At 57.1% G+C, this 115,343-nt stretch carries 92 protein-coding genes and 1 tRNA gene (1 of these 93 cut by a window edge); 50 read left to right on the top strand and 43 right to left on the bottom strand.

Features of this window, described 5'->3' with window-relative positions; translation table 11 throughout:
* On the top strand, window positions 1–10 hold the 3' portion of the coding sequence (gene pyrF / locus GSQ81_RS19275) for an orotidine-5'-phosphate decarboxylase (protein WP_318523754.1). It extends 698 nt beyond the left edge of the window; the window shows 10 of its 708 coding nt (coding positions 699–708); the start codon falls outside the window, past its left edge; its stop codon occupies window positions 8–10.
* A gap of 92 nt (window positions 11–102) precedes the next feature.
* Here the strand turns inward: pyrF and GSQ81_RS19270 are convergent, their stop codons facing one another.
* The 4 genes from GSQ81_RS19270 to GSQ81_RS19255 all read right to left on the bottom strand — a co-directional run bounded on the left by GSQ81_RS19270 (window position 103) and on the right by GSQ81_RS19255 (window position 3,198).
* On the bottom strand, window positions 103–1,005 hold the full coding sequence (locus GSQ81_RS19270) for a dimethylarginine dimethylaminohydrolase family protein (protein ID WP_158912425.1): 903 nt from the start codon (window positions 1,003–1,005) through the stop codon (window positions 103–105).
* 240 nt (window positions 1,006–1,245) lie between these two features.
* Window positions 1,246–1,425 (bottom strand): hypothetical protein, encoded by a 180-nt coding sequence (locus GSQ81_RS19265; protein ID WP_020713649.1) that lies wholly within the window; start codon window positions 1,423–1,425, stop codon window positions 1,246–1,248.
* Between the two features lie 189 nt (window positions 1,426–1,614).
* Complete coding sequence (locus GSQ81_RS19260; protein WP_158912424.1) at window positions 1,615–2,715, bottom strand: hypothetical protein; 1,101 nt, start codon at window positions 2,713–2,715, stop codon at window positions 1,615–1,617.
* A 126-nt stretch (window positions 2,716–2,841) separates the two neighbouring features.
* Window positions 2,842–3,198 (bottom strand): nuclear transport factor 2 family protein, encoded by a 357-nt coding sequence (locus GSQ81_RS19255; RefSeq protein ID WP_158912423.1) that lies wholly within the window; start codon window positions 3,196–3,198, stop codon window positions 2,842–2,844.
* 122 nt (window positions 3,199–3,320) lie between these two features.
* Here GSQ81_RS19255 and GSQ81_RS19250 point away from each other — a divergent pair, with 122 nt between their 5' ends.
* Window positions 3,321–4,148, top strand: a complete 828-nt coding sequence (locus GSQ81_RS19250; RefSeq protein ID WP_158912422.1) for a TIGR03435 family protein — start codon at window positions 3,321–3,323, stop codon at window positions 4,146–4,148.
* A gap of 195 nt (window positions 4,149–4,343) precedes the next feature.
* Here GSQ81_RS19250 and GSQ81_RS19245 read toward each other — a convergent pair whose 3' ends face one another.
* From GSQ81_RS19245 to dnaE, 3 genes are read right to left on the bottom strand one after another with little or no spacing between them, the layout of a single operon-like run.
* On the bottom strand, window positions 4,344–5,378 hold the full coding sequence (locus GSQ81_RS19245) for a CPBP family intramembrane glutamic endopeptidase (protein WP_158912421.1): 1,035 nt from the start codon (window positions 5,376–5,378) through the stop codon (window positions 4,344–4,346).
* Between the two features lie 30 nt (window positions 5,379–5,408).
* On the bottom strand, window positions 5,409–6,266 hold the full coding sequence (locus GSQ81_RS19240; protein ID WP_158912420.1) for an acetyl-CoA carboxylase carboxyltransferase subunit alpha: 858 nt from the start codon (window positions 6,264–6,266) through the stop codon (window positions 5,409–5,411).
* 50 nt (window positions 6,267–6,316) lie between these two features.
* Window positions 6,317–9,841, bottom strand: a complete 3,525-nt coding sequence (gene dnaE / locus GSQ81_RS19235) for a DNA polymerase III subunit alpha (protein ID WP_158912419.1) — start codon at window positions 9,839–9,841, stop codon at window positions 6,317–6,319.
* A 76-nt stretch (window positions 9,842–9,917) separates the two neighbouring features.
* Between dnaE and GSQ81_RS19230 the strand changes: the two genes are divergently transcribed.
* On the top strand, window positions 9,918–10,292 hold the full coding sequence (locus GSQ81_RS19230; protein ID WP_158912418.1) for a DUF3592 domain-containing protein: 375 nt from the start codon (window positions 9,918–9,920) through the stop codon (window positions 10,290–10,292).
* 31 nt (window positions 10,293–10,323) lie between these two features.
* Here the strand turns inward: GSQ81_RS19230 and GSQ81_RS19225 are convergent, their stop codons facing one another.
* The 3 genes from GSQ81_RS19225 to GSQ81_RS19215 form a co-directional block, all read right to left on the bottom strand.
* Window positions 10,324–10,728: a hypothetical protein gene (locus tag GSQ81_RS19225; protein WP_158912417.1), complete on the bottom strand. Its 405-nt coding sequence runs from the start codon at window positions 10,726–10,728 to the stop codon at window positions 10,324–10,326.
* Between the two features lie 85 nt (window positions 10,729–10,813).
* A complete protein-coding gene (locus GSQ81_RS19220; protein WP_158912416.1) occupies window positions 10,814–11,233 on the bottom strand; it encodes an endonuclease NucS domain-containing protein in 420 nt (139 codons plus the stop codon).
* A 51-nt stretch (window positions 11,234–11,284) separates the two neighbouring features.
* On the bottom strand, window positions 11,285–12,319 hold the full coding sequence (locus tag GSQ81_RS19215; protein WP_158912415.1) for a M20/M25/M40 family metallo-hydrolase: 1,035 nt from the start codon (window positions 12,317–12,319) through the stop codon (window positions 11,285–11,287).
* Between the two features lie 83 nt (window positions 12,320–12,402).
* On the opposite strand from GSQ81_RS19215, the gene GSQ81_RS19210 reads away from it, so the two are divergent.
* Window positions 12,403–13,095 carry an alpha/beta hydrolase gene (locus GSQ81_RS19210; protein WP_158912414.1) on the top strand — a complete coding sequence of 231 codons (693 nt, stop codon included), beginning with the start codon at window positions 12,403–12,405 and terminating at the stop codon, window positions 13,093–13,095.
* Between the two features lie 53 nt (window positions 13,096–13,148).
* Here the strand turns inward: GSQ81_RS19210 and GSQ81_RS19205 are convergent, their stop codons facing one another.
* Window positions 13,149–14,018: an alpha/beta fold hydrolase gene (locus GSQ81_RS19205; RefSeq protein WP_158912413.1), complete on the bottom strand. Its 870-nt coding sequence runs from the start codon at window positions 14,016–14,018 to the stop codon at window positions 13,149–13,151.
* Between the two features lie 286 nt (window positions 14,019–14,304).
* Here GSQ81_RS19205 and GSQ81_RS19200 point away from each other — a divergent pair, with 286 nt between their 5' ends.
* Complete coding sequence (locus GSQ81_RS19200) at window positions 14,305–17,283, top strand: ATP-binding protein (protein ID WP_158912412.1); 2,979 nt, start codon at window positions 14,305–14,307, stop codon at window positions 17,281–17,283.
* A gap of 10 nt (window positions 17,284–17,293) precedes the next feature.
* On the top strand, window positions 17,294–18,721 hold the full coding sequence (locus GSQ81_RS19195) for a sigma-54-dependent transcriptional regulator (RefSeq protein WP_371715355.1): 1,428 nt from the start codon (window positions 17,294–17,296) through the stop codon (window positions 18,719–18,721).
* Here GSQ81_RS19195 and GSQ81_RS19190 read toward each other — a convergent pair.
* The 3 genes from GSQ81_RS19190 to GSQ81_RS19180 are packed head-to-tail and all read right to left on the bottom strand — an operon-like array spanning window position 18,699 to window position 19,874.
* A complete protein-coding gene (locus GSQ81_RS19190; RefSeq protein ID WP_158912410.1) occupies window positions 18,699–18,944 on the bottom strand; it encodes a hypothetical protein in 246 nt (81 codons plus the stop codon). The two genes, GSQ81_RS19195 and GSQ81_RS19190, sit on opposite strands and share 23 nt — an antisense overlap.
* The gene (locus tag GSQ81_RS19185) at window positions 18,941–19,300 is read right to left on the bottom strand and encodes a hypothetical protein (protein ID WP_158912409.1); all 360 of its coding nucleotides are present in this window, start codon (window positions 19,298–19,300) and stop codon (window positions 18,941–18,943) included. Before GSQ81_RS19185 ends, GSQ81_RS19190 begins: the two co-directional genes overlap by 4 nt.
* 10 nt (window positions 19,301–19,310) lie before the next feature.
* Window positions 19,311–19,874 (bottom strand): RNA polymerase sigma factor, encoded by a 564-nt coding sequence (locus tag GSQ81_RS19180; protein ID WP_158912408.1) that lies wholly within the window; start codon window positions 19,872–19,874, stop codon window positions 19,311–19,313.
* A gap of 168 nt (window positions 19,875–20,042) precedes the next feature.
* On the opposite strand from GSQ81_RS19180, the gene ppk1 reads away from it, so the two are divergent.
* Entirely contained in the window at window positions 20,043–22,226 is a 2,184-nt protein-coding gene (gene ppk1, locus GSQ81_RS19175; RefSeq protein WP_158912407.1) for a polyphosphate kinase 1, read from the top strand.
* Between the two features lie 11 nt (window positions 22,227–22,237).
* Here ppk1 and GSQ81_RS19170 read toward each other — a convergent pair whose 3' ends face one another.
* The 4 genes from GSQ81_RS19170 to GSQ81_RS19155 form a co-directional block, all read right to left on the bottom strand.
* Window positions 22,238–25,408 carry a protease pro-enzyme activation domain-containing protein gene (locus tag GSQ81_RS19170; RefSeq protein ID WP_158912406.1) on the bottom strand — a complete coding sequence of 1,057 codons (3,171 nt, stop codon included), beginning with the start codon at window positions 25,406–25,408 and terminating at the stop codon, window positions 22,238–22,240.
* A 155-nt stretch (window positions 25,409–25,563) separates the two neighbouring features.
* Window positions 25,564–27,387 carry an acyl-CoA dehydrogenase family protein gene (locus GSQ81_RS19165; RefSeq protein ID WP_158912405.1) on the bottom strand — a complete coding sequence of 608 codons (1,824 nt, stop codon included), beginning with the start codon at window positions 27,385–27,387 and terminating at the stop codon, window positions 25,564–25,566.
* A 26-nt stretch (window positions 27,388–27,413) separates the two neighbouring features.
* Complete coding sequence (locus GSQ81_RS19160) at window positions 27,414–28,589, bottom strand: acetyl-CoA C-acyltransferase (protein WP_158912404.1); 1,176 nt, start codon at window positions 28,587–28,589, stop codon at window positions 27,414–27,416.
* A gap of 21 nt (window positions 28,590–28,610) precedes the next feature.
* Window positions 28,611–31,064 (bottom strand): 3-hydroxyacyl-CoA dehydrogenase/enoyl-CoA hydratase family protein, encoded by a 2,454-nt coding sequence (locus GSQ81_RS19155; RefSeq protein ID WP_158912403.1) that lies wholly within the window; start codon window positions 31,062–31,064, stop codon window positions 28,611–28,613.
* Window positions 31,065–31,248: 184 nt separating this feature from the next.
* Between GSQ81_RS19155 and GSQ81_RS19150 the strand changes: the two genes are divergently transcribed.
* Window positions 31,249–32,469, top strand: a complete 1,221-nt coding sequence (locus GSQ81_RS19150) for an alginate lyase family protein (protein ID WP_158912402.1) — start codon at window positions 31,249–31,251, stop codon at window positions 32,467–32,469.
* Here GSQ81_RS19150 and GSQ81_RS19145 read toward each other — a convergent pair.
* Window positions 32,466–33,692 (bottom strand): glycoside hydrolase family 105 protein, encoded by a 1,227-nt coding sequence (locus GSQ81_RS19145; RefSeq protein WP_254060345.1) that lies wholly within the window; start codon window positions 33,690–33,692, stop codon window positions 32,466–32,468. The genes GSQ81_RS19150 and GSQ81_RS19145 overlap by 4 nt on opposite strands.
* A gap of 393 nt (window positions 33,693–34,085) precedes the next feature.
* On the opposite strand from GSQ81_RS19145, the gene GSQ81_RS19140 reads away from it, so the two are divergent.
* The 9 genes from GSQ81_RS19140 to GSQ81_RS19100 all read left to right on the top strand — a co-directional run bounded on the left by GSQ81_RS19140 (window position 34,086) and on the right by GSQ81_RS19100 (window position 48,995).
* Window positions 34,086–36,626: a glycoside hydrolase family 2 TIM barrel-domain containing protein gene (locus GSQ81_RS19140; protein WP_158912401.1), complete on the top strand. Its 2,541-nt coding sequence runs from the start codon at window positions 34,086–34,088 to the stop codon at window positions 36,624–36,626.
* Between the two features lie 211 nt (window positions 36,627–36,837).
* Window positions 36,838–40,326, top strand: coding sequence for a TonB-dependent receptor (locus GSQ81_RS19135; RefSeq protein ID WP_254060344.1), 3,489 nt, complete (start codon window positions 36,838–36,840; stop codon window positions 40,324–40,326).
* A 166-nt stretch (window positions 40,327–40,492) separates the two neighbouring features.
* Window positions 40,493–42,052, top strand: a complete 1,560-nt coding sequence (locus GSQ81_RS19130) for a pitrilysin family protein (RefSeq protein ID WP_254060343.1) — start codon at window positions 40,493–40,495, stop codon at window positions 42,050–42,052.
* Window positions 42,049–43,539, top strand: a complete 1,491-nt coding sequence (locus GSQ81_RS19125) for a pitrilysin family protein (RefSeq protein ID WP_254060342.1) — start codon at window positions 42,049–42,051, stop codon at window positions 43,537–43,539. The genes GSQ81_RS19130 and GSQ81_RS19125 overlap by 4 nt, the downstream gene beginning before the upstream one ends.
* 24 nt (window positions 43,540–43,563) lie before the next feature.
* Entirely contained in the window at window positions 43,564–44,979 is a 1,416-nt protein-coding gene (glmU, locus tag GSQ81_RS19120) for a bifunctional UDP-N-acetylglucosamine diphosphorylase/glucosamine-1-phosphate N-acetyltransferase GlmU (protein WP_158912399.1), read from the top strand.
* 93 nt (window positions 44,980–45,072) lie between these two features.
* Window positions 45,073–46,191, top strand: coding sequence for an HD domain-containing phosphohydrolase (locus tag GSQ81_RS19115; protein ID WP_158912398.1), 1,119 nt, complete (start codon window positions 45,073–45,075; stop codon window positions 46,189–46,191).
* Window positions 46,192–46,215: 24 nt separating this feature from the next.
* Window positions 46,216–46,521 carry a 4a-hydroxytetrahydrobiopterin dehydratase gene (locus GSQ81_RS19110; RefSeq protein WP_158912397.1) on the top strand — a complete coding sequence of 102 codons (306 nt, stop codon included), beginning with the start codon at window positions 46,216–46,218 and terminating at the stop codon, window positions 46,519–46,521.
* Window positions 46,522–46,660: 139 nt separating this feature from the next.
* A complete protein-coding gene (locus GSQ81_RS19105; RefSeq protein WP_158912396.1) occupies window positions 46,661–48,103 on the top strand; it encodes an alpha-L-fucosidase in 1,443 nt (480 codons plus the stop codon).
* Window positions 48,104–48,557: 454 nt separating this feature from the next.
* Window positions 48,558–48,995 (top strand): CYCXC family (seleno)protein, encoded by a 438-nt coding sequence (locus GSQ81_RS19100; RefSeq protein ID WP_254060341.1) that lies wholly within the window; start codon window positions 48,558–48,560, stop codon window positions 48,993–48,995.
* Between the two features lie 153 nt (window positions 48,996–49,148).
* Here GSQ81_RS19100 and GSQ81_RS19095 read toward each other — a convergent pair whose 3' ends face one another.
* From GSQ81_RS19095 to GSQ81_RS19065, 7 genes are all read right to left on the bottom strand, one after another.
* Entirely contained in the window at window positions 49,149–50,021 is an 873-nt protein-coding gene (locus GSQ81_RS19095) for an Fpg/Nei family DNA glycosylase (RefSeq protein WP_158912395.1), read from the bottom strand.
* A complete protein-coding gene (locus GSQ81_RS19090; RefSeq protein WP_158912394.1) occupies window positions 50,014–54,750 on the bottom strand; it encodes a DNA glycosylase AlkZ-like family protein in 4,737 nt (1,578 codons plus the stop codon). Before GSQ81_RS19090 ends, GSQ81_RS19095 begins: the two co-directional genes overlap by 8 nt.
* 72 nt (window positions 54,751–54,822) lie before the next feature.
* Window positions 54,823–55,650, bottom strand: a complete 828-nt coding sequence (locus GSQ81_RS19085) for a protein-glutamate O-methyltransferase CheR (protein ID WP_158912393.1) — start codon at window positions 55,648–55,650, stop codon at window positions 54,823–54,825.
* Window positions 55,637–56,848, bottom strand: a complete 1,212-nt coding sequence (locus GSQ81_RS19080) for a chemotaxis response regulator protein-glutamate methylesterase (protein ID WP_158912392.1) — start codon at window positions 56,846–56,848, stop codon at window positions 55,637–55,639. The genes GSQ81_RS19085 and GSQ81_RS19080 overlap by 14 nt, the downstream gene beginning before the upstream one ends.
* A gap of 28 nt (window positions 56,849–56,876) precedes the next feature.
* Window positions 56,877–57,248 carry a response regulator gene (locus GSQ81_RS19075; RefSeq protein ID WP_158912391.1) on the bottom strand — a complete coding sequence of 124 codons (372 nt, stop codon included), beginning with the start codon at window positions 57,246–57,248 and terminating at the stop codon, window positions 56,877–56,879.
* Window positions 57,226–57,762, bottom strand: a complete 537-nt coding sequence (locus GSQ81_RS19070; RefSeq protein WP_254060340.1) for a chemotaxis protein CheW — start codon at window positions 57,760–57,762, stop codon at window positions 57,226–57,228. Before GSQ81_RS19070 ends, GSQ81_RS19075 begins: the two co-directional genes overlap by 23 nt.
* Entirely contained in the window at window positions 57,759–59,894 is a 2,136-nt protein-coding gene (locus GSQ81_RS19065) for a chemotaxis protein CheA (protein WP_158912390.1), read from the bottom strand. Before GSQ81_RS19065 ends, GSQ81_RS19070 begins: the two co-directional genes overlap by 4 nt.
* 224 nt (window positions 59,895–60,118) lie before the next feature.
* Between GSQ81_RS19065 and cdd the strand changes: the two genes are divergently transcribed.
* Together cdd and GSQ81_RS19055 are read left to right on the top strand one after the other, a co-directional pair.
* On the top strand, window positions 60,119–60,547 hold the full coding sequence (gene cdd, locus GSQ81_RS19060) for a cytidine deaminase (RefSeq protein WP_158912389.1): 429 nt from the start codon (window positions 60,119–60,121) through the stop codon (window positions 60,545–60,547).
* 150 nt (window positions 60,548–60,697) lie between these two features.
* Complete coding sequence (locus GSQ81_RS19055) at window positions 60,698–62,080, top strand: thymidine phosphorylase (protein WP_158912388.1); 1,383 nt, start codon at window positions 60,698–60,700, stop codon at window positions 62,078–62,080.
* A gap of 35 nt (window positions 62,081–62,115) precedes the next feature.
* Here GSQ81_RS19055 and GSQ81_RS19050 read toward each other — a convergent pair whose 3' ends face one another.
* Window positions 62,116–63,369, bottom strand: a complete 1,254-nt coding sequence (locus GSQ81_RS19050; protein WP_158912387.1) for a cation:proton antiporter — start codon at window positions 63,367–63,369, stop codon at window positions 62,116–62,118.
* A gap of 257 nt (window positions 63,370–63,626) precedes the next feature.
* On the opposite strand from GSQ81_RS19050, the gene GSQ81_RS19045 reads away from it, so the two are divergent.
* From GSQ81_RS19045 to GSQ81_RS19030, 4 genes are all read left to right on the top strand, one after another.
* Window positions 63,627–66,221 carry an AMP-binding protein gene (locus tag GSQ81_RS19045; RefSeq protein WP_158912386.1) on the top strand — a complete coding sequence of 865 codons (2,595 nt, stop codon included), beginning with the start codon at window positions 63,627–63,629 and terminating at the stop codon, window positions 66,219–66,221.
* Window positions 66,222–66,557: 336 nt separating this feature from the next.
* A complete protein-coding gene (locus GSQ81_RS19040) occupies window positions 66,558–67,121 on the top strand; it encodes a sugar O-acetyltransferase (protein WP_158912385.1) in 564 nt (187 codons plus the stop codon).
* Window positions 67,122–67,275: 154 nt separating this feature from the next.
* Entirely contained in the window at window positions 67,276–68,547 is a 1,272-nt protein-coding gene (locus GSQ81_RS19035) for a GGDEF domain-containing protein (protein WP_158912384.1), read from the top strand.
* 320 nt (window positions 68,548–68,867) lie between these two features.
* Window positions 68,868–70,103, top strand: a complete 1,236-nt coding sequence (locus GSQ81_RS19030; RefSeq protein WP_158912383.1) for a NupC/NupG family nucleoside CNT transporter — start codon at window positions 68,868–68,870, stop codon at window positions 70,101–70,103.
* 41 nt (window positions 70,104–70,144) lie between these two features.
* On the opposite strand, the gene GSQ81_RS19025 is transcribed toward GSQ81_RS19030, so the two are convergent.
* Window positions 70,145–70,681 (bottom strand): redoxin domain-containing protein, encoded by a 537-nt coding sequence (locus tag GSQ81_RS19025; RefSeq protein ID WP_158912382.1) that lies wholly within the window; start codon window positions 70,679–70,681, stop codon window positions 70,145–70,147.
* A gap of 130 nt (window positions 70,682–70,811) precedes the next feature.
* Here GSQ81_RS19025 and GSQ81_RS19020 point away from each other — a divergent pair, with 130 nt between their 5' ends.
* Window positions 70,812–71,642, top strand: coding sequence for a purine-nucleoside phosphorylase (locus GSQ81_RS19020; RefSeq protein ID WP_158912381.1), 831 nt, complete (start codon window positions 70,812–70,814; stop codon window positions 71,640–71,642).
* 144 nt (window positions 71,643–71,786) lie between these two features.
* Here GSQ81_RS19020 and GSQ81_RS19015 read toward each other — a convergent pair whose 3' ends face one another.
* Window positions 71,787–72,587: a 1-acyl-sn-glycerol-3-phosphate acyltransferase gene (locus tag GSQ81_RS19015; protein WP_254060339.1), complete on the bottom strand. Its 801-nt coding sequence runs from the start codon at window positions 72,585–72,587 to the stop codon at window positions 71,787–71,789.
* A gap of 72 nt (window positions 72,588–72,659) precedes the next feature.
* Here GSQ81_RS19015 and GSQ81_RS19010 point away from each other — a divergent pair, with 72 nt between their 5' ends.
* On the top strand, window positions 72,660–73,220 hold the full coding sequence (locus tag GSQ81_RS19010) for a DUF2062 domain-containing protein (RefSeq protein ID WP_254060349.1): 561 nt from the start codon (window positions 72,660–72,662) through the stop codon (window positions 73,218–73,220).
* A 66-nt stretch (window positions 73,221–73,286) separates the two neighbouring features.
* Here the strand turns inward: GSQ81_RS19010 and GSQ81_RS19005 are convergent, their stop codons facing one another.
* Window positions 73,287–74,063: a DUF1080 domain-containing protein gene (locus tag GSQ81_RS19005; RefSeq protein ID WP_174237993.1), complete on the bottom strand. Its 777-nt coding sequence runs from the start codon at window positions 74,061–74,063 to the stop codon at window positions 73,287–73,289.
* Window positions 74,064–74,419: 356 nt separating this feature from the next.
* Between GSQ81_RS19005 and GSQ81_RS18995 the strand changes: the two genes are divergently transcribed.
* The gene (locus tag GSQ81_RS18995; RefSeq protein WP_158912380.1) at window positions 74,420–75,244 is read left to right on the top strand and encodes an alpha/beta fold hydrolase; all 825 of its coding nucleotides are present in this window, start codon (window positions 74,420–74,422) and stop codon (window positions 75,242–75,244) included.
* Window positions 75,245–75,356: 112 nt separating this feature from the next.
* On the opposite strand, the gene GSQ81_RS18990 is transcribed toward GSQ81_RS18995, so the two are convergent.
* The 5 genes from GSQ81_RS18990 to GSQ81_RS18970 form a co-directional block, all read right to left on the bottom strand.
* Window positions 75,357–76,289 carry a nuclease gene (locus GSQ81_RS18990; RefSeq protein WP_158912379.1) on the bottom strand — a complete coding sequence of 311 codons (933 nt, stop codon included), beginning with the start codon at window positions 76,287–76,289 and terminating at the stop codon, window positions 75,357–75,359.
* Window positions 76,290–76,323: 34 nt separating this feature from the next.
* Entirely contained in the window at window positions 76,324–77,628 is a 1,305-nt protein-coding gene (gene pncB / locus GSQ81_RS18985) for a nicotinate phosphoribosyltransferase (protein WP_158912378.1), read from the bottom strand.
* 185 nt (window positions 77,629–77,813) lie between these two features.
* Window positions 77,814–78,737: a fumarylacetoacetate hydrolase family protein gene (locus GSQ81_RS18980; RefSeq protein ID WP_254060338.1), complete on the bottom strand. Its 924-nt coding sequence runs from the start codon at window positions 78,735–78,737 to the stop codon at window positions 77,814–77,816.
* Entirely contained in the window at window positions 78,734–80,038 is a 1,305-nt protein-coding gene (locus GSQ81_RS18975; RefSeq protein ID WP_158912377.1) for an enolase C-terminal domain-like protein, read from the bottom strand. The genes GSQ81_RS18980 and GSQ81_RS18975 overlap by 4 nt, the downstream gene beginning before the upstream one ends.
* A gap of 72 nt (window positions 80,039–80,110) precedes the next feature.
* The gene (locus GSQ81_RS18970; RefSeq protein ID WP_158912376.1) at window positions 80,111–80,860 is read right to left on the bottom strand and encodes an SDR family NAD(P)-dependent oxidoreductase; all 750 of its coding nucleotides are present in this window, start codon (window positions 80,858–80,860) and stop codon (window positions 80,111–80,113) included.
* Between the two features lie 320 nt (window positions 80,861–81,180).
* Between GSQ81_RS18970 and GSQ81_RS18965 the strand changes: the two genes are divergently transcribed.
* The 5 genes from GSQ81_RS18965 (at window position 81,181) to GSQ81_RS18945 (ending at window position 85,314) form a co-directional block, all read left to right on the top strand.
* The gene (locus GSQ81_RS18965; protein ID WP_158912375.1) at window positions 81,181–81,519 is read left to right on the top strand and encodes an L-rhamnose mutarotase; all 339 of its coding nucleotides are present in this window, start codon (window positions 81,181–81,183) and stop codon (window positions 81,517–81,519) included.
* A 268-nt stretch (window positions 81,520–81,787) separates the two neighbouring features.
* Window positions 81,788–82,606 carry a hypothetical protein gene (locus tag GSQ81_RS19745; protein WP_174237992.1) on the top strand — a complete coding sequence of 273 codons (819 nt, stop codon included), beginning with the start codon at window positions 81,788–81,790 and terminating at the stop codon, window positions 82,604–82,606.
* 221 nt (window positions 82,607–82,827) lie between these two features.
* On the top strand, window positions 82,828–83,439 hold the full coding sequence (gene yihA / locus GSQ81_RS18955) for a ribosome biogenesis GTP-binding protein YihA/YsxC (protein WP_158912374.1): 612 nt from the start codon (window positions 82,828–82,830) through the stop codon (window positions 83,437–83,439).
* A gap of 22 nt (window positions 83,440–83,461) precedes the next feature.
* On the top strand, window positions 83,462–84,169 hold the full coding sequence (gene mtgA, locus GSQ81_RS18950; protein WP_158912373.1) for a monofunctional biosynthetic peptidoglycan transglycosylase: 708 nt from the start codon (window positions 83,462–83,464) through the stop codon (window positions 84,167–84,169).
* 65 nt (window positions 84,170–84,234) lie between these two features.
* On the top strand, window positions 84,235–85,314 hold the full coding sequence (locus tag GSQ81_RS18945; protein ID WP_158912372.1) for a 3-deoxy-7-phosphoheptulonate synthase: 1,080 nt from the start codon (window positions 84,235–84,237) through the stop codon (window positions 85,312–85,314).
* A gap of 103 nt (window positions 85,315–85,417) precedes the next feature.
* Here the strand turns inward: GSQ81_RS18945 and GSQ81_RS18940 are convergent, their stop codons facing one another.
* The 3 genes from GSQ81_RS18940 to GSQ81_RS18930 all read right to left on the bottom strand — a co-directional run bounded on the left by GSQ81_RS18940 (window position 85,418) and on the right by GSQ81_RS18930 (window position 88,352).
* Window positions 85,418–86,758, bottom strand: a complete 1,341-nt coding sequence (locus GSQ81_RS18940) for an inositol-3-phosphate synthase (protein ID WP_158912371.1) — start codon at window positions 86,756–86,758, stop codon at window positions 85,418–85,420.
* A 420-nt stretch (window positions 86,759–87,178) separates the two neighbouring features.
* Window positions 87,179–87,637: a hypothetical protein gene (locus GSQ81_RS18935; RefSeq protein ID WP_158912370.1), complete on the bottom strand. Its 459-nt coding sequence runs from the start codon at window positions 87,635–87,637 to the stop codon at window positions 87,179–87,181.
* Window positions 87,638–87,725: 88 nt separating this feature from the next.
* Window positions 87,726–88,352: a DedA family protein gene (locus tag GSQ81_RS18930; protein WP_158912369.1), complete on the bottom strand. Its 627-nt coding sequence runs from the start codon at window positions 88,350–88,352 to the stop codon at window positions 87,726–87,728.
* A 76-nt stretch (window positions 88,353–88,428) separates the two neighbouring features.
* On the opposite strand from GSQ81_RS18930, the gene GSQ81_RS18925 reads away from it, so the two are divergent.
* Window positions 88,429–89,250 carry a chlorite dismutase family protein gene (locus GSQ81_RS18925; protein WP_158912368.1) on the top strand — a complete coding sequence of 274 codons (822 nt, stop codon included), beginning with the start codon at window positions 88,429–88,431 and terminating at the stop codon, window positions 89,248–89,250.
* A 3-nt stretch (window positions 89,251–89,253) separates the two neighbouring features.
* Window positions 89,254–90,030 carry an endonuclease III gene (gene nth / locus GSQ81_RS18920; RefSeq protein ID WP_371715353.1) on the top strand — a complete coding sequence of 259 codons (777 nt, stop codon included), beginning with the start codon at window positions 89,254–89,256 and terminating at the stop codon, window positions 90,028–90,030.
* On the opposite strand, the gene GSQ81_RS18915 is transcribed toward nth, so the two are convergent.
* A complete protein-coding gene (locus tag GSQ81_RS18915) occupies window positions 90,027–90,986 on the bottom strand; it encodes a hypothetical protein (RefSeq protein ID WP_254060337.1) in 960 nt (319 codons plus the stop codon). The two genes, nth and GSQ81_RS18915, sit on opposite strands and share 4 nt — an antisense overlap.
* Before the next feature lie 79 nt (window positions 90,987–91,065).
* Window positions 91,066–91,884, bottom strand: a complete 819-nt coding sequence (locus GSQ81_RS18910; RefSeq protein WP_158912367.1) for a uroporphyrinogen-III synthase — start codon at window positions 91,882–91,884, stop codon at window positions 91,066–91,068.
* Window positions 91,885–92,141: 257 nt separating this feature from the next.
* Between GSQ81_RS18910 and GSQ81_RS18905 the strand changes: the two genes are divergently transcribed.
* Together GSQ81_RS18905 and GSQ81_RS18900 are read left to right on the top strand one after the other, a co-directional pair.
* Complete coding sequence (locus GSQ81_RS18905) at window positions 92,142–93,104, top strand: carbohydrate kinase family protein (protein ID WP_158912366.1); 963 nt, start codon at window positions 92,142–92,144, stop codon at window positions 93,102–93,104.
* Between the two features lie 91 nt (window positions 93,105–93,195).
* Window positions 93,196–94,380, top strand: a complete 1,185-nt coding sequence (locus GSQ81_RS18900; RefSeq protein WP_254060336.1) for a VWA domain-containing protein — start codon at window positions 93,196–93,198, stop codon at window positions 94,378–94,380.
* A gap of 15 nt (window positions 94,381–94,395) precedes the next feature.
* Here the strand turns inward: GSQ81_RS18900 and GSQ81_RS18895 are convergent, their stop codons facing one another.
* Window positions 94,396–94,896 carry a DUF1572 family protein gene (locus tag GSQ81_RS18895; RefSeq protein ID WP_158912365.1) on the bottom strand — a complete coding sequence of 167 codons (501 nt, stop codon included), beginning with the start codon at window positions 94,894–94,896 and terminating at the stop codon, window positions 94,396–94,398.
* Between the two features lie 102 nt (window positions 94,897–94,998).
* Here GSQ81_RS18895 and GSQ81_RS18890 point away from each other — a divergent pair.
* The 8 genes from GSQ81_RS18890 to GSQ81_RS18860 all read left to right on the top strand — a co-directional run bounded on the left by GSQ81_RS18890 (window position 94,999) and on the right by GSQ81_RS18860 (window position 102,155).
* Window positions 94,999–95,072: transfer RNA gene (locus GSQ81_RS18890), tRNA-Gln, on the top strand.
* A 192-nt stretch (window positions 95,073–95,264) separates the two neighbouring features.
* Window positions 95,265–95,681 (top strand): Arm DNA-binding domain-containing protein, encoded by a 417-nt coding sequence (locus GSQ81_RS18885; RefSeq protein WP_216846507.1) that lies wholly within the window; start codon window positions 95,265–95,267, stop codon window positions 95,679–95,681.
* The gene (locus GSQ81_RS18880; RefSeq protein ID WP_254060348.1) at window positions 95,678–96,172 is read left to right on the top strand and encodes a LysR substrate-binding domain-containing protein; all 495 of its coding nucleotides are present in this window, start codon (window positions 95,678–95,680) and stop codon (window positions 96,170–96,172) included. Before GSQ81_RS18885 ends, GSQ81_RS18880 begins: the two co-directional genes overlap by 4 nt.
* Before the next feature lie 537 nt (window positions 96,173–96,709).
* Complete coding sequence (locus GSQ81_RS20180; RefSeq protein WP_254060334.1) at window positions 96,710–96,994, top strand: carboxypeptidase-like regulatory domain-containing protein; 285 nt, start codon at window positions 96,710–96,712, stop codon at window positions 96,992–96,994.
* Complete coding sequence (locus GSQ81_RS20175) at window positions 96,991–97,941, top strand: hypothetical protein (protein WP_254060333.1); 951 nt, start codon at window positions 96,991–96,993, stop codon at window positions 97,939–97,941. Before GSQ81_RS20180 ends, GSQ81_RS20175 begins: the two co-directional genes overlap by 4 nt.
* A 454-nt stretch (window positions 97,942–98,395) precedes the next feature.
* Window positions 98,396–98,662, top strand: coding sequence for a helix-turn-helix transcriptional regulator (locus GSQ81_RS20410; protein ID WP_158912363.1), 267 nt, complete (start codon window positions 98,396–98,398; stop codon window positions 98,660–98,662).
* Window positions 98,663–99,004: 342 nt separating this feature from the next.
* Window positions 99,005–99,571: a biliverdin-producing heme oxygenase gene (locus GSQ81_RS18865; protein ID WP_158912478.1), complete on the top strand. Its 567-nt coding sequence runs from the start codon at window positions 99,005–99,007 to the stop codon at window positions 99,569–99,571.
* On the top strand, window positions 99,561–102,155 hold the full coding sequence (locus GSQ81_RS18860) for an ATP-binding protein (protein WP_158912362.1): 2,595 nt from the start codon (window positions 99,561–99,563) through the stop codon (window positions 102,153–102,155). The genes GSQ81_RS18865 and GSQ81_RS18860 overlap by 11 nt, the downstream gene beginning before the upstream one ends.
* 162 nt (window positions 102,156–102,317) lie before the next feature.
* Here GSQ81_RS18860 and GSQ81_RS18855 read toward each other — a convergent pair whose 3' ends face one another.
* Together GSQ81_RS18855 and GSQ81_RS18850 are read right to left on the bottom strand one after the other, a co-directional pair.
* A complete protein-coding gene (locus tag GSQ81_RS18855; RefSeq protein WP_158912361.1) occupies window positions 102,318–102,926 on the bottom strand; it encodes a response regulator in 609 nt (202 codons plus the stop codon).
* Between the two features lie 12 nt (window positions 102,927–102,938).
* Window positions 102,939–105,302, bottom strand: coding sequence for a PAS domain-containing sensor histidine kinase (locus tag GSQ81_RS18850; RefSeq protein ID WP_158912360.1), 2,364 nt, complete (start codon window positions 105,300–105,302; stop codon window positions 102,939–102,941).
* Window positions 105,303–105,849: 547 nt separating this feature from the next.
* Here GSQ81_RS18850 and GSQ81_RS18845 point away from each other — a divergent pair.
* The 7 genes from GSQ81_RS18845 to GSQ81_RS18815 all read left to right on the top strand — a co-directional run.
* On the top strand, window positions 105,850–106,422 hold the full coding sequence (locus tag GSQ81_RS18845) for a dihydrofolate reductase family protein (RefSeq protein ID WP_158912359.1): 573 nt from the start codon (window positions 105,850–105,852) through the stop codon (window positions 106,420–106,422).
* 90 nt (window positions 106,423–106,512) lie between these two features.
* Entirely contained in the window at window positions 106,513–106,968 is a 456-nt protein-coding gene (locus GSQ81_RS18840) for an antitoxin Xre/MbcA/ParS toxin-binding domain-containing protein (protein ID WP_216846505.1), read from the top strand.
* A 10-nt stretch (window positions 106,969–106,978) separates the two neighbouring features.
* Window positions 106,979–107,425, top strand: coding sequence for an RES family NAD+ phosphorylase (locus GSQ81_RS18835; RefSeq protein WP_158912358.1), 447 nt, complete (start codon window positions 106,979–106,981; stop codon window positions 107,423–107,425).
* Window positions 107,426–108,027: 602 nt separating this feature from the next.
* On the top strand, window positions 108,028–108,498 hold the full coding sequence (locus GSQ81_RS18830; protein WP_158912357.1) for a cupin domain-containing protein: 471 nt from the start codon (window positions 108,028–108,030) through the stop codon (window positions 108,496–108,498).
* A gap of 1,023 nt (window positions 108,499–109,521) precedes the next feature.
* Window positions 109,522–110,388 carry a hypothetical protein gene (locus tag GSQ81_RS18825; protein ID WP_158912356.1) on the top strand — a complete coding sequence of 289 codons (867 nt, stop codon included), beginning with the start codon at window positions 109,522–109,524 and terminating at the stop codon, window positions 110,386–110,388.
* Window positions 110,389–111,009: 621 nt separating this feature from the next.
* The gene (locus tag GSQ81_RS18820) at window positions 111,010–114,291 is read left to right on the top strand and encodes a TonB-dependent receptor (RefSeq protein WP_158912355.1); all 3,282 of its coding nucleotides are present in this window, start codon (window positions 111,010–111,012) and stop codon (window positions 114,289–114,291) included.
* Between the two features lie 94 nt (window positions 114,292–114,385).
* Window positions 114,386–115,343: hypothetical protein (locus GSQ81_RS18815; protein WP_216846504.1), on the top strand; the 958-nt coding region annotated here is incomplete at its 3' end.

Here is a 115,343-nt window from a genome sequence, read left to right as displayed (position 1 = left end):
TGCCTGCTAGCCATCGCTCCAGCTACGCACATTTCTTCATAAACGGAAAAAGCACAGGGCTGTCGCTGATTCGCGACAGCCCTGCGCTTTAATCCTTTCGAATTATGCTTTTACAGCAGAACCATGAGTGACATTCATATCGCTTAAACGCAAAACCACTGATTTTGCAGAACCTCCGCCGCGAATGAACTCGCTGAGGTTTAACTCTGCCACCTCATATCCTTGATTGCGAAGGCGTTGCGCCAAATCAGTTTCGACCTTACCCATCAGGATATGCTTACCCACGTTGATGACGTTGCACGCAAACTGGGTGGCTTCACTCTCGCTGACCGCAATGCGTTTGTCCGCGCTGAAAGCTGCTTCGATCTTGGCCAGCGATGAGGCATCGAACGCTTCGGGGAAATAGAGCAGCTCTCCGCCGCTGAGCGGCGCAAAGCAAAGATCCAGATGATAGAAACGTGGATCGACCAGATGCAGCGAGGTCACCGGGGTATGCCACGCATCGGCAACATGCTTGTGGCTCTGCTTGCAGGTCCGCGATCCATGAGCCGCCCACAGCCGCCCACCAGCCGCGTCGAACACAACATCCCCTTCGCCTTCAAAAGCAGTCTCGCGAGGTGTCTCCCATACTAAGAATCCTGCATCCTGAAACCACCGGCGCAGATGGGCCTCTTCCGTCTGGCGCTGTGGATGGGCGAAGCTGGAGACGGCTGCAACACCGTGCTGCACCAGGGCGGTGTGGCCGACAAAGACCATGTCCGGCGATCCTTGCCGTGGATGGAGCAGGCGCACATCGGCAATCTGCTGAAGATGCTGATGCAGCGTCTTCCATTGAGCAAATGCCGTATCTCGTGAGGATTGATGAAGATTGCCTGCCATCCAGGGATTGATGACGTAGTTCACGTCATACCATTCCGGGGCACACATCAGAAAGGTAGGACGGTCAAAATGCGGTAAAGAAGCAAAACTTGAACCCGGTGAAGATACTACAGATGAGGTCGTCATAACGCTGGTTTCCTGCTTTCCAGTTGTAGAGTCTGCCCTTCGGAACAGACGGTCGTCAAGAGCTGCAACGATAAATTGTTGTACGACTTTGGTTCGACGCAGCCCAACATGGAAAGGAGGTATGTTTCATGGTTCAAAAACGATTAATAATCCGCTACAAAAAAGTTGCGTATACCACACGACAAAGAGCCCGAATCGGGCCCTTTGTTTACAGTCAGATTCAAATTTGTCTCGTTTGTTTTACAGCTTTTCGAAGAAGTCGCACGCCGAGCAGGAGATATAGACTCCACCCGGCGTTCCGCGCTCACGGTCTTTCACGCGCTTGACGATGCGGGTCGGTTTGGAGCACTTCGGGCAATCCGTGCTCTTGTTCGTATCCATGACCTTTTTACGGTCGCCGGTCTTGGCAATCTTCGCCATAATTCTGCTCTCCCTGGTGCGAATGTTTCGGCTCGCGCGCTGGAGGACCGATGTTCCGCCATTCTGGTGGCAGGCTGCATCGAAACCATCCGGAACTTCTCGTAAAGATTATCCGGGACAGGCCGCGGCGGGAATCGGAGGAGAAGAACTGCGATTGAGGCTCTTCAAAGAGTTTACACGACTGAAGCATTAAAGGAGATGCGGGTCCGAGGGGGAACCAGTCGCGGGAACCCCCACACCGGGAACGGTCGGCTGGCTGGCAGTCGGAAACTGCACTTTACCGGAGCCTCCGGACGGCACCGATTCTCCGGGTTTGCGCAACGTCGGTGGCGGAGCTTGCCCATTGGCGGAGTTACCGGGCTCCTGGTCGCCCATAGCTACCTCGCGTGTGGGCGGTGGCGGGTTATAGCCACCCATCTCATCCTTGTCATGAATATCAAGAGGCTTGCCAAGTTCGGCGATCTCGACGACGGTAACCCGGTCGCCGACAAACTTCACGAAATGGATCGTCTGAGGCTCGTGGCCATAGATCCACTCTTCGTATATTGCGCCGCTCCCGTCGCCACTCTGCTTCTCTCGGATCTTGCTCTCCGGCTCGCCCAGGGCGGCAAGCACCATGCGATGGTTCATCCCCACCAGAACCTCGTGCACATCGACCGCCTGCTTCACCAGCGGAGGAAGCGTATTCGCGTAGGCCTGCTCCGTAGTCTTGACGCCGAAATCAATGACCGGCGCCAGCAGTGATTTCACCTCGGGGGCCGATACGTCAGGCACGAAGCCCTCAAAGACCAGGCTCACGCGAGAACCTGTCGCCTCTTGACCGGTATCGGCAACGACAGGATTGTCATTGAACTGAATATGCCGCAGGAAGCGATGCTTCTCATACGGCCCTCCATTGAAGTCCAGAATAATGCGGTCGCCCTTGACGGTCAGCGCAGTCACCACAACACGGTCACCGGGAGCAGCAGACTCTCCCTTCTTGTAGATCATCTCCTTATACGCAGCGTCGTTGGTTTCGATTGGCCCATTGGCACGAAGGGTAAGACCGGCTCCCATCGGCAGGGCACAGTGCGCAAAGCCTTGCTCAGCGACCAGCATTCGCACCAGTTCGCGGCGGCCGCGCTCTTTCATGGGTTCATCGGGAAGAGGAAGATGCGTAGGCGTGTAGTGAGCGGAGATTCCATCTGTGGCAGTCTTCTCGCCAACCACGAAGACCTGGCTTCGCACCGTTGCGGCCAACAGGAGAAGGCAGCCTATAAGGAGAGCCCATCTGTGCTTGCGCAGTGCCATGGCAGCACCTCAGATGCCTAGCAGTTTGCGCCTTCTATTCACTATTTGCAAGGGGCTAGGGCACATTTTTGCGTCCCATCGAAAAAACTTCGACAGACTATCCGGTACGCGTGTGCCGTCTTCTTGTCAGGCGCTGTAATGGGCTATGACGCGTGTCACTTTACCAACCGCTGACAGCTCCATGAACTCGCCCGTATGTGTTCCCTTTTGGTTGGTGTAGTAGAGCACCACGCTGTTGACTCCACCGAGGACATCCTTAAGGTCAAAGTGGAGTTCTGGGTAAGCTTCAAGCCCTCGCTGAAAGTACGCTCTCAGATTTGCCTTTCCCACCACCTTGCCATCGGGCGCACCTAATAGCTGGGCAACAGACGGTGAGGTCAACTCAATTGCATCCTCATAGTGGGACAGGATCAGATCCAGATCATGATCGTTCCAAGCGGCAATCCAATGATTCGCCAGACTCCAGGCCTCGTCTCTCGTCACTACGTTCTCCCCTTGAAGCTTCTATATAGATATGCGCCGAATTATACGATGCCGTCAGCCTGTAGCTTTGTTCCGAGACGTGCCGTTGATTTAGCATCACAAGTGCCACACGAGGAGTCACCGTGCATGAGACTTGTTTCGTACTCTGTATGCCACGCCGCAAACATCTTGTTTTATTCCTCGCTATCTTCCTTCTCACCCGCTTCGATCCCGCCCAAGATTCAGCCAAGACGCCCACCATCTCCACGCCAGCCTACGACGTCGTTTCGATCGTTCCCCACAAATTCGACGCCGACAGCACCTCTTGGGGCTCTCAGGGTTCCACTTTCACCGCCACCAACGTCACCGTAAAGATGATTGTTAGCCTCGCATTCGGCCTCCGTCAGGACCTCATCTCCGGCCTCCCTGCCTGGGCAGACTCCAATCGCTACGACATCAAAGCCAAGATCGTCGACGCCGATCTATCAACCTTAAGAAAACTCACCGATAAGCAGCACAACGAGATGCTGGTGAAGATCGTCACTGACCGCTTCAACCTCAAGTCTCACACGGAAACCAAAGAACTCCCCGTCTACAACCTCGTCCTCGCACGCCATGGTTCGAAGCTGAAAACCAGCGCTATTCAGGACAACTCCAAAGGCACCTGGACCAGCAACACAGGCGACTTCACTGGAACCACCATCTCCATCACCCCAGTTACTGACATGCTCGCCAACGAACTCCATCGCACCGTCATCAACCAGACCAACCTTTCCGCCCTCTACGATATGCACCTCACCTGGGCATCCGATCGCCTCGCCACGGTCGGCCAGGATAACGGCAGAGTCGAAGACGCCGGACCGTCCCTCTTCTCCGCCCTTCAAGACCAGCTTGGCCTCAAACTCGTCCCTAGCAAAGGCCCTGTCACGACCCTTGTCATCGACCATGTGGAGCGACCTACCCCCAACTAAGCTCCAAAGAGAAGCGCATTTCTTTGCCTATCGTTGTCCTTCCGACGGAAGCGGAGGAACTTGCTTTTCAGTACGGGATTGCAGGCACCCACGATGCCATGTCTGGAGAATAGCCTGCGCTGGCAGGAGACTGCCGATCAGGATGGAAATGAAAAGGTTTGCGAAACAGGCTCTTAACGAACCATTACCCTCTTCTTATGAACCAACCCTATCGGGAGGATCGCTCACTGAACGTTCCTGGGGCGTGGTGGGCAGAATCTGCACCAATGATGGCGGCTTCGCTTGCTGCTCCATGGCAGTGTGCGCTTCCGGCGGTGGAACATCCATCGGATAGCCCGCCGCGATAATGGGCTTGCGCGTGTAGTTCCACGAGTAGTCGCGGGTGGCGAAGACCACCACCACGACACCAATCGCAAGAACCAGCAGTGTAAAAAAGGCGGCCTCCGGCCCATAGTCTCCACCTGTAAGCCAGATGCGGCCAATGGCACGGGTCTGCACAATGCTCGAAAAATCCACGATCCCGCTCACCGGCAGGCCGAACAGCACTCCCATGCTTGCGTTCCATGCAAAATGCAGTCCCCACCCCAGCCACAGGCCGTGGGTGCGCAGCCACGCTATCGATAGCAGTACCCCGGCAAATATAGTGATGAGAACGCTGATCCACGTAGCATCGGGATTGAAGGCGTGGAGCACGCCGAAAAACGTCGACATCAGAATGGTGGCCCACGTCGGACCAATGACTTCGATAAGGCGTCGAAACGGATAGCCGCGAAAGGCAACTTCCTCAACCAGTGCGCTCACGGCCAGCATGGCCAGATTGAGCACCACCAGCCAGAAGGCCCGTGGCGCTGCCCAGAAGATGGGGTGCAGCGTACCGCCCAGCGCCATCGGCAGTACGGCAAGCACCACCAGTCCCCAGCCAATCGCCGCGCCCAAGCTCCACTCCTGTACAGCGGTAGCTCGCTGGGGCAGACCGAGTGCCTCTCGCAGCGAGGAGCTCTGATGAGCGATCATCTGCAAAAAGATGAAGCCGATGGACAACAGGAAGAGCAGGAACAGAACGCCAAGCAGCGGACGTTCATCGCTGAGGTTGAAGCGGACAGACAGCCCCATTGCCGCACGACCCGCCAGCGTCTGCGAAGCAAAAAACCACGCGGCAGAGGTAATAAAGAGCGCAATTTGCAGCGGGCGGTCCGAGCGGGTTGATGGTGTCGAATCAAACGCCTTCAACGGTAGCTACTCCATGTACTGCATCGACTGCTAAGCGGTGGTGTAAAACTGCGCGATGTTACGAAACTTCTGGTAGCGCTGCTCGAGCAGTTCCTCAATCGGCAAGCTGCGAAGGTTCGCGAGATGGTATTGAAGCCTTTCGTCAACTAGAGCCATCGCAGCGGCTGGATCGTTCTGCGTGCCGCCTTCAGGCTCCGGCAGCACATCATCGACACAGCCTAACCGTTGGACGTCGGTCGCCGTGTATTTGAGAGCAGCGGCAGCCTGCTGTTTCTTGCTGGCGTCCTTCCACATGATCGACGCGCAGCCCTCGGGCGATATCACCGAATAGATCGCATTCTCAAGCATCAGCACACGGTCAGCCACAGCCAGCGCCAACGCGCCGCCCGATCCGCCCTCGCCTGTGATGGTGGCAATCGTCGGCACCTGCAACCGCGACATCTCCAGCAGGTTGCGCGCAATCGCCTCGCCCTGGCCACGCTCTTCGGCGCCGATACCGGGATTCGCCCCGGCAAGGTCAATAAAAGTGAAGATGGGGCGGCCGAACTTCTCGGCGATCTTCATCGCCCGCAATGCCTTGCGATAGCCCTCTGGATCGGGACTGCCGAACTTCCGCGCGACGCGCTCTTTCAGCGTTCGCCCCTTGAGGTTGCCGACCACCAAAACCGGCTCGCCATGAAAGTACGCCATGCCGCAGCTCATCGCCGCATCATCGCCGAAGGCGCGGTCGCCGTGGATCTCGCTGAAGTCGGTAAAAAGTGCTTCGATGAAGTCCATCGGATAGGGACGCTGGGCGTGCCGGGCCAGCTCCGTCTTAATCCACGCTTCCGGAACCGGTGCGGCTACAGGATGAGCGTGCGTTGCTCTGCTTGCTTCGTGTTCAGCCATAGGTATCTTGATGCTTCGGTGCTGCCCTTTGATTGTATGGCATCTCCCGCTTAATCAATAACTCGGACCGCGCCCCGTCCCACCAACTCCTCCACCTGATCGATAAACAGGCGGTCCGCCGCCACCATCACGTTATGCGGTTCCAGCACGGCGCAGAACTCCCCCGGCTCTTCAAGGTCCAGCAACAGCTTGCCTTTCCCCGGCGCGCCAAGAAACAGAGCATGAAGTTTTTCGAGCAGCGCAGTATCGGGGTTGTGCAGGGGGACCCTGATTCGCAGCGACTCCGGCAGTTTCAGCTTCACGTCTTCCAAAGCCTGAATGCTCGAGATCGCAAGCTTCGGAGCAGAGTCTTCTTCCCCTCGCAGCACTCCGCGGACGAGCACCGGGACATCGATCTTCAGCTTCTCCGCCAGCTTCTCGTACGACTGCGGAAACGCGATCAGTTCGATCTTGCCCACCGTATCTTCGAGCGCTGCCTGCGCATACATCTCTCCAGACCGTTTCGACTTCGCCACCTTCAGCCCGGTAATGACTCCGGCAATCGCAATCTCATTCTGTGGTTCTTCGCTGCGCCCGCGACGGAAGGTCTGTGGCTCCGGCTTCATCTCGAGCGCTGTTGCCGTATCCACCACCTTCATGTTGCGCAGCTTCTCGCGGTACTTATCCATCGGGTGCCCCGAGACAAAGAAACCGAGCACCTCTTTCTCGTACTGCAACCGCGTATGCTCGTCCCACTCTGGAACATTGGGCAGCGCTTCTTCATGCCCGCCACTTGCTGGGACGTCCGAATCAAATATCCCAAACAGTCCATGCTGCCCCGCAGCCTCATCGCGCTGCGCCTTCTGCGCCTGCTCCATCGCCTTGTCCAACGCAGCCATCACCTGGGCGCGGCCGCCAAAGGCATCCATCGCGCCAGCCTTGATCAACGACTCCAGCACCCGCTTATTGAGCAGCCGAAGATCAACTTTCTCGCAAAACTCCCAAAGACTACTGAAGCCCGGCTTCCCTGCTGCCTTCAACTCCTCGCGAGCCTTGATGATGGACTCGATCGCATTGTGCCCGACATTCTTAATCGCGGCCAGGCCAAAGCCGATTGCAGCTCCTACTGGAGTGAAGTTCGCATAGGCACTCTGTACATTCGGCGGAACAACCGAGATATTGATCTCCCGGCACTCTCCGATGTACTTCACAACATTTTCCGGCTTTGAAGTTTCACTCGTCAGCAACGCGGCCATGAACTCCACTGGATAGTGCGTCTTGAGCCAAGCCGTGTGGTACGCAAGCAGCGCATACGCAGCCGAGTGCGACTTATTAAATCCATACCCGGCAAACTGCGCCATCAGGTCGAACAGCTTCCCGGCAGTATCTTTGGGATGCTTATTAGCAGCCGCTCCAGCCATAAACCGCTCTCGCTGCTTGTCCATCTCCGCGGCATCTTTCTTGCCCATCGCGCGGCGCAGCAGGTCGGCATCGCCCAGCGAGTAGCCTGCCACTACGTTCGAGATCTGCATGACCTGTTCCTGATACACGATGACGCCCAGCGTCTCCCGCAGCAGCGGTTCAAGATCGGGCAGCAGATACTCAACCGGGCGCCGTCCCCACTTGCGCTCGATGAAGTCATCGATCATGCCGCCCTGAATCGGCCCCGGACGATAAAGCGCGTTCAGAGCAGTCAGGTCTTCGACCACATTGGGCTTGTACCGGCGCAATACGTCGCGCATCCCGCCCGACTCGAACTGAAAGACGCCCGAGGTGAGCGCGCGATGAAAGACCTGCTCATAAGTAACCGTGTCGTCCAGCGGAATCATCGCCATGTCGACTTCGACGCCCGTGGTCGACTTGATGAGCTTCAGGCAGTCGTCGATGACCGTAAGCGTCGTAAGCCCCAGAAAGTCCATCTTCAGAAGGCCCATCTTTTCGACTGCCTTCATGTCGTACGAGGTGACGATGGATTCATCTTTTGTCCGAGTGACCGGCACAAGTTCAGTCAGCGGTTGCGGCGCAATGACGACTCCAGCGGCATGAACTCCAGCCCCGCGTATCAGGCCTTCGAGACGCATCGCCGTGTCGATGACCTCCTTGATCCGCGCGTCGCCCTCGTAGGCAGTCGCGAGTCCGGGCGAGTCCTTCAGCGCCTGTTCGATGGTGATCCCGATGGTCGGCGGAATCATCTTGGCGATCCGGTCCACTTCACCATAAGGCATGTCGAGCGCGCGTCCGACGTCCTTGATCGCCGCCTTTGCAGCCATGGTGTTGAACGTGATGATCTGCGCGACCTGATCGTTGCCATACTTGCGCTTGACGTACTCGATCACCTCGCCGCGCCGGTTCATGCAGAAGTCGATGTCGATATCGGGCATCGAAATACGCTCAGGATTCAGAAACCGCTCGAACAGCAACTCGTTCTGCAGCGGATCGATATCGGTGATCTCCATCACATAAGCGACGAGCGATCCGGCAGCCGAGCCACGGCCAGGGCCAACAGGAATTCCCTGCTCTCGCGCGTAGCGGATGAAGTCCCACACGATCATGAAGTAGCCGGGAAACTGCATCTGCTTGATGCAATCGAGCTCGCGGTTCAACCGAGCTTCATAGTCCGCAATCGACTTGCGCAGTATCCCCCGCTCACGCAGATGCGCTACTGCTGTATCGAGGCGTTTCTTCAAGCCTTCGCGGCACACGCTCTCAAAGTAGCTGTCCAGAGTGTGGCCTTCAGGAACATCGAACTTCGGAAACGGATCTTTCACCTTCGACATCTTCAGATTGCAGCGGTCCACAAACTGCATCGTCCGATTGCAGACCTCAGGGTTCTGCGCGAAGGTGCGATGCATCTCCTCCGCAGTCTTGATGTAGAACTCCTGCGTGTCGAACTTGAAGCGGTTCGGATCATTCATGCTGCCCGCCGTCTGCACGCACAGCAGAATCTCGTGCGCCCGGCTGTCATCGCTCGCGACATAATGGCTGTCGTTGGTAGCGATCAGCGGAATCCCCAGTTCCCGCTCCATCTTGAAGAGTGCATCGCAGACGCCTTTGTCCGGCTCCAGTCCGTGGTCTTGAATCTCAAGAAAGAAGTTATTTTTTCCGAAGATGTCCTGAAAGTAGCCTGCGCTCTGCTTTGCCTCTTCGTGCTTCCCTGCCATCAGGTGCTGATTGATCTCCCCAGCCAGGCAGCCCGAAAACCCGATCAGACCTTCGGTATGCCTCGATAAAAATTCCTTCGAGACGCGGGGCTTGCGATAGAACCCATGCAGCGCTGCCTCGCTCGTCAATCGAACAAGATTGCGATAACCGGCTTCATTTTCCGCCAGCACCAGAAAGTGGTTATAGCCATCCGCCATCTCACGATGGTCGGCAGTCTTCGAGAGATAAAGCTCGCACCCAAGGATCGGCTTGACCCCCTTCTTCTGCATCGCATCGAAGAAGTGGACGGCCCCGTAGATATTGCCGTGATCAGTAATCGCGGCAGCCGTCTGCCCGATCTTGCTGACATGCGCGGCCAGCTTATCGACGTCGCAGGCCCCATCGAGGAGCGAATAATCGGAGTGGAGATGGAGGTGGGTAAACTCTGCGGCCATACCCCTAGTTTAGAACCGTCGCGTGCAGAGGAAAACGAGACTTAATTAGCAGCTTTCGTATTAGAATCGTGGGCAAATGGCCGGAATCTTCCTCGTCGATTCAATTCGCCTATGGCTGCACCGCCGAAGCCGCCAGAAGAAGCTGCAACTGGCGCAGGGCTGGCCCACGATCGCCGCAGAGGTGAATCACTGGGCAGTCGTCCAAGCCGACGAAGAGGCGAACGCCTTCGGAGTTCCCTTCCAGATCGAGGCAGGCTTTCACTTCATGCTCAACGGCGAATACTACGGCGGCTACTTCCGTAGCGTGGCACTCGCCGGTGGCGAAGCCGAGCGGTTAGCGAAGGGCACACCTAAGGTCAACGTTCGCTACAACCCCTCTAATCCGGACACCGTCGCGGTTCTGGCCGAAGATAATAGAGAAAACCTGCCCTTTCAGGTTCTCTCCAGCTAATCAGTTTCCAGTTATTCAGGTGGACTCGGGTTCAATCCGCCAAGGATGGTCCCTGAATTCCGGTCGATTCGTTGAGTCTGCCCGGCCGGTTAGCTTCCGTAGGTAAGTCGAACCCGGCCAAAATAACGTCCATCTTGGCTTTATCTTGCGGAAAGTGCAGACCTCGAATTTTGTCCAAAATGCCGCCTGAAATGGCCGCTTTCACAAGCTCCGATCTTTCTGGATTCAGAGAGAGGCGACTTTGCTCATCCTTGCAAATCAATAACGATCGTGAGGCGTGGTATGTTCCGATTGGTCTCTTTGAGTCAGAGAAAAATACATTAAAGCCGCTTTTAGACTTTGCATCAGAGTAGGAAAGATGCGGATAGAAGTGCGCAATAAATTCAGCCCTGATTTGCTCTTTCGTCTTGTTGCCTACTTCGAGAGTGGCAAGCAAGAAGGAAGGTTGTGTGCCAATTCCGTACCCCCACCTATCAGTTCCTTCTTCATCTTGAGGCCGGGTGGTACGGATTTGAGGACTTTTAGCCTGTGACTGAAGTTGAGTCCTTGGGCGAGACCTCCGCCAATGATTCTGATCCCCTCAAGGTGTATCCGGTAATTTTTGCTATTCGAGAAAATTCAGAAGGATGTATCTCGGTATATTCAATTCCCAGATGGGATAAGAATTCGCACATCGATTTCGGTATAGTCGGAGCAACCAGCCACATAATGATCCGAGTTGAACCCATATCCACTAGCGCGTCACGATAGCGGGCAACTTGATCAATCACGTCGTACTTTGCAGGAACTGCCTTTAGCTCCATCAGTACATCCATGCCATATCGATCCGTAAAGAGAAGGTCGAATCGGCCAACGCCACGAAAGGACTGTTGCCGGCCCTTGAGAATAAAACCGTGGCGCGGGAAGAAGTGATCTGGATGATTTGCGATCAAGTCTTCCATCTCGCGTTCCAGCATGATGGGTACCCTTTCAATTTCGTTGTAAGCTTTGTCCTACTCTACAAGGCTCGTCGCCAGCTCCACATAGAGTTCTACACACTCCAACAGTTCTTTTTTTGAGATCTTCTCATCCGGCGTATGTGCCACGTGGATGCTTCCGGGCCCCAGCAGAAACGGCTCGCCCCAGTTGGTCAGCGTTGGAATATCGGTCGCAAACTTGGCCACCATCGTTGGCAGATTTCCTACCTTGCGCATCCTTACATAGCTCAGATCAAGCGAGAACGTCACCTTGGCCCGGTCTCCCACCGTCTTCAGGATGAGGTCTTTTACCTCCTGCGAAGGTCCCACGGTGCGGATCAGTATGTGCGCCTCGGCCTTGTCCGCAATGACATTGGGAGCCCGTCCCCCCTCGATCAAACCGATATTCAAGGTAGAAGATCCAATCTCCGGCTCCTCCGGCAACGCCAACGCCTTCACATCGTGCAGCGCATCCACCAGTTTGTCGATGGCCGACTCTCCCAACTCGGGATAAGCCGAGTGCGCCATACGCCCGTTGCTGCGAAGCTCGACGCGCAGCGCGCCCTTGGTCGCCAGCGCCAGACGGTTGTCCGTGGGCTCACCATTGATCAGAAACTTCGATCCCTTGGAAAACTGGTTGGCCACCTTCGCCCCTGCCGAATCCCGCTCCTCACCCACCACAAACAGCAGCCCTACCTTCACCCCGGCATTCCGCAATCGGTCCGCTGCTGCTACCTGGGCGGCAATGATTCCCTTCGCATCGCAGGTCCCCCGGCCATAGAGGAAGTCATCGTCCTCGCGGCAGCCGAAGAACGGCGGAACAGTGTCCATATGGGTCGAGAGAACGACATCCGGCGTAACTCCCGGCAGTGCAGCGTAGACGTTGAACCGCTCTCCGCTCCCCGCGCCCGGGGTCAGCTTCAGTTCCGGCTGCTCGACCGTCATCTTCTCGACGGCATAGCCCTCGGAGGCCAGAAAATCATATAAAAAGGCCCCGGCAGCGCCTTCATGATAGGTGGTCGAATCAATATCGACGAGCTGTTTTGTAAGCTGAATGGGGTCAATCGCCATTGCTCCAGCATACGATATAGATGCCGTATTTCATGCGGGGTCAATCGCAGGCTGTCCATACAACAGGCATAAAATTAATAAGAATGACTCAAAAGACCCTGTCGCAAATTATCTCCGTCGACGATCTCCACAGCTCTGCCGGACGCCTTGAAGCTCTGCTCAATAGCGGCCGCGAAGACGCTCCTTACGCCGTGCTGCTCTGCCACCCGCACCCTAAAGGCGGTGGCACCATGCACAACAAGGTCGTCTACCATGCCATGAAGTCATTGAATTCATTTGGCTTACCCATCCTGCGCTTCAACTTCCGTAGCGTCGGCCTAAGCGAAGGCGTCTTTGACGAAGGCCGCGGCGAACAGGAAGACGTTCACGCCGCCCTCGACTGGCTCGACACTCACATCAAACTGCCCATCCTGGTCGCTGGCTTCTCCTTCGGCTCCTACGTGGCCCTCCGTGCCAGTTGTGGCGACTCTCGCGTCAAAGGATTGATAGCATTAGGTTTGCCCGCTCATGCGGAGGGACGAGACTACACCTACGACTTCCTCTCCCATTGCGTCCAACCCAAACTTTTCATCAGCGGAGACCATGACCAATACTGCCCACGCCGCCATATGGAAGCGGTCTTTGCCGCAGCTTCAGAACCAAAACGTCTGGTCTGGATAGAGGGGGCCGAACACTTTTTCCAGGGAACGCCTGAGTCGCCCGTTCCCAAATTGGGACAGATGCAGCAGGAGATCGCGCGCTGGCTGCGGGAACAGCTCGGACTAAAGGAAAAGTAGTTCAATACTAAACTAATTTGAGCTGAAAGTAGTTCAACACTAAACTACTTTGGCTAGGCCGCGCTCCTGGCTTCGGGCAACTTCCTCAACAGCCAGTCTCGCATCGTCTGATTGCAGATCTCCGGCATCTCTTCAAACGCGATGTGGCCAGCGCCAGGAATGACAACCAGTCTCGACTGCGGCAACATTCGTTCCAATTGACGACCTGACGATAGTCCCACAGCGCGGTCACGATCACCCCATATCAGCAGGGTCGGCTTGCCGCTCAACTTTGAGAGCATCGAACGCAAAAGGCTCATATCCGCAGACCATCTCTGAACAATCTGCAGCACATGGTCGATCGTGCCGGGAACATGCAATCCTGCGATATAGCCCTCCAGCACGCCATCGGCGACCCGTGCGGGATCGCCATACATGCGGCTCAGCGCGGTGGCCTTCAACATTCGCGGCAGATGAGGAATCTGCCGCGCAAACCACATTCCGAACCTTGTTTGATAGAAGTGGATCAACTGCTTTCCCAGATCGCAAAAAGGGTTTGCCGGTGCAAAGAGAATCAGACTGCGCACGCGACGGGGATGACGCGCAGCCAACATCATCGCAACCGCTCCGCCATGAGAATGGGCCCCGATGTCGGCCTCTTCCAGTCCCAATTCGTCCATCAACGCGACGATACGGTCGGCAGTTGCTTCCAGTCCGGCGTCAAGTCCGGGAACACGCTCCGACTCCCCCATGTTGAAGAGATCGACAGCGTAGACGCTGGCATCCTGGGCCAGAAAGCGGATATTCCTCTCCCAATTCCTCGCAGAACCCACCAAGCCGTGCAGCAATAAAAGCGGATGGCCAGAGCCAGCGCGCCGATAGTGGACCTTTACGCCCGCTACCGATACAAATGCCTCCCCTGACTCCTCATCCTGCCGCATCATTCCAGCTCCCTTAATAAAGGTTACAGGAACATTAATTAAACATAGCCACACCCTGAAGAAATTAACAATTGGATTTGTGAGGAATTCGGAGCTGATTGCAATGGCAGATCGCCAAACGCATTTTGACCGTACAAATCAACAGGTATGGGGACTAACAGCATTACGGAATGAGTTATGATTTTCCGTAGGTTGTACTAGCTACACATTCAATAATTCCAGCTTTATGGTCATATACTCATTTGGTACACAATGTGCTTAATGAACTTAATGAAGTTGCCGTAGCCTTATGAAGAATGGCTTCCAAACGCGTATTCTGGCGATCGCGCTCGCAGTAGCGACGCTGGCTGTGTGCGTGCTCGCTGGCCTCAATTTCCAGCGCGAGAGCCATTTTGATGTCCCTACGGACGGAGTTTCATGGATCGAGGCGGCTGGCGGGCTACGTGCTCAGCGAGTTCCTGTTGATTCCCCCGGCTATCGCGCCGGCATCCGGACCGGAGACATTCTTGTAGCGATCAACGATCAGCCAACCAACCGTTTGGCTCCTCTTGTACGTGAATGGTTTCGCAGCGGGATCTGGTCCCATGCGACCTATTCCATCCAGCGCCCGGTTCCCAATTCAATCGACTTGCAGGGATCGGCCAAACTCGACATTCAGGTCATTCTGGTTCCCCAGGACCGTTCCAGCAACCAGTGGCTGCGCTTCATAGCGCTGGTCTACCTGGCGATTGGAATTTATGTCTTATTTCGACGCTGGACAGCACCGAAATCACTGCATTTCTACGTCTTCTGTCTTGTCTCTTTCGTTCTGTACTCGTTCAAGTACACCACTCAATTCGACACCTTCGACCAGATTATCTACTGGGGCAACATCATCGCGGAGGCGCTTCAACCAGCGCTTTTTGTCCATTTTGCGGTCAGCTTCTCCGATGTGTTCGCGCCCAATCGCCCCAACAAGCTGAAGCGCAGTTTCCTGACCGCTGCCATCTACGCCCCAGCGGTCTTTTTGATCGCGCTGCAATACTCTGCCCTCCAGTTCTGGTCGGCCACTGAGATTCTGCGGCATCGCCTCGATCAGATCGCGGTAGGCTATCTGGCGATCTACTACGTCATCGCTGCAATCGTCTTCCGCTTCCGCTATCAACGAGCCGAGTCCGGCCTTGAGCGGCAGCAGTTGAAGTGGCTCACCCGCGGCACCCTGCTCACGATCACGCCGTTCACGCTTCTCTACGTCATCCCTTACCTTTATTTCTCGGGAACCTCCGTTCCTTCCCTGTTGACGAAGATTGCAGGGTTGTCGCTGATCTTTTTGCCACTCACCTTCAGTTGGGCCATTGTGCGCTATCGGCTGATGGATGTGGACCTGATCTTCAAGCGTGGCGTGACTTACACCCTTGCAACCGCCTCGCTGGTTGGCCTTTATTTTGTCGTCGTCGCCGTCACTGCCGAGATGGTGCGCGCGCGTCTGCCGAGCCTGCATGTGTGGGGACTGCTGGCTGCCATCGTCTTTACCGGCATTCTTTTCGAACCGCTGAAGAAGGCGATTCAGGGACGAGTCGACCGACTCTTCGACCAGAAGCGTTTCGACTATCGCGAGACGCTGGTTGAGTTCGGACGCGGGCTGAACTCGCAGACAGACCTGCGCGCGCTGTTGGATTCCATCGTCGAACGTCTGCCACAGACTCTGCTTGTAACCCGCGTCGCTGTTTTTCTGGCAACCGAGAACCGTTCTCTGGGTGGTCCGAAGTTCGAGCTGGCGGCCTCGCACGGCCTCACCAATCTTCAGTCGGCTGATCTGCAAACCCTCGACGTCCGCTTTCTCGACTTCGACCGTCCGGGCGCTAACAGCCATATCTTTCTCGAAACTCCGCAGCAGGTGCTTCGGCTGCCCGACGCGCAGCGGAGCAGCGCACGCAACCTGGACTTGAACTACTACCTCCCTTGTCGTGTTGCCAACCGTGAGGGTTCCGGGACACGCACCGTCGCCATTATCGGCCTGGGCCGCACCGATGACGGTGATTTTCTCTCTAGCGAAGACATGGAACTGCTGGAGTCACTCGCCGGCTACATCGGCATCGCTATTCAAAATGCGCAGCTCTACCAGCGGCTCGAACAGAAGATCGGAGAATTCGAGCGGTTGAAGGAGTTCCACGAGAACATCGTCGAATCCATCAATGTAGGCGTCTTTGCCGTCGACCTCGAAGATCGTATCGAGAGTTGGAACACGCAGATGGAGAGCATGTACTCGAAGTCGCGGACTGAAGTACTGCGTCAGCCTGTGTCTGAGGTCTTCCCGGCAGACTTTGTCGCCCGGTTCAACAGCGTCCGCGAGGAACAGGGCACACACACGCTCTACAAGTTCCGTCTTGCGCTGCCTGACGGCAATATCCGCACCGCCAATATCGCCATCGCGCCACTGGTGACCCGTGACTTCATCGCAGTCGGGCGCATCATCCTGGTAGACGACATCACCGACCGCATCCAGCTCGAAGCCCAGTTGACCCAGTCCGAAAAACTGTCCTCCATTGGCTTGCTGGCCGCCGGCGTCGCGCACGAGGTCAATACACCGCTGGCAGTGATCTCAAGCTACACGCAGATGCTGACCAAGCACATGCGCGACGATGAACGCCTTGCACCGGTGCTGGAAAAGATCACGCAGCAGACGTTTCGCGCATCGGAGATCGTCAATGGCTTGCTGAACTTCTCGCGCACCAGCGGAGCGGAGTTCACCAGCATCGACCTCAACGACCTTCTTCGCGACACGTTGACTTTGCTGGAACACCAGTTGAAGACAGCACAGATTCGCATTGAAACCAATCTCGACCCGCAACTCTTACGGATCCACGGAAATCAGGGCAAGCTGCAACAGGTCATTCTTAATCTCATGTTGAACGCAAAAGACGCAATGTTCGGTATGTCGGACGCAACCCTGAAAGTTGCTACCTTCAATAGCTCAGGACACGTCTTCGTGCGCATTCAGGACTCCGGCGGCGGTATCGAGCGCGAGCATCTTCACCGTATCTACGATCCGTTCTTTACGACCAAGACCAAGCCACAGGAAGGCGAGCACAAAGGCACCGGCCTGGGGCTTGCCGTCAGCTACGGAATCATCCAGGAACACGCAGGCAAGATCCATGTAGAGAGCGAACGAGGCATCGGGACTGCATTCCAGCTCGAGTTCCCTGCTTCCGGCAACCGCCCCTCGGCCCCTGCAGAGACCTATACGAACGGCCGTCACAATACCGAGAGGAAGACGATCCATGTCTGAGGCAACCGAGATGGCAGCCGAATCTCTCCATCTGCAACGCACGGCCCGCATCGCTGGAACACCCCGCATCCTCATCATCGATGACGAAAATGCCATTCGGGAGTCGCTCGAAACGCTGCTGACGCTTGAAGGGTTCACCGTGACCCTTGCCAGCGATGGCCCCTCCGGGCTCGATCTGCTGTCGCGCAATGAATACGATCTTCTGCTGCTCGACCTTGCGTTGCCGGGCGAGAGCGGCATCGACTTGCTGCCGCGCATCGTCGAGATGCAACCGAATCTTCCCGTCATCATGATCACGGCTTATGGAACCGTCGGCAACGTTGTCGACGCCATTCGCGCGGGCGCGGAGAACTTTGTCCAGAAACCGTGGGACAACGAGAAGCTGTTGGCCGACATCCGCACCGCGATCGCCAAGCACCGGGCCGAAGAAGAGGTCATCCAGCTTAAGCGGACGCTGAAGCAGCGGTACAACTTCGAGAACATCGTCGGCAAGAGTGAGCCCATGCTGCGGCTCTTCGACCTGATCGCGCAGGTTGCGCCAAGCCGCTCGACCGTTCTGCTGCAGGGCGAGAGCGGCACCGGCAAAGAGTTGATCGCCAAGGCGCTTCATGCGAACTCCCCGCGACGCGACCATCCTTTTGTTCCCGTCAACACAGGGGCGGTTCCCTCCGATCTTCTGGAATCGACGCTGTTCGGCCATGTCAAAGGAGCGTTTACCTCTGCGATCAGCGCGAAGAAGGGCCTCTTCGAAATCGCGAACGGCGGCACCCTTTTTCTCGATGAGATCGGCACGATGAACATGGACATGCAGGCCAAGATCCTGCGCGTCCTGCAGGACCGCCGCTTCATGCACCTCGGCGGCGTGCAGGAGATCCAGGTCGATGTCCGCATCATCGCAGCCACCAACGTTAACCTGCAGGAGGCCGTCCGCGAAGGACGCTTCCGCGAGGACCTCTTCTACAGGCTCAACGTCATCACGCTGGAGCTGCCTCCGCTGCGTCTGCGCCGCGAGGACATTCTTCTGCTTGCCGGACATTTTTTGAAGTTCTACGCGGACGAGAACGGGACCGAGGTTCCATCCCTCACGCCTGAGACCCTGCGCATCCTGATGGACCATGAGTGGCCGGGAAATGTTCGCGAGCTGGAGAATGCGATGGAGCGCGGCGTGGTGCTGGCCACGTCCAAGGCGATCACTCCCGACCTGCTTCCAGCACAGTTGACCGGCAGTACCTACTCAGCCAGTCTGCTCGACCATAAGCCTGATGCGTCGCTCTTCGACCTGATGGAAGAGATTGAGCGCCGCATTATCTCGGACCGGCTGGAGCGCTGCCACTGGAACCAGACGGAAGCGGCGGAATACTTCAAGATTCCGCTCTCGACGTTGAACCAGAAGATCAAGCGCCTGAACGTTGAGATCAAGAAGCGCGCACGCGATTAACTGAGTTCAACTCCGACTCTCCCTGCTCCTCATGCTTTCTTAGTTGCTGATTTTTCAGAAGCAGCTCGGCGACCAGTCTTTGCAGGCGCAAGTTCTCAAGCTCCAGCTCCATGACACGGAAGTCAACGGAGTTCGGGGAAGCGTGGCTTTGGGAAGGCACATGCGTGACGTGGTGAAGCTGACGCTCTGACGCTACGGTGTCGATCTTTCCTGTTTCCTTCATATCCGTGGCTCCGCGGTGTGTTCTTCGGGCTGGGTGAAAGGATTGCGGCCGCAGCGCATCCCCTTACGGAATTTTTCACGTTCCTCGGGAGACAGGTGTTCCCAGCGCTCTCTCATGCGGTGCTTCATGCGATGGTTCCACTGGTCGCGGTGGCCGGAGTGGCGATGGAAGCCACCAAAGAGGATTCTGCTGAGAACGACGAGCCCGACTCCCTGCCAGAAGGTGATGCGGTGCAGACCTAAAATCTGCGGCAGAAGAGCGTTCCAAAGCTCCATCGTAGCGAAGCCGAGTACAGTTCCGCCGACGAGGACGAAGAGGATGATTTTGATTCCTTTAATAATTGGGTGGTGGCGCATTGAGTTCTCCTTATGGCTTTGCGATGGTGTCGTAGATCGATTGCAAGGTGCTGCGCAGATGCAGAACGGCGTAACGTTTGCGCGAGAGCAACGTGTTGACGCTGACGCCGGTGTCAGCTGAAATTTCTTTGAAACTCTGCCCCATGAGCTCGTGGGCGATGAAGACTTCGCGTTGCTCGGGCGGCAACTCTTCGAGCGCTTCGTCGAGCGCGTCGAGGAGGAGATTACGGGCGTAGGCGGCCTCGGGGCCTTTATCGGGCGATGGCAGAAGATCTTCGAGCGTGTCGCTGCCGTCCTCGGTTGAGATGGGCTCATTCAGCGAGCCAGGCTTTTTCTTGCGGAAGAGGTCAATCATCCGGTTTCGCGCTACGCGGAAGAGCCACGCCGTGACCTGCTCGATAGGCTTCATGAGGCGGTAGGCCTCGATGAGCTCGTAGAAGACGTCCTGCAGGATGTCTTCTGCTTCTCCGCTGTCTGCGACTCGCTTGCGGATGAAGCTGCGCAGTCGCGGCTCATCTCGCTCCATTGCTTCGAAGATGAGCTGGTCCTGCTCGGTGATCGTCAATTCGCTCATCTATTGGTGTAGACGGATGATGGGGTAGGGATATTTTAGATCGCAGGGGTTTTACTTCAATTTATTTTCGGCTGGGTTGGCTGGATGTCCTTAATGCCCAGGTTTCTGTGAGACATGCCTTTGAATTTGCGTGGCCTTCATATGGATACGGTAATCTCATAGACCTCTATGACTGCTAAAAAACGAGTAGCCGCGAAAACAGAACATACCAGGCCTGCAAAGAAGGCCGCCACAAAAGCCGTTGAAACCCTTTTCTTCAGCCGGGACGAGTCGTGGCTGCGATTTAACCAGCGCGTACTGGAAGAGGCGCAGGACGCCACGAACCCTCTCTTAGAGCGTGTGAAGTTTCTCGCGATTACGGCGAGCAACCTGGACGAGTTTATCGAGATTCGGGTGGCAGGTTTTCTGCAACGAATTGAGGACGGCTATAACCTTGCGCAGCCTCTTGATGAGGGCGGGCTGCGGCCACAACAACGGCTCGACGGGCTGCGCGAACGATTAAAGGATTTTGTGGCGGCGCAGTACCAGTGCTGGAATGAACAGCTCTTACCGGCGATGCGGGAGGAACGAATCCGGGTGTTGCCGTGGAATCAGGTCAGCGCTGAGGCTCGTACTTATGCGCTGAAGTTCTACGAGAACGAAGTCGACCCGCTGTTGACCCCGGTGACGATCGACCCATCGCATCCGTTTCCAAGAGTCCAGAATAAGGCGCTTTGCCTTGCTCTGCTGCTGAGGAACAAACGTAAAGGCAGCAACGGTACACGGCCTGCCATTCTGGGTGTTGTAACGGTGCCGCGCTCCCTGCCTCGTCTGGTTCCGCTGCCTGGGCCTGACGGATACAGCGATTTCATCCTGCTGCACGAACTGATCGAGTCGCAGGTAGAAAGAATGTTTCGCGGATATGAGGTTCTGTCGTGCTCGGCGTTTCGAGTTACCCGAAACAGTAATCTCTACATGCAGGAAGAAGAGTCGCGGTCGGTGCTCGAGAGCGTACGAGCGGAGCTGCATAACCGCCGCAAAGGCGATGCGGTGCGATTAGAGATCGATGGTTCGGCAGCAGATGAGATCGTCGAGCGATTGCGAATGAACTTCGAGCTCGATCCGTGGCAGGTGTATCGGACGGATGGGCCGGTCAACCTCTCGCGATTGATGAACCTGTACTCGGAGACCAAGCGGCCCGAGCTTAAATATTCCGCATTTTCCGGAAAAGAATTTAGGCTGGGACCGAAACTGGTCGACCTGTTTGAAGAACTGCGTACCCACGATGTGATGCTGCACCATCCCTTCGACTCGTACAAGACAGTGGAGGACTTCATCGAGGCTGGAGCAAAAGACTCCGGTGTCATCTCGATGAAGCAGACACTCTATCGAACCAGCAAGGATTCACCGATCTTCCGCGCGCTGATTGAAGCGGCGCAGAGCAAGGATGTCACCGTTGTTGTGGAGCTGATGGCGAGGTTCGACGAAGACTCGAACATCCGTTGGGCGCGAGAGCTGGAAGATGCAGGCGTCGGAGTCTTTCACGGAATATTTGGCTTCAAGACCCATTGCAAACTGGCATTGCTGGTGCGGCGCGATCCTGATGGCGTGGTGCGAAGATACGCCCACCTGGGGACGGGAAACTACAACCCGGTGACGGCGCGGTTTTATACCGATATCAGCCTGCTGACCTCGCGGCCAGAGATGACTGAGGCTGTGCAGAAGGTGTTCAACTATCTCACTGCGGAGACGGAGGCTGCTTCGTATGCGCCCTTGCTTGTGGCTCCGCTGACGCTGGCAGAGAAGGTGATCGCGTTGATCGGGCGCGAGACAGCCCATGCAAAAGCAGGAAAGCCGGCGGCGATTGTGGCGAAGATGAACGCGCTGCTCGACCGGCCCACCGTCGAGGCACTGTATGCGGCCTCGAAGGCTGGGGTTGAGATTGACCTGATTGTGCGGGGAATGTGCTCGCTGCGTCCGGGCGTGAAGGGATTGAGTGAGCACATCCGGGTGCGCAGCCTCGTGGGGCGGTATCTCGAACATAGCCGCATCTTCTGCTTCGCCAATGGCGGAAAAGAGGAGATCTACTGCGGGAGCGCGGACTGGATGCCGCGAAATTTGTTCGAGCGATGCGAGGTCTTATTCCCCGTGACGCAGGCGGACCTTGTGAAGCGGCTTCGCGAAGAGATTCTGGCGGCGTACCTGGCAGACAATACGAAGGCCCGGCTGTTGCAACCGGATGGCGAGTATGTGAGAGCGCCAAAGGTGGGAGCAGCATTCAGCGCTCAGGATTACCTGATGCGCATCGCTGAAGGCGCAGCGGAAGCGGTGCCTGCAAAAGGAAAGGCCGCGCCCGAAGGCACGGCCTCGTAGACAAGCGGCCACTATCGAATCCTGAACGTCACGTTCACCGCGGCTGTGTGAGAAAGATTGCCCGCAGCCGTAGCCGTGATGGTGATGTTATAGGTGGCTGTGGTTGGAAGAGTTCCCCCTGACCCGCAGCCGGACGCTCCGATCGCGCCTACGGAGAGGAGTACGGCAAGCAGCGCTCCCCAGCGGCGGCGACGCGGGAGAATCAACAGGAACATGCAGGCCAGCGTCGCTCCGGAGCCAGCGGCATACCAGCGCATCTTTCCGGTGGCCGAGCGGTTCGAGGCTGGCTGGAATGGCGACGATCCTCCTCGCACACTGGTAAGGCTCTGGAAGGCCGTGAACGTAAGTGTCGTCGTTGCACCGTTTGTCGAGTTGATGACAACCGGGTTTACGGAGAAGGCCGGAGTGAGCTGGTCGTTGCTGGTATCGGAAGCACTCAGCGTAATGGGGCCGGTGAATCCATTGACCGGGGCGAGCGTGAAGACAATCGCCGGAACCTTCTCGCCAACGATCGTGCTGACGGAAGCGGTCGAAGGCGTGATGGTGAAGTCGGCCCCTGCCGGCGGCACGGTGCCAGTCCCGGTGATGGTGATGGTCGTCCCACCTTGCGATCCAGTGAAGTTCGAGTCGCCGGAGTAGATCACTGAGACTGAATGCTGCCCTGCTGTGAGCGCCGTGGTGTTCAAGGGATAACTAGCCTGACCGCCGGAGAGCGCTACCGAACTCGCTACCGTTGCACCGTCGAGCAGTATCTGAATAGTGCCCGACGGAGTGTTCGCCGGGGTGCCGCTCGAAGCTACCGTAATGCCCAATGAGATCGCAGTCCCTGCTGGACCAGAATTTGGCGTAGCGGTCACGCTGGTATGTGAAGCTACCGGGGTGCCAGTAGTACCCGTGATAGTGACGGTAGCCGAGCCCGTCGAACTGGCGAAGTTCGAGTCGCCGGAATAAATCACTGTGACCGGATGCGACCCTGCTATGAGCCCCGTGGTGCTCAAAGAATAGGTGGTCTGACCGTTGACGAGCGCTACTGAAGCAGCTACCGGTTGTCCGTCTACCTGAATCTCAACGGAGCCCGTCGGATCATAGGGCGGCGCATTGGTAGGTGGAGTTACTGGAGCTACCTTGATTGCGAGCGAGACCTGCGTTCCCGCTGCAACAGTGCTTGACGGTGGAGTGACGGTGGTCAAAGTGGCTATCGTCCCTGCTGGGTTTGTCGGCGGGAAGGATATCCAATATTGGGCGAAGGCTGCCGCATCGATGCTGCCCCAGCCGCTTGCCAGATCGTAGTATCTACTTGCGTCGAAGCCGATTGATCCGGTCGGACAATTAGGACCAACTGCGCATGGGCTCTTGTTATTACCGCTTGTAATGTCATGAAAGATAGTGTCGTACTGGCCGCCATTTGCCATGGCATAGATATTTGGATTGATATTGCCGAGACGGCCTTGCTGGAGACTCTCTTCCACTAGAGCCATGACGCTCGCAAACGTAGGAACTCCCGACGATGTCCCGCCTAAAATGTAGCCGGTATCGGCAGGGATTTTTGTGTTGTAGAACTGCCCTCCCGTACAGGAACCATCAATGCAGAAGAGATAGCCTTCATGGTCGGAAGCTGCGTTCAGGGAGATGTCCGGAACGTGGCGAAAGTTATCGGTGGGCACCCCTTGACCTATCTGCCACGCCGGTTTGGTAAAGTCGATACTCGCACCACCACCACCTGCCCCGAAGGTTGGAGGATTCTTAGCGATATCCTCAGTGTCCTCATTCCAAACCTTCTCAGGAATGTAGCCTTTTGCAGAACTACTTCCGGGTCCATTGGCCGGATTCCAGTAGGAAGATGGATTTGTCGCATCATCGAACATCGTGCCGCCGATGGCGGTAACGAAAGGAGAACTTCCCGGGAAATCGACCGCAAGCCCATGAGTCGCTGAGCTGACGAAGACGTCGCAGTCCGTTGCCCCATCATCGCCAGTAGCGCCGATGATAGTGATACCCTGCAGGCTGGCTTGCTGCAGGAAAATGGTCAGCCCGACCACCTCGCTGCCAGGGATAGTGGGCTCACACTGGCCGTAGCTCATTGAAATAATTGGAGCCACATTATCGACAATAGCCACGCCAAGGGAGCTGATCACGTTCGTTGAAGTAACGAAGAGAATTTTGGCCTGAGGAGCGATTGCGCCGGCCCATTCGACATCGAACAGCGATTCCTCAAGATCGGGACAGCTAGCTTCAGGGGTGGGGTTATTGACGCAAGGAGATGTGGGCGCCACGGGAGTCCCAGAGATATCGCTGTAAATCTGACTAGCAGGAAGGCCCGCAGCGTTGCGAAATGCAGCAACATCGGAGAGGTAGGAGGTGATATCGACCTGTCCCAGGACCGCAATATCTCCACAGGTTGTAGAGCTTGGAGAACATCCGCCTATGCCCGCACCAGTAAGACTATTACCAAGGAGCGGATTAACGTTGTAAATGGTGTTGAAGTCAGCAGGAGCGAGAGCGTACTGGACAGGATCATTCGGATTCGGATTGGTGAAGTGCGGGCGAAGCATATTGGCCGAAACCGGATTGACGCGCAGATGCGGCATAGGGTGGAAGTCGTTGAGGCCGCTGATATTCGAGACGACGCTGGCAATCGCCGATGGCAGAACAGGATCGGTCAGATTGGCGATATGGGCTTGGCCGTTACTGGAAAGACTGTGGATCGTGGTCCCGAAGGCCTGCTGGGCCTGCGCTGCCGTACCGCTGAAGGTAACAAAGTTAGAGCTTTTGGCAACTCCGGTAACGGTGAATCCCTGTGCCGTTAGCCAGGACGTGACCCGGGCGATGTCATCAGCGCTAAGGCCAAACTGCTCGCCAAATTGCTGGGGCGTCAACCATTGGTGATAGTGGGCAGAGGCAGGATTCTGCTGGTCAGTCTGAAGCCGGGTCAGGGCAGCTTGTTGGGCAGCAGTCATATTGAACTGCAACATGAGCCCATCCAGCTTAAGGGAGCCGGGCGCGGCACCAAGGTCGCTTGAACTCCTGGCGCGAGGAGAGACCGTGTTCTGGACTGGCGTTCGAGCTTCCGTAACAGCCGAAGCGATTCGGTTAGGGACGGCTGCGTGTCCTAGAGGCAAAAGAGCAAACACAAGGCCAAGAATGGGAAAAAAAGTACCAACAAGCGAGCGGCGATTCTGCATAATTACTCTTTCCTGCACAACGGTTGAACATCAAGAATGGCCTTACCGTAAATAAAGATTGCTACGTGCCCTACTCTTAAGAGCTTTTAGTAGCAATTCAATAGCCATTTTGACGCCGCTCGTGATGTTATGCGCAGGATGAAAACCCTTTGAACTCAGAGGGCGTACTTACCGGCCTTGACGATATGCTGGGCCACCTGGCGGCGGAGCGTAATCGTATCTGCCGGGTCGTGTTTGGCAAGGCGGCGGAGGATGGTGAACTGGGTCCGAGCCATATCGCCCTCGGCTACGGCAGCGATGACTTTGCGAGCGCAAAGCTCAATCTTCTCCATGGCGCCAGAGGCGTAGATACGAGCCATGGCTGCCGAAATATCGGCACCAGCGCTCCCTTTGGCCGCAACGATCTTTTCGGCGCGGAGAATGGCGGACTCCATTGCGTAGACTTCGATGACCATATCCGCAATAGCTCCCATGACCTCCTGCTCCTCAGAGATCGCGGCCATATATCTCTGCGTGGCGGCCCCGGCAGCGAAGAGGGTCAGCTTTTTCGCGCTGGCCAGAAGATCGACTTCGGCTGCGAGCGGCCCTTCGCGGTCTTCCTTCGGAACAGGGCCAGCCATGACTTCATCCATCAGCTGCTTAATGGCGGGCATGAGCGCGAGCTTGCCCGACATCGCAGACTTGATGAGCCAGCCGGTGATAATGAGACGGTTGATCTCGTTGGTGCCTTCGAAGATACGGTTGATGCGCGAGTCGCGGTAGGCTCGCTCGGCGGGATACTCTTCGACGTAACCGTAACCTGCAAAAATTTGCAGAGTCTCGTCGACGACGCGGTCGAGCATCTCCGAGTCCCAGACCTTTACGATGCTGCACTCGACGGCATAGTTCTCGATGGCCTTCTGAATGGCGGCGGTATCGTGCTTGTCCACGCTGGCTAAAGCTGCGTCGATCATGCCTACCGTGCGATAAGAGAGGGCTTCGCCGACAAAGACACCGACGGCGCAGTCGGCAAGCTTTTCCTGGATGAGCCCAAATTCGGCGATGGATTTGCCGAACGCCTTGCGTTCTTTGGCATAGCGAATGCCATTGCCGAGCGATATGCGCGCAGCACCGACAGCGGCGTTGCCGAGCTTATAGCGACCAACGTTGAGGATGTTAAAGGCAATGTGAGTGCCTTTGCCTACTTCGCCAAGGAGGTTTCCAGCCGGGATCTTGCAATCGGCAAGACTAAGCGGACAGGTAGAGCTGCCACGAATGCCGAGCTTGTGCTCTTCCTTGCCAATGGTGAGGCCGGGAGTGCCTCGCTCGACGAGAAAGGCTGTGAGTTTTTCTTCGCCAGCTTTAGGACCGCTGGGAATCGCGCACTGAGCGAAGACAGTGAAGAGGTCTGCGAATCCGGCGTTGGTGATCCACATCTTTTCGCCGTTCAGCGTATAGGTCTGCTTGTCTTCCGACAAGATAGCGCGGGTGCGAGCGCTCACGGCGTCAGAACCGCTGGTGGACTCTGAGAGCGCATAAGCTCCAATAAATTCGCCACTGGCGAGCTTAGGCAGGTACTTCTTCTTTTGCTCTGGGGTGCCGTACCAAACTATAGGTAGAGTGCCGATTCCAACATGTGCAGAGAAGATGACGGAGAAGCTTCCTTGCCGCGCGATGTTTTCCGCGATGATGGCAGCGGTGCTCTTGTCCATCTCCAGGCCGCCATACTCTTCGGGAATATCTACGGAGGTCAGGCCCAGTTCGGAGGCTTCCTTGATAAGCCGACGAATGACGGCGAAGTCCTTGGCCTCGATCTGGTCGGAGACGGGGACGATCTCGTTGGCAGCAAATTCGGCAGTCGTCTGCGCGATCTGGCGCTGCTCCTCGGTGAAATCTTCGGGGAAGAAGCAGTCTTGCGGAACGGGATCGGAGATAAGGAAGCTGCCACCGGCAATGATCTTCTTGTCGGCGGCGGTTACGGGAAGAGTCGTTGTAGCCATAGCAAGCTCCTTACATCCAAAAACATTTATTGAGCTTCGAAGATCCCAGCGGCGCCCATGCCCCCGCCTACACACATTGTTACCATGCCGTACCGCGCCTTCCGGCGAGGCATCTCGCGCAGGAGGGTGGCGGTCAGCTTCGCTCCGGTGCAGCCGAGTGGATGCCCTAAGGCGATGGCTCCACCATTGACGTTGACTCTGGCAGGATCGATGCCAAGAACCTTGATCACCGCGAGGGACTGTGCGGCGAAGGCCTCGTTGAGTTCGATGACGCCAATATCGTCTAGCGACAATCCAGCCATCTTGAGCGCTTTGGGAATGGCGTAGATGGGGCCGATACCCATCTCTTCGGGGTCGCATCCTGCATAGGCAAAGGCGATGAACTTCGCCAGTGGCTTGATACCGAGCGCGGAGGCGCGATTGGCCGACATGATTACAGCAGCGGCTGCACCATCAGAGGTCTGCGAAGAGTTCCCTGCCGTTATCGTGCCTTTGGCGTGAAAGACGGGCTTCAATTTCGCAAGCGCTTCCAGCGAGGTATCGGCACGGGGACCTTCGTCTTGCTTGAAGGTGGCTTCAGTCTGCGCGGCTTTGCCTTTGCTGAAGCTTGTATTTGTAACCGATACAGGAATAATCTCATCGTCAAAGTTTCCAGCAGCAATGGCAGAAAGCGCTCTTTGATGAGAGCCGTACGAAAACTCATCCATTGCCTCGCGCGTGATGCCGTAGTGAGTTGCCACGCGCTCGGCTGTCAGTCCCATCGACATATATGAGCCGGGATAGTTCTCGACCAGCCACGGATTGACGGATATTTTGTTGCCACCGAAGGGAACGTAGGACATGCTTTCGGTACCTCCGGCGATGATCACCTCTGCGCTGCCAACACGAATGCGATCTGCAGCAATGGCAATGCTTTGCAGGCCAGAAGCACAGTAACGGTTGATGGTCATCGCGGCAGTCTCGATGGGCAGTCCGGCTCGAAAGCTGGCGACACGGGCAACGTTCATTCCCTGCTCGGCCTCCGGCATCGCGCAACCCAGAATCACATCCTCGATCTCTTTTTTGTCTAGCTGAGGAATGCGTTCCAATGCTCCCATGATCGCGAACGCAGCCAGGTCGTCAGGCCGCGTCGTGCGAAGCGTGCCGCGAGGAGCCTTGCCTACGGCAGTGCGTACGGCGGAGACGATGACAGCTTCGTTCATGGGGCGTAACACTCCTGGGCTCTAATTTCTTAGCGGCTTACCCGTCTTGAGGGTGAAGGCAATTCTTTCCTGAGTCTTCTTTTCGCCACAGAGAGAGAGGAATGCCTCTCGTTCGAGGTCTAACAGATATTGCTCGCTGACAAGTGTGCCGGGAGTAACGCTGCCACCGCACAGTACATAGGCAGCCCAGTTCGCTACCTTGGCGTCGTGGTCGGAGATGTACTGGCCTTCGCGCATGGTCCAGACGGCTAGCTTCAAGGTCGCCTGAACACTTTCACCGGGAGATGGAATATTGGTTCGTGGAACGGGTGCAGCATACCCTGCATCCGCGAGGGCACGAGCGCGGAGTTTAGCGTCAGTGAGAAGGCGATCGCGATTGACGGTAATGCTGTCTGAAGGATGCAAAAAGCCGATGCCGCGAGCTTCCTCTGCGGAAGTCGAAACAACGGCCTTGGCGATCGTCTCGAAGTTCTTCTTGAGCGCCTCGAAGATCTCGACGCCTTCACCACGCGCATCGGGACGAATGCTCGAGCCAGCTTCAATGCTGCGAATCGTCATCTCCTTGCATCCTCCGCCACCAGGGATAAGTCCAACGCCAGCCTCAACGAGACCCATATAAAGTTCGGCATGTGGTTGACGTGCGGCCGCGTGCAAGGAGATCTCGGTGCCTCCGCCAAGGCACATGCCGTAGGGCGCGACGACAACCGGCCGCGGACAAAACTTGATCGCCTGCGTCATGTTCTGAAAAGCGCGCACAGCGAGATCAACTTCGTCCCACTCCTCGTCCTGAATGGTGAGCAGGAGTTGCATGAGATTGGCGCCAACAGAGAAATTAGCTGAATCGCCGGTGATGACGAATGCTTCGAAGTCGGCGACCTGCTGGCTGGCTGGCTTCAATGTCTGCGTGATGAGAGAGACAATATCGTCGCCAAGGGCATTCATCTTCGAGTGCAGCTCAATCGCGGCGACTCCATCGCCAAGATCGACGACGGAGGCTCCTGAGTTCTTCCTGACTACACCGTTCGCTTTCTTGATGACGGCAAGCGAGGTGACGCCATCCGCAACCACAATAGCCTTGTAAGAACCACTGATGGGATCGAAGAACAGGCGTCCACCGGGAACCGCGGGATCATCTTTGTACCAGCTTTCTCCCACCGCAAGAAGTTTTTCGACATTTGCCGCAACGGGCAAACCAGCAGCGCGTATCTTGTCTGTTGTGGCCCGAACCCCGGCAGCATCGAACATCTCGAAGGGGCCGCGCTCCCAATTGAAACCGGCCTTCATGGCCTCGTCTACTTCGACAATGCTGTCCGCTATCTCAGGAACTCGGTTGGCAGCGTAAGTAAACAGCTCAGTAAGCAGCGGCCAGTAAAACGCAGCAGCCTTGTCTTTCGACGGATCGGCATGAAGCAGTTGTGCGATGCGTACAGCGGTAGACTCTACGTTCTTCGCCATGTCAAGCGCGGCAAACTTTGGCCGAGTGCTGGGCTTGTATTCGAGCGCTTGCCAATCGAGGACGAAGCGAATATCGCGCCCCTCCGCATCCCTGCCTTCTTTCTTGTAAAACCCCTGCCCAACCTTGTCGCCGAGCCATCTCTTTTCAATCATTTTTTCAATGAACGGCGCGAGGATGACCTCGGCACGCTCGTCTCGAATTCGTGCTGCTTGAGCCTCAAAGTTCTTTGTTACATGTGCGAGCACATCAATGCCAACCATATCGCCCAGCCGAAAGGTCCCTGTTCTGGGCCATCCCAGCGCGGAGCCGGTAAGAGCGTCGACCTCCTCGATAGACAGCCCCTGCGCCTGCATAAGGCGAATAGCATTGCCCAAACTGAAAGTACCGATACGGTTTGCAATGAAGTTGGGGGTATCGTGTGAGCGAACGATCGTCTTGCCGAGACGCCGATCGCAAAAGTTCGAGATGACAGCGATATCGGTTGGATCTGCATCGGCCGTGAGGATAATTTCGAGCAGGCGCATATAGCGCGGCGGATTGAAGAAGTGCGTGCCGAAAAAATGCGGCCTCAGATCGGCGGAGAGACAGGCTGCGATATCGGCAATAGGAAGACCGCTGGTGTTGGTCGTGAGGATCGCATCGGGCCGCAGATGCTTTTGCACTTTAGCGAGCAGCGCAGTCTTGATGTCGAGGTCTTCGGCGACCGCTTCGAGGACCCAGTCGCAATCCGCAATCAATGCTAGGTCGTCTTCAAAGTTTCCAGGTGTAATGAGACGTGCACTGTCAATTGCATAAAAGGCTGCGGGCTTTGACTTCTTGAGAGCCTCAAGAGAGACCAAGGCAAACTTGCTTCGTTGCTGCCTTGAAGCATCTGCCGCCGTCCCCGGAGGCACGATATCCAGAAGTATAACGGGCACTCCGGCATTAGCGATGTGTGCGGCAATCCCTGAGCCCATGGTTCCGGCTCCGAGAACGGCGACTTTGCGAATCTGTCCAGGTGCGGCGCCGCTATGGGCCATTCAATAGCTCCGGGGATAAAACCTCAGTCGAGTGCAGCTTACTGAATGGTCATTCAGCAAGTCAAGCCATAGGCTGTATCGATTATGACGTGAGCTGGCATGTCTGTTGTGAAGGTAAGTATGATGGCGGAGCAATGCTATTTTGTTTGATCTGCGAACGGAATACTTCAAGAAGGGGTACGGAATGAAGACAACGACGCGACGAGAGTTCTTGGCGATTGCCGGGAGCATGCCTGCGTACCTCTCTCCTCGAACGGCATGGGCAGATACGCTCCATACTGAAGCAACCCCATACAACATGGTGGCAATGGTCGATCACAAACGGATTCTTACTGCAGCCAATCGTTATCTCTTGCAGAAACCAATTACTGTAACGGCGATGCAATCCAATCGCAGTTCAGGCGGCTTGCATGATTATTTCTCAGAAGGAGACTACTGGTGGCCCGATCCGAAAAGCCCGGGCGGCCCTTACATTCGCCGCGATGGGGTGTCGAATCCTGAAAACTTCACTGCACATCGCGAAGCGTTGATTCGCCTGAGTTTGATTGTTCCTGCCTTAACTGCGGCATGGGAACTAACGCGGGAGCGGAAATACGCAGAGCACGCCGGACGACATCTGCGAGCGTGGTTCGTCGATCCGGCTACGCGAATGAATGCGAATCTGCAGTACGCACAGGCAATCTTCGGCGTGAGCAAAGGGCGCGGAATTGGAATCATTGACACGCTTCATCTGGTGGAGCCGGCGCGTGCGGCGACTTTGCTAATGAGTGCACAGGTGCTCGAAGGCGGAAAAGAGATTCAGCAATGGTTTGGGGATTATCTGGAGTGGATGCGCACCTCGAAGAATGGCCAGGAAGAGCGCGATGCCAGGAACAACCACGGAACGTGCTGGGTCTTGCAGGCTGGAGAGTTTGCCCGTTTTACTCAAAATGAAGAGGTCATGTCATGGTGCCGCGAACGTTTCAGGACTGTGCTGGTAGCGGGCCAGATCGCTGCGAATGGGAGCTTGCCACTGGAACTAGCAAGGACGAAGCCCTACAGCTATTCCCTCTTCGATATGGACGTACTCTGCGGCATCGCTCAAAGCATCTCGACAAAGAGCGGCGACCTATGGAACTTTGCGACACCAGATGGCCGCGGATTGCGCAGCCTGATGCAGTTCATGTATCGCTACATTAAAGACAAGGCCGCATGGCCGTTCGCGCACGATGTAGAACACTTCGAGGACTTCCCTGTCAGAAATCCAGCACTGCTCTTCTCTGGTCTGGCTTATAGCAAACAGGATTACATCACCTTGTGGAAGACGCTGAACCCTGACCCTGTGGTTCCAGAGGTCATCCGAAACTTTCCCATCCGGCAACCGCTGCTATGGATGGCAAGGTCAGGGCTTCGGACCAGCGTTTAGTGCTTCGATTCAGCGAGCCGATGCATCTCCGAACCGGCAAGGAGAAAGCCGCCGACGCCGTAGACATAGCTGGCCGATGGCTTGAACTTGCCGGGCTGTCCATCGATCGGTTGAATGGACCCAAGCCGACCATCGGCGTAGACATGACTGAGCATTCCCTTCCACGACTTCTCAACTACCGGCTGATACTTCGCGCGATCAAGAATGTGGTGGTTGATTCCATAAGCAATGCCATAGGTAATAAACGCCGAACCTGAAACCTCAGGAAGTTCGTAGGAATCGGGATCAAGCAGACCTGAACGCCACAGACCATCCGGGCTTTGGATTTCTGCCAGCTTTGCAGCCATCTGGCGAAACTGCTCGACATACTTTGGTCGGCTCGGATAATCCGCAGGCATGAATTCAAGCACATTGGCGAGACCTCCCATCACCCAGCCATTGCCGCGCGACCAGAACAGCTTTTGGCCGTTAGCCTGCTTCTGCGTGAAGTAACGGCTGTCGCGGAAGTAGAGGTGGTCCTGCTGGTCGTAGAGGCTGGCCGAAGTCAGCCACCATTCATGGTCCATGTAGTCGAGATACTTGTGATCATGCGTGATTGCATAAGTTCTCAAGAGCACAGGCGGCGACATGAAGAGAGCATCGCACCACCACCAAAGCAGCTTGTCTGGATCGTCCTGACGAACAACGAGACGATCCATAATCGCCTTGGTGTTCGCCATATGCTCGGGCCGGTGATCGAGAAGATAAAGATCAAGATAGGCTTGCCCCAACGCCTGATCGTCGGCATGAGGAAAACGCTTATCCAGTAGCTGCCAGTCGTAGTGCTCGGCCATGTGAAGAACGGCATTGCGATACTTCGCGTCGTGGGTCGTCGCAGAGGCGGCAAGCAGCCCGTCATACAACGCGGCGAACGTCCATTGCTGATTAAAACTGGGCTCGGCAACGGTCAGCTCCCAGTCGGCGACCTTCTTCATCGCAGCAGAGATTGCTTTAGGTTGAATCGCGCTCGAAAGATCGCTGGCAAGCGGACCTGGATTGTCCGGCGCATCGCCAGCGGCATCGCGATCGACCGGAACAACTGCTGATTTCTGGTGTGCGGGCGTCTGCGCCTGTGCATTGAAACAAGGACCGATCAGCAACGCACTGAGCATTAAAGCGCCCATCAACTTCGAGCTTTGAATTTTGCGTGAGAACGGAATTGACATTTTTACGGAAGCAAACATGATGGACTCCATTAGATCAGACCCTCATTCATAACGAGTACGACGGCGCTGCGCAATCGTACTGTATTGCCCTCAAAAGATGGCCGCGAAGTTTTGGCACCTTCGAGAACGAGTTTTTCTTAAGTTCAGCCTCGACAAGAGGACCAAATAGATACTATGCCGCAGTGAAATCCCCAACGAGGATGATCTCGCTGGGAGCAAGTGCGGATGCGATCATCCGCAGGCCTCGTCCAAGGAAGTTCGTACGGCTTATCCTTGACATCTTGGTAGCAGAATCTTTATATCACTGGAATACGGTATTTTGTATATGCTTCGAATTATTGTCACATAATGACATCCAGAGTGTCCGAACTACCTGCTCCGACAAGGACAGGCCAGGAGCAATCGCCCATCATGTATTCCCGTCGGCAATTTCTGAAGACAGGCACCACAGCCGCTGCAATCTCTCTTCTTCTCCGCACTTCTCTTCACGCCTCCATTGCCACGCTTGCAAGCAGTGCTGCGGACTCTCTCGATGGCGCTCAGAGCCAGCGGCTCACAAGTGGATGGGAGTATCTGCAAGGGACGATGGGCGGCCCATGGGAAGTCTGGCACAGTAAAGAAACTGCAGTATGGCAAGCCGTCGCAATGCCGCATTGCTTCAATGCTTACGATGCGTGCGATCCCGACGTGCCGTACTATCAGGGCAACGGGTGGTATCGCACGCAGGTCGCGATTGCCAATCCTTACAAAGCCGGGCGGACACTGCTGCACTTTGAAGGTGCAGGTCAAACAGCCGCTGTCTATGTAGGAGAGCATCTGGCCGGAAAGCACAGGGGCGGCTATGACGAATTTGTCATCGACATCACCGATCTCATAACGACATCGAAAGATGAAACATCAGATGCAACGAATAAGGCGAAAGCACCGGAAGGCATTCCAATCGCAGTACTCTGCGATAACTCTCGGGACCTCGATCGAATTCCCTCCGACCTGAGTGACTTCAGCCTTTACGGTGGACTGTATCGTCATGTAAATCTGGTCTATGTGCCTGCCGTCTCTCTGGAGACAGTGCATGTACGCTCTGAGCTTATTACACCTGATTCTCCAGCAAAGGTCTCAGTCCTTGGCTGGCTCTACAATCCGACCAATAGCACAGGCCCCCTCGAAATTACGGTTGATGTCGTCGATGCAAAGGGGACTTCCGTTCACCATGCGCAATACAAACTCTCTCCATGGAAAGACGCAAAAGAGCTTACAAGTTTTACGGTGAACGCCCCTGAACGATGGAGTCCGTCTTTACCCCATCTCTATCAATGCAATATCACCGTCAGTGGTCAAGGCGGAAGCTACGTTGCCAAAGAGGCCTTTGGTATTCGTCACACTGAGTTTGTAGAGCATGGCCCATTCAAATTGAACGGGGAGCGCCTGTTGTTGCGCGGTACTCATCGGCATGAGGACCACGCAGGCTACGCAGCCGCAATGCCGGATGACTTGATCGATCAGGAAATGCAATTGATAAAGGACATGGGCGTGAACTTCATCCGGCTTGCGCACTACCAGCAGTCGCGACGTGTGCTATCGAATTGCGACCGGCTCGGGATACTGGTTTGGGAAGAGGTTCCATGGTGCCGAGGCGGCGTCGGCAACGATGCATTCAAGGAGATGACCCGCGATAAGCTGCGCACTATGATCGCCCAGCACTACAATCATCCCAGCATTCTTCTATGGGGGCTTGGCAATGAAGACGATTGGCCCACCGAATACCCCGAGGTCAACCAGGAAAAGATCCGAGCGCTATTTCAGGAGTTGAACTCGTTAGCGCACGAACTTGATCCGTCACGATTCACGACCATACGTCGCTGTGATTTTGCGCGAGACATTACGGACGTTTACTCCCCCTCGATCTGGGCAGGTTGGTATCGGGGAGAATATACCGAATATCAAAAGATCCTTGAAGCTGAGCGGGAACGCGTCAATCACTTCTTTCATGCGGAATGGGGGGCAGATAGCCATGGGCGGCGGCACTCAGAAGATCCCGACAAGGTGCTGGCAAAGATCCTGACAGGCAACGGAACGGACGAACGAGGTCTGGACTATTTCATGACAGGAGGGCAAAGCGGCATCTCAAAAGATGGTGACTGGTCCGAGACCTATGCCTGCAACCTTTTTGACTGGTATCTGAAGACTCAGGATACCTTGCCTTGGCTGACAGGCTCTGCGCAATGGATCTTCAAGGACTTCACTACACCGCTGCGAGCAGAAAACCCCGTCCCACGGATCAACCAAAAAGGTGTCATCGAACGCGACATGGCGAAGAAGGAAGGTTACTACGTCTTCCAGTCTTATTGGAGCGAGACCCCAATGGTGCATCTCTACGGGCATAGCTGGCCAATACGGTGGGGCGACGAGGGCGAGCTGAAGATGGTCAAGGTTTATTCCAATTGCGATACCGCCGAACTCTTCGTGAATGGCAAATCCGCGGGCGTAAAATATCGCGACAGTCAGGACTTCCCTGCTGCCGGGTTACGTTGGATGACGCCATTTGTGAGCGGGAAGAACAATCTCAGAGTGATTGCCACGAAGGGAAACATTACGGTCAAAGATGAGATTGACGTTAGCTATCAAGTCGAGAAGTGGGGCAAACCAGCCAAATTGGCTTTGACTGAAACTGGCCGGGAAATAATGGGCGGCAAAGAGATCATTACCGTTGAAGGCCGTCTCTACGATGCCAACGGCATTCTATGCCTGGATGCGAAAGATTTAGTGCATTTCACCGCCGCTGGCGATGGAACGCTGATTGACAACCGCGGCACATCGCGCGGCTCCCGTGCCGTTCAGATGTACAACGGGCGAGCTCAGATATCCCTGAGCTGTACTGGAAAGACGACGATCGGCATTGTTTCTCAAGGAATTGAGGCTGCTTTTTATACTCCGGATATGCCCAAACAGTAACGTTACCCGCGTCGATCCCGCGCCCCTTAAATTATTTTGCTCGATGGCCTATCTAAATGGTTGACAATAGTTCACGGAACAAACTATATTTTGGCGTCACCTGAAAAACGCGCTGCTGGTCTCAGAGATTTCAGAGACAGTAAAGATAAACCTTGTTCTTTGACCCGTACGCGCATAGTAGACAAACGTTTGACTTATGAGAGGCGTCAAAATGACAGCAAAACCACGCTCTACCTTCTGGATGGCCCTGCTTGCCCTGAGTGCGTTTTTACTCAGCTTTAGCGGCGTCGCCTTGGCCCAATTAACAACTGCCACGATGGTCGGAAGTGTCACAGACACTACAGGCGCGGTCATTCCCCACGCGACCGTTACGGCGACCCAGACCGACACAAACTTTACCCGGACCGTCACAGCAAAAGACGACGGCTCTTTTCGTGATGAGTTTCTCCCTGTCGGGCCATACAAGATCACTGTTTCGGCCCCTGGATTCAAGACACTGCAACGCAGCGGCGTGGTATTAGCAGTCATGCAGGAAGCTGATCTCACCTTCGAACTACAGAACGGCGAGGCGACCGAAACGGTCAATGTCAGCAGTGGTGCGCCTCTCATCAACCTGAGCAATGCAACGATTGGCCGCACCATCTCCAACGTCGAAATTGAGAACCTTCCCCTGGTTGGCCGCGATACCTATCAGTTGCTCAGCCTTACCCCCGGCGTTCAGTCGAACAGCGTACAAAATAGCCTGGGCTTCAAAGAGCAGCACGTTTATATCAATGGCTCGACCGACGACTTTACTGGTCAGGTCTCGTACTACCTCGACGGCGGCCTGAATATGACCGGCCTTCGCAATAGCGGAAATGCCATTCCCAACCCCGATGCAATCAGCCAATTTCACATCGAAACCAACAACTTCAGCGCGACCCTCGGACGCTATGCCGCGGCCGTAGTCAGCCTCGTGACGAAGGACGGCACCAACCAGTTCCATGGATCGGCCTTCGAGTTTTATCGCACCAGAAACTTCACTGCCGTCTCCCACAATTCCACGACCAAAGGTCCCTACGCCCGCAACGAGTACGGCGCGACCCTGGGTGGCCCTATCCGCAAAAACAAGGACTTCTTCTTCGGCAGCTTCGGTGGACTGCGCGCCACCACATCGCCTGCATTCAGCGGCAGTGTTCCCAGCGCAGCAGAGTTGTCCGGCGATTTTTCAGAGAACCTGCCGTCCGATATGACTTCCTGCTCGCAGAGCCCCTCTGCCGCTGATAACACGAACGTCAAATTCCTCGTCTGTAATCCAACGACGAACATGCCATACGCGAATAACAAAATCACAGGGCCACTCGATCCCACTGCCATCAGCATTGTTAATTATCTGAACTCCATCGGCGTCAAGCCGGGCGCTGGCCCGCGTGCCTTCGGCGATACGCCCTACACGTACAGAGAACTTTCTCCTACGCCGGAGAAGTATAACCAGTACCTGATCAAAACTGATCATCAGTTGACGGCGAATCATCGCCTTACCCTGAGCTACTTCCTTTACGACTACAACATCAAGATCAATCCCGGCGGACTTACGCCGCGGTGGACCTATTCGAACTATGCGACGAAGCAGCAGAACGCAAATATGAGCGACATCTGGACGGTCAACGACCGTACCGTCAACCAGGCATGGCTTAGCTATACGCGACAGGCAGGCGGACGCATCCCAGTCCCCGGCGATAGTACTTTCACAGACTTCGGCTCCGACTTTGGAATCTCCGGCTCCCCTTCGCGTGGACAGGTCAGCATTCCGAACTGGTTCACGCTCTCTCAGAGCATTACAGGCCCCAAGGCCGGCACAAATCTATACGCCTTCCGCGATCTGCTCAGCACTTCACGCGGCAAGCACACGCTCTCGCTCGGCGGAGAAGCTAGTCTCGAAAAGGACTACCAGCTTACCTCTCTCGACAACTATGGCGTCTTCAGTTTCGCCACGACGAAAGGCACTCGCAGCTCGAATTCCCTTTCCGACTATCTCCTCGGGTTGCCCAATAGCTACGAGCAGGACACTGGCGAATATGCCGAAGCCAACTACTGGAACTTCGCACTCTTCGCACAGGATGACTGGCGCATCCGTCCCAATCTGACGGTCAATCTGGGCCTGCGCTACGATTGGCAGCAAGCTCCCACCGATACGCAGAACCGGCAGACCAACTTCACCCCGGGCGTTCAATCCCATGCGTTCAAAACTGTAAACATCTCCGGAAAGACCGGTCCGCAACTGGCTCCCATCGGTATGCTCTTTCCCGGAGATCCCGGCGTGCCTACAACCGGCGCCTTTACTCCGTCCAGCCACATCTCCCCGCGCATCGGTCTCTCCTACGATCCGTATGGCAACGGTAAGACAGTCTTCCACGCAGCCGGCGGCCTCTTCTACGGCGGCATCTCTGGCAATCTGTGGGAGCTTCCTTCTAACTTTGCCCCCTACGCAGTTCGCCCCACCTTCAGCAAAGTCGTCTCGATGGCTCATCCCTATTCGGGCGATCCAACGGAATTCCCGGGCGGCGTCAATCCTTTTCCTAGCCTGACATTCACACCGCACACTTCAACCGCGAGCTTCCTCGCTCTCAATCAGGTCGCCTCCTTCGATCCTCATTTTGAGTGGCCAGTGACGTACCAGATCAACGCCGGGTTCCAGCAGGAGCTCGGAAACGGCCTTGCGTTGAGCGTGAGCTATGTCGGCTCTCTCAACCGTAAGCTGCCGATCTACCATGACCTCAACGCACCGCAGTTCAACATCACAGCGAGCGGCACCAATGGCGCAAGCTGCACCGATAAAACCCAGGCCTGCGCGTATGCAAATACCAGCAGCACAGTGAACAACCGACGTCCGCTGAACTCGAAGTTTGGACTATCGGCTGCGACTCCAACCTACTCCAACGTCTACAATCTGCAGTCAAGCCAGAACTCGAACTACAACGGCTTGCAGGTAAGCCTCGAAAAGCGCATCTCTCATCACTTCAGCGCGCGCGGTTACTACATCTGGAGCAAGACACTGGCCAGCAATGCTCTGGACGGAAGCAACCTTGCCGCCAACTTCGTCGATCCTAACTATCCGCAGCTCGAAGCACACCAGCGCTCCGATCAGGACCGGCGCAATATGGTGTCGGCTTCGTTTGTGTGGACTCCGGACTATTTCACCTCGTACAACAGGTATGTTCGAACGGCACTGAACGGCTGGACTGTAACCGGCATCATCACGGCGAACAGTGGGCAGCCATTCACGGTGACCACCGGCACAGACGTTAATGGAGACGGACAGACCAACGATCGTCCCAGCGTTCTGCCGGGCAGGACTCCTCACACCTTCGGTGGCAATCGTTCGCGAGTAGCGGCGGAAACCCAGTGGTTCGATACCTCGGTCTATTGCGTTCCCGGTACTGCAGGTTGCCCGGGCGTTGGCCCGCTGGGACTTTTGGGAAATACGCGTCCCGCACAGCTTGACGACCCTGGTTATCGAGATATCGACTCTTCCCTCTTCCGCACCTTTGGAATCTTTGAAACTCTAAAGTTCCAGCTTCGTGGCGAAGTTACCAATGTCTTCAACTTAACTAATCTCGGCGCTCCGACAGCCGCGATGAACAGCTCAAACTTCGGCAAAATCACCGGCAGCGGAGGAAGCAACCGCATTATTCAGGTTGGCGGCCGCATCCTTTTCTAACTGTACTTCCACTCTCCCGGCACATCTCATATCTGGGTGTGCCGGGATTTTTTTCTTTAAGTGTGTGCCTGTTCTGAGGTTCGTTTCGTCGAAAGAGAGGTCAGGTTCTCCACTTCGGTATAGTTAGACTTCTGGCAGTAATCATTTTTTTGATGGAGGTAGTTCTGTGCGAGTTCGAGGGATGATCGCGTCGACGATGCTGCTGGGAATTGCTTTTAGCTGTGCAGCGAAGGCGCAGGACCTGGCCAGTTTCGAAAAACGAACGACGGTTAAGGTCTTACCCAACGGTCTGACGCTCATCGTCTGCGAGCGGCCCGAAGCCCCCGTCTTCAGCTTCTATACGCTAGTCGATGCCGGCTCGGCGGACGATCCGCAGGGAGACAGCGGCCTGGCGCACATGTTCGAGCACATGGCCTTCAAGGGCTCTACGGAGATTGGCACCACCGACTATCCTGCTGAAAAAGTTGCCCTGGCAAAAGTTGAAGTCGCCTACGCAGCCTACGACGCAGAGTTCCGCAAGCGCGTAGGGCAGGACCCAGCCAAGCTGGAACAGCTCAAGAAGGTGTTTGAGGACGCCCAGGCTGCTGCCGAGAAATACGTCATTCCCAATCAGTTCTCTGAGATCGCCGAACAGAACGGCGCGGTCGGAATCAATGCGTCCACGGAAGAGGACTCCACACAATATTTCTGGAGCATGCCTTCCAACCGTCTGCAGCTATGGGCCTATCTCGAAAGCCAGCGCATCGGTCATCCCGTGGAGCGCGAGTTCTACAAAGAGCGGGACGTAGTCCAGGAGGAGCGCCGGATGCGCATCGACTCCTCTCCCATCGGCCGCATGGTCGAACAGCTTCTCGCCACAGCCTATGTAGCGCATCCCTACGGGCGCAGCGGAGTCGGCTGGGAGAGCGAGATCAGCCAGGTCACAGCTACCGAAGCCGAGGCGTTCCACAAAAAATATTATGTGCCCTCGAATATCGTCATCGCTGTCGTAGGCGACGTCAAAGCATCAACGGCGATGCCCATCCTTGAACGTTACTTCGCACCCATCCCCGCAGGCCCGAGGCCCGAGCCGATGACCACCATCGAGCCGCCACAGTTTGCAGAGAAGTCCGTCATCATTAAAGAGGCAACGCAGCCCTTCTATATTGAGGGCTACCATCGGCCCGACTATCGCGATCCCGACGATGCGGTTTACGACGCGATTACCGACATCTTCTCCAACGGACGCACCGCGCGACTTTATCGTAGCCTCGTACGCGATCAGCGCATTGCTGCGGAAGCCGAAGGCTTCAGCGGCTTTCCCGGCGACAAATATCCCGGCCTGTTCGCGGTCTATGCCGTTCCCCTCCCCGGACACACGCCGGAAGAGATGCGCACAGCCATCCACAAGCAAGTTGAACTTCTGAAGACTCAGGATGTATCGGATGAAGAGGTGGCCCGCTTCAAGACTCGCGCCCGCGCCGACCTGTTGCGTGGCCTGGCCGATAACGAAGGGCTAGCCCACCAGTTAGCTGAATATCAGACGCGTTTTGGAGACTGGCGAGAGTTGTTTCGGCAGTTAGACAAGATAGATGCCGTCAACAAAGCAGACATTCGCCGCGTAGCCAATAAGATCTTCCTCGCCAGCAACCGCACCAGCGCACAGATCGACTTTGTGCCACCGCAACAAAGCCACTCCCCCACTCCTCCAACACCTGCCCCGGCGCAAACCGGAGGTGCAAAATGAAGGGACTCTCGACGATGCGTTTCGCAGGCATAGCATTGACCGTTTTCCTGGCAACGATGAGCGGCTCTGCACAGACTGCGACCGCCAAACCGGCAAGCAATTCAAAGACAACAGCGCAGCCGTGGAAGAGTATTTCGATTCCCCCGCTCCATGCCTTCAAGCCTGTGCAGCCAAAGCGAATCGAGCTGGCCAATGGCCTCGTCATCTTTCTTCAGGAAGACCACGAACTTCCCTTCATTAATGGGACCATTCTGATTCGAGGCGGCAGCCGCGACGAACCCGCAGACAAAATTGGCCTCGTCTCGCTCTACGGGCAGACATGGAGAACCAGCGGCACAACAACCGTGGACGGCGACAAGCTCGATGATCAGCTGGAAAATAAAGCGGCCAGCCTCGAGACCAGTGGCGGCACAGCCACGACCTCAGTGAACTGGTCGAGCCTGAAGGGTGACTTCGACAGCGTCTTTGGCGCGACGGTCGATCTTCTGGAGCACCCCAACTTCAAAGCAGACAAGCTCCTGCTGGCCAAGCGTCAGTTAGAGACCGGCATTTCTCGTCGCAATGATGACGCCAGCAACATCGCCAACCGCGAGGCCATCAAGCAGGTCTACGGCGCGACCAATCCCTATGCCCGTCAAGAGGAGTACGTCACGGTCGAAGCCGTCAAGCTCGCCGACCTTAAAGCATGGCACGATAAGACAGTCATACCCAACGGCATGATCGTCGCCATCTCCGGTGACTTCGATAGCGCCGCGATGGAAGCCAAGCTCCGCGAAACCTTCGGCTCGATGCAGCGCGGCACCCTCATCAAGACGACGCCGATTCACTTCGCCGATCCCGAACACAAGATCTACTTTGCGGAAAAAGGGGATGTCGACCAGTCAAACGTAGTCATCGTCGGTCTCGGCACCGAGCGGAGCAATCCCGACTACTACGCGCTCAGCGTCATGAACGAGGTCTTCTCCGGCGGCTTCGGCTCGCGCGTCGTACAGGATGTCCGAACGAAGCTCGGCCTCGCTTACGACGTAGGCGGCAGCTTCGGAGCGTCCTACGATCACCCCGGCATCTTCTACGTCATCGCAGGCACCAAGAGCACCAGCACAGTAGCCGCAACTCAGGCAATGTTGGCCGAGATAGACAAACTCAAAACCGAGCCGCCTACTCCAGCCGAGCTCAGCAAGGCAAAGGATCAGGTGCTAAACTCGTTCATCTTCCACTACGACTCACCTGAAAAGACGCTTAACGAGCAGGTCTTGCTGGCCTTCTACGGCTATCCACCCGACTTTCTCGACAAGTACAAGAGTGGCATCGAAAAAGTCACCTCAGCCGACGTGGCACGAGTAGCAAATAAATACGTCGATCCCTCGAAGCTCGCCATCGTCGTGGTTGGCAATGAAGAACAGATCGCGCCGAAACTGGACACTCTCGGCAAGGTAACGAATCTGGATATCTCCATTCCACCGCCACCCGGAGAACCCTCCAACTAAGTCATCGTGAGACGATATCTATCTATGGATACCACCGGATTTGCAATCGCCATCATGGCCGCAGGCAAAGGCACGCGGCTCAAAAGCAAGCGCCCCAAAGTTCTACATGAGATCGGCGGACAAGCACTGTTGCTGCACGTCATCGCCGCGGCAAAGACCGTAGTTCCCGCCGACCACATCTACTGCATCATCGGCCACGAAGCCGACCGCGTCCGCGCCGCAGTCGCCCCAACCGGCGTGCAGTTCGTCCTCCAGGCCGAGCAGCGCGGCACCGGCCACGCCCTCCAGCAAGTCAAGGCGCACTTCGCCGAGACCGGCGCAGCCATCTCCAAACATCTCCTCGTCCTCTCCGGCGACGTGCCCCTCATCCGCCCCGAGACCATAGCCTCTATCTGCGATCTCCATCTCCGCGAACACGCAGCCATGACCATCCTCACGGCTGTACCAGACGATCCGACAGGCTACGGTCGCATCCTGCGCGCCTCTCCCGACAAGCCGGAGGTAACCGCAATCGTTGAGCAGAAATCTCTGCGTCCCGATCAACTGGCCACTCCCGAGATCAACTCCGGAATCTACTGCTTCGAAACAGCAGCGCTCTTCCGCAAGCTCGATTCCCTCTCCACCGACAACGCCCACAGTGAGTTCTATCTCACCGACGTAGCCGCCATGCTGGTTGCCGACGGCGAGCGTGTCGTCGCCATCAAAGCTGACAGCGTTAACGAAGTCCTCGGAGCCAACACCATCGCGGAAATGATGCACCTTGATGCCGCCATGCGTCTCGAAACCGCCAGGCGCCTCATGGCCCAGGGCGTCACCATCTTCCGTCCCGAAACCTGCGTCATCGACGCCGCCGTCACCGTAGGCGCAGACACTACCATCGAGCCCTATGTGCAGTTGCTCGGCGCGACCAGCATCGGCACAGAATGCCGCATCCGCTCCTACTCTGTCATCCAGCAATCGACTCTCGGCAACGGAGTAACGGTACGCAACGGCTGCATCCTCGATAGCGCCGAAGTCGCCGACGGGGCCATCCTCGGCCCTTACGCCCATCTCCGCCCCGAGAGCCGCATCGGCGAAAACGCTCACGTCGGCAACTTCGTCGAGACCAAAAAAGTAACGCTGGGCAAAGGCTCCAAGGCCAATCACCTCAACTATCTCGGCGATGCAATCATCGGCGCAGGAGTCAACATAGGCGCAGGCGCCATCACCTGCAACTACGACGGCGTCCACAAGCACCAGACCATCATCGGCGACGGCGCCTTCGTCGGCTCCGACTCAACGCTCGTCGCTCCGGTAACCATAGGGGCCGGAGCCTACGTCGCCGCCGGAAGCTGCATCACCGAGAACGTCCCCGATGGCGCACTCGCACTCGGCCGAAGCCGTCAGGCTAACAAGCCGGGCTGGGTAGCAGCCAGGCGAGCCATCACCAAAAAACAATAATGTAACCGCCAGTCCCGCCGATAAGAACAGGTAAGCCGCTCGTTTCTGTCCATCGAACGCGCGGGCTGCGCTACTGCGCAAAAGTGCCTATCCATGCTGCAGAAACGAATCCTGATCGTCGATGACGAAGCCTCTGTGCGCCAAACTCTGGCAGCATTGCTCGAGCACAATGGTCACACCATAACGGCCACCGAGAGCGCCGACGAAGCGCTCGCCCGGCTGCAGCAGGACCCCGACTACGATCTCGTCCTCACCGACATCATCATGCCCGGAACCGACGGCCTCAGCCTGCTCGACGATATCTCCTTCGATTATCCCGCTATTCCCGTCGTCATCTGCACCGCCATCAACGACACCCAGATCGCCACCAGCGCCTTTCGTCGCGGCGCAATCGATTATCTTCTCAAGCCCTTCTCCCACGCCGAACTCGAAAGCGTCATCCTGCGCGCGATGGAACATGGTCGCCTGCGAAAACAAAACGCCATCTATCGCCACAACCTCGAATCCATCGTCTCCACTCGCACCGGACGCCTCCGCTCCACCATGCAAGATCTCGAACGCAGCTACGACATCACCCTCGAAGCCATGGGCGACGCCCTCGACCTGCGCGATGAAGAGACCGAAGGCCACTCTCGCCGCGTCACCGCCTACACCATCGCGCTCGCTCGCTCCATGGGCATCGAAACTGACGAGCTGCGCGTCATCGCTCGCGGAGCCTTTCTGCATGACATCGGCAAGATCGCCACACCTGACAGCATCCTGCTCAAGCCCGGCCGGCTCAACACTGACGAGATGAGCACCATGCGCGAGCACTGCGAGCGTGGATACGAGATGGTGCGCAAGATCCCCTTCCTTCGCGAAGCCGCCGAGATTGTCTACGCGCATCAGGAACGCTTCGACGGCAGCGGCTACCCTCGCGGCCTGCGCGGTGAAGCCATCCCCCTGGGTGCACGCATCTTCGCCATCGCCGACGCTCTCGACGCCATGACCTCCGATCGCCCCTACCGCAAAGGAACGACCTTCGAAGCCGCCTGCGCCGAGATCGCTCAATGCTCGGGCAAACAGTTCGACCCAGACATCGTTGAGGCCTTTCTCGCCATGCCCATCGAATCATGGACCGACCTGCGCGCCGAGGTTGCCAGAATGTCCACTTCGGCCCTGTCATCTACCTTCTGCCGCCCCATGCTTGCACCCGGTAGACGCGACGCATAGCATCAAAACCGCGAGGTGCCAGCTATGAAAAAAGCATTAGCTCCAACCGAAATCGAAGATGTATTGCGCGCTCATCCGGAGTGGACGCTGAAAGAAGGCAAACTAGTTCGAGAGTGGACCTTCCATGACTTCCCCGGAGCAATGGTATTCGTCAATCGCATCGCTGCCATCGCCGAAGAGGCCAATCACCACCCGGACATCGATATCCGCTATAACCGTGTCCAACTCGCCCTCGTCTCGCACGATGCGGGTGGAATCACCAAACGCGATGCAGCCATGGCAGGCCGCATCTCCGCGGAGCAAAGCGATATTCAGAAAAATACCAAATAAGCGCTCAATCAGGCATAAATTCATACCTATTTTGAATAATTAGATATTCAAGCGCTTGACCACGCTTCTCCCTCCATGACAGACTTTGGCATCCGCCAATTCCCTCAAGGCGCATTCCCTGCCGGAGCCTGCCCCAACTATGCCAAATCGTCGTGAGTTTGTTCATGGACTTGCTGGAACCGCAGCTCTTCTGGCCGCAAAACAATCTGCTCTGGCGGCCACCGCTATACCGCAGACTCCAAAGCCTCTGCTGGAACTACAGCAGGAGTTCATGGACCTCCGCTTCGGCATCTTCCTCCACCTCAACATGGCCACGTTCGAGCAGCGTGAATGGGGCGACCCCAAAGCCTCGCCCAAACTCTTCAACCCTGCCCATCTCGACACCGATCAATGGGCGCAGGCCGCTCGCTCTGCCGGAATGGCCTACGGCTGCCTCACCACCAAGCATCACGACGGCTTCTGCCTCTGGCCCACCAAGACCACCAGCCCCAGCGTGAAGGACGCGACGTTCACCCAGGATGTCGTCGCGGCCTACGCAAACTCATTCCGGAAACATGGCCTTAAGGTCTGCCTTTACTTCTCCATCCTCGACCTTCGCGCCAACATCTGGTCTTATCAGGTCACCCCTAAAAAGATCGAGATGATCAAAGCCCAGCTCTCCGAACTGCTCACCAACTATGGAGACATCACCGCGATCATCTTCGACGGCTGGAACGCCGGTTGGAGCCGGATCACCTACGATCAGGTTCCTTTTCGTGAGATTTACGACCACATCAAGAGTCATCAGCCCAACTGCCTGGTAGCCGATCACAACGCCGGGCAATATCCCGGCTCCGCGCTCTGCTACACCGACATCAAGCAGTACGAGCAGCACGCTGGCCAGAAGATCTCGTCCGACAGCATCATCCCCTCAGAATCCGGAACCACATTGCAGAGCGAATGGTTCTGGAAGGAGAGCTATCCCACAGAGCAGCTCAAGTCCGCCGATACCATCGTGAACGACTGGCTCGTCCCCTTCAATCGACAGCACTGCAATCTTTTGATTAACGTAGCACCCAATCGCGATGGTCGCTTCGATCAAAATGCCGTCGAACGCCTTGCCGAAGTAGGCCGCATCTGGAAAGACCGGGCTCCCGCTCCAAAACTCGCTCCCTCGGTCGGCATCACGACACGCAATCTGGCCTTTGCCCGTCCATCCTTCGCCAGCCGCAATACCGAAGGCATCGGCCCCGATTTAGCCAACGACAACAGCTACGAAACCTATTGGATCGCAGACGACAACGAGACCTCAGGCTGGATCGAAATCACCTTTGACCGGCCAACGTCCTTCAATACTGCCTCCATAGTTGAACCGCGGTTCAATCAGGATTACGGAGCCCAAAGCCGCATCGTCTCCTACAGCCTCGAATATTGGCAGAACAACCAATGGAATAGCGTCGCCAGCGGCAAGAGTCCAGCCGTCTTTCAACTGGATCGGTTCCAGTCCGTCACCGCCGAGCGCGTCCGCCTGACCATAAAAGGCTCCACCAAGCCACCCGGAATTGCCGAGTTCGGCATCTATAACGAGCCCATCGGACTATAACTCAATCGGCTTTGCGCCTCAAAAAGGCAAAATTCCAATTTTTCAATACTCAAAATCAGCATTGTTCATTTTATGAATATATTTTTATCTAGTTTTCCTCAGCCCTGGCCGATACCTGTAAGTAGCAGATATAAAATAACTAAGTGGCATAAATTGAGACCACGATCTCGACCTTTAAGCACTCTTTTGACAGGTTTTTTCTATGATGAGACATATTTTGCATTTGCTGGATACGCATTGTGGTATATTCAATTCATCGGCAAGCGTGAGTAACCGCCCGAACAGTTTTTCAGCCCGCACCAGGTAACACCGGCTGACACAAGTTGCGTCACTGGCCTCCCGGCATGAACAAAGCATCGTTCATGCCGCCTTTTTTTTGCCTTTTACGCAACCTTCTTGTTCGGCACAGCTTTCGATTTGTACTTCCCTCCCAACGCCATTTATCATTTGCGACATGAAGCGAATTCTCGGCTGCCTGATCTTAGGACTTGTGACCATGGCGGCGTCCGCACAGTGGACCAACCCCTCCGACGACGTTCCGGCCTACAACGCAACTGCTTCCAAAAAGCCTTTGCCCCACATCCTGAGCGGCGACCAGCTCACTGGAGAATACTTCTCCCACCCCTATCAGGTGACCGTATATAAGATGGCGGCAAAGATTCCCAACGTGCTGCATCAGGAGCCCTGCTACTGCCACTGCGACCGCGTAATGGGACACAATAGTCTGCATAGCTGCTTCGAAGGCACCCACGGAGCTGCCTGCTCCACCTGCATGAGAGAAGCTGCCTACGCTTATCAGCAAACCATGAAGGGCGAGACCCCGGCACAGATCCGGGCCGGCATCGAACGCGGCGACTGGCAGACCCTCGACCTTACCAAAGCTTCCCTTTGATTAGGCGGTATCGACATATATAGTTGGGTTTTAAATATCTGGTAAATACAGAAACTGTCATCCTGAGCGGAGTCTCGCGCAGTTTTATCGCATGAGGTGAAGTCAAAGGACCTGCGGTTGGCTCGATACTCCATAAGCCGAGCAATTTCGGCATCAGTCTATCGACAAGCCCACTCTCTCTTCCACCCACGGCTGGCACTCAGAACACCAATACGTTGACCGCGCCTGCTCTCCCTGCCTTCGCATCATCACCGTAGCGCCGCACCTTCTGCAGTCCTGCCCCTGCCGCCGATACACCCAAAGCCTCTCCTCGCGATTCATGGCATGGGTCGTCCTTCGATTGCCCGAGTAGGTAACAATCCCGTCGCCTTTACCGTCCGCCACGTTAGCCTTCATATAGCGCTGCGCGAAGTCCACCATCGCTTCCAGCTCCTTCGGCGTAATCGTTCGCATCGCACGAAACGGATTCACTCCCGCAGCAAACGCCACCTCGCTCTTATAAACATTCCCCAAGCCCGCCAGCACTCGCTGATTCAACAGCACCACCCCAATCTCCGCATTAGGATTCTGCCGTCCATAAGCAGCAAGCCGATCCAGCCCACCCGCCACCGTAAACTCGCCAGCCAGAATATCCGGCCCCAGCTTCGGCACCTGGCTGCTTCGCTCTAACGACCGCGCCGTATGAAACTCCGCAATTGGCACGTTGAACGCTACCGCCTCCCAGTCCACCGTGCGGATCACCACACGCATCCGTGTCCGCCCCATCCGCCATCGCTCACCGGACCGATAAAGATGCCAGCTTCCGCTCATCAACATATGCGTCACCAGAATCAGGTCGCCGGAAAAATAAATCAGCAGCCACTTCCCTCGCGACTGCACCTTCTCCACCACCCGCCCCACCAGCGGCGCATCATCATTCACCCGAGCCAGCTTTGCCAGCCCTGTCTCAAATCTTGTTACCACCTTGCCGCCAATCGCCCTCTGCAAAGCCCGCGCCGCACGATAGATGGTATCCCCCTCAGGCATTGGGACGCACCTGAGCATGAGCACCCGGCAAAGGCGGCAGCCCTCGTCGCACATTAAATCCCATCGCGCCAGCAGCAAATCCCGCATCCAGCAACGCCCGCGCCATCGCATGCTCCGCAACCACAATCCCATTCACCATCGCAATCAGCATTCCTGCATGACTGTTCTCATCCTCCAGCGACTGCACCCGCTTGACCAGAAACTCCGCCAGACTCCGCATCACATGCGACCGCTGCGGCTCCTCCTCCGGCAGAAATACCTGCACATTAGGATTTCCCCGCCGCAGATAAGCCACCAACTCCCCATCGCGCAAAATCACCTGAGCACCTACGCTGCGAGTCAGCGAAGACCCAGCATCGGGAGGAGCAGGCCATCGCAACAGCGCTCCATAAGGATTCGCCGGATCGGTAGCCGCCAACTGTAACATCTCCGGCTTCTCCGGCTCCTGCTGCACCCGAAGCGAACGCAGCAGATCCACCGCTGCCGGTAAAGCAAACTGCGTAGCCCCCAAATCCGCCGCAAAGTATCCACGACGAATCTTCCCGCTCTCCTCCAACGCTTTCATCACGTCATAGATCGCAGAAAAGCCCCCCGGCAAATTCTCCGCATGAGCCGTCTCACGAAATACCACACCATACCGCGTCAACAACTGCTGCGCCATTGCATGGCTCCACGCCGTCGCCGACCAATCAGCCGCAAACGCCGCAGCCTGCAATGCCCACCGCCCCTGCGCCGTCGGCGGAGTCGTCCGCCGCGAACGAAATCCCGTCTGCTGATGCACTCTCCGCTGCTTCCGCGCACTCGTGGCTGGCCGCTCACAATAAGCCCGCAGCGCAGCCATCCCATCGTTTGTCACCAACCCCCTCCAAACCAGCTCCCACAGTGCCTCCAGCGTCTCCCCCGGATACCCCCCCCCAACCCCATCATGCAGATCCTGAAAGAACGAAGCCCCCCGTTCCCGCAGATAAGCAATCACCTTCTCCCCTCGCTCACTGATCGCCGTACCTTGATCTTTATTCCCTGCATTCCAAAGTCCCGGCAACTTCTCCGCCAGATAAAGTCCAATCCGCCCATCCCTCTCGCCAATCGGATCGAGCCCAACCCAAACCACCTCACCTGCCGCAATCAAAGTATCCAGATCGGCAGGCTTATATCCCGTCAAGCGCGACGGCAGAATCTCCGTCTCCAGAATCGAAGCAGGCAGCGGAGCGCCCTGCAAATTCTCAATCACATCCAGCAATGCATCCAACCCACGACGCGGCTGCACCACACCCTGCCACCGCGTCAGCAGCCGCGCCAGCGTTCGCTGCTCCACCGGCTCGACCTCCTTACGCAACTGCGCCAGCGACTTCCGCCGAATCGTTCGCAGCACCTCGTTGTCGCACCACTCGCGATGAATCCCACCCGGACGAAATCCACCCTCCACAACTCGCCCCGCCTGCACCAGTCGCTGCAAAACCGCGTCAACACTCTCCACTGGCAGATCAAACCGCCCCACGGCATCATGCGAAGTAAACGGCCCATGGGTCCGCGCAAACCGCCGCAGCAGATCGACCACAGCCTCGGGAGCAGCCTCCAGAAACGCCGTAGGCAATCCCGGAGGCAGCGGCACTCCAAGCGCATCCCGATATTTCGCAGCATCCTCCACCGCGATCAGTCGCTTCCCTCCGGCGAACTGCACCTCAAGTACACGCCGTGCGCGCATCAGCTTCGCTACACTCTCAGCAACCCCATCGTTCACACATCGCGCTCGTAATTCGTCCCGCGTCAAATCCCCAAGCCGCAACAGCAGATCATGCACCCCATCCATTGTCCGCGCCTTGTAGTTCTCCACCACGCATTGCAGCTGCTCCTCCGTCTCCTCAATCGCATTCGCATCCAGCAACTCGCGAAGATCGGCATCGCCCATCAACTCCCGTAACTGGTCCTGATCGATCGATAGCGCTTGCGCCCGCCTCTCTGCCAGCGGAGCATCGCCGTCATAGATATAGTTCGCCACATAGCTGAACAGTAACGCCGATGCAAACGGGCTCGGCGTCCGCGAATCCACTGTATGCACCCTCACCGACCGGTTCTCCATCAGCCGCAGCGTCTCCATTAACGCAGGCATATCGAACACATCCCGCAGGCACTCGCGATAAGCTTCAAGCAAAATCGGAAACGAAGGATACCGGCTGGCCACACTCAGCAAGTCATACGACCGCTTCCTCTGCTGCCACAGCGGAGTTCGCCCATCCATCCGTCGTCTCGGCAACAGCAAAGCCCGCGCCGCACTCTCCCTAAACTTCGCCGCAAACAGCGCCGTCGATCCCAACTGTTGCAGCACCAGCTCCGCAGCCTCTTCCGGCTGCAATAAAATCGGCTCAATCGCCGGAGCTTCTTCCGTCTCCGGAAACCGCAGCACAAACCCATCCTCGCTCCACATCGTCTCTACATCCGGCCCGCCATGCGCGCGAATCTTCGCTGTAGCCGCCATCGCCCAAGGCGCATGAATCCTACTGCCAAACGGAGTCAGCACGCACACGCGCCAGTCACCCAACTCATCGCGGACGCGCTCGATCACAATATTCCGGTCATCCGGCACAATCACCGTAGCCAACTCCTGATCGGCCAGATACCGCAGCACATTCTCCGCCGCGCCAGCCTCCAGATCATGCTCCTGTGTCAGCCGAGTAATTGCCACACTTCGTGGAGTCTCCCGCAGCTCCCGCACCAGTGCGCCAATCCTGCGCCCAAACTCCAGCGGCCTCCCCGCGCGGTCTCCATGCCAGAAAGGCATCTTACCCGCCTCACCCGGAGCAGGCGAAACCAGCACGCGGTCATGCGTAATCTCGTCAATCCTCCACGCCGAAGCACCCAGCGTAAACACCTCGCCCGGCTTCGTCTCGAACACCATCTCCTCATCCAGCTCGCCCACGCGAACCAGCTTACTCCGCTCCCCCGAAAGAAAAACCCCATACATTCCGCGATCCGGAATCGTCCCGCCATTCAAAATCGCAATCCGCTTCACCCCCGCACGCGGCGTAATCCAGTTTCGCGTCCGGTCCCACGTAACCCTTGGTCGCAGCTCCGCAAACTCATCCGACGGATACCGCCCCGCCAGCATATCCAGCACACCGTCGAAGACACTCCTACTCAAACCCGCAAACGGAGCCGCGCTCCGCATCAGCGCAAACAGAGCCTCGTAGCTGATCCCCGGGCTCTCTTCCTCATCCGTCTTATGCGCCGTCCGCCTTTCTGCATCCGCAAGACCCAGCGGCGGATGTGCAATCACCGCCACTATCTGCTGCGCCAACACATCCAAAGGATTCCGTAGAAATCGAGTCGACTCCACATGGCCTTCATGCATCGCCCGCGTCACCGCAGCACACGCAATCAAATCCGCACGATACTTCGGAAAGATAATCCCATGCGAAGGCGCTCCCACCTGATGCCCCGCTCGCCCGATCCGCTGCATCCCACTCGCCACCGAAGGCGGAGCCTCAATCTGAATCACCAGATCGATCGCACCCATATCAATGCCCAGTTCCAGCGAGGACGTAGCGATTAGCGCCTTAATCTTTCCCGCCTTCAACATCTCCTCAATCTCGCTCCGCTGCGCCGCCGCCAACGATCCATGATGCGCCCGCGCAATCGCTTCGCCAGCCAAATCATTCAGCGCTCCGGCAAGCCGCTCCGCTACTCGTCGCGCATTCACAAAGATCAGCGTCGAAGTCCGCCCCTGAATAATCTCCAGCAACCGCGGATAAATAGACTGCCAGATCGAAGTCCGCTTCGGTCCCTGCGAAGCCGGTCCACTCGGCTGCTCTTCAATCTCCCCCAGCCGCGCCATATCTTCCACCGGAACCTCCACCTTCAGCTCCAGCACCTTCCTCGCGCCAGCATTCACCACCGTCACCGGACGATATCGCGGAGCGTTCACGCCCACGTCCGCCTTCACCTCATCATCGCTGGCCGCATTCATCAACACATCGGCGAGCGGTTCTTCTGTAACCGTATCCGCTACAATTCCCTGCCCTTCCGCTCCCCCAAGAAACCGTGCCACCTCTTCGAGCGGCCTCTGCGTAGCCGACAAGCCGATCCGCTGTAGCTTCTTTCCTGTCAAAGCCTCCAGCCGCTCCAGCGAAACCGCCATATGCGCCCCACGCTTGCTCGGGACCAGCGCGTGAATCTCATCCACAATCACCGTCTCCACCGTCCGCAAGGCCTCACCCGCCTCTGAAGTCAGCAGCAGATACAGGCTCTCCGGAGTCGTAATCAGAATCTCCCCCGGATGCCGCCGAAACCTCGCCCGCTCCTTCTGCGAAGTGTCCCCGGTGCGAACGCTGATCTCCGGAATTCGGACCTCTACGCCATCACGTTTCGCCATGTTGGCAATCCCAGCCAGCGGAGAGCGCAAATTTCTCTCCACATCCACAGCCAGCGCCTTCAGCGGCGAAAGATAAACCACTCGGCACCCGCGCGCTGCATTCGCAGCCGTCCGCAGCATCAATTGATCGAGGCACCAAAGAAACGCCGTCAGCGTCTTGCCCGTTCCCGTTGGTGCCAGAATCAGCGTCGAATCTCCGCGAGCAATCGCCGGCCACCCCTCCACCTGCGGAGGCGTCGGTCCATCAAAGACCGCCCTGAACCACTTCTCTGTAATCGGATGAAACAGCGAAAGCGCAGCGTCCGCGCGGTTGAGCGTCTCTACGCTTTTCTTCTTCGAACTGGAGGAGGCTCGCGGCATCGTTCAACGTGCACCAGTAGCATTTCCTGCCGCACATCTATAAGATGCACTGAAACCATTTCGCGTTCCTAATCAGGCTCCAGCAACAGGGCGATAGCAATAGGAGTTCGAAGCGAACTCCACCTCAAACAGGTCCGACGAATCCTCCGCCTGCTCCGCATTTCCCAACACCAGGCAACCATCTGGAGCCATCAACCGGTAGACATCCTTGAAGAGATAGCTCCGGTCCTGCGACGGAAAGTAAAGCAGCACGTTTCGCAACATCACGAGGTCAAACACCGGCAACTTGGGCAGGGCCTCACACAAGTTTGCATACTGAAACTCACACATCGAGCGAATCCGATCCGAGATCATCCACTCTTCGCCATCGCGCACCAGATACTTCAACAGCATCCGCGCAGGCAACCCTCGATTCACCTCCAGCCGCCGATAACGCCCTCGTCGCGCATAGTCGATCACATACTGCGAAATATCTGTCCCAATAATCTTCACGTCCCACCCTGCAGTCATGGGAAAATGTTCTGCAATCAACATCGCGATACTGTACGCTTCCTGCCCAGTCGAGCTGGCGGCGCTCCATATGCGCAGCCGCCGCTGTTCGCTCCGCTGCTCAATCAACCGGGGAAGGATCGTCTCTCGCAGCATCTCAAACGGTTTCAGATCGCGAAAAAAACTCGTCTCATTAATCGTCATCGCCTCAGCCACGGCGCGATGAAGATGCGGCGCTCGATCGACCTTCAGGATACTCACAAAGTCCTTGAGATTTGAAGCACCCGCCTTCTGTGCAATCGGCTTCAGCCGTGCATCGAACAGCGCATTGCGCGATGGATCGATACGATTGGCCGACTGTTGCAACACCAGTTCACGAAGATACGCGTAGTCAGAATCAGAGCAAGTCATGCATCCCCTCCCGCCGCGAACCCGTCGTACTTGCCGCGTGTTCAGCCTGTGCCAACCGCATCGGCCGCCCCGCATTCACTCTTTGACGCAACTCGCCCGCAATCGTGGCCAGCGGCAAAATGGCATCCGCAATCCCCGCCTCTGCGACTCGCCCAGGCATTCCCCACACCGCCGACGTAGCCTCATCCTGCGCCAGCACCACGCCACCCGCCTCATGCACCGCTCGTGCGCCACCCAATCCATCCGCGCCCATACCGGTCATCATCAACGCCAGCGCACCAGCGCCATAAAGCCTCGCCGCCGAATGAAACAAATAATCCACCGAGGGCCGGCAATGATTCAGCGGCTCCTGCTGGTGCAACTTCACTCTCGCTCCACGTTCCTTCGAGTCGGCGTCATCGAGACCAAATCCCATCTTCCGCGCAGCCACCTCCATATGCGAGTCGCCCGGAGCCAGCCACACCGTACCCGGCACAACCGCTTCTCCGTCGTAAGCCTGCCTCACTTGCAACGCGCAGCATTTGTTCAGCCTCTCCGCCAGCGCTCCCGTAAAGAGTTTTGGCATATGCTGCACAATCAGCACCGGCACCGGAAAATTCGACGGCAACCGCGGCAACATCTGCTCCAGCGCTGACGGCCCGCCCGTCGACAGCCCAATCACCACGACTTCAATCGGCGACTCTCTCCGTCCATCGCCACCCCTGGCGCTCTGCGCAGCCTGCGCAACATTCTCTTCACTCTTCCGCCTGCGTCCTTTCGTCAACGCCGCGATCTTCGGCAGCAACTGCTGCGCCAGCGATTGCAACGCTGCAGCCAGATCACGCTGCTCGCTCGGCTTCATCACATAGTCCGCAGCCCCGCGTGCCAGCGCCTCCAGCGTCGATTGCGCACCCCGCTCGGTATAAGAACTGCACATAATCACCGGAAGTGCCGGATTTGCATCTCGCAACCGGTCCAGAACATCCAGCCCATTCAACCGAGGCATCTCCAAATCCAAGACCAAAGCATCCGGCGCCAGACGCGCCACTGCCTCCATGCATTCGACGCCATCCTGCGCTGTACCGCACAACTCCATCGGCGGCAGCCTACTCAACTTGTCCTCCGCGTGCATCTCGAAGAGCTTTCGCATAATTCCGCGCATCACCGCGGAGTCGTCTGCCGCAAGAACACGAAGCGGCTGTTCGCTTGAGATCCCCATTACTTCCACCCTTTTCAATCTCTCTTCGCTAGGTCGCTGCGAATCCAAGCAAAGCCATCTTTTCGCGCAGGCTCTCCGGCGTAAAGGGCTTCATTAAAAACTCATCCGCGCCGTTATCCAGCGCGGTCGTTATGAAAGAGTTGTCCGCCTCAGTCGTTACCATCATGACCTTCATCTCCGGCCCCAGATGCGCCTCGCGCAGAGCCTTCACGCACTCCAGCCCATTCATCACCGGCATATTCACATCCAGAAGCATTAAATCGAACGCCTGCGCCCCCGCCAGCACCTCAAGCGCATTGCTTCCATTCACAGCCTCTTCGCACGTAATTCCCATCCGGTCGAGAAGCTGCCGCAGATAATCGCGGATAAAACTCGAATCATCGACTATCAGTGCTCGCATCCATGGCTCCCGTCCTACCTTGTTTGAACAGCCCTGTCTCCGACAGCCGCGATGGCCGCAGCTTCGCCGGATCCAGTTGCACCATCAATCCCGTCTGCATCTTGTAAGCCCCGTCGAACAGCCACTTCCCTCGCGCCTCCAGCGTGCACGGATTCGCCTCCAGCATTCGCCGGTTCACCGTCACCACACCGCCCACCTCATCCACCATCAGGCCAAATCGTTCCGCAACTTCATCGTCTTCCAAAACCAAAATGCAGCTCGCCGCGCTGTTCTCACTCATTCCCAACAGCGCGCGAAGGTTCACCGTCGTCAGTACCTCGCCGCGATACGGCACCACTCCCCCGATGTACGCCGGAGCCATCGGCACCTGCTGCAACTCGCGCTTGCCCAGCACCTCACGAATCTTGCGCGTGTCGATGCCAAAGCTCTCGCTCCCCGAAAACAGCGAGCACAACGACACCGCATCATCTTCGTCCTGCATCTCATCCATCACGCTTCCCCTGGAGATATTCACGCAACCTCCTTCCAGCCCGCCGCCGCCTTCATGCCGAACTGGTGATGAACCATCGTCAGCTTCTCCTTTACCAACGCCATCTCCATCCCCTCCGACGCTGCATCCTGATCCAGCATCCTGCCCGTAGAGACATCGAGCACCCGCCGCACCACCATGCCGATCCTGTGCCGTCCGCCCACACCCGCATTGGCGCAGATCAGTACCGTCACCAAAGCTTCGTCGCCCGTCTGCGCACTCGCCTCCATCTCCGCCAACACATTGCCGTCATCGCGCAAAGGCAGCAGATCGCCACGGTACTGCAACAGCGCCCGCCCGCCCGCATACTCAATCTGCGTCAGCGGCACGCTCTCAATCCGCTCCACGACATCCAGAGGCAGCGCGGTGCGTTCTTTCACGCGCTCTTCAAAGACCATGAACGAAACATCCGCTGCATCTTCCACCTTCGCCACCTCAATCTCCTCCACCTCTTCTTCCGTCGGCTTCACTCCCGCACGAGCAGCAGTCGCCGCGATGTCAAGAATCAGCGCCAGCGTTCCATTCCCCAGCACCGTCGCTCCAGAGAACAAGCCAATCTCGCGCAGCACCGACGACAGCGGCTTCACGACAATCTCTTCCGGAGCCAGCAAGTCATCGACCACCAGTCCATAGCGGCAACCCTCTGCCTCCAGCACCGCCAGATAAAATCCGTGCGCCTCGTCGGTCCACTGCGAATCCAACCCGAGCAGCCGGTCCAGCCACACCATCGGCAGCAGCCGCTCCCGCAGCCGGTAAAGCTCGGCCGCACCAATCTTTTCGACTGCCTTTTGTGCATCACGCCTGGGCACATACACCAGCTCCACCAGCGCAGTCTGCGGCAACGCAAAGCTCTGCCCACCGCTTCGCACCACCAGCGCGGGAACAATTGCCAGCGTCAGCGGAACCCGCAACCGCAGCGTCGTTCCCTGCCCCATCTTCGATTCCACTTCAACGCTGCCGCCCACCTTCTCGACATTCGCGCGCACCACGTCCATACCGACGCCGCGCCCCGACACAGTCGTCACCGCCGCCGCCGTCGAAAACCCAGGCAGAAAAATAAGCTGCAACGCCTCCCGCTCCGACATCCCCGCAGCCTGCTCTGCCGTCACCAGATTGCGCTCCACCGCCTTCGCCAGCACGCGCTCGATGCCAATACCCGCGCCATCATCCGCAACTTCGATCACCACCGAGCCGCCCTGATGAAACGCCCTCAGCTTCACGCATCCCTCGGCAGATTTACCCGCCAGCACGCGAACATGCGGCGCTTCAATTCCGTGATCGACGGCGTTCCGCACCGCATGGGTCAGCGGATCCTTAATCGCCTCGAGTAGGCTCTTGTCCAGCCCCGTCTCCTGCCCGCTGAACTCGATCCTTACATCGCGTCCGCAGGTCCGCGCCAGATCTCTCACCAGCCGCGGAAACTTGCCGAACAAATTTCCCACCGGCTGCATACGCGCCTGCATCACCGTCTCGCGCAGGTCCGCCGTAACGCTGTCCAACCGCCGCGCCAGCTCAGGAAAATTCGCAGCCTCTGTATTGCTCTGCAACATCTGGTTGCGCGTCAGCACCAGCTCACCCACCAGATTCATCATGCGGTTGAGCACATCGACATCAATACGCAGCGTCTTGTCGCCGCCACCCATCGCCGCCGCAGAAGCCGTACCCGCCGCAGGCGTTGCCGCCGCATGGACCTCAGCCTCTACATGCTGCCCTACCTCTACCGGAGGCGGCGCAGCCCCGTTCAAAGCCGTAAGCTCGGCGATCAATTCGCCGTCTTCATCATTAGCCCTCGTCCCTTCGCCGCCCGTCTCTTCAATCAGGGCAAGAATGGCGCGCAATCCATCCAGCAGACTCAGCAGCCCGCTAATCAGCTCCGAAGTCACCGCCAGCTTGCCATCCCGCAGCGAGCCCAGCAGATGCTCCCCGGTATGCGCCAGCTTCTCCAGCCGGTCAAAGCCCAGAAACCCGGTCGTCCCTTTGATCGTATGCACCGAGCGGAAGATCTCTCCCACCAGCTCCTCGTCGTCAGGCCGCACCTCAAGCTCAGTCAGGCACCGTTCCATCCGGTCCAGCCCTTCCTGGCTCTCTGCGATAAATTCTTTGGTCAGGTCATCCACAAACTATTTATCGGTAGACACAACTAAATCATTAGCCACCCGCACTTGCCTATCTGGATACCCACGCAACACTAACAGCGCGCCTTATACTATCGAGCGCCAACGACACAACCCTATACCAGCCTGGGCCATCGGCCCAGGTACCATGTAAACCAATCGAGCCGAGGGCTGAAGGCCCGCCCCATGCCTTGCCATTCATCCAGGCACCGATTAGCCTCACAAACATGCCGTCGAATCCAACCGCCGACCTCACCCCCTCTCTGATCGAGCAGCTCCAGCAGAAAGCTGCCGCCGCCGCTAAGAACGCCTACGCCCCCTATAGTCACTTCCGCGTAGGCGCCGCTGTTCTCCTCGAAGACGGCTCCATCGTCACCGGCTGCAACGTAGAAAACGCCTCCTACCGCCTCACCACCTGCGCCGAGCAGACTGCCATCACCTCCGCCGTCGCTCTCCACGGCCCTGACCTCCGCATCCGCGCCATCGCCGTCGCCAACCTCAACCATGCCGCCAGCCAACCCTGCGGAGCCTGCCGCCAAACCATCCTCGAATTCAGCACCCCAAACACCATCATCTTCTTCCCCAATCAAGACGGCACCTTCAACCACGCCACCATCGCCGACCTCCTCCCCGCAGCTTTCGTACTGAAGCAATAGCGCCGGAAAAGTTTAAGAAGTCATCCCCCCAAAAGAGCACGTCATCTCGACCGAAGGCGGCCTTTTGCCGCCGCAGCGGAGAGACCCCTGTATTTTGCCGTTGCCCTTAACTCCATTCCCTCGATACTGCTCTAATAGACAAGACAAGCCATGACCATCCATCCCATCGACGTCATCCTCCACAAGCGCGACGGCCTCGCCCTCACCGACGCCGAGATCCAATCCTTCATCCGCGCCATCGTAGACCGCACGCCAGAAAAACAATTAGTCACCGACGCTCAGATCGCCAGCTTCCTCATGGCCGTCTTCCAGCGCGGCTTCGACACCCGCGAACTCGCCACGCTCACCACTGCCATGCGCTTCTCCGGCGAAACCTTTGATGCCGCGCCCCTCCACACCTTCACGGTAGACAAGCACTCCACCGGCGGAGTCGGCGACAAAACCTCCCTGCTCATCGCCCCCATCCTCGCCGCCGCAGGCCTCGCATCACCCACCCCCGCCGGAGTCCCCGGCATCTGCGTCCCCATGATCAGCGGTCGCTCGCTTGGCCACACCGGCGGCACGCTCGACAAACTAGAAACCATCCCCGGCTTCGACACCCAGCTCAACCTCCAGCAACTCACATCTTTATTAAAAGAGTGCGGAGCCGCCCTCATCGGCCAGACCCCGCGCATCGTTCCCGCCGACCGCATCCTCTACGCCCTCCGCGACCACACCGGCACCGTCGAATCTCCCTTCCTCATCTGCGCCAGCATCATGAGCAAGAAGCTCGCCGAGAGCCTCAACGCCCTCGTCCTCGACGTCAAAGTAGGCAGCGGAGCTTTCATGCCCACCTACGAAAAATCAAAATTCCTCGCCGAACTCATGGTCCGCACCGGCGAAGCCTCCGGCACCCGCACCGCCGCGCTCCTCACCTCCATGGAGGAGCCCTTAGGCCGCTTCTCCGGCAACTGGGTCGAAGTATGGGAGTGCGTCGACATCATGCAGGGCAAACGCCATCGAATGTCCGCCGACCTCATCGAACTCTCGAACATCCTCTCCGGATGGATGCTCCACCTCGCCGGTCACGCCGCCACTCCAGAAGCAGGCGCCAAGCTCTCCGACGAAATCCTCACCAGCGGCGAAGCCTACAAGGCGTGGCTCAAGATCATCGCAGCCCAGGGCGGCGACACCACCATCTTCGAAGACCCCGCAGCCTTCCACAAACCCACCGCCACGCGCACCCTCACCGCCTCGCAGGATGGCTACCTCAGCAGCATGGACTGCAAACAAGTAGGCTGGGCCGTCCAGCGTCTTGGAGCAGGCCGCGCCAAACCCGGCGATCCCGTCAGCGCCCACGCAGGCATCGAGATGCACGCCAAGCTAGGCGATCACCTCAAAAAAGGCCAGCCGCTTGTCACTCTCTTCTCGGAAGAAAAGTCCCTCTTGGAAGAGCCTGAACATATGCTCCAGAAAACGTTACAAATCTCTACAACCCCACCAAATCTCCAACCCCTCATCCGCGAAATCATCACGGCAAACGAACTAACCTGATCTTGCTCGGCCTGACATCAAAGAATCTCGATGCCTCAATCGGCTGAAGCCAGAACCGCAAGATCCTGGCCCTTCTGGCCCCGGTCTTCAATACCAAGCAGGTTGAGCACCGGCGTCGTGATCATGGTCGTAACCAACGCCATAACAACCAGCATGGTAAACAGTGTCGGCGAAAAGACATGAGCGTTATAGGCGATATTCAGAACAATCAACTCCACCAGACCACGGGTATTGAGCAAAGCTCCCAAGGCCACCGCATTCTGCCACGACTGCCCGGTCCACCGCGCCGCGAGCACTGCGCCTCCCATCTTTCCGGCGACAGCGACAATCAGAACAACCCCCATCCAGAACCATATTTTGTTTCCGGTCAGCAGATCCAACCGTGTCCGCATCCCCGTCAAAGCAAAGAAGAGCGGCAGAAGCAGTACCGATACGATCGTGTCCACACGCGTTCTGATTGCGACCTGCCAACTCTTGATCCGTGGAAAGCAAACACCCGCCAGAAACGCGCCAAACAGAGGATGCACGCCGATCGCCTCCGTCGCTGCCGCGGAAGAAAGTGCGACGGCGACAATAATCCCCAGAAGCTCATAAGAAAATCCAATACTGTCCTTGCGTCTGACGAGCCAGTTTCCAAGCGGACGAACGACGCCCAGCATGATGACAAGATATCCGCACAAAAGCAGAAATCTGTAGTGCAAACCCATTGAGTGCTCACTATGAGGAAGCAGCGTCAGAGCAATTGCAAGCAGCATCCACGCGCATACATCATCCACTGCGGCGCACATCAGCGCAGTCGTGCCCAACGGCGTCGATTGCAGTCCTCTTTCTTCCAGTATGCGGGCCAATACCGGAAAGGCCGTGATGCTCATCGAGATGCCGAGGAAAAGGACGAAGGGAATACTGCCAATTCCATCCGGGGCAAATCGAATGCGCAGCGGATGAGCAACAATCGCCGCCATGATGAACGGGAACAGGATGCTCATCCCACTCGCAAGCGTGGCTGTCCCCTTCTGCTGGCGCAGATGCTCGTAGTCGAGTTCACTTCCAATGAGAAAGAGAAAGAGGATCAGTCCAATCGTGCTCAATATCTCGAACGAGCCAAAAGAGCTTTGAGGAAACAATGTTGCCCAGCTATGCGGCGCGACACGGCCAAAGACCGACGGGCCAATCAGAATGCCGCCTAAGATCTCGCCAATAACCCTCGCCTGGCCGAGCTTGCGAGCGATCCACCCGCAGAGAAGGGCGGTCAGCAATACTGTAGTCATCTGCACCAGCAACAAGGTCATCGTATCTCCGGTCTATCGAAAGTTTGGTTACATGGAAGGCCACCTCGACGTACGGCCCTTGATTTCATCAATTGATCGCACAGGAAGCATTAGCGTTTCTCCTATGATGCTTTCTTCCACCATAACGTCTCGCCGTCTAGATAAAAAACCACGAAAAACTCTTTGGGGAAACATGCTGCATCTTTCGCATTTAGCTCACCCACTCCGCATCCACGAGATCGCCACCGCACCTGCCCCATAACAACTATGATGGAACGGTGCGCGCTCATCTGGCCAGCCTCGTGCACGAGCTCCGCCAGCACGCTGCCCAAACGGCGGTAGTGGCCCATCGCGGCAATCGCAGTGATCGAACCACTTACGGCGAAATCGCAAACCTCGCAGGCCGTTTCGCCGCAGAGATCGATCATCGCGGCATCGCACCGGGCGAGCGAGTCGTCCTCTGGGGCGCGAACTCCGCAGAGTGGATCGCCGCATTCTTCGGCTGCCTGCTGCGGGGAGTCATCGCCGTCCCGCTCGACGCCGCAGGTTCAACCTCCTTCGCCCAACGCATCTTGAACGACGTCACGCCAAAGCTCATCGTCTGCGACCAGCCTCTCCTCGCATCGCTCAAGACCGACCTGCCGCAGCTCGAACTTTCAGCGATGGCCACACGTCTCCCCGCACACCCAAACTTCGCAGTAAGCAGCGCCGTCAACGATCAGACTCCTTTCCAAATCATCTTCACTTCGGGCACGACCTCCGAGCCAAAGGGCATCGTCCATACCCACCGCAACGTACTGGCCAGCCTTCAACCCATCGAAGTCGAGATAGCAAAGTACTGCCGCTACGAGCGCTGGGTCCACCCCCTGCGTTTTCTGCACACCCTTCCTCTCAGCCATGTCTTTGGCCAATTCATGGGTCTCTGGATACCTCCGCTCCTTGCCGCAGAGGTGCACTTCGTCGAACAACTTGAGGCCAGGCGCACGATCCACCTCATCCATCGCGAACGCATCTCGGTACTCATAGCCGTACCACGCGTCCTCCACCTGCTGCGCGCCCATCTACTGACACAATTCAATCTCACCCCCGAAAAATTAGAGCAGGCAAACACACTCCCCCCCTTAAAGCGCTGGTGGAAATTCCGCTCCGTGCACCGCGCGCTCGGCTGGAAATTCTGGGCCATCATCTCCGGCGGCGCAACCCTCCCCACCGACCTCGAGCGCTTCTGGAATCAACTGGGCCTGGCGCTGATACAAGGCTATGGAATGACCGAAACCGCCGCGCTGATCACACTCAATCATCCCTTCCGCGTAGCGCATGGAACTATCGGAAAGGCATTGCCCGGCCGCGAGGTGCGCCTCAGCAGCGAAGGCGAAATTCTCGTGCGTGGCGATATGCTTTCCGCGTCCACATGGCAGAACGGCACAATGCATCCTCGCGAAAGCGAGTGGCTGGCAACAGGCGATCTCGCAGCCGAGAACCCCTCCGGCGAGCTGCGCTTCCTCGGCAGAAGAGGCGACGTAATTGTCACTGCCGCTGGCATGAACATACATCCCGCCGACCTTGAAGAGGCGATGAATGCCCAGCCCGGCGTGCGCGGATGCGTAGTCGTCCCATGCGCAACCACAGTCGGGGGCGCAGAACCAATAGCAGTCGTACTCTTCTACGGAAGCGACGAGGAGTTACAGACAGCCGTCGCCACCGCAAACCGCGCACTGGCCAACCATCAGCAAATTCGCCGCGTGCTGAAGTGGCGGCAACTGCAATTCCCCTACACCTCAACCGGCAAGCAGTTACGAAGAGATGTCACGCAGTGGGCCTGCGAGACCATCCTCCATCAGCAACAGTCTCAACCATCCCCCTCCACTGACGAAGACATCCTGCTCAAATTAATCGCCGCAGTAACCGGCGAACCCATCTCTCACCCTAACGACCATCTTCGCCTCTCCGAAGACCTGCATCTGGACAGCCTCGGGCGCGTCCAATTGCAATCCGAATTAGAACATCAGCTACAACTCGAGCTCAACGACGATGCAATTGCAAAGGCCATCACCCTCGGCGACCTGCGCCAGTTGATCCACAACGAGACCGCTCCCCCCATAGCAGAGCCCTCCACCGTTACCCCGCACGCTCCAATCACTAAACCAGAGCCCACAGCGCCCAGCCACATCTATCCCCGCTGGCCCTGGTCCTGGCCCATCAAAGCCGCGCGCATCGCATTCATCGAGCTTGTCATGCGACCACTCATCCGGCTATTGGCAGCACCCAAAATAGTGCGCCCATCCGACCACGCCCCGCAAGGTCCATTGCTCATCATCGCCAATCACGTCACCGCCTACGATGGAGCACTCATCCTCTATGCGCTGCCCGCGCGATTGCGCCACCGAACCGCAATCGCCATGTCCGGCGAGATGTTGCTTGATCTCCGTCGCGGCCAAAACCAACCGAACACTCTCCTCAACCTGCTGGCTCCGGCAGGCTACTGGCTGGTCACCGCGCTGTTCAACGTCTTTCCGCTGCCCCGCCTGCGCGGATTTCAGTGCAGCTTCGAACACGCGGGCGGGGCCATGGACAACGGCTACTCCGTGCTGATCTTTCCCGAAGGCACCCGCAGCCCCGAAGCAAAGCTGCACCCCTTCCGCCCCGGCATAGGCCTGCTCGCACAGGAGTCACGCGTCCCTGTGCTGCCCATAGCTCTCATCGGCTTCGATCAAATGAAAAAAAATGGCTGGCTACGCTCCGGCCATCTGGAGATCCATCTCGGCAAAGTCATCCCAGCCGACGAGCACTCCACCCCGGCAGAGCTGACACAAAACTTTGAAGACAGCATCCGCCATCTCGGCAGCCATCAGGAACCTGTCCAAAGACTCTGAAGCAATATCAGCCACAATCCACGTCATCTCTACCGAAGCCGCGCAGTGAAGGAAATCCAATCAAGACTCACGTCATCTCAACCGGCCCCTGAGCGAAGTCGAATAGTGACAGTGGAGATACCCCTGTATTCGCGTCTTTATGATTTTGAACTGACGCAACAGTCTCCCAATCCCCTATTGACACGCTCGCTATAATTAACACAGCGAAAGAAACCGAAATCCAGTCCGGCCACGACTGGATTTTTACTTTTAACCTGAAAATTTCAAAGCATCGAAGTCCAGACCTGGAATATCTACTTCGAAGACTTTAGGACTTTTGAGGGGGAGGGGGACATCATGCAGCCAGAAAAAACCGAAAAAGAAAAGATGCTCTCGGGCGAGCTCTACGACGCTGGCGACCCCACTCTCATCGCCGACCGCAACCACGCCACCGCCCTGCTCTACCAATACAACACCACGCCCCACCACAGGGTGACTCATACCCCTCTGCTCGGCCAACTCCTCGCCGCCTGCGGTCACGGCTCCGTCATCCGTCCGCCATTTTTCTGCGACTATGGCTACAACATCCGCCTCGGCAGCGGCGTCTTCCTTAACTTCAACTGCGTCCTGCTCGACGTCTCCTCCATCGAAATCGGTGACCAGACCCAGATCGGCCCCGCCGTCCAGATCTACGCCGCCGACCATCCTCGCGATCCCGAAGCTCGCCGCACCAGCCTTGAGAGCGGTCGCCCCGTCCGCATCGGTGCCAACGTATGGATCGGCGGCGGAGCCATCATCCTTCCCGGCATCACCATCGGCGACGACGCCATCATCGGCGCGGGCAGCGTAGTCACCCGAAACGTTCCGCCCGGCGCGACCGTCGTTGGCAACCCCGCGCGTCCTCCAACGCCTCGCGCCTGATCCAATTGCCATGAATCCTTCAAATGGCCGCAAAAATAAATGGATTCGCGATACTTGATTGGCAGATAATCTGTAGTTAACAACTCTTTCATAAGAGCATCGACTTAACGGGCCCGTTTGACTACCAACTGAACCATTAGTTGTACGGAGCTTGATGAACTACGCCTTTCTTCCCGATCTCTCAGCACTGGCGATTCTCATCGTCATCCTCCTTCTCATGCGCAGACGCCATCCGCATGAACAAGCGGACATCTGGCTGCTCGGGCTTCTCATTACCCTGGTCGAGTCCTGCGCCCACATCTTCTATGCGAAGGACGGCATGCCAGACAGGATTCTTCACGTCGTCGTCCTCGACTGCTATCTCATCGCGGGCTTGGTCTTTACCTGGGATTCCAGAAGACATCCGATTCCCTCACGAGTCCGTTTAATCTACCTGACACTGAACACCCTTCCTTTGCTGACCATCGATACCCTCTATGGTCTGCACATCTCTAATCCGATTCCCTACTTTCCGGCAATTGCATCTGGTCTTTTTATCGCGGGAGCCAGCTCCCTCTACCTGCGCCGTACCTGGCTTGTCACCCTCGTTCATCTGTCCGGATGGCTTGGCATCGGTCTGCTGATCCACTACGGCGAGTATCGGCAGGCAGTCTATTGGAGCCTCAGTGGCGTCTACGCCATCGCCGGAATTAAATACCTTCACCGCCTTCCTCGGCACAGCACGGGAAGACTTGCGATCCTGACAGGATTTTTCACCTGGGCCCTCTGCTTCTTCGTGCATCCGTTTATCGTGTACTACCGCGCCTATGCTGATATTGCCTCGCACGTCTGGAACATGCAGAAGACCCTCATCACCATCGGCATGATTCTCGTCATGCTGGAAGAGCAGCTCTCGAGCAACCAATGGCTCGCAATGCACGATCACCTCACTGGCTTGCCCAACCGCCGCTCCTTCGAAGATCACCTCGATACTGCCCTCACCCACTGCCGCCGTCTCAACGACCATCTCGCCCTGCTCATCTTCGATCTGGATGGCTTCAAGAAGATCAACGACACTCTTGGCCATCAGGCTGGCGATCAAATCCTCTGCGGCGTCGCGAAGAACCTTCTCGAAGACCTGCCTGCCCGCAATATCCTCGCGCGCCTCGGAGGCGACGAGTTCACCTTAATAGCTCCCGACATCACAGACGTCCACATTCTCGATCAACTTTTGAGCACCATCCAAAACTCCATCCAAAGGCCCATCCTCATCGACGGACGAGCTTTCACCATGACGGCCAGCCTCGGCATCGCCATCTACCCCGACGATGCGGAAGACGCAACCAAGCTGCTCAGCACCGCAGACCGTCGCATGTATGCCCTCAAACAAAAACCCGCCACGCTTTCTCAGATCAACCTCGATGTAGCCTCTGCTCATTTACAGTAAAGTCTCACCTGCGCTACATCCCCTTCGGAAACGATAAAACGCCAGGGTGAACTGAGCCGATGCGCCGGGAACCGAAGCATTTGCCGATACAGTAAAAACACCCGCCTCAACCGCACGTCATCTCGACCGGAGCGAAGCGGAGTGGAGAGGCCCCTGTATTTCGCTTTTGTAGTTCCTGCCACCACCCATTCCGCAGCCGCAGTTTCGTCCAGCTTCCCACACGACTCAACCGAGAATCACGAAATCGTTGGATAGCTCTCCCTCCAACCGGTACACTCATCAAAGATTTCGCCCGCGCCTTACCTTTGCAGGAGCACCCTTTGGCTCGTTTCACCGGACTTCTCGGACTCATCGTCTTCATCGGCGTCGCCTACGTCTTCTCCACCAACCGTCGCGCCATCCGCTGGCGCACCGTAGCCTGGGGACTCGGCCTGCAATTCCTCTTCGCCTTCATCGTGCTCGACTCCTCCCTCGGTCAGCGCTTCCTCGCCGCCGCAGGCAGCGCCGTCAACATGCTGCTCGAGCACTCCGTCGCCGGTTCAGAGATGGTCTTCGGCCCACTCGGCGGCAGCAATGCGGCAGTCGCGATCTTCGCCTTCCGCGTCCTGCCTACCATCATCTTCATCTCTGCCTTCTTCGCGGTGCTCTACTACATCGGCTTCATGCAACTCGTCATCCGCGCCTTCGCCTGGGTCATGCAAAAGACCATGGGCATCTCCGGAGCCGAGTCCACCAACGTCGCCGCCAGCATCTTCATGGGACAGACTGAGGCCCCGCTCACCATCCGCCCCTTCCTCAACGGAGCCACCTACTCCGAGCTGATGACCATCATGACCTCCGGCATGGCCCACGTCTCCGGCGGAATCATGGCGGCCTACATCGCCTACGGCATCCACGCGTCGGATTTACTTGCGGCAGTCATCATGACCGCACCCGGCACCATCCTCATCGCCAAGATGCTCGTCCCCGAGACCGAAGTTCCCGCCACCGCAGGCATCGTAAAAATGCCGCCCAACGACGAGCACAGCAACGAGAACTTCATCGGAGCCATCGCCCGCGGCACCATCGACGGCGGCGCGCTCGCCTTCAACGTCGCCATCATGCTCATCAGCTTCCTCGCGCTGGTCTCGCTCACCAACGGAATATTCGGCGGAGTCCACAATCTTCTTGCCCCACACCACATTCCCTTTCCTGTAAGCCTCAACGCCGTCCTCGGCTTCTTCTTCGCGCCCGTAGCCTGGCTCATCGGCATCCCCTGGCACGAGGCCAAACTCGTCGGCAACCTCCTCGGAACCCGCACCGTTCTCAACGAGCTCATAGCTTACACCGACCTCGGCGCGCAGCGAGCATTAATCTCCCCTCGCAGCTTCACCATCACCACCTTCGCCCTCTGCGGCTTCGCCAACCTCAGCTCCATCGGCATCCAGATCGGAGGCATCGGCGCCCTCATCCCCGAACGCCGCAACGATCTAGCCCGCCTTGGCCTCCGCGCCATGGTCGCCGGAACCCTGGCCAACCTCATGTCCGCCGCTATCGTCTCCATGCTCATCCACTAAGCAGTAAAAATAAGCAGTAAAAACCTCAAGCAGCTACCGGCTCAACGAATCAGCTTCAGGTAATCCGGCTCATCAGCGATCGTCCGATAGCGAAACTCGCGCACAATCTTCGGCCCATCTAGATAAAAGATGCCCTGCATCTGATGCCCGTCTTCCTTAATGGCCCCGATCCCATGCTTGAAGATCGAGCCTTTCAACCACCCCATCCAGACCGCAGCCTGAAACAAACTCCGCAGCGGATTAATTCGATGCAGTGCGAACACCGGATTTCGGTACACCGTCGCCTCCGGATCACTGACCCGCTCTACATCCCCAATCCCGTAATAATCGAAGAATGGTTTCGCCCGTTCAGGCGTCCCCATATGAACAAACACAGGCCGAACACCGCGCCGATCCAACTCACCACGCAGGCCGGCTACATCACTGATCGCCTGCCTGCAAAACGAGCATCCAAAATGCCGCAGAAAGATCAGCAGCACCGGCGAAGCCGACGCCAGATCGTAGAGACTAGCGCCCGACTCTGTATGAATCGAAGCGAGTGTCTTCGCAACCTCAGTATCCTCCGCATCTGGGTTCACGGCTTCTCTCTCCATCCGGTCCTGCCTTTCGGTAATACTCGTCGGGCGCTCCGTCGTAGAAACAAGCCGACCATAGACGGAGCAGAGTGCCATAGGATCGTAGCATCGCTAAACTGTGAAGAGCACGTCTATGACTAGCCTATATATAAAAGCCACCGCCGCCGCCGACCATATTCGCTCCCTCACCACGCTGACCCCGCGCCTCGGCATTATCCTCGGCTCCGGCCTCGGCAACTTCGCCTCGCAGGTCGAAGACCCTATCGCTATTAGCTATAGAGATATCCCCCACTTCCCTCAATCCACGGTCGAAGGCCACTCCGGCAAGCTCATCCTCGGCCACATCGCCGGAGTCCCCGTAGCCGTCATGCAGGGCCGCGTCCACGCCTATGAAGGCTACCCACTCTCCGAAGTCACCTTCCCCACCCGCGTCCTCGGCCTGCTTGGATGCAAATCCCTCATCGTCACCAACGCCGCCGGAGCCATTAACACCAGCTACAAGCAGGGCAGCCTCGTAGCTATCTCCGACCACATCAACCTCACCGGCTCGAACGCAGCCCTCGGCCCCAACGAAGCGAAGTTTGGCCCGCGCTTCTTCGACATGACCACGGCCTACTCGGCACAGCTACGCACCCTCGCCCAAACCGAAGCCGCAAAACAAAACATCCCCCTCGCCGAAGGCGTCTACCTCGCCGTCCTCGGTCCCAGCTACGAGACCCCCGCCGAGATCCGCGCCTTCCGCACCCTCGGAGCCGACCTCGTCGGCATGTCCACCGTCCACGAGGTCATCATCGCTCGCCACATGGGCATCGAGGTCCTCGGCATCTCTCTCGTCACCAACATGGCCGCCGGAGTCCTCAACGAAGCCATCAACCACGAAGAAGTAATGGAGACGGGCCGCCGCGTCGAGCACCAGTTCACCAGCCTCCTCACCGCCCTCATCCCCCAAATAGCAACAAAATAACTACAGCCATCCGGGTGCCCCATGTCCCGCCTCTGGGACATGGGATTTCCACTCCTCACATCTCCGCAGCTTCAGCCGCACACCCCACCCAGCGCCAACGGCGCGCCCTATACCAGCCTGGGGCACGGCCCCAGGTACCATTCATCAATAAAACCGAGGGCTGAAGGCCCGACCCATATCGCTTTCCGCAAGGGTCGAATCTCCCAACGCCGCCACCGCCATCCGTGCCTCGATCGCCGCCAGCTTGCGATGCATCACATCGCTCGAAAACTTAATCGGCCTCTCCGCAAATCGCACCTCTACCCTCAGCCCGCGCAATCCAAGCAGCTTAAAGATATGCGGCAGCATCTTCGCATCGCCCCAATAGCAGACATCGTCCGCCACCGTCGCATCATTAGCCGCCCCCAGGTTGTAATGCAAATAAGCCGCCGTAACGGGCATCCCGCTCTCCATCGCCTGCGCCAGCAAGCCGCTGTGAAACTTCAGCAGCCCGCTCCCATTCGTCGTTGTTCCTTCAGGAAAAAACACTACCGGCAAACCCGCATCCGCCGCCGCCTGCATCCCGCTGCGTGCCTTCACCGCCGACCCGCCATGCCCTCGCGCGACATACACCGTCCCCGCCATCGTCGTCATCCAGCCCAGCACCGGAACCGTCTCCAACTCCGCCTTCGACACAAAGACACACGAATGCAGCGCCGCAAACACCACAATATCCAGATACCCCAGATGGTTCGAGATCACGGCTCCATGCTCGGGAAACGTCCCCACCACATCGACCTCGATCCCCAGCCCTCGAATCGCCCCCGCCGCAAAACGATGCAGCCAATCGGCCCTGGCCTCACGCGTCTCCGGACGCTTCACCAGCAGCTCCGTCCCAGCCACCGTAAACATCCCCGCCAACCGCATACTGCGCCCCAACGACCGCAAGAAACTCGCTACACTCAACCCTCGCCTCCCAAATAGCGGCTACAAACCCTCGTTGCGCAGTCTATCCTGTAACGAGTGACTTTGAGCGACGTGAACCCATCCAGTAGCCAACCGAGCCCCCCGCCGCTCCATCACAACTGGGCTTACCGCCGTGTCGCCCTTCCTATCTTCGCGCTGCTCCGCATGGGCGCCTCTCCTCGCAAGCTCGCCTGGAGCATCGCCGTCGGCCTGCTGATCGGCATCAACCCCGTCCTCGGCAGCACCACCATCCTCTGCCTCGCCGCGGCATTTCTCTTGCGCCTCAACGTCGCCGCCTCGCAACTGGCCAACCATCTCGCCTACCCGCTCGAACTCCTTCTCCTCATCCCCTTCATCCGCCTCGGCGACGTAGTCTTCCACACCGCGCCCATGCCATTCACTGCCAAAGCGCTCATCCACGCCGCTCGCAGCAACCCCATCGCCCTCACCCGTCAGCTATGGACGTGGGAGTGGCACGCCCTTGTCCTGTGGCTCTGCCTCTCCGTCGTGATGGTCCCCATCATCGCGCTGTCCATCACGCCATTCCTCCGCCGTCTCCTCGTCCGCATCGAGCACCACGAGTACCCCCTCATCCACACCCCGCACCTCTCCCTCGAACGCGCCGATTCGTAGTCAGCAAAATCGAGCCTAAAGCTTTAGGCCGCAGCTTCCACGCTCCGGCTGCTCCTCAAATTGGGCTTAATCCGCCGACGCACCTCCCCTAATCTCTCGAATCTTAATATTTCGGAACCACACAGGAAAGCCGTGGTCCTGCAGAAGAATGTATCCGCTGGCCGCTTGACCGTAGCTTGGAAAGACGTGGTACTTGCTCTCAGCGAGGATGGCCTTGAACTTCGGCGAGTCGCGGTCGTACTCCAATACCTTGACGCCGTTCAGCCAGTGTTCCCCGTGTTTGCCGTGCACCACAATGCGGGCGGTGTTCCATTCACCGACTGGCTTGATCGGCTTGTCGGCTGCGGCGGGAATCATGTCGTAAAGCGAAGCAACGGTGCGGTCGCCGTTCACGCCCCGCTTCGCATCCGGGTGCAGTGCGTCATCCAACACCTGATACTCGAAGCCGATAGGCGAGCCGTGACCGTTCTTCCACGGCAACAGGTTCAGGTCCACGAAGTACATGATCCCAGAGTTCGCTCCCGGAGACGTCTTGAAGTCCACCGACAGCTCAAAGTCCGAGTAGGTGCGCGTCGTCACAATGTCGCCGCCGTTGCCGGACTCTTCGCCGCCCGTCTCAGTCACCGTGATGGTGCCATCCTTCACCGCCCAGCCGGTTTTGGGGAAGCCGCCGCCGCGAGCACTGCGCCAACCGTCGGTCGTCTTGCCGTCGAAGAGCAGCCGCCAGCCATCGGCCTTTTCCTTCGGTGTCAGTGTGTTTGGCTTCTGTGCGAAAGCCAGGGAAACGGCGAAAGAGACACTTAGTGCGACAAGAGCATGGACTTTTTTCATACGCAACAGCATAGTTGCTTTTCGTTGCCGCATGGGCCCGGAGCGCGGCTGTACTACGACCCGCGCTATTACGCAGCGAATGTTCTGGGCACCGACGGCTACAGCCTCGAATTGGTATATAAGAGTTGGCAGCACTAATTGATGCGAAACGAATGCTCTATCGAACGACTGGCCTCTGCTAATGGCGAGTTGGTATTTCGTTACTTCCGAGACGAGCGTTTCCAGTACTGAACCGAAGATTGGATCATACCCCGGGTTCCATCGGCCCCTATTATCGTCAACTGACCCGGCATAGTACCGGTAAAAAATCATGGATCCGGCTATCAACTTAACGAACAAGAGCACACAACCCGACAGGAGAGCGAGTCATGAGCAGCTTTACAGTGAAGGACGGTACAGAGATCTACTACAAGGATTGGGGAACAGGTCAGCCAATCGTATTTCACCACGGCTGGCCGCTCAGCGCGGACGATTGGGACAGCCAGATGCTGTTCTTCCTGCTCCGCGGATACCGTGTCATCGCGCATGATCGTCGTGGCCATGGCCGGTCGAGCCAGACCGATCTCGGCAACGACATGGACACCTATGCGGCCGATAGCGCCGCGCTGGTGGAGCATCTCGACCTCAAAGACGCTATCCATATCGGCCACTCGACAGGCGGCGGCGAAGTGGCCCGCTATGTCGCCCAGTACGGAGGCAACGGCCGCGTTGCCAAAGCGGTCTTGATCAGCGCCATCACTCCGGTCATGATCAAGTCGGCGTCAAATCCGGGCGGCCTGCCGATCGAGTTCTTCGACGGCTTTCGCGCAGGCATGGCCAACCGCGCCCAGTTCTATCGCGATGTCCCTGAGGGTCCCTTCTACGGTTTCAATCGTCCCGGTGCAAAGGTTTCGCAAGGGGTGATCGATAACTGGTGGCGCCAGGGAATGATGGGTGGAACCAAGGCGCAATACGACTGCATCAAGGCCTTGTCGGAGACCGACCTCACCGAAGACCTCAAGCAGATCACCGTTCCGGTACTGGTGATGCATAGCGAGGACGACCAGATCGTGCCGTTCGCCGATTCAGGCCCGCTGGCCGCCAAGCTCCTGAAGAACGGCACCTTGAAGGTTTACCAGGGCCTGCCGCACGGAATGCCGACCACACATGCCGACCAGATCAATGCCGATCTTCTCGAATTCATAAAGTCGTAGACGCAGATTGTTCGGCGAATCAGAGTTATCTCTTCCTTTGGTTCGCCGAGCACCAAGCCGCCGCGGATGTCTCACCAATCAGGAACGAAATATCGGCGTACGTTCTTCCACTCTACCCATGAAACTCCTGCACCGGATCGGCGCTCCGCAGCCACGCCGTATAGATCATGTCCCGCAGCTCAATCGCTCCTGCCGCCAGCCGCTCTTCCGTAAACGACTTCCCCTCCGGAGTTCCGGCACCGTCAAACCCGCCCGCCTTATCGACCTGATACGTCCTCTCCACCAGCGAGTTCGTATGCCGCAGATAGATCATGTAGTCGTCCCACTCATCCCCCAGCGCCTTGGTCTGCGCCGCCGCCACCAGCGGAGCCACATCCTCCGGCTTCACATTCGCCGACACAAACGTGCTCTCGAACTTCGAGTGGATATGGTGCTCCGTCGTATACCCATTCGGATTCGGCCCCGTCCACCCGTTGTACTGAATCGTCGTATGCAGCGGCATCGACCCATCCCCAACATAATGCCCCAGCCAAGCCGCATAAAACACAATCGCCAGCTCAGCCGGTTTCGTATCTTCATTGGCTGCAACCAGCTTGCGATACTCCCTAAACCCAACTTTGAGCCTCTGATAGACCTCCTCCACCTGCCAGGGCTGCATCCCCACCTTCTCCGGCGTCAACGGCAGATTCGGATGCAGCTTCTGCTGCTTCGCCAGATCGCGAATAAAGTCATAGCGCCACTTCGGAAGCGTTCCCACCATATCGGCCCGCTCCAGATCGATAAAGTGGTCGGGAGCCTGCTCCCCGTCCAACTCCCTCTCAGCCCTGTTCCGCCACCGGTCCGGCTCCGGCCCCAGATAGTTCATCGCATCCAGCGCCCCGCCATCCCGCAGAAACGCCGGAACATCGTGCGGCAGATTCGCCGCCGCCAGCTTGTCAATCATCGAGTGCCCATCGGCCCCCCACCCAAACGAAGGCTGCACCGTCACCAAAGGAACCATCGCCGCCGCCACAAAAACCCGAGCCCAACCACCAAACTTAATCATGCCCGCAGTATATCCGGACACAAATAAAGGGTCATCAAACCACCACCCCAGCCCCCTCCACCGCGACACTCCCAAACACCCGCCGATACCGCGCAATCTCCTCCACAGGCCCCGTCGACTTATGCGAATTATCACTTAGCTTCACCGCCGGCTTCCCTTCCACCGTCATCAATTTGCACACCAGACTGATCGGCTCCAGCGTATCTTCCCCTCGCGGATGGCACCCACGAAAATCATTCGTCAGCAAAGTCCCCCACCCGGCGCTTAACCGAATCCGCCCGCGAAAATATCCATCCAGCCGAACAATATCTCCCACATCCAAACCATCCGAAGCGATCAGCCGTTTTCCCCGAGCATCCCTCCCCCGCCGCATCAGCCACGCAATATATTCATCCCCCGCTACCATCGGATCCTTGCTGTCCACCCGCTGCCCCGTCCAATCCGCCACCCAATCCGGAGCGCCCTCCAAAAACTGTGTCGTCCCAAACGTATCCGGCAGCATCACCAGCAACGCGCCGCCGTAACTCTGCTGCCAAAGCTCCAGCACCTTATACTGCGAAGCCCGCAAATCCGCATCGCTGGTCGCCATTGCCGCCATCGCCATCGGCAGCTCATGAGCATTCGTTCCAATCGCTTCCAGATCGTGTTTATAAGCCAGCGACGTATTCGAAGTACCCGTCAGTCGAGTACCCAACCCGGCCCGCAGTGTCTGCACCGCATACTCCTGCCACAAAAAGCTATGCCGCCGCCGCGTCCCAAAGTCCGACAACTCCAGGTCCTTCACGCCGCGCAACAACTCCACCTTGGCCCATAACCGTGTCTTGGCCCGCGCATACAGAACGTCCAGCTCCAGCTCATTCAGCTCCGCCAGCGCCGACCGCGTCTTCAGCTCGCTCACAATCGCCAGCGCATAGATCTCCCACATCGTCACCTCGGCCCAAAGCCCGCTGAACCGCAGCACCAACTGCCCGTCATGCTCGGTGACCTCGTAGTCACTCAGCCTGAAATCACGCTCCAGCCACTCCAGAAACTTCGGCTCGAAGATGCTCCGCGTCCCATAAAACGTATTACCGGCCAGCCAGACCATCTCGCTCCTGCGAAACCGCAGCCCGCGCACATGCTCCATCTGTTCGATCAGCGCCGCCGCGCTTACCCGCTCCGCCAGCTTCACCGAAACCGTCCGGTTCACCACCTCGCTGGTCACATGCACCGTGGGAAAATTTTTCCAGATGAACTGCAGCATCAGCAGCTTATAAAAATCCGTATCCAGCAGCGACCGCACAATCGGGTCCAGCTTCCAGTTATGGTTATGCGCCCGCTCGGCAAAATTAACATTCATGCCACCAGTCTCCCCTGCAACCCCGCAACACGCAAGCTTTTCGCAAGAGATCCTGGTGTTCCATGTCCTTGGAAGGGTTGAAGTTTGTCATCGTCTGGCAGAACGAAAGACAGCTCGTGGCTGATAATGCGCGCTATCAGCCACGAGCTGTCCGAAAGTGAATGGAAAACAGTTGCAGGTCGGTCCTACTCCGCAATGGTGCGGTTGCGGAGCTGCCCTACCTTCTCGACGGTGATGACGATCTCTTCGTCCGGATTGAGCCAGCGCTGTGGCTTGCGGCCAAGGCCTACGCCCTCCGGGGTTCCCGTGCTGATAATGTCCCCCGCCTCGAGCGGTGTGAGGCTTGAAAGATGCGCGATCAGAGCGGGAATTTTGAAGATCAGATCGCTGGTATTGGAGCTTTGCAGCGTCTCCCCATTGATGGTCAGCGAGATGTCCAGCGCATGAGGATCGGGAACCTCATCAGCAGTGACGATCGCCGGACCCATCGGCGTAAATGTTGGGAAAGATTTGCCGAGCGTCCACTGGCTGGTGGCAAGCTGCACGTCGCGGGCGCTGACGTCGTTGACGATGGTGTAGCCGAAGACGTACTCCTTCCAGTCCTTCTCGGCGATCTGGTAGCCACGCTTGCCGATGACGACGGCGAACTCAGCCTCGTAGTCAGGCTGGGTGCTGATCTTCGGCAGGATGATGAGCGCATCCGGGCCGATGATGGAACTGGTCAGCTTCATGAAGACGGTCGGCACCTTCTGCACGGCCATCTTCGATTCATCGGCATGCTTCTGGTAGTTCAGGCCGATGGCGAAGACGCGCGGCGGGCGCGGGATAGGAGCATGAAGCGTAGCGCGGGAGAGCGGAACCCGCGGCGCGCTGGACTCGATCTTGCGGACCCTGTCGAGCGCGTCAGGGCCAGCCTCGATGATGTTACGCACCGAGCGGTAGCCCAGCGACGAGAGGCCTACCACCTCCTGCTCGCCGTCCTTGCCGGTGACCAGCAGGCCGGGGGTGGCAACGCCGCAGTTCAGCAATTCGGCAGGGACAGACTCACCAAGAGTTCTGGGCTGTGCGTTTGTGGATTCAGCTCTGGACGAGAAGGTGACGAATTTCACTTGGAGGCGCTCCAGGCTTCGCCGTGCGGATAGGCGAAGCGGGTTAGAGATTCTTCGCGAATCTGAATGCTGTAGCCGGGCTGCTGCGGCAGAAGGTAATGCCCATCTTTGATGCGAACGGGATCGATGAAGTGTTCGTGCAGATGATCGACGAACTCGATCACGCGGTTTTCGAGCGTGGCCGAGACGCTGAGGAAATCGAAGACGGAGAGATGCTGCACGTACTCGCAAAGGCCGACGCCCCCGGCATGAGGACAGACTGGGACATCGAATTTGGCCGCCATAAGTATAATGGCAAGGTTCTCATTCACCCCGGCCACTCGGCAACTGTCGAGCTGCAGCACGTCGATAGCCTTGGCCTGAAGCAGTTGCTTGAACATGATGCGATTATGAACGTGTTCCCCAGTGGCAATGCGGACTTCAGGCACCTCGCGGCGAATGCGCGCATGGCCAAGAATGTCGTCCGGATTCGTCGGCTCTTCCATCCACCACGGCTGAAGCTCGGCGAGCTGGCGCGTCCGTGTGATGGCCTCGAGCACGCCCCACTTCTGGTTGGCATCGACCATCAGCTTGTTGGTCCAGCCGATCTCCTCACGAACGATGTGCCCCCGGCGAAGATCGTCCGCAGCGTCGCCGCCCACCTTCAGCTTGAAGTACCTCCAGCCGTCGGCCAGCGCCTCTTTCGAGAGCCGCCGAATCTTCTCTTCGCTATAGCCAAACCACCCCACCGAGGTCGTATACGCGGGATAGCCCTTCTCCTTGAGCAGCGCCAGCCGCTCCGCCTGCCCCTTGCGGCGGGCCGTAAGCAGGTCAAGCGCCTCTTCTTCTGACAGCGCATCGTCGATGTAGCGAAAGTCAATCGCCTTCACAAGTTGTGCGGGTTCCATCTCCGAGAGCAGTTGCCACAGCGGCTTCTTCTCCGCCCGCGCATAGAGGTCCCAGACCGCATTAATCAGCGCCGCGGCAGCCAGTTGGATGACTCCCTTTTCCGGTCCCAGCCAGCGGAACTGGGTGTCGTCGGTAAGCTGACGGGCAAAGGCGCGAAAGTCGTCGGTGATCGACGCCAGGGTACGGTTGACAGCGTAGCGCGAGAGATACTCCGCAGCCTGCACCACAAGGTCAGTGCCGCGCCCGAGCGTAAACGAGAGACCGTGGCCTTCGAGCTCCGAATTCGTCTCGAGGATGCAATAGGCAGCAGAGTAGTCAGGGTCTTTATTGACGGCGTCAGAGCCGATGTGTTCGAGCGACGTCGGGAAACGGAGATCGATGACGCGGATTGCAGTGATAAGAATGTCGTTCAACTTGTAGCTTTCCTGTCTTTTGAATTTCAGCGTCCAGTCTGTGAAGGTGAGAGGCAGCAGTTGGTCCGGAGATCAGGCTGCCGTCCAGCCGCCGTCGATAGGGATTAGTGCGCCGTTGATGAACTCGGCCTCGCGCGAACACAGATAGCGGACCAGCGAGGCGATGTCCTCGGGTGTGCCGAGGCGGCCAATCGGCTGACGGGCAACCAGTTCGGCGCGCACCTTCTCCTTCTCATGGGCGTGATACTTGTCGAGATAGCCCTCGACGAAGGGCGTCTGCACGGTGCCCGGAGCGATGCAGTTGATCCGCAGCTCCTTAGGATAGTCGACCGCGATCTGCCGCGTCATGGCCAGCACGGCGCCCTTGCTGGCGCAGTAGGCGAAGCGCTGCTTCACGCCGACCGTCGCCGCCACCGAACCGATGTTGACGATGCTGCCATGCGAGGCCAGCAGCAGAGGAAACGCCGCCTGCGTGACCAGGAAGACGCTGTTCACGTTGACCCGCATCACCCGGGCAAAGTCTTCCTCCGATGTGCGGGTAATGTCGCCCACCAGGCCGATTCCTGCGTTGTTGACGAGGATGTCGAGCTGGGGAATACTTGCGAAGGCGGCAGCGATCGAAGCGGAGTCGGTCACATCCATCGCGACCGCTTTCGCATTCGACAGCTCGCTCGCCAGCGTCTGCGCTGCGGCAAGGTTAAGGTCGGCGATCAGGACATGCGCACCCGCACGGGCGAGTTCGCGGGCGGTCGCAGCGCCGATGCCGCTGGCGCCACCGGTCACGAGAGCAATTTTATTTTCCAGGCGAAAAGCATCTATCATTGGCTGAAATCCGATCAATCTACAGATGAAAGAATAACGCGTTTAAGTGAATCTACTGAAAGATATTTATGGGGTCTCCATAAAACCCGTCCAAAACTCTAAAAACATATCATCTCGACCGGAGCGCAGCGTAGTGGAGAGACCCCTGTATTTCGCCTTTGCTCCCGCCGCTGACCGTTCTTTCCATCAAAATCAATCGCCAGCCAGGACAATTTTAAAAACCCGCATTACATCTAGAAACACTTTTCAATGAGAAATGTTACCCTGCGGTTGGCTTTGCCCGTTACTGACAAAGTCGATGAAAATCATGCGGAGGAAGAATGCCACGTCATTGTTTAACCCTGGATCTCAAGAACGACGAGACCGCCATCGTGGAGTACAAGCGCTATCACGTCAAAATCTGGCCAGAGGTGAAGAAGAGTCTGTTGGATGCGGGAATCGTCGATATGGAGATTTACCTGGCCGGAACGCGGCTATTCATGATCATGGACGTGGACGATGAGTTCTCCCTGTCAGCAAAGGCCGCCGCGGACGCCGCCAATGCCAAAGTGCAGGAGTGGGAACGCCTCATGGAGCACTTCCAGCAGGAGCTGCCGCAATCCGCGCCGGGACAGAAGTGGGTCATCATGGAAAAGGTCTTCGACCTGGCAGCCCAGTAACAACCGTACTTCGCGATTGCCATTACAGCCGTCACTGCTTCCAGGTACCCCGAGACTTTCGTATTGGGGCTATCACGCGTCTACCGCAGATTCGGGGCTCTAGCCCTTGGAGGATGCAGCCCGACGAAGCACAACTTCCTGTTCATGCTTTTCATGAAAACTTAGCAGTTTCGCTCTGGTTGACTTTGCTCTAAGGTGTTAGGGTGCAACAAACGGCAAGAGAGGCCTTAGAGTCGCGGCCTCCCGCCAAAACCTATGGAGGAAGACCATGACAGGTTCCAAGCCAATGAAGATATGGGGCGCTTTGGCGCTGGGCACAGCGATGATTCTCAGCGGATGCCACAGCACGCCGCCCTCTGCGGGGACGAAGAATGCGGACGGCTCCATTACGAATGCCGATGGCTCGGTGACGTATCCGGCGGGCACAGCGCCCGCACAGGCCGCAAATCAGCCCGCGCAGGCTCCGGCGGCCGGCACTCCCGCCACGGCCCCGGCAGCAGCCCCGGCAGCTCCGGCTCCAGCTCCGATGACAGCGGCAGCTCCAGCGGAAACCCCGGCGGCAGCTCCAGCGCCTCCTCCCGCACCTGTAGCGAGCGTTGTGCCCACCGGTGCGGTGGTGCGGGTCAGCCTCTCCCAGACACTCAGTGCAAAGCAAAATAATGTGGGCGACAGCTTCAGCGGCGTCTTGACTGGGCCGTTGCACACAAGAGGCGGCGGCAGCGTCTTCAAGCGGGGCACGCGGGTCGCCGGAACTGTCGTTGCCGCCAAAGGGCAAGGGCGCTTCAAGGGAGCAGGAGCCCTGGGCATTCAGCTAACTTCGATCGCCGGAATCCCGGTGCAGACCTCCGAGTTTGAGCAGGTCACACAGGGCAAGGGCAAGCGAACTGCCGTTCTGGCGGGCGGCGGCACTGGGCTGGGAGCCATCATCGGCGGTATCGCAGGCGGGGGCAAGGGCGCTCTGATCGGCGGTCTCGCTGGCGCTGGTGCTGGCACCGCAGGTTCGGCGTTCACTGGCAACAAGGACGTCGTCATTCCGGCAGAGTCGCAGGTCACCTTCCGGCTTACCTCACCGCTCACCGTACGGTAATTCGATCCTTCTCCTTCGAGAAAGCGCATCCGGCTTCGCTGCCGGGTGCGCTTTTTTCTGCACAGTCCCACCCCAAAACCGCGTCATCTCGACCGAAGCGAAGCGCAGTGGAGAGCCCCTTGTATTTCGCCTTCGCCTGTTCTAATCGGTGTCATCGGCGCAAATCGGTGTTAAGCCTTCAGCCTTCAATCTTCCAGACGCAGGAGAGATAGACTGAAGCCATGCCGCTGACTCCAGTCTTTCTGCTCTCCGCAACCGACGTTGCCCACTTCCCTTCCGATGCCAAAACCTACGGAGCGCCGGAGGTGGCATTTCTAGGGCGCTCGAACGTCGGCAAGTCCTCGCTGATCAACTCGTTGCTGGGATCGAAACAGGCGCATACGTCGTCCACGCCGGGGCGGACGCGAGCGATCAACTTCTTTGCGCTGCACGAGGGCGCGGGCGACAAGATGAAGCAGAAGCCGACCCTGATCTTCGCCGATCTGCCGGGCTACGGCTACGCGAAGATCTCGAAGTCGATCTCGGCGGAGTGGCCCAAATTCATCGAGCCCTACCTTGCCGACCGCGATGAACTGGCGCTCTGCATCTGCCTCGTCGATACGAATATCCCGCCGCAGCCCAGCGATTCGCAGTTGATCGACTACTTCAAACAGACGCAGCGGCCCTATCTGGTAGTGGGGACTAAGGCCGACAAGCTCTCGAATAATGTGCTGGCCAAGTCGGTCGCCGCTCTGAAGCGGGAGCATGGCGTGGATGAGATTCTCACCGTCTCCGCCAAGACGGATGCAGGAACGAAAGCCTTGTGGCAGCGGTTGATGAGTGTCGCAGGCTAAGCCCAACATACGATCCTGAACCGTGACGACCACACCAGACACGCAGCCTCAAATCCCGCCTCGGAAGAGATCCCTTCTCTTCTTCCTTCGATGGCTTCTCATCGGTCTGGCGCTGTTGTGGTCGCTTGCCGCGCTGACGCTTCTGGCCGCCCGATGGATCGATCCGCCCACAACGGCGGTGCATGTCCAGCGTCGTTTGCAGGCATGGGTTCTCCGCAAGCCGTACAGCGAACGCTACAAATTCATTCCGCTGAGCCGAATTTCACCTGATCTCCAGCATGCCGTCATCGCTGCGGAAGACGCGCGCTTCTACCAGCATCATGGGTTCGATTGGCACGCGATCCAAATCGCCGCCAAAGACGATATGGAAGGTGATCGCACACGCGGAGGCTCCACCATTACGCAGCAACTCGTAAAAAACCTCTTCTTCGGAACAGGCCGCTCGTTCCTCCGCAAGGGCGCAGAGGCCACGCTGGTGCCCGTGGCTGAACTTGTCCTCGGCAAGCGCCGCATTCTGGAGATCTACCTCAACGTCGTTGAATGGGGCCCTGGCATCTATGGTGCAGAGTCGGCGTCTCGTTTCTACTACAGGACCCCGGCAGCGAAGGTAGGCCGGCAACAAGGGGCACGGCTCGCCGCAATCTTGCCCGCTCCTCTGAAGCGGCGGCCCGAGCGCATGAACAGCTACAGCTCAATTATTCTGAGGCGCATGAGCCAGATGGGATGGTAGCCCTCACTTCGAGCTGGTTTGCCCGCAGCAGGATCGCCCACACCTAGTATCCTGATTGAGCACCTATGACATATCCCACAAATAACCTCAGGATCAAATCCAGCAGAGTTGTTCTTCCTCCCATCTTCCTCGAAGAGGAATTGCCCGTGACCGATAACGCCTCGCGCACTGTCTTTGAGGCGCGTCGCCAAATCGTGGACATCCTCAACGGGGCGGATGACCGCCTCATCGTTGTCGTCGGCCCTTGCTCCATTCACGATCCAATCGCTGCCCGCGAGTATGCGGAATTGCTGAAGGCCGCTATTGCAGAGCTCTCCGGCGAACTCATGCTGGTGATGCGTGTCTACTTCGAAAAGCCGCGCACCACTTTGGGCTGGAAGGGCCTGATCAACGATCCTTACTTCGATGAATCGTTCCGCATTAGCGACGGTCTGCGTATCGCCCGCCGCCTTCTCCTCGATCTGGCAGAGATGGGAGTACCGGCTGGCACCGAGTTCCTCGACATGATCTCGCCGCAGTACATGTCCGATCTCGTTAGCTGGGGAGCCATCGGCGCACGGACAACAGAGAGCCAGGTGCATCGCCAGCTCGCCTCCGGACTCTCCTGCCCGGTCGGCTTCAAGAACGGCACCTCAGGCAATGTACAGATCGCGATTGAGGCCATTCTTTCGGCAAGCAACCCTCATACTTTTCTGGGAACAACTGAAACGGGCCAATCCGCGATCCTTCTGACCTCCGGCAATCCGGACTGCCATGTCATCCTGCGCGGTGGACGTCAGATCACCAACTACGACGCTGAATCGGTCGCGTCGACAGCAGCGCAGATGGAAAAGGCGGGCGTCAAGCCGCGCATCATGATCGACTTCAGCCACGCCAACAGTGGCAAAGACCATCGCAAGCAGGCTCAGGTGTCCCATTCCGTCTCGGAGCAGATTGCGACCGGCGCGCATCGTCACATTCAAGGCGTCATGATCGAAAGCAATCTCGTCGCCGGATCGCAGTCTCTCATCAACGGCAAGACGCTTGTCTATGGACAAAGCATTACCGATGCCTGCATCGACTGGCCCGAGACCCAAACGCTCCTGCGCGAACTTGCCAGAGCCGTCTGCAAGCGGCGAACCGATCCTGCTATCGCAAAACCCTAGTCTCGAAAAACGAAAAGAGCTACAGCTTTTGCTGTAACCCTTTAAATGCCTCTTTAGTGGTTACATTTTTAAAACTGTAACCACTAAAGAGCCGATTTACCGGTTACTGGTCGTAATATTCAAGCCCCAGATGAGTGATGAGGTCTTCGCCCATGATGTGCCGAAGCGTGTTCTTCAGCTTGGTGTGCTGGATGAAAAGATCGTGCTCTGGGTACAGTCCTTCCGCATGTTGCGGTGCCTTGAAGTAGAAGCTCAACCACTCCTGAATGCCCAGCCCACGCAGGCTTGGCGTCCGTGCCGCAAGGTCCATGAAGAGGATCAGATCGAGCGCCAAAGGAGCGGCGAGGATGGAGTCGCGACAGAGAAAATCCACCTTGAGCTGCATCGGATAGCCGAGCCAGCCAAAGATATCGATGTTGTCCCAACCCTCTTTATTATCACCACGCGGCGGGTAATAGTTAATGCGAACTTTGTGATAAAGGTCCTTGTAAAGATCGGGGTGCAACTCCGGCTGGAAGATGTAGTCCAACACGCCCAGCTTCGACTCTTCCTTGGTCTTGAACGACTCAGGATCGTCGAGCACTTCGCCGTCGCGGTTGCCCAGAATGTTGGTGGAATACCAGCCGCTGACACCGATGTTGCGAACCTTGAAGGCCGGGGCGAGGACGGTCTTGATGAAGGTCTGGCCGGTCTTGAAGTCCTTGCCGCAGATGGGAGCGTTCATCTTCTTCGAAAGCTCCTGCAACGCAGGAATATCGACGGTCAAATTCGGCGCACCGTTGGCGAAGGGAATGCCCTCTTTGAGGGCGGCCCAGGCGTAGAGCATCGAGGGCGAGATGTTCGGATCGTCCTCGACGAGACCCTTCTCGAAGGCTTCGAGCGTCTGGTGAACGGCGCTGGGCTTGATAAAGATTTCGGTTGAGCCGGTCCAGATCATCACCTGCCGGTCGGTCTTGGTCTTGAACTCGGCGATGTCGTTGCGAATCTGGTTGGCGAGGTCGCACTTGTTCTTGCCGGTCTTGATCTTCTTGCCTTCAAGGCGCTTGACGTAGTGCTGGTCGAAGGCAGCAGGCATCGGCTCGATGGATTCGAGGTAAGGGCGAATCTGTTCGAGCTGGTCGCGATCGAGCACCTGCGCGGTCTTGGCTGCGTCGTAGAGGTTGCCGCCGAAGATGTCCCATCCGGTGAAGACGAGATCATCGAGCTGCGCGATGGGAGCGAAGTCTTTGATGAGCGGGGTGCGGCCTTCGTTGCGCTTGCCGAGGCGGATGGTGCTCATCTGCGTGGTGGAGCCGATGGGCTTGGCCAGTCCACGGCGAACGGCTTCTACGCCGGCGATAAGGGTGGTGGCGACAGCTCCCATACCGGGAACCATGACGCCCAATTTTCCTGTTGCAGGCTTGATGCTGGCCGCGCTGGGTGTGGCGGCTTCGGGAGTAGACATAACTGAGCAAAATCCTTCGTGAGGCAATTTTCCGTGGGTGCGGAAACCTCAGTATTGCTCACGAAAAGTGCAGGCGCAAACAAAGTGGACGATTGTCTAGGCGTTAGCGATAACTCATTTTACGGGGAAATCAAGCATGTTTAGGGTGGGTGCGGTTCTTTCGATGCGAGATTGCGAGCTAGAGAAAGGCAATGACGATATAGAAAGAACAGGCAACGGCAACAGCGAAATACAGGGATCTCTCCACTGCGCCGCGCGATAAAACTGCGCGGCTTCGGTCGAGATGACGTGGGCTTTGAGTTAGGTGAGTTTTTTTAGTTTATGCAGGGAACATTGAGCGGCTACCGCACAATGCAAAGCCCGCGCAGCAAAAGGCCCGCTGATTAGCAGCGGGCCTTTGTCTTTGCCTATTTCAATGGTCTAACGGTGACCGCCGGCATGACCGCCGCCGCCGCCGGGACGGCCTGCGCCACGGAACCCTGCGCTGTGTTCGCTGCTGGCGTCATGGCCAGCAGCGCCTACATGGCCGCGTCCGTCACGCGCTTCGTTTCCTTGAAAGTGATTGAATGGCTGGACTCCGCGCCCGGGCGTGGGGCCTCTGTAGCCATGACGAGGATCGTAGCGGTTATCGACGTGGCCATAGAAGCCGCTCGGACCGTGGAACCATGGACCGGCTCCGAGAAAGACTCCGCCTGCAAACCAGTCGGGGCCGTAGTAGCCGTAGGGAGAGCAGTCGTAGGGGGCGTAGTCGAAGTACCCGTAGGGGCATACCGGAGCGACACCGATGTTGATGGAGACCTGTGCGGGGGCAACGGTAGTGGTACCGATAACCAGCGCGGCGCCCAGTGCAGAGAGTGCGAGTATCTTACGGATGGACATATATTTATTCTCCTCGACCGCCATAATAGACCCAACAATTGAAGACGAGTTGTGTTTTTCAACTCAATCTTTTTTGTCGCGTTGAAGGTTATGCCGCTTCGGTGCGGATGCGGTTCTTCCAGTGCGAGATGACGAACCAGATAAATGCGATGACGATGACGGCCTCGACGCCGAGGTGGAAGCGGTGGAAGATCTCTTTGAAGCGCGGGTTGGTGTTGAACTGCGCTCCGAGCTTCATGCCGACGTAGGCGAGCACGTAGCACCACGGCCATGAGCCGATGAAGGTGTAGATGTGGAAACGGAGCTGGTTCATCTTCGCGACGCCCGCCGGAAAGGCGATGAAGGTGCGTACGATGGGAAGCATTCTGCCGATGAGAACGGTGATGGAGCCGTAGCGCGCGAAGAAGTGGTCGACGAGGTCGAGGTCGCGGCGGCTGAGGAGAAGATAGCTGCCGTATCGCTCGACCATGGGACGGCCTCCGCGCGCGCCCACCCAGTAGGCGGGGATGGAGCCGAGGTTCGAGGCCAGCGAGGCGACGGTCGCCAGGATGATGAGCTGGAGCTGGGTGTGGGCCAGAGCGTAGCCAGCCAGCGGCATGATGACTTCAGACGGAATGGGGATGCAGGCGGACTGGATGGCCATGAGCACGATGACGCTCAGGTAGCCACCACTGGCGATGGCGCCGACGAGGAGGGCAATGATTTTTTCTGACATGCAGGTGCAGTATAGCGGTTTGGCGTGAAAATACGGCTCTTTGCCAGCGTGCGCGGGTTCGGGAGACAATCGAGAGATGGCAGAGACAATTGCACCGAAACAGGAAGCACAAGAGTCGCAGACGAGCGTAGTAAAACCGTCTTCGGCTGCGACGGGACGCCCGGCAAGCAGCTATGGCGCGGCACCGCATGATCCTTCGAAACCGCCGGTGAAGCGGCAGATCGTGGCCTTCAGCTTCTATAAAGTAATGCCCGAGTGGCGTCGGCTGCCCAAGGAAGAGAAAGCGAAGCACAAGGCCGAGTTTGCCGCCGTTCTGGCGCGGTGGAACAGGCTGGGCGAGTTTCTTTCGCTGACCTATTCGACTGTGGGAACGCGCGGCGATGTGGATATGTGTGTGTGGTCGATTGGTTATGCCGTCGATGAGATGAACCAGATGCGCAGCGAGCTGATGGGAACGGCGCTGGGCGGATATCTCGATTCGCCGCACAATTTTCTGGCGATGACCAAGCGCTCGCAGTACCAGATCGACCGCGTTGATGAGAGCGAAGGCGAGAGCCGTGGCGCGATTCGTCCCGGCGGGCAGAAGTACATCTTCATCTATCCGTTCTGGAAGACGCGGCCCTGGTATCTGCTGTCGCTTGAAGAGCGCAAGCGGCTGATGGATGAGCATATTCGCATCGGGTTGAGCTATCCACGGGTGAAGCTGAATACGACGTACTCGTTCGGCATCGACGATCAGGAGTTCGTGGTGGCGTTTGAGACGAACTTCCCCGAGGACTTCGTGGACCTTGTACAGCAGTTGCGCGAAACCGAGATCAGTCTCTATACGCTGAAGGACACTCCGATCTTCAGTTGCGTTCGGGTGCCTGCGGAAGAGATGTTGAACCGGTTGGGATAGGACATGATGGCTCGTACCAAGGTAACGGCAGGGGTCAAGCCGGTGCAGCAGTCGCCTGTGGGGAAGAAGGCGCGGGCGATTGCTGCTACCGAGCCCGTCTCTGCGAAGAAGAAGGCTGGCAAGACGGCGAATCCGCTTGCCCCGGCACGGGTGGCGGCAATTCTCGATGTGCTGGAGAAGACTTATCCCGGCGTGGTCTGCGCGCTGATCCATCGCAATGCATGGGAGCTGACTGTTGCCACGATTCTTTCGGCTCAGTGTACGGACGTTCGGGTGAATCTGGTTACGCCTGCGCTGTTCAAGGCGTTTCCTACTCCCAAAGCGATGGCTGCTGCCTCGCTGCATGAGCTTGAAGAGCTGATTCGCACCACTGGTTTCTTTCGCAATAAGGCGAAGTCGATTAAGGGTGCAGCCAAGGTCGTGGTCGAGGAGTTTGGCGGCAAGGTTCCTCAGACGATGGAAGAGCTGCTGCGGCTGCCGGGTGTGGCTCGCAAGACGGCGAACGTTGTGCTCGGGTCATGGTTTAATATTGCCGTGGGAGTTGTTGTCGATACGCATGTTATGCGGCTTACATATCGGCTTGAATTGACGAAGGAGACCGCTCCTGAGAAAGTCGAGCGGGACATGATGAAGATCATTCCGCAGGACCACTGGATCGCCTTCTCGCATGAGCTGATTCATCATGGGCGGCAGATTTGTATTGCGCGTAAGCCGCGATGTGTGGACTGTACGCTCGAAAAACTCTGCAACTCCTCCGATAAGACCTGGACCTCGCGCTAGAGCGGATCGCCGAAGAAGGCGTGGCGCATTGACCTTCCCGAACTTTGCCAGTACTTCACGGTCTCATAGACGATGATGGTGGCGTAGGTGACGGCCATCCAGAGACAGACCTCTTCGATGGGGAGGCATCCCCAGGCGGTGATGCTGACTCCCAGCATCTGCTCGGCGCGAAAGTTCCACCAGCCGTAGGGGATGGCCAGGGTGACCTCCCACATGAGGCTGACGAGAAGGACGAAGAAGGCGGCGAGGCTGAATGCTCTCCAATTAATGACGGGGCGTGCCGAGGGGAGCAGGGCTGATGAGGGTACAAGCGCGGTGAGGGTGAGGAAGATGAAGTAGCCGGGGAAGCCTGCGGTTGAGCCGGATAGGTACTTCTTGAAGAGGATGGCTCCGGCGACAAGGACGATGGCTAAAATCATCGACTTGGGGTGGAACTTGAGAAGGCGGCGAAATTCTTTTCGCTGGGCTGATGCGCCTTCGACGTTGTAGGCCGCCAGCCAGTATTCATCGAGCCAGATGTAGAGCAGCAGGACGCAGAGAAAGCCGGTGAGGTAGAAGGCATACTCTTCGATAGGAACCGGAGCGCCGAGGGCAGGAGCCTTGATTCCGAGCGTTGCGCCGGGGTTGGGAAAGACAAAGAAATATCGGGCAAAGAAGAAATCGAGCAACGCGCCTACGGGAAACAGAAGTCCGATGGTCCAGACGAAGCTCTTCTTTGAGATCTTGATCTGCTCTTGCGGGAGAAGCCAGAACGCTATGACCAGGATAGGGACAATAAACAGGAGAAGGCTGATGGTATAGCCATAGGGAGAGGCGCTGGGAGTCGTGGCCACTGCTGGGACAAGCGCGGAGACGTGTACCGTGCGCAGCGTGAAGATTGCAGGCACTACGATCATGGCCAGCATGGCGGCGACAACGAAAGCGCTGCGGCGCGGCGATCGAGACGGAGGATGCATGCGCTCTGCTTTCTGCGTCTTTCAGGCTTGAGGACGCGGAAGAAGGATACGCAGCTTTCTTTGACAAAGACAAGCCGTATCAGCGGAGTTGGTCTGACGGGGTGAAATAGGCGAGCAGCGACTGGATCAGGGCGTCAATGGTTGCGGCGGGTGCTTCGATGGAGGGTTCGAGGCCGAGGTCGCTGAGAGCTTGGGAGGTAATGGGGCCTATGGAAGCGAGCGCGATTTGAGAGGGGAGGCTGAGATCGGCGGCTTCGAGCAGGGAGACGAAGTTGCGAGCGGTGGAGGCGCTGGTGAAGGTGATGGCGTCTGGATAGCTGGCTGGCGTGGCGAAGAGTTGCCGGAGCGCGGGGATGGACTCGGGTGGGATCTGGTTGCGGTAGGCCTCGGCGATGGTGACGGTGGCTCCGGCGGTGGTGAGTGCTTCGGGGAGGATGTCGCGGGCTTCGGCTGCGCGGATGAGGAGGAAGCGCTTGCCATGGGCTTCGGGAGCGAGGGCTTCGGCCAGCGATTCGGCGACGTATTTTGGCGGGATGAAGTCGACGGGGAGACCGATTCCCTGCACTGCTCGTGCGGTGGCTGGGCCTATGGCGGCAATCTTTGGAGATCGATGGCTTCCGGAAACCCACGTCCCAGAATCGGGACGTGGGGCACCCAGATTCTTTGGCAGGCGCTGGTGGAAGACTTCTACGGCGTTGGCGCTGGTGAAGAGCAGCCAGTCGTAGGTTTCTATCTGGGCGAGGGCGGAGTCGAGGAGGGCATAGCTTTGAGGGGGGACGATCTCGATGGTAGGGATAAGGATAGGGGTCGCGCCAAGGGCCTCAAGCCGGGCGGCAAGATCGGAGGCCTGTTGGCGGGTGCGGGTGACGAGGATGCGTTTATTTTGCAGGGCAAGCATCTGTTCAGCGATTGTAGTTGGGAAAGATGGCGAGGCGTCTGAGAGGCGGTTTAAAGCTGTAGCCGGGCAGGTTGGGTAAAAGAAAACAAAGGCAAATACAGGTACAGGGTCTCTCCACTGCGCTACGCTTGCACCCCAACGAGCAAGCTCGTCGGGGACCCCGCACTTCCGGTCGAGATGACGTGCATGTGTGGCTGACAGGCAGCAGGCGGTTTGGCGTTTGTCACACAAAGTCACACAGCATTTACATTAACAAGATGACGAATTTGTCGAAGGTTGACCTTGTTGGCGTAGGACTGAACGCCACCGATACGGTTATCGCGCTTGCAAACTATCCGGTGCAGGGCTCGAAGGTGGAGTTCAGTACAGCGGATGTGCTGCCGGGTGGGCAGGTTGCAAGCACGGTGGTTGCCTGCCAGCAATGGGGCATGAGCACGCGATATATCGGCAGCCTGGGCGACGACAGCGCCGCGATGCTCCATCGCAATGCCTTCGCCGAGGCAGGCGTGGAGACGCAGATCATTTCGGTTCCGAATTGCGCCAGCCGGCAGTCGGTGATCCTGGTGGACGGAGGCGGCGACCGCACCGTGCTTTGGCGAAAGGACGAGCGGCTCGACCTGAAACCCGGCAACCTCGATCGCGAATGGATTGTGAATGCACGCGCGCTGCATGTGGACGGCTACGATACGGCCACCGCGACCGTTGCGACGGGATGGGCCCGCGAAGCTGGGATCCCTGTCATCGCCGATCTGGACGAGCTTTATCCAGGCGTGGAGCAGTTGATGGAGAATGTCGATTATTTGATCGTGAACAAGGAGTTCCCGTGCCGCCTGATGAAGGAGTCTGACCTGGAGACGGCACTGCGCAGAATGCATCGCCGCTACAACTGCAAGCTGGCGGCGGCCACGTTGGGAGAGGACGGCGTGCTGGCCTGGGATGGCAAGCAGCTTCACTATACCCCTGCCTATCGGGTACCGGTGGCCGATACGACCGGGGCGGGAGATACGTTCCGCGCAGGCTTCATCTATGGACTACATCAGGGCTGGCCGCTGGACCGGCAACTCGACTTTGCCTGCGCCGCGGGCGCGTTGAACTGCATGGCGGTCGGTGCTCGAGGCGGCGTTCGAACAGTCGAGACGGTTGAGAAGCTGATGGCAACCGGCACCCACTACCCTGCGGCGAACTATGTTCCCACAGTGATTGAAGAAGGAACCAGATAGCGCAGCCGCGTCCGGGACCCAAGGTTCCTCACCCGTCTCGCTGAGCGCCGTCCAACGGTACGGAGTAGAGTTTTCCATGATGAGCCTGACGATGAGCTTTCGCGCGAACTGCCTCTGCCTTCCATGCACTGTCCTAGCTTTTGCGGCGGCGCTTGCATTTGCGATGCCGACTCCGGCGATACAGGCGCAGAGCGCTCCGTCCGCGCAGACGCCCCCTGCACAACAGACCAAGCCCGATCAGAATACAGACGAAGGTGGACCGCAGACCGACAACGGTCCGCTTGTCATCCGTAAAAAGCCGGAGGACACGGAGCCTCCGCCGCCTGCACCCGCCGAGCCTACGGTCAAAAATCCTGATAACGAGACCTTCTCACTGCGCGTCGATGTGCCGATCGTCAACCTGAACGTCAACGTCATCCTCGATAAGACGCACCAGTTTGTCCCCGGCTTGAAGGCTGGCAACTTTCTTGTGCTCGAAGATGGCGTTCCGCAGACGATCACCAGTGTTCGCATGACGCAGACGCCGATTACCGCAGTGATGCTGCTGGAGTTCGCGGCCAACAGCTATTACCTCATCAACGACATGCAGAATGCGTCGTACAGCTTCTTTCGCACGCTACGTCCTGATGACTATGTCGCCGTGGTGACCTATGATCTGCGCACCCACATCCTCACTGACTTTACGAACAACAAGGACCTGGTTGCACAGGCATTGCAATCGCTGACGATTCCGGGCTTCTCGGATACCGACATGTTCGACGCGCTGTACGAGACGCTTGATCGGCTCAGTCGAATCGAAGGACGCAAGTACGTCATCCTGATCGGCAGCGGGCGCGATACCTTCTCCAAGCTGACGCTGGATAAGATTTTGGCCAAGGTCAAGGCCACGCCGAATGTCACTATCTTTTCGATCGGCACCGGGGCGCTCATCAACGAAATGCGCGGCGGCCGCGGAGGCATGAGCGATCTGAATTATCTCCAGGCGCAGAACCAGCTCAAGACCTTCGCCGCCATGACCGGGGGGTTGAGCTTCAGTCCAGTTTTTCAAGGCGAACTTCCTGATATCTTTTCGCAGATCAATAACTCGATCCGCAACCAGTACGTTCTGACCTATCGGCCTACGAATATGAAGAACGATGGCTCCTATCGCAAGATTCAGGTGCTGCTTGTGGACAACGAAGGGCACCCCCTGCGGATGCAGGACGAAAAGGGCAAATCGCTGAAGTACTCGATCATCACCCGCGATGGGTACAAGGCCAAGCTGCCAGTGGAATAGTGCCACTGCCGTGTTTCAACGGGGCCGGGGCGTGGTTAGATCGAGGTCGGTAGCGATCATCTGCTTGGTCACCAGAATGATTTGGCCCATGTGCTCGTGAGCATGGGCGACGACCTGATAGATGGCCTCGAGCACGCTGACTTCAGGACGTCCGGGTTGCGGAGCAGTGCGGTCGGTGAGACGCTCGTGCGGCAGGGTTGCGATGGCGTTGCGTGCCTCGGCTACCGTTGCGGCAAACATCTCGGACAGCTCTGCTCCGGTCAGGCCGCCGTCGGCGCTGAACTCGGCATCGCGCACACGAATGTCCTTTGCGCCGCCGACTCCATGGATGGCCCATTGCCGGATATTTCCGCAGAGATGCAGGACGATGTTGCCCACTGCATTCTCATGCGGGCCGCCACGGGACCAGATCTGCTGATCGGTCAACTTGCTCAGACAGATCTTCATATTGGTGGCAACCATGTCCAGCCTGCGACAGGAAAAATCAAGGAAATTTGCAGCTATCTCGTTATCCATCTTCGCATTCTAGCCCAAGGGAGATTGACCAGAATCGAGGCTCCCCGTACACTCTAACAAGGCAGTCGGTGAGCACATGTTCGCGGCGCCTGCATCACCTGTTGCCCCCTCGTTCAATGGTAGGACTGCCGACTCTGACTCGGCCAATCGGGGTTCGAATCCCTGGGGGGCAACCAATCCAATACTTCCCCGAACTGCCCTGAACCGCTCCGAACTCTCGGAGCGTTTTGTTTTGTCCAACTTGCGGAAATTTAACGTTCGCAGAGGTGCGATACGGTTCGGCGGAAGCCTGACTTTCTTGCGGTACGGATGCGGGTATAGTGAGTACAAATTGCGGGTATCGAATGTACCCGCAATATTGGAGGCTCATGATGGCACTCACGATCCGGGAGATTGAGAACGCGAAGCCTGCTGGCAAACCGTACAAAATGACCGATGGCGGCGGCCTTTGCTTGCTGATTCCTCCATCCGGTACGAAGCTATGGCGCTGGCGCTACTACTTCGAGGGCAAAGAAAAGATGATGGCGTTTGGCGAATACCCACTCGTCTCGCTTAAAGACGCCCGCGAGCTGCATTTCGCCGCTCGAAAGACATTGGCTGCTGGCGTCGATCCCATGGCGGAGCGCAAGGCGGAGGCTCAGGCCAAGCAAAAAGAAATCGGCGACCCGCAGCGGGAAGCTGAAAGCAGCTTTGAGAAGATTGCCCGTAAATGGTGGGCATGGTGGTCTGTTGATAAGTCTCCGCGCCATGCCGACACGGTACAGGCACATTGGATCTTGCCGTGATAACCGGTGTCCCCCAAAAACCACAGCTTAGCGTCCTGAACATTGCGGACAAGCCCTTTTACATTGCAATGCCGATGGCGGATGAATTGTCGGCATACAGAGACGTTCGCCTGGAGCAGATGCACAAGCGAAACTGGATGGTGCTCGGGAAGCACCCAAACCCCGATCTGTACGACACCATTCAATCTGTCGGCGCGGAAAGAGGTGCATATCCATCGGACATCTACCACTTCACCAGCCCCGAAGAAGCCTCTGAACTGATCCGCGAGCATCACGGACTTGCGCTTTTGCCGCGCTCGGCGGCATGGAGAATTGCTCGTGACGGCATTACGATGAGGCCTTTGGCTGAACCCCGTCTTCGTCTCGTCACAAGTCTTGCGATGCGAGAGGATACCAAATCCCGGCTAGTGAATGAGTTCGTCAAAGCCGCCGGTAGGAAGTTCGGAGTTATCGGTCGAACGGCTCAGGGAAAACTTCCGCTCGCCATGTGATTCATTCGGCCTTCAATATCTGAGATCATCATCGTCTACTTCACGAATCTCGATATTCAACGGCCCTTCCACTTCGCATTTCGAACAGAGAAAAGCACTGTTGTATGCACCCGTCCTTCGACTTCTTCTCTGCGGAATGGATTGGCGCAATGAATGCACACATGAACGCGTAGTAGAAGACGATTTGGCTGACTAGAGTTATCTGTTGGCACCGGTTCGGCCTCCGCGCTCGACCATTGGTATTGCCTGTCAAGAAGTTGCCATGTGTTGCGTGTGCGGACGAGAACTATGCAACGAAGCCCCCATTTCCTGCTACGAACACTGCAACTTGCCGTCTGAAAGTATCGGACAGCTTCCATACGCTTCATCGGCGCGAAAGGCCGCACACCAGACGAGCGGCGTGTCGAGGACCATCCACGGGGATCAGGATTCATCGCAGAAAAGGAGCTGCTCCCCGCCTAAATCACTGCCTTCGTTGCAAACTGTTGGATATTGCCCAAAGTCTCTGCGATTTTCGGATCAGGAGACAGACGGGTTATGAATACAAGGTGGCTCTGGATAACTGTATTGGTTGTAGTGCCGATCGCTTCTTTGGCGGCGGCCCAGCAGACGTGTTCCAATGGCGTTCGGGTCGAAGGCAACGTCACGGACCCGACCGGAGCAGTAATTTCCGGTGCGCTGGTGCAGGCAAGTGGTGGCGAGAAGGCCACGACCGATGACTCCGGCCATTATCTGCTGCCGTGCGTTTCACCAGCTTCGGCTGCGATTTCAGTACGGGCTGAAGGATTTTCCGCAAGCACGGCTTATGTCTGGAAGACATGACTGGAGGAGTTGCACATCTCAATCTCCAATTGGCAATTGCGCATGTAGAAACCGATATAACGGTCGGCTCGGACGCGACAGGGTTGTACTCCGATCATGGCCCGGGTACGACAATTCTGAATGCAGACGATGTCGGGCGATTGCCTGATGACCCAGATGATTTGTTGCGAGAATTACAGGTGCTTGCTGCAAGTTCGGGCGGCGATCCAAGTTCAGCCGTGATTGTGGTGGACGGGTTTCAAAATGCCAGCGCCATGCCGCCCAAAAGCTCCATTGCTTCGATCCGCGTCAACCCCGACATCTTTGCGCCCGAATACCAGAACCCTGCGTGGAACGGAGGCCGGATCGAGATCACCACGAAGACCGGGGCGGACAGATTTCATGGAGCGCTCTTCTTAACCGATAGCGACAGCAGCCTTAACGCGACCGATCCGTTTTCTGTGACCGCAACACCAGCGGGTAAACGTCGCTATGGCTTTGAGCTGAGCGGGCCAGTCGTTCCTAAGAAACTAGACTCCTCTCTCGCACTCGAAAAGCGCGATATCGACGAGTTTAATGTCGTCAAAGCGGTGTCACTGGATGCAAACGGAAACCAAGTACCCGTGAATCAGTCGGTTGAAGCCCCTCAGCGACTTTGGATCGCTTCTGCCCGTAGTGACTGGCAAGTAACGGCGAAAGATCTTGCGACACTATCGTTTTCCTCTAACGTCAACAACCTCGGCAACCAGGGCATCGGCGGCCTTATGCTTGCGGACGCCGGATATGACAGCTTAGCGAGCGAGTATGATCTGCGCTTGCACAACACACTTACGATCAACCCAAATACTCTGGATGAGACTCGAATCGGCTATTCTTGGAAGCAAACTCAGCAGATGCCTCTATCCACTGCACCGTCACTTCAAGTGGCAGGCTATTTTACCGGCGCGGCTCGACCAGCCAGAACCTGAATGACCGCGAACGCGATCTTGAAGTCGATGACGAGGTAATGGTCTTTTACGGCAAACACGAAATAAAATTTGGCCTTCAGGCCCTTGGTATCTTCGTACACGATTATGTTCCGGACACTTTCAACGGAGCATTTGTTTTCGGAGGCGGAAGTGCTCCGTTGCTCGATGCGAACAATAATTCCTGGGGAGTCCTAACGCCGCCCTTGAATAAGGTCCCCTTGACGGAAGATTGGTGGGAGACGGAACTGGAGATGAATGTGCCGTCCGTGAATTCAATAAGAGTTTCGCATCCGTCTACATCGTCCTTGTATATCTGAGCGCCTTGATCGTTTTGCCCACGACCTCGGCACATTCCAAATAATCTCTCGGCACATCTACCTCCCTTAAAGGCATTCGATGACAGCCAGATTGCCCCTTATTAGGGGATTCGTCAAGCATTTACCACACTTGAAGGGTGACGAAGAAGAAGCCTGAGACACGAGTCTCCCGCAAGGGGAGGACAACGCATCATCAGGTTCTTTACGACAGACTTATCGAAAAGCTGATCTCGGCCCGCGAAGAAGCGGGCCTAACGCAGCGGGAAGTCTCTGCACGCATGGAAAGGGCGCATTCGTTTCTCTCGAAATGCGAGACGGGCGAGCGCAGCATCGAAGTCTTTGAACTCATTCAACTTGCTCAGATATATGCGAAGCCTCCGCAATACTTTCTGGACCCTGATTAACTGTTGCCCGGGAAACCCGGGTAGTGGATCAGTTTCCGGGTTGACCGTACTCCAGACGTGACCGCAACTTCCCAGAAGCCGACATATCGGTACTAATCCGGTGCGATGAGTCACTCGGCGATTTCGCGTCAATCCAAGAGTTTCTCGCGACAAGAAGATTGTCCGTTACTGATTTGCCCGAATCGGTTCAAGTTTCCGACTCTCACCAGGGCAAGAGGTAGTGGATTGCCTCGCGAAATGCTGTCGAACTGAGCTTTTCGGGTCTCTGAAGGTAAAAAAGCGTATAACTGGCTTCACCAGTACATTCTCAAAATTGTGTTCGAGGAGCGCCGCGACTTGGACATGCAGATATTGAGACAGGAGACTGAAGTCGACCATCGCAAGGTGGAGGGTACCGTTCCGCTGATGCATCAAGGGCTCAACGTAGCAGAGTATGTTCAGTGTCTCCAACGTATATACGGAGTAGTCGTCGCCTGGGAAGAGCGAGCTGCTGAGATTGCCCCTGAATGGCTCCAGCCGGCAGTCCGCGCCCGACGGAGACGTCCTCTCCTAGAACTAGACCTGGCATGGTTCGGGGTAGTTGAAAAAGATGACCGGCGTCCTGCGCTACCGGAGATGAATGATCTCCCTGGGCTTTTCGGGACCATGTATGTCATGGAAGGATCGACCCTGGGCGGACAATTCATTGCTCGCCACGTCGAAACAGCACTTCATCTCAGCGAAGGTCAGGGAAGTTCGTATTTTCGCGGTCGCGGCAGTCAGACCGGGCCATTGTGGAAGGAGTTCTGTGAAATGTTGAAGCTGCGAATTCCAGATGAACAAACAGACGCCGTGGTGGCCTCTGCCAAAGCAATGTTTAGTACTTTCGGAACATGGATGCAGAGGAAATCGGCCGTGGATGGAAGTTAGCCTTGTAGGCGATATAAATATCCCCGACAACGTCAGTCGGAGTGGGCAGAATTGCGCAGACGAGCCAATCCGTATTCCGGGTAGTATTCAGCGTCATGGCTTCCTTTTACTGCTGGATGATCGCGATGAACATGTCGTCGGTGCGAGTCAAAACACCGAAGAGTTCCTCGAAGTTCCGTTAGGACTGATCCTTGGTGCGCCGCTGGAAACCATTTTCGAGCGCGAGATTCTTGGAGCTCTGAGCGCCGTCATCCACTCCAGCGGTGACAAAGGGCTCCTTACCTACCCGGGCTCGTTTCAGATGCGGGGGCGGTTCTTCAGTATCGTGACCCATCGGGTGAACGGCGAACGTATCCTTGAATTCGAACTTACGGACCGCCTCACCAGCCCCGAGATGACGAATCAGGTCTTCACAAACTTTGTCAGCAAGCTCAATAACCTTCACACCGAAATAGAGCTTTGCCAGGCGATTACAGAACAGATAGGAGAGCTTACTGGTTTCAATCGCATTCTCCTTTATCGCTTCGATGAGGCTGGCCACGGCACCGTTCTATGTGAGCAAAACGATGGAACTCTTCCCAGCTATCTCGATCTCAGATTCCCAGCTTCGGATATTCCGCAACAGGCCCGCGACCTATACGTCCTCAATACAGTCCGGATCATTCCGGATGCAAGTTATGTTCCGTCGCCCCTGCATGGGCTCAATAAACGACTGCTAGGGTCACTGGACCTTTCCATGTCGATCCTTCGGAGTGTCTCTCCCGTTCATTTGGAGTACATGCGCAATATGGGGACGATGTCTTCTATGTCGATCTCGATCATCTGCGAAGGAAAGCTCTGGGGACTCATCAGCGGGCATCACAAAAAACCGCGCACGGTGCCTTACCTGGTGCGCAGTGCGTGCGATCTGCTGACCCGGCTGGTTGCCACTCAGTTGACGAGCCTTGCAACCTCAGCGAGTTTGCATCAGATGGTGCACTTCCACGCAGTACAGCGTCGTATGTTGACCCAAATGGCTGCCGAGAATAACTACCTCCTAGCAATGGCGGACCAGATGGGGGATTTGATCCAGATCACCGACGCGGAAGGTGCAGCGCTCGTGATGGATGGGCAATTTACGGTATCCGGGATCACCCCTTTGGGCTCCGATCTAAAAAGGCTGGCGGAGTGGATGGACAGAAGGCCAGATTGCGAAGTATTCGAGAGCCACTGTCTTAGTAACGAGATCGGTTGGGCATCGGAATTCAGCGAGGTTGCTAGTGGTCTGCTGGTAGTTCGAATCTCTCACGTCCGTCAGAGCTACCTCATGTGGTTTCGGCCCGAGGTAGTACGAACGGTGCGGTGGGCTGGTGAACCTGGCAAGACTGAAGATAAGAGTCAAAAACTCAACCCCAGAAAATCATTTGAAATCTGGAGTGAGCTTGTCCGTGGCAGATGCAAGCCCTGGACTGAAGTTGAGGTTGAATCGGCCACAGAGTTTCGCGGGGCGATCATGACCATCAGCCTGAGACGTGCGGAAGAAGCCGTGCAACTCGGGGAGGCACGATTTTTGCAATTAACCAATGCCTTGCCTCACCCCGTCTGGACGTCAGATGATGATGGTCAGCTCACCTTTGTGAACCAGAAATGGATCGAACAGGGTTTTGCCAGTCAGGGCCGTTGGTATGAGCAGGAACGTATTTTGCTAGAAGACCAACTCCGCTCCGGCAAGCTTTGGACAGCCGCCGTCACAGAGGGTATCCCCTTTGAGCTGGAAGTGCGATTTCACCCGCCATCCAATGATGCGGACCGATGGAATCTGGTTCGTGCCATCCCATACTTCCGTGCCGATGGTAAGAGAGCGGGTTGGGCAGGCACTTGCATCGATCTTACCGATCGGCGACAACGCGAAGCGGCGCTGCGAATGACAGAAAAACTCGCCCTTACAGGAAGAATGACCAGCGTCGTCGCACACGAAATCAACAACCCGCTGGAGGCCATTATCAACCTTCTGTACCTCTTGAACAATCGAGTCAAAGAAGACGAAACCGCTCGCGGTTATATTGAATCGGCAGAGAGTGAGCTGCAGAGAATTTCGGGAATCACAAAGCAGACACTTCGCTGGTCGAAGGAAAGTGTCCAGAGACCACAGTCTAGAACCGCAGGGTATTTTTTCAAAGACATACTGCAACTCTTCGCTGGCAAGATAAAAAACCGGGAGGTCAATGTTCTGATCGAAGGCGGAGAAAATGTCCCCGTTTACGGCACGATCGGTCAGATATCGCAGGTGTTGGCAAATTTAATAGCGAATGCAATTCAGGCTGTGGTTGTAGGGGGTGAAATCAGGCTCAGTGCCAGGGAGGATGGCGACATGTCGGAGATCAAAATCTGGGATAACGGGCACGGCATGGACGACGAGGCGTTACGACACCTCTTCGAGCCGTTCTACAGCACGAGAGGCGACCTTGGCAACGGCCTTGGCCTCTACATCTCCTATGAGATTGTGGAACGTCACGCTGGAAATCTGATCATAAAAAGTCAGGTTGGTATCGGGACTGAAGTTCGAGTTCGGTTGCCGAGAAACCCCGATCCATCCATAGATTGACCAAAATCAAATCATTGACGCCTAGCTTGGACTCCTCACCATCCTGCTGCCATATGTTGCCAATTAGCACCGGAGAGTCGGCCGCACGTTACTGACCTCGTTCGTTCAAATCGTCTTGGAGAAGATCCAAAGGTCGCTTAAGAAAGATGTTCGAGCGAAAACTCAGGCAGGTCGCCGTACGAATGGCAGGGCTGCATCAGAAGCAAATGGCTCTCCGATAATCTCAAATCTGATCATGGACGAGCAGAAGTCACATTCGACCTCATTTACACCCGCCAACGCGTCGGGAACTGGAAATGTCCGTAAACATTCCGAACACGTTACGGCGATTGTCCCTTTATCGTTTTTGACCCATACAGCAGCTTTACTCGGTTTGCCGAGTTTTGGACGAGTCGGCAGTTCTTCAAGTAGGTCCGCGATCTTGCTGAACAAGTCATTGGGCTTGTAGTTCCCCTTAGGGAAAAAAGCATCCGCGAGTACGCTTTCAGGAACACTCAGTCCTGTGAATTCGCCGGAGACTACGATCACCGGTATGGCGGGGAAACGCCGTCTCACGACCGATAGGAACTCGAACCCGTTCATGTTTGGCATGCGCAGGTCCGAGATGATGATGTCTGGCAGAGAGCGTTTAAGAGCGATCAAGCCCTCAAAGCCATCTTCGGCGCAAAGGACTTCGTAGCCCCTCGATTTAAGAAGCAGCTCGCCTGTTTCGCGCAGGCTCTGTTCATCTTCAACGAAGAGAACACGGTATGGAAATGAATTGGCAGCCATGTAAATTCGTCCTTAGTCGTGAGCGTCAGCCGAAATCTCGTACGGTGTGTGGAGTGGCAAATATATGCAGAACGTTGTGCCATGGTTTTCCGCATTGACTTGGCTCGTAACGCTGATAAATCCGCCGTGCCCTTCAATGAATTGCTTCGCGACGAACAATCCAATTCCTGTGCCAACGGTAGTACGAGTTGTGAAAAAGGCTTCAAAGACCTTGAGCAGGTTGCCGGAAGCGATGCCTACCCCATCGTCAGAAATCTTGAGTGTTATTCCGCTCACGGGCTGATCGGCGTCCTCGACAATGAGCGATAAATGGCCTCCATCCGGCATCGCGTGTATGGAATTTGCAATAAGGTTTGATATCACTTGCGTCATCTCGCCGCGGCGCAGCGTTAGCAATCGTGAAGATCGGAATGAAGTAGAGATGGTGATGCCCGCAGCAGTGCAACGAGGCGAGTAGACGGCAACTGCGTGCTTGGCAATTTCGCTAAGAGATGCCTTCGATGCCGCAGCGTTTTCCCTGTAGTATCCGAGGGTCTGCTTTGCGATATGAGAAACACGTTCGAGTTCGGCCTCCGCCATCGCGAGGTAGGTGATTCCATCTTGGTCATGGATTATCGGACGAAGCAGGTATAGCAAATTCACCACTGCATCCAAGGGATTGTTGATCTCGTGAGCGATCGTTGCTGCCATCCGTCCGGTAGCCGCAATCTTCTCCGCTTGAATCAGGGATCGTTCGATGCGTTTCCGGTCGGAGACGTCGCGGAGGATTTTTGAGGCTCCAATGACGCGTCCGTCGGCATCTCGGATGGGAGAAATTGTGAGGGATACCTCAATAAGGTTTCCATCTTTCGTAAGACGAACTGTATCGAAGTGTTCCACATGCTTTCCGGCCCGAACGCTTTCAAGAAACTCTGTTTCTTCTGATCGTAGAGACTCGGGAATTAGCTTGAGAATAGATTCGCCGATCATTTCCTTAGGTGTATAGCCGAACAGGCGGCTTGCGGCCGCATTCCAACTCGTGATTATTCCGTTCAGATCTTTACTCAGGATCACATCGTCGGAAGAATCCACAATCGCGGCAAGCCGCTGCATCGCTTCCTCGGCAGTCTTTCTGACCGTCACATCATTCCCGAGCACAATGATTCCTGACACACTGCCGTCAGTTTCACGCAATGGTTGATACAGGAAGTCGATCACGTGTTCATCTGGAGGTAAGCCATCACTATTGTCCACTTGAAAGCGAAGACCGCTTCCCACAAATGGCTCGCCCTGAAAAACCTTATCGAGGATTTCAATATAGCCCTGCCCAACAGCTTCAGGTAGGGCGGTTCTCACGGGTTTGTTCAGGACCTCGCGGTTGTTCACTAACCGCATGTAGGGCGGGTTCGCCATGGTGAACACATGATCGGGTCCTTGCAAAAGCGCAAAGAAGACAGGAGCCTGCTGGAGAGCTTCAAAGGCCCTTGCTCGCCCTTCGGCTAGCGTCCTTTCCGCCATCTTTCTTTCCGTGATGTCGCGGAAGACCAAGACAATCCCGGTCAGCTTGCCATCTTTGTCCCTGATCGGCGCTCCGCTGTCATCGATCGCGGTCTCGATTCCGCTTCTCCCGATCAAGATCGTGTGATTGGCCAGACCTATGACGGTACCCAGGCGCCGAACCTTGTCTGCGGGGCTTTCGGCCAGTTCACGCTGTTCCTCATCCACAATGTGAAAGACGGTGCTAAGGAGCTGACCTCGCGCATCGTCTAACGTCCAGCCGGTTAAGGTCTCGGCAACGTGATTCATATCGGTGATCAGCGCCTGTTCGTCTGTGACGATCACAGCGTCCCCGATGCTTTGCAGAATGCGAGACGCACGCGCTTCGCTCTCTGCTAGCTTGCGAACCGCCACAACTTCTCCTGTGACATCGTGCAGCGAGCCGAACAACCCACAAATTCGCCCGTCCTCGAAAATCGGATTGAAAGCATAATTCAAATACGCGTCTCTTAGCCCAGATTCCGTTGGGAGGGGAACCAGGAGCTTTTCGTGGAAAACGGTTTGTCCAGTGGCGAGAGCTTCCTCCAGCATTGGCCCCACTATATGCCAAGATTCGCGATAAACTTCGCGAGCAGATTTTCCAAGTGCGTACGGATGGCGCGGGCCCGGAAAGGGACGGTAAGCGTCGTTATAAATCAAAATTAAGTCGGTTCCCCACATCGTTCTTGCGGGCGATGAAGATGCCAAGGTGAGATTGATAATAGTGACGAGTTCTCTGGACCAAGATTCGACTGGTCCAATCGAGGTTGAACTCCAGTCGTACTGTCGTACTAAATCCGCCATCTCTCCGATGCCGATAATGCGACTGCGCGCCAAGTCTATTGAGATCTGGTCTTGCAAATTCACCTCTAGGCCATCGCGGCCTTGCAATCATCTTCCAGCCCCATCACCCCGGGAGGCACCTTGCTCTGGGGGCCGATCAAAACTGAGGGAAGGACGCAATGTGAGTTGAAATCGTCCAACCCGCATTAGTGAGATGCCAGAATTGTCTCTGAGACTGTTCGACACGTGGACAATCGTCCTGCCTCACGACGCAGCTTCGGCTTCGATTCCCACTTGAGCAGACGTCTGCACGGCAGAAGTCGTCAGTTCAAGAAAAGGCCACAATAAGGGCTTCAAAGAGTGTCTCAGGGCACTAAAGGAGCCGTGCGCCAATATTGCTGCATTCACCGATCCCTCGGCCACCAGGATCGGTATCGCAGAAGACCACCGTCAGGAAACGCCGTTACGGGAAGTTTCGACCCGCCTCGGACCGTTCGTGCGCCGGATAGGTATCGGGAAACACGCTTAGCGTCAGCGATCAGCGGGTAAAGACATTGCGGCGAGTTTCACCTTTATGTAACCTCGCCTCAGAGGTGTTCTGACATCTGGCTTGGAGGTCTGTAGCTTGGCAAAACTCGTCTATGCATTGAACCAGTCGCTGGACGGCTATGTCGACCACGACCACAAGAAATTTGTACCTCGCCCCGCGCTCTTTCGTCACTTCATCGAGGATGTGCGCGGACTTTCGGGCATGGTGTACGGTCGCCGCATGTACCAGATCATGCGTTATTGGGATGAAGACCATGCAAACTGGGGCGCGGAAGAACATGAATACGCGGCTGCATGGCGCAGTCAATCAAAGTGGGTTGTGTCGCGCTCGTTGAAGTCGGTCGGGCCCAATGCAACTCTTGTCGCCGATGACATCGACGCGTTGATACGAGGACTGAAGGCACAGCTCGTTGGGGAAATTGAAGCCGGGGGCCCGGACTTGGCTGGAGCCCTCACCGACCTTGGTCTCATTGATGAATATCGACTCTACCTGCACCCTGTCGTGCTTGGTAGCGGCAAGCCGTTCTTCTCGGGCCCTCTGCCGTCGCTCCGCTTAGTTGCGAACGAACTAATCGCCGAAGACGTGATTCGCTTGACCTACGCTCCTGCTGCGCAAGTGCCGACGGACTACAACACGCTAAATAGGTAACGAGAAACGCTCTTCTCGTGAGTGATCCGACCCGGTTGCGGTTTGAGCAATGTGCCCATATAATCGTGGCAGATTGCCTGGGAGGGCGCGATGGCCCAAACTGCCGAAGTTCGTGAAAAGCGGGAACCGGCGATGTTTTATCGCCGCATTGAGGTGAAGCTCGGAGTCACGTCGCTGCGTTCTGACCGTGATCTTGCCCGTTTGGTGGATGAACGTCTTCCTCTCGCTTCGGTTGAGTCGCTTTCCCATCATGGGATGAGCGATGAAGAAATCTACAGCTTCATCGTTCCACGCCGGACCTTGGTTCATCGGAAAACCCGCCGTGAGTCTCTGACCCACGATGAATCCGACCGCGCCGTTCGGATCGCTCGCATCACCTCCCTGGCCGAAGAGGTCTTCGGTGACGACGCCAAGGCTGCGCGCTGGCTACGCAAGGAGAAGTCTCGTTTTGAGGGGCGCAGCCCGCTAGAGATGCTGCGCACAGAAGCAGGAGCACGGCTGGTAGAAGAGATGCTCCTACAACTCGATTACGGATTTGCCGCGTGAGTATCGTTCTATGATCCTGTGGCGAGTCAGCAATTACCAGAGCTTGGATGGAGTAGGCGGCCTGTATGTGTCCGGGCGCTGGCACACAAAAGGCCATCCGGTCGTCTATTGCACTCTGAATCCTGCGACGGCTCTGCTCGAAACACTCGTCCATATCGAGATCGATTCTGAGGATCGACCTGAGCGTATCCAGGTATTGAGGATTGAAGGGCCTGAGTCGTTATCCATCGAAAAGGTTGAAGCCGATTCGTTATCTCCGAATTGGGCCGAGGATATTAACGCTACGCAAGCGATTGGAGACCGTTGGCTCTCTGAAAAGCGTTCCTTGCTGTTGCAAGTGCCAAGCGTGCTTGTACCGGAAACATGGAACGTACTGGTCAACCCGCAACACGTCGAAGTTAACCTTCTGAAGATTATTGCGATGTATGAGCACCCTTTCGACTCCCGGCTGTTCTAATATTCGATGTGCCGCCCTTAAGACAAATCTTGCTTTGCGATGTGCAATGTAACTCCCAAAAACATGTGGAGATCGAATCAGAAAGTTCTCCACAAGATTAAATTTTTGCGGGTATTGATCCGGGTATTTTGCACAGAAATAGCTATATCCCTTTTATTTTCAGTAGACATGAATCCCCGGGGGCAACCAAGATAAGTCTTTCTCGCACTTCCCTAAATATCCTTGTTCTATACAAAGTTCTATACAAATTAAACTAGATCGATAACTTACATCGATAACTTACGTGGACTTATCGTCCAAAAGCGTGCGAGGACGTTCGCCTGCTGCCAGCCTTTTCTGTGGGTACGATTTCGCAATACTTTCTGGACCCTGATTAGCTGTTGCCCTGAAAACTCGGTTAGTGGGGAAGTTTCCAGATTGACCGTCCCCCGGGAGTGACTGCAACTTCCCAGCAGCCGACTTCGAAGCAAGGCTGCGCCTATCAGTTCAACAAGGGGTCCGGTAAAGCCGTCCAAATAACGGCTATCAGATTCGTCCTCGATAAACGCGCATCTCGTAACTGAACTCTAAAATTTTATACACTTGCTGTGGAAGAGGAAGCTATGAATCGAAGAAACTTTCTGACATCTGCAACAGTATTTTCAGGGGCGGCTCTGTTATCAGAGGCGGTAGCACAGTCCGGGCAGCAGATTACACATGTAGATACGAAGACAGATGGCTCTCTCCTTGAGAGCAGTGTCGTCATGGCCAGAGGCCTTCGAGCGGAGGGTGCCGCGCCAGGTGCGAAAGCTTATGTGCACTTCAACGGCCCGACCAGGCAGCTTGCCGCGCTTGCCGCTGGATTGGTCACGCTGGAGCCGGGAGCGCAACCTCATCCGCCGCACCGCCATCCTGAAGAAGAGATTATGATCGTGGGTGAAGGGACCGGGGAATTCTACGTCAACGGCGTCGCGACGCAGGTAAAGACAGGCGACATGGTGTTTGCCGCAGCGAATGTACTGCACGGCGTCCGGAACACGGGAAAAACGACGATGACGTTCTACTTCGTCAAGATGATGGGAAAGAAACTTTAGTACATCCCCGTAGCAATGCGGCGGCCAGGACGGAATGCGATGAAGCGACGCTCCGTGAGTCATCATGCTTTGAAGCCCCCTACCCTTCTTTTCTTTGCCTCATTTTCATCGATGCCAGAGCCGTTATCGGCAATGGTGAGCCCGACTTCCTTATGATCGTAGTGCAGAGTAAGCTTCATCGCGGTGGCGGCGCTGTGATGGGAAGGTCGCTGCCGTTGAGCATGGTCAGCGTGGAGCGCCGCAGAAGCGTGAGCAGATCGCAAGCGTTCAAATGTTGGCTGCCACCAGGTCAGGCACCTATAACACTGTTCCTGAAGTGTTAAACTTGCACGACAACAGAAGCATGGGATAAGAGAAACGGAATTGGCAAATACCCCCTCAACGATTCCAGAGAGAGATGAAGCTCCTACTGCTGAGCAGAGGAGCCAACAACTCGAGCGAATTCTGCGCTCCAGCACCTTGCGCAACTCATTGACGCTTCAACAACTGTTGCAATTTTTGGGCGCAAGAGCCATTGAAGGAAACTCCGAAGGACTCAAAGAATACACAATCGGGGTAGAGGCCTTCGGACGGAAGACAGATTTTGATCCAAAAACAGATACGATTGTTCGCGTCCAAACCCATAGGCTGCGGCAGAAGCTAAAAGAGTATTACGACGAGGAAGGAGCGCATGATCCGGTCCTAATGGATATTCCTAAAGGGCATTACTATCCGGCCTTCAGGCTACGGGAAGATTTACCCGAGTATCGGGATTTCGATAGAGACAGACTCATAGCAACCTCCCATGAAGCAGTTGCAGTCATACTTCCATCTCCCGATCATGACTCCATTAGCGGACAGGTTGTCGAGAACGTAGCGACTGGCAGTTACCAGCGATACTTCAGCGTTTTTCTTTGGGCGATTCCGTCCCTCCTTCTTGCACTGATTTTTGGATATTTTGCCGGTAGATATCAGTCGCCTACTGCAAGCCATGACGGTCTCGTATTCGCTACAAGAAACTCTGCTCGTAACCCAATTGATCCGGTGAAGAGTTTTTGGGCGGCGCTTCTTGGCAACGATCCGTCGCCAATCATCGCTTATCCGAATGCGGTTTTCCTTCTGGACGATTCGAACGACCTCTTCCGCTTTCGCCAGGGAGCGAGCGATAATCGGGGTGCGAAGGTCGATCCGCACCTGGCGCGGGAGTTCGCCTCGAACCCGGCGCTGGTGGCGAGCGCGGGGCAGCTCTATTACGAAGATGGCTATACCGGGACGGGCGAGCTGGAGGGCGTGGCCATGCTGGCGGGCTTGTTTGCGCAGATGGGGCTGACGCCAACCATTAAGACGAGCCGCAATATCACCCCGGAGGACCTCGAGCAGCATACGGTGATCCTGCTGGGGTCGCCGTTTCAGAATATTGCGGTGGCGCAGTTGATGGCGGCGGGAGACTTCCGGTTCGACAATCCGGACTCGCGGCGGGAGGAGTGGCGAGCTTCGATTGTCAATGCGCATCCGGGGGCGAATGAGAGCTCGGCCTACCATACGGAGCGCGACCCGGAGACCGAGGTGCTGAAGCTGGACTACAGCCTGATCTCGATCCAGCCGGGCGTGGTGACCGGGCACAATATCGCGGTGCTGGGCGGGTTGGATACGAAGGGGACCGAGGGCGTCACCCGGTTCATTACGTCGCGTGCCGGGGTGGAGTCGCTGACGGCGGCGCTGGCGACGAAGGGCCTGAAGGTGAGCCGGGGTGCGGGTGGGATGCCGTGGTTTCAGGCGCTGGTGCAGGTGCATCTGGAGAAGGGCGACCAGGTGTTGAGTACAGAGCTGGCAGCGGTCCATCCCTTTCCGCGTGGGACGGCGGCGGCGTTGGTTGTGGGTGGTGGGGTGGGTGCTCCGGCGAAAAAGTAGTGGTGGTGGGCGAAAGGCTATAAATATTCCTCTCCAGGATAGTCATGGAACCTCGGAAGAAACGCAGATTCCCTTCGGGAATGACAACAAAACAGGGCAAAGATTATCCGATACGACGGGAAAAGCGCCGCCTTCGGTCGAGATGACGTGCGGTTTGTGGTGGGACCCCGGCTTCGGTAGATGACGTGCTTTAGTGACAGGCCGAGTTGGCTTGTCGACTGCGTTAGCGGTGACGCTATAACGGAATCTGCTTAAAATAGGTGCGTGTAACGTGGCGTAACGTCCTTGTAACTTATAGTTTTTATTGCAGATATCAGCGGGGTTGGGTCGGTTGTAGCACTCGGGTATCTGCGTTTATCTAGACTGTTCTTCTTTTCAGGCGCTACTGTTCTCTGGCTATTGAAGACTCCGATTCGAGTGACGCGGAATGGGTCGAATGTTGACCGGGTTCGCGGCGCTTGATGTAAGCGGATACATGCTGAGAGAGTTCGCCGCTCGGAGTGAGGTTCATCTGAAAGCTATTAAGGAGGCAGTATGCAATTCCCAATAAATGCCAATGAGGCGGTCCGTAGACCCGGGCTGCGCGAACAGATCCGGCAAGTTTTGCAACTCCCACGATCTATGCGATTCCCGCTCCGCGGTTCGGTGCTGGCGGTGGCGTGCTTGCTGCTGTTTGCGGCGGTGTCGTTTGGACAGGGTGTCAGCGGACGGTTGCAGGGAACCATTCAGGACTCGACTGGAGCGCTGGTTCCAGGAGCGAAGGTCAGCGTCGCCAACCAGGATACGGGGGTGGTGAGCCAACTCACGTCGGACAGCCACGGAGAGTACATCGCCAACCTGCTGCCTCCGGGCAACTATAAGATAGAGGCGAGCGCAGCCGGGTTTCAGACGACGGTTTCGAGCGGCAACGTGGTGACCGTGGACGGCGTGACGCGCGTGGATGTGACGCTGCAACTGGGCTCGGCGACGCAGTCGGTCGAGGTGACGGGGGACAATCCGCTGGTGAATACGTCCAGCTCGTCGATGGGCGAGGTGCTGAATACGCACGCGATTGTGAGCCTGCCGCTGAATGGGCGGGTGTTCTCGCAACTGGTGCAGACGGTTCCGGGATCGGTGGCGACGGGCTTTGGCAGCGCTCCTGAGGCGGCGGCGGGTGCTGGAGCGTCGGGCTCGATTACAGCCAGCGTGAACGGGCTGCCGTGGGGCGGAACGACCTACACGCTGGACGGCGTGAGCAATATGGAGCTGTTGAACGCGTTTATCAACGTGACGCCTGCGCTGGACTCGTTGCAGGAGGTGAAGGTTTCGACCAGCAATGCGGACGCGACGGTTGGCACGTATGGCGGAGCGCAGGTGAATGCGTTTGTGAAGTCGGGCACCAACCAGTTTCACGGATCGGCGTATGAGTTCTTTCGCAGCGACAGCCTGAATGCGATTCAGTGGCAGGCGCTGACCAAGGCTCCTTACCGCTCGAATGAGTTCGGCGGATCGCTGGGCGGGCCGATCATTCGTAACAAGGCTTTCTTCTTTGTGGACTATCAAGGGCTGCTGCTCAACAACGGCATCGCCTATAACCTGACCGTGCCTACCGACCTGATGAAACAGGGCCAGTTTCTCACCAGCCAGTTCCCTACTCTTTATGATCCGTCGACGGGCAATCCGTTTCCGATTGTGACGACGAGCCAGGGATCGGCGTACCAGGTGCCTGCGTCGCGCTTCGATCCGGTGGCGGCGAAGATGGTTGCCGATGCGTCGATCTGGCCGGAGGCGACCAATCAGAACAGCATCAGTCAGAACTACAAGGCGAACACGGCGGAGACGGACAACAACCACCAGTTCGACGCCAAGGCGGACTATCAGTTCGGAAACGGCGACCGGCTGTTTGCGCGCGAGTCGTACCAGCGACGCGATCTGACGGCCCCTTCGCCGGGGACGCGCTTCATTCAGATCGGCGATGTGAATGCCTCTTCGCGTGACCACAACACGGCGGTCGGGTATGACCATACCTTCTCGCCCAAGGCGACCAACGAGCTGCGGTTCGGGTTCAATCGTTTTTACACCAAAGATTTTGGCAACGACTTTGGGACCAACGAGAATACGGCGCTGGGGATTCCGAACGGGAATGATGCGGCGTTTGCGGGAGCGTCGGGCATGGCGATCTTCGATGTAGGCAACATTGCGCCTACGGGATCGCAGGATTGGACGAACTCGCACCGCATCACGAACGTGTACCAGATTACCGACAACTTCATTCGAGTCTTCGGCAAGCATACGATCACGGTGGGCGAAGACTATCGGCGGCTGCAGGCTTCGTTGACCAATGCCAATGCGAGCCAGAATGGCAGCTTCTCGTTCAACGCGGACTATACGAGCAGTTGCACGGGGCAGCCGAACTGCAGCAATAGCGTGGGTGGAAATGCCTTTGCCAGCTTCCTGCTGGGCATTCCCTCTTCGCTGTATCGTGGGTTCGTCGATACCGATCCGGCGACGCGCGCGAACCTGGCGGGCGTGTATGCGCAGGACGAATATCACATGTCGAAATCGCTGACGCTGAATCTGGCGCTGCGCTGGGACGTGATTACGCAGGCGATCGACAAGTTCAACCGACAGTCGAACTTCAACCTATCGACGGGGCTGCTGGATATCGCGAGCAACAACAACCGTGCGCCGAACGTAGACAACTACTATGGGAACTACGCTCCTCGGGTTGGGTTTTCTTATTCGCCTAACAATGGCAGGACGGCTGTGCGCGGAGCGTTTGGCATCACGACGTTTCCGGGGAACTTTGGAGCGATCGGCGGCAACCTGGAGCGCAACTTCCCGTACTTCCAGCAGTACTATTTGAACCAGCAGCTTGCGTACACGCCGTTTACGCAGGTGAGCGTGCAGGGGTTGCCAGCGTTCATTCCGCTGGCGACGACAGGGCCGGTTACTCCGCAGCCGAACTCTTCGGTGACGCTGATACCGAGAAACTTCCGCCCGGACAATGCTTATACATGGAACCTCGGAATCCAGCAGCAGTTGACGCCATCGACGGCGTTCAGCCTGAGCTATGTGGGGACGAGAGGGATCAATCTCTATCGCGACTACAACATCGACACACCTGCGCCGGGGCCGGGAGACCTGACGCCGCGGCGACCGTACTATGGCATCGCGCCAGAGGTGACGTCGATCAACTATGCCACGTCGGATGGGCAGTCGATCTACCACGCGATGCAGGCGGAGCTGACGAAGAACTTCTCGCATGGGCTGGAGGGCCGCGTCTCGTATACGTGGTCGAAGGAGATCGACGACATGAACGTCTTCTATCCCCTGCATGACAATCTGAACCGCGCGGTGGGAACGAGCCAGGCGCCTAACGTGCCGAACAACTTCATCGCCAGCTTTGTCTACCAGCTTCCCTTTGGGCATGGCAGAACGTGGCTCGCCAACAGCTCGCGGCCGATCGATCTGCTGCTGGGCGGATGGCAGGTGAGCAGTATTACGATGCTGCAATCGGGCCAGCCGTTGAGCTTCGGCATTTCGAACGACAACCTCAACAGCGGCTTTTCGAACCGTGCTGAACTTGCGTGCCCAACGATCAGAAAGATCGGCAAGACGTCGGAGTGGTTCGACACAACGTGCCTGACGACTCCGGCACAGTATCAACTGGGCAACTCGGGCGTTGGAAAGGTGCTCGGGCCGAGCTACAGAAACTCGGACGTATCGCTGTCGAAGACGGTGAGGATTCGTGAGCAGATGGGCGCGAGCTTTCAGGTGGACGCCTTCAATCTGACGAACACGCCGCACTACTCCAACCCGAACACGACGTGCTGCACGGCGCAGAACCCGAGTTTCGGGCAGATCACCGGTACCAACGGTACACCGCGCGAGATACAGTTGGGCGGGCGCTTCACGTTCTGAGGCTGCTGTGTCTTGATTCCGTGGCTGGCATTACGCTTGTTTTGCGCGATGCCAGCCAACCTCGCTACATGAAATTAAAGGGACAACGATGAGAATGAGCAGACGGCGGTTCCTCGGAGCATCGATTGCGACGACGATCGCACCGGCAATGTCCGGACTTTCGCAGAGCGTTGGATTAGAGCGGAAGCGAGGGATGAACCTGGTACCCACGAAGCCGTGCGATGCGCCGAACTACTGGTGCACATGGGCGGTGCAGAACTATATGTATGGGCATGGCCTTCGAACGCTCGATGCAACGCTGCTTGAAGGCGATGCTGGAGCCCAGTTGGCCCGTGCGGCCATGACGGAAGATAACGTATTGGGCGTCGGGGGATGGGCGAAGGAGTTTTATCGGAAGGTTCGCGGCGATCTCTTCCTGCTGTTAGACGATGGATGGGAGAGCGGCGGCATGGCGACGTTCGAGCTGGCGACGGCGAAGTTTCCCTCGTTTACCGGCGATGCTACCGAACGGCTGCGAGGGTTGAATCGTGCGGTCAAAGAGGCGGGATGGCGCAGCGCGGCATTGTGGTGCCGCAACACGCCGGAGGGCGACCGCGGGGGTCATTTAGAGACGCTCAGTAATGACGCTGGGATTCGTTATTGGAAGATCGATATCGGCGATCCGAATTTCGAGCTGGTGCAGTTGCGTGATCGGATGCGTCTTCCGCTGCGGCTGGAGCATGTGCATGGGGAGTCTGCGGTTAATGGAAATTGGCATAAGGATGGGCGCTTTGGCTCGCAGCCTTGGGCCTCGCGGCGCATGGTGATTCTGCGCAATACGGATGTTTATAGAACGTACGATGTGACGTCGATCCTTTCGCTGCCGACGACGCTTGATCGTCTGGCGGCGATGCTGAAGGGCGCGGAGGGACACGCGGAAGTGAAGGCCCTGCTGAACGTAGAAGATGAAGTTTATGTGGCCGCGGCGATGGGATGCACGATGGGAGTGATGCGTCATCCGCTGACGGGATTGAGGCCGGGTGACGATGCCGATCTCTTCTTCAACGGGTCGC

The sequence above is a fragment of the Granulicella sp. L56 genome, from assembly GCF_009765835.1.
Classification (GTDB): domain Bacteria; phylum Acidobacteriota; class Terriglobia; order Terriglobales; family Acidobacteriaceae; genus Edaphobacter.
This window is presented reverse-complemented; position numbering and strand designations above follow the sequence as displayed.

What these genes read in the sequence shown, in the direction of transcription:
- GSQ81_RS20175 (WP_254060333.1), top strand. Translation starts at nt 96,991, where the DNA reads ATGACTGGAGGAGTTGCACATCTCAATCTCCAATTGGCAATTGCGCAT.
- GSQ81_RS18990 (WP_158912379.1), bottom strand. Translation starts at nt 76,289, where the DNA reads ATGATTAAGTTTGGTGGTTGGGCTCGGGTTTTTGTGGCGGCGGCGATG.
- GSQ81_RS19745 (WP_174237992.1), top strand. Translation starts at nt 81,788, where the DNA reads ATGACAGGTTCCAAGCCAATGAAGATATGGGGCGCTTTGGCGCTGGGC.
- GSQ81_RS19165 (WP_158912405.1), bottom strand. Translation starts at nt 27,387, where the DNA reads ATGGCTACAACGACTCTTCCCGTAACCGCCGCCGACAAGAAGATCATT.
- GSQ81_RS19190 (WP_158912410.1), bottom strand. Translation starts at nt 18,944, where the DNA reads ATGAAGGAAACAGGAAAGATCGACACCGTAGCGTCAGAGCGTCAGCTT.
- cdd (WP_158912389.1), top strand. Translation starts at nt 60,119, where the DNA reads ATGCCGTCGAATCCAACCGCCGACCTCACCCCCTCTCTGATCGAGCAG.
- GSQ81_RS19195 (WP_371715355.1), top strand. Translation starts at nt 17,294, where the DNA reads ATGGCAGCCGAATCTCTCCATCTGCAACGCACGGCCCGCATCGCTGGA.
- GSQ81_RS19210 (WP_158912414.1), top strand. Translation starts at nt 12,403, where the DNA reads ATGACTCAAAAGACCCTGTCGCAAATTATCTCCGTCGACGATCTCCAC.
- GSQ81_RS18840 (WP_216846505.1), top strand. Translation starts at nt 106,513, where the DNA reads ATGGCCCAAACTGCCGAAGTTCGTGAAAAGCGGGAACCGGCGATGTTT.
- GSQ81_RS18915 (WP_254060337.1), bottom strand. Translation starts at nt 90,986, where the DNA reads ATGCATCCTCCGTCTCGATCGCCGCGCCGCAGCGCTTTCGTTGTCGCC.
- GSQ81_RS19215 (WP_158912415.1), bottom strand. Translation starts at nt 12,319, where the DNA reads ATGGCGATTGACCCCATTCAGCTTACAAAACAGCTCGTCGATATTGAT.
- GSQ81_RS18945 (WP_158912372.1), top strand. Translation starts at nt 84,235, where the DNA reads ATGACATATCCCACAAATAACCTCAGGATCAAATCCAGCAGAGTTGTT.
- yihA (WP_158912374.1), top strand. Translation starts at nt 82,828, where the DNA reads ATGCCGCTGACTCCAGTCTTTCTGCTCTCCGCAACCGACGTTGCCCAC.
- GSQ81_RS19230 (WP_158912418.1), top strand. Translation starts at nt 9,918, where the DNA reads ATGGCCGGAATCTTCCTCGTCGATTCAATTCGCCTATGGCTGCACCGC.
- GSQ81_RS19090 (WP_158912394.1), bottom strand. Translation starts at nt 54,750, where the DNA reads ATGCCGCGAGCCTCCTCCAGTTCGAAGAAGAAAAGCGTAGAGACGCTC.
- GSQ81_RS19095 (WP_158912395.1), bottom strand. Translation starts at nt 50,021, where the DNA reads ATGCCTGAGGGGGATACCATCTATCGTGCGGCGCGGGCTTTGCAGAGG.
- GSQ81_RS19075 (WP_158912391.1), bottom strand. Translation starts at nt 57,248, where the DNA reads ATGCGAGCACTGATAGTCGATGATTCGAGTTTTATCCGCGATTATCTG.
- GSQ81_RS18910 (WP_158912367.1), bottom strand. Translation starts at nt 91,884, where the DNA reads ATGCTTGCCCTGCAAAATAAACGCATCCTCGTCACCCGCACCCGCCAA.
- GSQ81_RS18820 (WP_158912355.1), top strand. Translation starts at nt 111,010, where the DNA reads ATGCGATTCCCGCTCCGCGGTTCGGTGCTGGCGGTGGCGTGCTTGCTG.
- GSQ81_RS19160 (WP_158912404.1), bottom strand. Translation starts at nt 28,589, where the DNA reads ATGAACGAAGCTGTCATCGTCTCCGCCGTACGCACTGCCGTAGGCAAG.
- GSQ81_RS19220 (WP_158912416.1), bottom strand. Translation starts at nt 11,233, where the DNA reads ATGGAAGACTTGATCGCAAATCATCCAGATCACTTCTTCCCGCGCCAC.
- GSQ81_RS19105 (WP_158912396.1), top strand. Translation starts at nt 46,661, where the DNA reads ATGCCAAATCGTCGTGAGTTTGTTCATGGACTTGCTGGAACCGCAGCT.
- GSQ81_RS19150 (WP_158912402.1), top strand. Translation starts at nt 31,249, where the DNA reads ATGAAGACAACGACGCGACGAGAGTTCTTGGCGATTGCCGGGAGCATG.
- GSQ81_RS19085 (WP_158912393.1), bottom strand. Translation starts at nt 55,650, where the DNA reads ATGACTTGCTCTGATTCTGACTACGCGTATCTTCGTGAACTGGTGTTG.
- GSQ81_RS18940 (WP_158912371.1), bottom strand. Translation starts at nt 86,758, where the DNA reads ATGTCTACTCCCGAAGCCGCCACACCCAGCGCGGCCAGCATCAAGCCT.
- GSQ81_RS19080 (WP_158912392.1), bottom strand. Translation starts at nt 56,848, where the DNA reads ATGGGGATCTCAAGCGAACAGCCGCTTCGTGTTCTTGCGGCAGACGAC.
- GSQ81_RS19115 (WP_158912398.1), top strand. Translation starts at nt 45,073, where the DNA reads ATGCTGCAGAAACGAATCCTGATCGTCGATGACGAAGCCTCTGTGCGC.
- GSQ81_RS19005 (WP_174237993.1), bottom strand. Translation starts at nt 74,063, where the DNA reads ATGCTGTTGCGTATGAAAAAAGTCCATGCTCTTGTCGCACTAAGTGTC.
- GSQ81_RS19100 (WP_254060341.1), top strand. Translation starts at nt 48,558, where the DNA reads ATGAAGCGAATTCTCGGCTGCCTGATCTTAGGACTTGTGACCATGGCG.
- GSQ81_RS19020 (WP_158912381.1), top strand. Translation starts at nt 70,812, where the DNA reads ATGACTAGCCTATATATAAAAGCCACCGCCGCCGCCGACCATATTCGC.
- pncB (WP_158912378.1), bottom strand. Translation starts at nt 77,628, where the DNA reads ATGAATGTTAATTTTGCCGAGCGGGCGCATAACCATAACTGGAAGCTG.
- GSQ81_RS18835 (WP_158912358.1), top strand. Translation starts at nt 106,979, where the DNA reads ATGATCCTGTGGCGAGTCAGCAATTACCAGAGCTTGGATGGAGTAGGC.
- GSQ81_RS18860 (WP_158912362.1), top strand. Translation starts at nt 99,561, where the DNA reads ATGGAAGTTAGCCTTGTAGGCGATATAAATATCCCCGACAACGTCAGT.
- dnaE (WP_158912419.1), bottom strand. Translation starts at nt 9,841, where the DNA reads ATGGCCGCAGAGTTTACCCACCTCCATCTCCACTCCGATTATTCGCTC.
- GSQ81_RS18970 (WP_158912376.1), bottom strand. Translation starts at nt 80,860, where the DNA reads ATGATAGATGCTTTTCGCCTGGAAAATAAAATTGCTCTCGTGACCGGT.
- GSQ81_RS19265 (WP_020713649.1), bottom strand. Translation starts at nt 1,425, where the DNA reads ATGGCGAAGATTGCCAAGACCGGCGACCGTAAAAAGGTCATGGATACG.
- GSQ81_RS18855 (WP_158912361.1), bottom strand. Translation starts at nt 102,926, where the DNA reads ATGGCTGCCAATTCATTTCCATACCGTGTTCTCTTCGTTGAAGATGAA.
- GSQ81_RS18905 (WP_158912366.1), top strand. Translation starts at nt 92,142, where the DNA reads ATGACGAATTTGTCGAAGGTTGACCTTGTTGGCGTAGGACTGAACGCC.
- GSQ81_RS19050 (WP_158912387.1), bottom strand. Translation starts at nt 63,369, where the DNA reads ATGACCTTGTTGCTGGTGCAGATGACTACAGTATTGCTGACCGCCCTT.
- glmU (WP_158912399.1), top strand. Translation starts at nt 43,564, where the DNA reads ATGGATACCACCGGATTTGCAATCGCCATCATGGCCGCAGGCAAAGGC.
- GSQ81_RS19135 (WP_254060344.1), top strand. Translation starts at nt 36,838, where the DNA reads ATGACAGCAAAACCACGCTCTACCTTCTGGATGGCCCTGCTTGCCCTG.
- GSQ81_RS18930 (WP_158912369.1), bottom strand. Translation starts at nt 88,352, where the DNA reads ATGTCAGAAAAAATCATTGCCCTCCTCGTCGGCGCCATCGCCAGTGGT.
- GSQ81_RS18925 (WP_158912368.1), top strand. Translation starts at nt 88,429, where the DNA reads ATGGCAGAGACAATTGCACCGAAACAGGAAGCACAAGAGTCGCAGACG.
- GSQ81_RS18830 (WP_158912357.1), top strand. Translation starts at nt 108,028, where the DNA reads ATGAATCGAAGAAACTTTCTGACATCTGCAACAGTATTTTCAGGGGCG.
- GSQ81_RS19155 (WP_158912403.1), bottom strand. Translation starts at nt 31,064, where the DNA reads ATGGCCCATAGCGGCGCCGCACCTGGACAGATTCGCAAAGTCGCCGTT.
- GSQ81_RS19125 (WP_254060342.1), top strand. Translation starts at nt 42,049, where the DNA reads ATGAAGGGACTCTCGACGATGCGTTTCGCAGGCATAGCATTGACCGTT.
- GSQ81_RS18885 (WP_216846507.1), top strand. Translation starts at nt 95,265, where the DNA reads ATGATGGCACTCACGATCCGGGAGATTGAGAACGCGAAGCCTGCTGGC.
- GSQ81_RS19240 (WP_158912420.1), bottom strand. Translation starts at nt 6,266, where the DNA reads ATGGCTGAACACGAAGCAAGCAGAGCAACGCACGCTCATCCTGTAGCC.
- GSQ81_RS20180 (WP_254060334.1), top strand. Translation starts at nt 96,710, where the DNA reads ATGAATACAAGGTGGCTCTGGATAACTGTATTGGTTGTAGTGCCGATC.
- GSQ81_RS18900 (WP_254060336.1), top strand. Translation starts at nt 93,196, where the DNA reads ATGAGCTTTCGCGCGAACTGCCTCTGCCTTCCATGCACTGTCCTAGCT.
- GSQ81_RS19170 (WP_158912406.1), bottom strand. Translation starts at nt 25,408, where the DNA reads ATGCAGAATCGCCGCTCGCTTGTTGGTACTTTTTTTCCCATTCTTGGC.
- GSQ81_RS19205 (WP_158912413.1), bottom strand. Translation starts at nt 14,018, where the DNA reads ATGATGCGGCAGGATGAGGAGTCAGGGGAGGCATTTGTATCGGTAGCG.
- nth (WP_371715353.1), top strand. Translation starts at nt 89,254, where the DNA reads ATGATGGCTCGTACCAAGGTAACGGCAGGGGTCAAGCCGGTGCAGCAG.
- GSQ81_RS19055 (WP_158912388.1), top strand. Translation starts at nt 60,698, where the DNA reads ATGACCATCCATCCCATCGACGTCATCCTCCACAAGCGCGACGGCCTC.
- GSQ81_RS19140 (WP_158912401.1), top strand. Translation starts at nt 34,086, where the DNA reads ATGTATTCCCGTCGGCAATTTCTGAAGACAGGCACCACAGCCGCTGCA.
- GSQ81_RS19200 (WP_158912412.1), top strand. Translation starts at nt 14,305, where the DNA reads ATGAAGAATGGCTTCCAAACGCGTATTCTGGCGATCGCGCTCGCAGTA.
- GSQ81_RS18995 (WP_158912380.1), top strand. Translation starts at nt 74,420, where the DNA reads ATGAGCAGCTTTACAGTGAAGGACGGTACAGAGATCTACTACAAGGAT.
- GSQ81_RS18935 (WP_158912370.1), bottom strand. Translation starts at nt 87,637, where the DNA reads ATGTCCATCCGTAAGATACTCGCACTCTCTGCACTGGGCGCCGCGCTG.
- GSQ81_RS19260 (WP_158912424.1), bottom strand. Translation starts at nt 2,715, where the DNA reads ATGGCACTGCGCAAGCACAGATGGGCTCTCCTTATAGGCTGCCTTCTC.
- GSQ81_RS19270 (WP_158912425.1), bottom strand. Translation starts at nt 1,005, where the DNA reads ATGACGACCTCATCTGTAGTATCTTCACCGGGTTCAAGTTTTGCTTCT.
- GSQ81_RS19185 (WP_158912409.1), bottom strand. Translation starts at nt 19,300, where the DNA reads ATGCGCCACCACCCAATTATTAAAGGAATCAAAATCATCCTCTTCGTC.
- GSQ81_RS18865 (WP_158912478.1), top strand. Translation starts at nt 99,005, where the DNA reads ATGCAGATATTGAGACAGGAGACTGAAGTCGACCATCGCAAGGTGGAG.
- GSQ81_RS19145 (WP_254060345.1), bottom strand. Translation starts at nt 33,692, where the DNA reads ATGTTTGCTTCCGTAAAAATGTCAATTCCGTTCTCACGCAAAATTCAA.
- GSQ81_RS19040 (WP_158912385.1), top strand. Translation starts at nt 66,558, where the DNA reads ATGCAGCCAGAAAAAACCGAAAAAGAAAAGATGCTCTCGGGCGAGCTC.
- GSQ81_RS19180 (WP_158912408.1), bottom strand. Translation starts at nt 19,874, where the DNA reads ATGAGCGAATTGACGATCACCGAGCAGGACCAGCTCATCTTCGAAGCA.
- GSQ81_RS19035 (WP_158912384.1), top strand. Translation starts at nt 67,276, where the DNA reads ATGAACTACGCCTTTCTTCCCGATCTCTCAGCACTGGCGATTCTCATC.
- GSQ81_RS18965 (WP_158912375.1), top strand. Translation starts at nt 81,181, where the DNA reads ATGCCACGTCATTGTTTAACCCTGGATCTCAAGAACGACGAGACCGCC.
- ppk1 (WP_158912407.1), top strand. Translation starts at nt 20,043, where the DNA reads ATGACTGCTAAAAAACGAGTAGCCGCGAAAACAGAACATACCAGGCCT.
- GSQ81_RS19110 (WP_158912397.1), top strand. Translation starts at nt 46,216, where the DNA reads ATGAAAAAAGCATTAGCTCCAACCGAAATCGAAGATGTATTGCGCGCT.
- GSQ81_RS18895 (WP_158912365.1), bottom strand. Translation starts at nt 94,896, where the DNA reads ATGGATAACGAGATAGCTGCAAATTTCCTTGATTTTTCCTGTCGCAGG.